A 113,516-nucleotide genomic window follows, 5' to 3' on the forward strand; every position below is an offset into this window, starting at 1 on the left:
GAATATTTTGAAGCACGCTGTGAAGAATAAAAAGCCTGTTTCATATTTGAGGAAAAGAATATACAACCAAGCAGCAACAAATTACATATCTGATGGAGGAAACGCAAAATGAAAACAATTTGTGGAATTGATTGCAGCGGATGCGGCTTTAGAGACAACTGTAAAGGATGTGCAGAAACAAACGGACGCCCTTTTGGCGGTGATTGTATTGCTGCCGAGTGTTACAAATCAGGCGGCGAAAGCTGCTTTATTGCATACAAAAAGCGCTTAATCGAAGAGTTCAATGCTCTTGGAATTTCGGATATGCCCACGATAACTGCTCTCTCTCAGCTAAACGGTGCGTATGTTAATTTGGAATATACTCTTCCTAACGGAGAAAAAATGAAACTGCTTGATGATTCAAAAATATATCTCGGTTATCAAGTCGAAAAAGCAAACAGTGATCGGTGCTATGGACTTGTTGCAGATAACGACTATTTACTTGTATGTGAATATGGATGCAATGGCGCAGAGCCTGAGATCATTGTGTACAAAAAGAGAGAATCCAATTCCTGTTTGTAGAATTGTAACTGCGTAAAAAATTCCATATCGCTGCATGCCGACAATGCATCCAAGGAGTAGTTAGAGCCTTGATAAGACAAAGACAGCAAAAAGGAATTAATTTGGAAATTTTATACCTTATGAAAAGGGCTGCCGCTTTTCATAAGATTATGTACCTTGTGCAAATGCTCATGTATGGTAAAGAAGCAAGTAACCGAAAACAAGCGATAGACCGCCAGCACCACACAATGCCGACTACTACGGAATCCCTCTCATTCCTCATATCAAAGAGTATAAATTTTAAAATTTGGTACCAAAATAGCATTTTTTATTAAGACACATATATTTAAACTTGCTATAATAGATAAGAGCGCAAGGAGGATATATGATGAAAGGCCAAAAAGAAGTTGTAAAAAAAGTCATAGATTATATCGAGAAGAATTTAGAGAAAAAAATCAACTTAGATAATATATCAAAAAATATTGGTTATTCCAAATTCTATCTTAATCGCATTTTTACAGAGCATACAGGAATTACCATATATAAATATTTACAAAACCGTAGGCTCACTGTTGCTGCTGAAAAGCTGGTAAAAACAGATAAGCCAATAATGCAAATTACGTATGAAGCCGGATATGATACACAACAATCATTTTCATTTGCCTTTAAACAAATATATTTATATCCACCTAAAATTTATAGGGATATGGGAATCTTTATGCCGAAACAAAACCGAATTTCTTTGTGCTGTTCTTATATCTCTAGTTACAGGTTTTACCAACATATTAAGGAGATTGCTGCATGAGTACAATACCTTATGTTATTGAACAAACAAGCCGTGGAGAAAGAAGTTACGATATTTTCTCACGGTTACTATCCGACAGAATTGTATTTTTGGGGGAAGAAGTAAGCGATATGTCAGCGAGTCTGATTATTGCTCAAATGTTGTTTTTAGAAGCACAAGACCCCGAAAAAGATATACAGTTATATGTAAACAGTCCCGGAGGTTCTGTATCAGCTGGTTTTGCTATTTATGATACAATGCAATATATAAAATGTGATGTTTCAACTATTTGTATTGGTCTTGCCGCCAGCTTTGGAGCTTTTTTATTAGCTGGTGGAACGAAAGGAAAACGTATCGCTTTGCCAAACGCAGAAATAATGATACACCAGCCGGCAATTCATGGAAATGGTATTCAAGGACAGGCAACAGATATAAAAATAACATCCGACCATATACAAAAAAGCAAAGAACGCCTAAACTCTATTTTAGCAGGGAATACTGGAAAAAGCATTGAGGAAATTGCCCTTGCAACAGAACGTGATAATTATATGTCAGCAACAGAGGCAATGGATTTTGGGTTAATTGATAAAATTATAGATGGGCGTTGAAATCAGACAGTTATCCTCACCAACGGGGAGCTTGCCGCCGCCCTGTTATCCCTGCCGGAGAGAAACTGGGAAATCATATTCCTTTATTTTTTCGGCGATTATACACAACAGGAAATAGGGAAAATGGAGGTGCTTTCACATGGGGAATCCGAACCTTTTGCCTTATGAAACGATTGTCCGGGCGACTGGTGGCGAGCCAGAAGCCGTGGACGAGGTTTTACGGCATTACAGCAAGCGCATCCGAATCACTGCCATTGAAAACGGGCATATCGACAGGGATACCGAGGACAGCATAAAATCCCGGCTTGTTGCTGCGCTATTCAAGTTCCGGTTTGATGAAACGGATATATAGCAAACAACAAAAATAAATTTATTGGAGATTGACATTATGCGAATTGCTTTATATTATTTAATACAATGTACTTGGGGTGTCGTACAATCCACATTGGGTGTGATTTATTTTATATTCTATTTCTCAGAAAGACATTATTTTTATCATGGTGCAGTTGTAACCGAGTGGAACGCGAAGTCAAGCGTTTCTTTGGGAATGTTTGTGTTTGTAACAAAAGAACCATATTTTTATGATAAGCTGAAAAATGAATATACAATAGAGGAACTTTCTCAACGACTTCTTGTGCATGAATATGGTCACACTATACAGTCACTTATTTTAGGTCCATTATATCTAATCATAATAGGAATACCATCAACATTGTGGGGATTTTTGCCTTGTTGCAATATAAAACGGAAGGCAAAAAGTATATCCTATTTTTCTTTTTTTACAGAAAAATGGGCGAATTTTTTGGGCGAACAGGTGACAGGTCAAAAATCAATGGAGAACTTAGTTATAAACTGATAAATTTATGTTTGTAGAATTTCCACTAGCAAAAAATTGAATAACTGCCATACATACAACCGGCACACTGAAACAGGAAATCAAGAAAAGGTTTCCTGTTTTTTTGCGCCCATTTTTGACATTTTGAAAAATCGCCAGTATTATACCGTGCAAAGGGAAATTTCCACAAATCACCGTCATTTTTGCTTTGCGTGATGTTGTAGGTAGTAGGGGGAGAAATGCCGCCGTAGCTTTGGCAAAATCCCCGCTTGCGGCACTAAAGGTATTGAGGGAAGCCCACTCTTGATGAAAACGGGCAGCTTCTTCCCCGTGACGATTACCGCATAGCTTCCCTCTGCTTATCCTTGACGATTTCGGCATGGAGCGTGGCACGGAATACGGGCTTGAACTGGTTTACAACGTGATTGACAGCCGATGCCGAAGCGGCAAGCCCTTAATCGTGACAACAAATTTGACGCTGGAGGAATTGCAGAACCCGGAGGACACCGCTCACGCCCGCATTATGACCGCCTTACAGAAATATGTACCCCCGTCCGCATTACCGGGGAGAATTTCAAAAAAACCAAAGCAAGGGAGAAAATGGAACAGCTTAAAACGCTGCTGAACAGAAAGGAGAGCCTATGAAAAAAATTCCCATTTGTGAAAAGAGTAATTTGACTTTAAAAGAAGCTGCTGCTTATTCTGTAATCGGTATCAACAAGCTGCGTGACCTTACCAGTGACAGAAACTGCCGGTTTGTTTTGTGGGTAGGTAATAAACGGTTAATCAAACGCCGGCTGTTCGACCAGTTTATTGAGCAAGAGTATTCAATTTAAATTTAGTGATGTAAAAATCAGTCTTGATATGATATAATGGACGTGTCATATCAAGGCTCTTTCCATCACGGAAAGGAGTTTGACAATGTCCGAGAAGCGAAAAGACAATAAAGGAAGAATCCTGCGGACAGGAGAGAGCCAGAGAAAAATAATAATGAAATTATTTTATTTGAGACGGAGGACAGAATGATATCTTTGCCAGTTATGGTAAAGAATGAAACTGTTTGGCTTAATAGAAATCAACTGTCAGAACTGTTTGAACGCGACATAAAAACAATCGGTAAGCATATTAATAATGCTCTAAAAGAAGAATTATCCGGGCAAAATACAGTTGTCGCAAAATTTGCGACAACTGCTTCCGATGGAAAAAGATACATGGTGCAACAATATTCCTATATTTTTTGGATAAGAATGATGCCTTATTTAAAAACGGAGAGAAACTAATTGATGATCATACACTTGTTGCACTCACAATTATGATTGCGGAATCAAATCCAGAAGAAAAAGAAATGATGATAAGCGTAATTATGAATTGTATAAAATAGTTATATGGAGGGTTTAACATATGATAAAAATACTATTTGTCTGCCACGGCAATATCTGCATGTCAAACCGTAAGCCCAGATAAATCAAGGGGTTTTGTAATCTATACATGGGATTTGCACCTCATTTGCACCTTCTGTGGAAGAAAATGAAAACCATCTGCATAAAGTATTCTTAATAAGTGAAATATATTGACACCCCCTATTAAATAGGGTATATTATAAATAATATGAGGTCAACTAATGACAAGGACATTTATCCAGACTGATGAATTTGTTAAAAATTGGGAACGATTAGGTCTGACAGATGATGACATGAGAAGACTTGAGTTGGAAATATTAAAGAATCCCAAGATTGGAAGTGTTATCAGAGGAACCGGAGGGCTTCGTAAATTGCGCTTCTCCTTTGAAAATAAAGGAAAAAGCGGGAGTACACGCATTTGTTATGTGGATTTTCTTTTACTGGAAACAGTATATTTAATTACCATCTATCCTAAAAATGAGAAAGATAATTTAACAAAAGCTGAATGCAATAATATCAAGAAAATGATTGATGCTTTGGAAAAAACATTATGACAATGTGAAGGAGGTATCGCAATGGCAAGTGTTTACGACAGCATTATGACTGGTCTGACAGAAGCGCTCGAAGATGCAGGCAGTAAGGATAAAAAATTAAAAAGACGGGTAGTCTCTGTAATCCCTGTAAAAGTTTATAATGCAGACGAAATTCAAGATATCCGAAGAAAAACCGGACTATCGCAGAAATTATTTGCAAGCTATATGGGAGTTTCATTAAAGACAGTTGAAGCTTGGGAAGCTGGTACGAATCATCCGTCTGGAACTGCAAGCCGTATTTTAAGCATGATGGAAATGGATGCTGACCTGATAAATAATTTTCCGTTCGTCCAAATATAGGATATTCATTTCGAAAAGAACATCCTATTTCGTTTATTGTTTATCTGTGTACTGTATTTTCAAAATTCAAGTTAAAAACTCATTTCCAGGAGATATCTGATATCATTTTATACACAACTCTCCTATCAAGGCATAAATGCAGGCAGAATCTGATCATTGATTCTACCTGCATAATATTTGGTGTTCACAAGACTAAAAGCGATCAATGCTTATAAAATCTTTTTCTGTTTAAGATACCTGTTATGGATGCCGCCATGGCAACAAGCAGCCAAAATGCTGGATTTGTACTGTCTCCTGTTTTAGGTGAAAGCTGATTTGTATTTGTTTGTTTTACATCCGATTGGCCTCCATTTGACTGGTTTGTATTCGGTTGGTTTGAATCTGGCTGGCTTGTGTCCGGTCTGTTGGAATCCGGTTTATTTGTGTCCGGCCTGTTAGAATCTGGTTTTTTTGTGCCAGACTGATCCGCCCCTGGCTTCCCTGTATTATTTGAGGATGGTTTGACCGCTACTGCAAATGTCGAAAGTTTGTCAACAGAAATTTCAACTGTCCCATCTGTATTTACGGTCAATCCATCATGAACGATAACCTCTATATTATTATGAAGCTGATAAACAACTACATCTTTTCCAGAAAAAGAAGGATTCAACTGGAATGTTAGACTTAGGTTTCCAAATTTATCATTAATATCCGTAATCTTTTGCCCATTTGAATATAACGACATCAAAAATTCACAAGTGGATGCAACAGAGTAGCCATCTACACCTACAGCCTGTAACAACTTCTCAATGTTTTCTTTTGAAGGATTATCCTGTGACAGAACAATTTTAATGTCATCACTATCTGGATTCAATCCATTCTCCTTATATATACTGTCTAAATCCAGATTATCTGTATCTACCGTGATATCGTTTCCTGTCTGGTCATCAATGACTTTTTTCGTCAATGCAACATTGACGGTCATAGGTGTATCCTCTGTAGGATTTTTTGTATTATAATTATATACCAGCTTTGCTGGAATATTGCTTCCAGAGAAGGTTACAATCCCATCTGCTGACATCTGCGCCCCGTTAGTTGCAAGCGTAACCCTGTCAAGGTTTTCCTTTCCCACAATTTCTGCTAAATCCAGAGTCCATTTACCATTTTGAGAAACAATATTTGCAGTGATATTTTGTGGTGTCACATATGCTCCATATAAAACTATCACCATATCAGAATAAGTTCCATCACCCTGCCCCATAGTTACACTGCGTCTTACTGACATACTTTTGTTATAAGACAAATCTAAATGTGTTAAATGGTTACCATCACATTTCAAGGTACTCAAATTTGGATTTTGACTAACACCTAACACTTTTATTTGGTTATTTACACAATTCAACTCGCTTAGATTCGGATTCTTACTAATATCTAGCTCTGCTATTTGGTTATCCATACAATTCAACTCGCTTAGATTTGGACTCTGGCTGACATCCAATGCAGCAATTTGACTATTATTACATCTCAGAGTAACTAACTTAGGGCTTTCACCTATATTTAATACGGTAATCTGATTATTGCTACAATCCAAATATCGTAAATTCATTTTTTTACTGACATCCAATGTAATAATTTGGTTATTCATACAGTACAGACAATCTAAATCAGGATTCTTACTTACATCCAATACGGTAATCTGATTATTGTTACAGTCTAAAGTATATAATTTTGGATTTTGGCTTACATCCAATATGGTAATCTGATTATTGCTACAGTACAACTTCCGTAAGTTTGGATTCTGGCTTACATCCAATGACTTTAATTTGTTATAACTACAGTCTAAGTAAACTAAATTTAAGTTCTTACTCACATCCAATTCTGTTAATGGATTACCTACATTACCGTGACAGATTAAAGAGCCTAAATTTGTATTTTGGCTTACATCAAATGACTCTAATTTATTACCACCACAATTTAAATAACGTAAGTTTAGATTTTTACTTACATCCAATTCTGTTAATTGGTTGGTAAAACAATCTAAACTCAGTAAATTCAGATTTTTACTTACATCAAGTGCTGTTAATCGGTTACCAAAACATTTCAAAGTAGTCAAGTTGGGATTCTTGCTTACATCCAATGATGTTAATTGATTATTACTACAATCCAATGATGTCATACTTGTAAAGTAATTGATTCCATCAAGGCTTTTTACACCATTAGATATAGTCATAAATGTTATACTGTCAATTTCATCTTGGCTAAAATATCCATCACCATTTTCATCAAAGTTATCTTTCAAATATTTGCGGAAGTTTTCATCAGGAAAATTCCCTTCATCAATAGCAATACCGTCAGCATATGTATCTATAAGATCTTCTGCACTCTTTTCTTTCTCGGATTCTTCCTCCGCAATTTTTTCTAAATTATTTATTGTATCTTCTGGATTTACTTCTGATTGTCTTTCCATGTTCATATCGATTTGTGATGACTCTTCCGTGTTCGAATCGAACACATCATCCGCCTTTGCCACTGTACTGCCTGCCAATACCATGGCAGACATCAATAACACAGTTAATAATTTTCTCTTCATTTGTTTTACTCCTAGTATTTTTTCTACAATTTTTGTACATATCTCCACTTACGGATCTTTTTAAAACTTATCCTAACTATTTTCCTCCCAATAATATATACCCTTACTCCATAAAAAATCCCCTTTCCATATATCTTCTTCCAATCTAATAACGTTTAAGAATCCTATTTCTTGATAATTATACTACTTAATATATCTATTAGCAACATATTTCTATTTTTTATAGCAATTGGATAGTGTTTCTGTGTGGATAAAAGATATATTTTGTTACCATAAGAATAAATCGCTCCAAACAGCAGAAGAAAGGGGGCTATATGAATTTAGATGAAATTGGAACAAGAATCAAATCTGCCAGGCATGAAGCCAGAATGACTCAAGAGCAGTTGGCAGAACTCATTGATGTCTCACCACACTATATCTATGAGATAGAACGTGGCTCTAAAGCCATGTCCTTACAGACATTAGAAAAACTGTCTATCGCATTGCATCAGTCCATAGATTTCCTTTTCTGGGGAAATTCCATGCCATACTCAAAAGACAGTCATTCTCTTGAAGATCGGTTATCCGCACTTACCAATAATTTACCGAAGGAAAACAGGGAGGCACTGGCTGATATTTTAACCGTCCTAATCCCATATCTAAAAACAGAGAAGTAGATTTCTCCCTACTTCTCTGTAATCGGCACTCCATCCCTTTAAGGCAGTGTCAAAAAACTTCAAATCCATCACCAATTGCCAAAAAATAAGGGGGAAAGTTACTCCCCCCTTGATTTTACTGGATTCTTTTAACCAGCCAATATTATAACACCGAGATCCGCCACTAAGCATTTGCGTATAATGCACTCTCTGCTTCTTTATATTCCGCTTCCGTATATCCTATAGATAATATCTGTTCTCTTGTAATATTAGCCCTGATCATTCTCTTAATAGCATCCATTCTTTCCCGTTCAATAATATTCTCTGACAAATTACACATAATCTGGATTCTCCCTTCTAACTCAGCAGTCATTATCATTCCATACTCATCTGCTAATATACATTTCTTTTCTACAGCATCTTTCTCAGAAAGCAATTCTTCGACCATAGATATCAACACGTTTTGAGATTTCTTTTTGCCATCGCTAGGATTATTGTTCTCTCCATTCCGTATATTAACAATAATGCCTTTTATCAAATCCGTATGGTTGAGTTTTTCTTATTCCCGAAAACCGTTTTTCTATCGAATCCAATTTCCTCAATGGAATCTTCTGCCCCTTCATTGTCCATACAAATTCTCAAGTTCTGCAGAGGGCAAATCCAAAAAGTGCATGGCTGCCTGACTCAATTTTAGCTGTTCTACACTGTTTGAAGTCCTGCAAGCAGTTCTACTTCTGAAACACTAAGACCGGTGTCCTCCGCTATTTCTTCAATCGTCATTTTTCCTCTTTTCAGCATTCTAAGTGCCGTTTCTCGTTGATTTTGGCTAATCCCCTGATTTAAAATCGTTCTTGCACTTGTTTCAATCAATGCACCTCGCATCATGTCACCTACGCCTTTCTGCACATTCTCATATTTCTGTGCAATTTCCTTAATCACATCACCCGACAAATCAATAATCGTGCGCTTGTCAAACGCCCCGATCACTCCCTGCTGTTCCAGTTCATCAAGCCTTTCTAAGATGATCCGATACTCTGCTTTTAATTCCGCAAGTTTCTGCTCATTACTATTATACTCCGGAAAACTTTTCTCATGTGAAAAAATGTAAAACGGAATCAGCATCAGCAGACCTTTTTCAAAAATATCCTCCAGAGTATACGTCTGCACTTTCATAACCGGCACATCATATTGGACTGTCCCGCCCGGCGTGGCTATAACATACTTCATTTTATTCGGCGTCTTTTTATAAGTCCGAAGATACAAAACAGCCGTATTAGGAAATGTTACAGTCAGTGTTTCCTCTGTAGCCTCGCCCTCGTCAAGCGCTATCTGTGCGTCATATTCAAAAAGCCTTATCATGATTTTCCCATCCGGCAGGCTGCTTTCACACTCAATATGATATTTCTTAGGTATCTTTCCAAAAACCGTGAAATTTGTGTCCGTAATCCGTTCTTTATCTGCTTCATCCTGCTGATCTAAAAAATGTTCGTTGGGAAAAAAACGGATTTCTTCTTCTCCTGTATACATTTCCCCGAAAAGCTCATTGATCACAGGGATGATCAGCTTCCGGCAGTCATTTAAGATTGTCCGGAACGCTCCGTCATATATAGTTGCCATATCTTATTCCTTTCCTTTTTGTGTCTTAATCGTATCATTTTTCTGCCTCAAATTCAAGAATTTCACAGCATTCACACTGTTTTTTCCTAAAGTCGTATAATGATATTCCAATAAGCATACATTGGCTTCAAGCCTGTACTGACGCTAAAGTGCATATTATACATCTTTCGGGGTTAGATATAATAAGTATAATTTTTACCGTCCCTTTCAACAACCATCATTGTTTTACAGCCATATCATCCGTCACAAAGCATTCTGCCATCAATAATACAGCATATCGGAATCCTTTAATAAACCCTGCTTCTTCTGCAATCGAAGCTGCTTGAAACAGCTTGTTCCGGTATTGCTCATATTCCAGCGGTTCCATCTGACTTTCCTCTTTTTTTAGTAATTCTTTGAGTTTCTTTTCCATTTCCCTGCTGGTTTCATCTGTAAACTTTGTACGCTGTATCATGGTATTGTAGATTTCTGTAATTTTTTTATTCATAGCTTTCTTCGGAACTTATAAATGTTCCTCTGTCTCCCTCCTCAATACTTCATCTAAAGTGATACTTCTATCTGACATCCAACTCCAGTCCTCTTCCGAAATATAGATAGTCCCCTGCGTTTCTACATCCTCCAATTTCTCTCTGCATAAAAGGCTCCCATAAAAATTCACCAGTATGCCCTCTGCAATCTGTACTGGATTGCCAAATCCATCATCATCATGACGGACTTCATATTGATATAGTCCCTCCGGTACAGAATCCTCTTGTATTCTGTCACAGGTAATAAATGCTTCTTTTTCAAATATCCTTACCCTCTCATAGCGTAATTCCTCTGCATGGTATCTCATTTATTTTCTACTCATAATCATTCCATCCATATAGAACTTCTCTTACATTAACCTGAAATTTATTTGCTCATCCTATCACCTTTTTTCTATATATTCAAAAAGTGTTCGGTTTGAACACCTTCATACATAACCATTCAGCCTGACGGTTTGCTATAAGGAAACTCTTGTCTGCTTACTGAAATCTATCGATATCCACACTATTAGCCTATGATATTTCTCCAATTTCAATAAGCAGACAGTCTCGTACTCTTTATATTTGAACAAGCCAGATTAAGCACTGTTATTCCGCCGCTTCATTCTTTTAAATATGGGATTCTATTTTCAATCCCAAGCATTTTAACCCATTTATCCTTATATAAATCCACTCCCGTCTCATTCCCGAATCTCACGATCCCATCATAATCCCGATATGTAAAACACTGCAGCGGAATATTATACATTTGCCCAAGTAATTCTGCTATCTTCCATCCTATCCCCTTCCAAGTATCCCTGCATAAACGTAATGTATTTATATTTACTGGATTGACAATCATATGGATATGATGATGGGACATATTGTCCAGATGTAAGAATAATATATTCTGGTATTCTCCAAATAAATAAAGATTTAGAAAACGCATAATTTCCATCATCGTACTTGGATCTACATCTTTCTCCCATCTTTGCGTATCAAAACTTAAGATATAATGTAATGCTCTTGTATTAAGCGACTTTACCCTTCTCCATTGCAGATACATCATTTGATTATAGATGCATTCCATAATCCCTTCTCCAATAGAATATAGATTTTCCATTATCGTATAGCTACTATGGTTATATGCATAAAATAATAAATTCCTCAGATCCTTTTCTGTCCGGTATACAGCCGTCTTTCCATTCTCTTCTGCTGCTATCTTGAATATCGCCATAACTCTTTTACCCCTTCCATGATATCTATAGTAAATGGACGTATCATACATTCCTTATCACATTGACACCTATAACAGTTCTCTGATAAACCTTCTGCTGCAGCAGATATTTTATTCAAAGCATCTGCTGCTTCTGAACACTGAAAGTCATCTTTATCATTTATTATTAAATACTTTATATAATTTCTTGTGTCTAAATTTCTCTTTTCCTTCCTTTCTTCAAACAAAGCATATTCCTCATTTGATAGTCTTACATGTATATCCTTTGTCTTTCTTTCCCTGGTCTTTTTCGTTTTATTAACTTGATTCTTCATAATTCTTTTCCTTCCTTTCATCTTTACTATATGATCCAGACATATTAATTTTTTATCTACTTTCCCAATCCAGAAGATAGATCTCTGACTGAATCTAAATTCAATCAACTAATAAGTTTTATAGCATATGACCTTCCTACTGTTCTCTAATAAACATTCAACTCCTCACTATATATTTTCACTTATTCCTCCATGATGCAAAAAAACGAATTACTCATTTCTATGCTTTTTTCTTAGATTAATTAAGGACTTTCATTTCTCATTTAGATTATTAGATTTCTCCTATTTAGACTATAGATTCGTTTTTTTGCATCATTCAGCCAGTATAGCAAAAGTGTACACTTGTGCTATACTGAATGCATTCTCATCGTTAACAGCTTATCCAAGCATCGATTAACTTAATGTTGATTATATTTGATTTTTTATGCGTTGCTAGTCCCTCCCAGTCCCTTTTCGTACTTTAAATTTATTGATATCACTATCAACATTAAGGAAATATATAATCCGAAGGAGGATTCAGTGATGAATGAAGAATCATACCAAGACTTAATAACTGTAGAAGAGCTTCGCGAAACACTTGCAGTCGGAAGGAATACTGCCTACAGACTGTTAAACAATGGAGAGATTCCTGCTTTTCGTATTGGACGAACGTGGAAAATTCCCAGGCAGTCCGTGACCACCTTTATCCAAAAAAGATGTCAGGCCAACTAAAAAAGGACTGTGGTTATCCAGTCCTTTTTCTTATCTGCTTAAAGCAGAGCGGTAATAGAATCTGACAGATTGGCAAATCATACCGCCAGTCTGCCCAATATTATACAGCCTGCTTTTTAAACAGGTTCAAATATTCCTGTGCCTGCTGTAAAGTGATATCCAGTTTTCTCTGCAGCCTGATCAGTATATCATTTTCAGAAAGTTCAAAATCAAACCCTGTTTCAATCATTCCTAATGCCTTTCCTTTTATTACATTTTCTTTTGCAATTTCTTCAAATAAAGTACACATAGTCACCTCTCCTTTTTCAAAAGCATTATAATCAATCTTACTGTTCGTTGCGCCTGCGACAGTCATAACAACTGACTTATCGACCTGATGCTCCTCACCATATTGTATTGCCTTTTTCTTTGCCTCATTCTTAGGCGTGCTTTTATCCAAAATGATCTCCAAAAGATTAAATAAATCCACATTATTTGCATTATGAAGCACTAAGGCATTCCGTCTTGCTTCTACTAACAGTATCTTGTAATCATTTACATATCTGGCGATCTTCTCCGGGATATCCAGCATCCCATGCAGGGTAGTCGGACCGTCCCAGACTTTGTCTCCATAATAGACAGATACAGTGATCACAGGTATAAACCGGTCTGTCTTTTTCATTCTTGACAGATATTCATCCTCATTCATTCCTTCTGAGGTCTTATATTTTTTTGCATTGTCGTCATACTGTTTTTTGTATGTGCCATAATCATACCCCATAATACGCATAGGAATAGCATAATGAATATGCTGCTGACTCTCATTTCCAAGCAGTACATATTCCACTCCGTGAACTACAGATTTCTTCCTTATTTTTATATTGTCCCTGGAAGCCTGGATGCTCTCCGCATATCCCCTATGCTCAAGTATGGATGATTCTTCTGTATCTGCGTCTTCCAGCTCTTCCGGCTTGATGACTGGTTCCCCGTCAAACAAAACCGCATTGAAGAGATCTGCAAACTGCTCGTTATTACGCCAGTAATTTTTCAATACTGTATCTGGTTTTAATTTCTGTATTTTATCAGACATCTTGTGGTCCTTTCTCTGATATGTTCAGTATACTATATGAGTTATCGTGTTTTCAAGGTTTGCCAAAAATATTTTTTAATCTGAATTTACTCTAAATACCGCCCCCTTTCAAAAAATAATCGCAATGGACTCGTTCATGATCCCCCCTTCTTTTAGGCAGACAGGGCAACCCGTCCTGTCCGCCGCAACATAATATTTTCCAAATTTTCTGTTTGTGCGTTTGAAATGATACATTGAAAATACAGACGAAACCTTTTTTTTAATGTTTCTGAAATGTGGATTCTGATTTTTTGCCGATAATCTGACAGGGAAAGACAATCTGGTGATCCAATACTGAATGTAGACTTGAAATATCTTATAAACAATTATAATGCCCTTTGGCTGGAAATGTCAATTCCAAATGCACATATACGTGTCTGCTTTTACATTTTTTATATGGAGCGCATATCTCCTTTCGATTTATTTTTCTGAATGTTTTGCTGATTGCTGTCGTTATACTGCCCTCCTTTTTGCAGATCCATTTTACAGGAAGTTTTTTCCTGCGCTAATCAGCTTGCTTCACATTTATAATATATCACTGATTTTTTGAAGTTTTACGCCACCTGCACAATCCGTCAATCCATCGCGATCCTTTCGAAAAATGAGTGCGAGATTTCCGCTATTTCAGAGCACAGATCCGTAAAATCCATACCCTCAGGCAGGTGGCTGTATATATGGATATCCTTTGCAATTTCGATGATATCCTCCGTTGTGATATTCGGTTTCCTGCATTTGTTCAGCATCTTCCCCAGGCATTTTTCATCGCCCATCGTATACAAGTTTTTATCCGCACATAAATTTTTCAGGTCGTCTACAAAAATCAGACGTCTTTCAATAAATTTTATTCTCTCCATGGTTTCATCCATCCTTATTTCCCTTCGTTCTTTTTCTGACAGCGGCTCATGATATCATGCAGCAGGTACAGATCCTCTTCGCTCACCTGGTCTGCCCGGTGCATGATTGCCTTCGTAAGGAATACGGTCCAGTCGATATCCTTCCAGTTTTTCTGCGGTGCGGTGTTCGATTCGGACACCTTTTTTATCGCATCAGCAACCCTTTTTGTCGTGCGGGTAATCACTGTACTCTGCTTCTCCCATTCACGCAAGATTTTCTTATGCTGGAATACCTTCTCCGTATGTGACATTTTTTCCACCGGTTTTTCTTCTTTCTGCGGCTGCTGCACCGTGTTCGATTCGAACCCTTCCTTCTGCTTCTCCTTCTGAATTGCCTGTTCTTGGATTGTCCGTTCTTGGATTGTCCGTTCTTGGATTTCCTGTTCTGGAATTGATTGCTCTGAAATTGACTGATCCGGCGTATTCTCTTTTGAGCCGCCTTTATTTCCGCCGTCTTTTTTTGCTGTACGCTTCCCTGCAATCTCTTTCACGGAAATATTTTTGCCCTCTGCGGTTTTCTCTGCGACTGCTTTCTGTTCCTCCGGTGACAGCTTTGCCGCCTCATATGCGGCGGATATTCCAATATTCCCATTTTTAAACTGGTCTTGTATCTCCTGCACTGCGTTGTGGGTAATGCTCTCCATCTTTGCGATATTTGAACTGCTCTCATTCATCAGGCCCGCGACCACATCCCTCAATTTTCCCGGTATTTCCAGGCCGTCCTCTTTCTTGGCCCTTATTAATGCCTCTTTCAGCCTTTTTGCCTGCTGGGTTTTCTCCCACGCCGTCAGTTCCCGGTTGTATGCGTTTCCCATCAGCAGGGAAAGCTCCAGCATGGGCTGGGTCATATCCTTATACAGATAGCGTACCTGCTGGTATTCCTGATGCCCCCTTTCTATATTCAGGATATTGGCACGGTTCCTCCGGTGGCCGCTTACGATCCAGAACTGGCCGTCCACCTTCCCAAGGACTGTCGGCTGCTGCTGTCCCACCGCAAGGAAGCTGTCCGCAAGCTCCTCGATATTTTCCTGGGCATAAAAGTTACTGTCAGATGGCTTCACCTCGTATGGGTTCAGCCAGATCTCTTTATAATCATTTGCCCCGTCTGCACCGGAAGTTTTGCTCTTGATATCCATAATGTCGTTGATTCCGAATTTTGCCATCTCTCTTACCTTCCTTTCCCTGTATAGTTTGTCACGAACCGCTTATAATCCTGTGCGGCGGCACAGCATGGGCTGTACTCATAGATCGGCTTTCTCAGAAATGAATTTTCCGCAACCTTCCGTGAATATCTGATAATTCCCAAAACCGGATATTTCCGATACAGGCGGCTGTCCGCATTATCCCACTCCTTTTCCAGCCATTCCAAGCCCGCTTTCTCTCCATCTGTATTCTGGTATGCAGTGACTAAAACGCCGCGCAGTTGGAGAGAAGGGTTCAGCGCCTTTGCATCTTCAATCTGCTCTGCAACGATATCCAGCCCTTCCAGAGCGTCCTCGTCAATTTTTACCGGCACAATGACCTCATCCGTGACCGCAAGGGCATTGATTACATTCAGGCTGATATCTGGCGGGTTATCAATGATGCAATAATCATATCCTGCAGCAGAACCATTTTCTGCAGTATTCTCCTCTTCCGGCTTTATGGCTTCCATGAACTTCTTATATTTCCCTGCAAGATTATCTGTTTCGCCTTTTATCAGGTTCCAGACCGCTCCGAAGAGCGACATATTAGCCGTTACGATGTCTATGCCGTCATAATCGGTAGGCTGTATCAGTTGCTTTGGATTCTGCCAGTTTCCGCAGAGAAGGTTTGTGATCGGAGCTATATTCTCAGGGTCATATCTCTGGTATGCCTTGCTTAAATTCCCCTGCTTATCGTTATCCAGAAGTAAGACCTTATAACCCCTGCGCCATAACTCATACGCAATATTTACTGTTGAAAAACTTTTCGCGACACCGCCTTTTAAATTCAATAAACTGATTGTCTTCATGTTCTTTCCTTCTTTCTACTTTGTATTTTACGGATATTTCGATTCCGATTTTCCTCTTTTGCAACGAAAATATACCTGCCATGCCACCCCTTTATCTCAGAAAAAGAGTATTCTTTATACGGCATCATATGATCGAGAGACTCCAAATCCTCACTGGATGCAAGTGCAGTAAAAACTGTTGAAAGCTCCGCCATAAAATAGTTTCCATCTGAACTGTTTGGCTTTTCAAGAGCTCTTATTTTTTCAACAATCCGCTTTGCTTCTGTCTCAATCCTGCCGATCCGCAGAGATACAATATGCTTCTGAAAATCCCCCTGTTTGAAACGGTCACGATCCTGTTTTTCTTCCCACAGGATATGTCTGTGTGCATCCGATTCATTTGTCTGGTATTCAGAATACAGGTACTTTCCGAACAGCAGATCCTCCTCACTGGAAACAGTTTTTGTTACAGGCTGTTTCCTGCTCCCATGCTCATAAACTACTCTCACATAGTCCGTGGGAAGCGCTTTATCCTCCACATGCCTGCTGTGCTGCCCAAAATCCAGTTCATACAGGTTTCCCAGGATTTTATCCCCCTCATCGTGCGTAATCTCTGCCGCATAAGCAAGCACCCCGTTATGGTTTCGATTTCCAAAGAACTGCCATACGCCGTATGCGGGGGAGCCTTTAAGAAACACCTCACGTTCCCTGAGGCAATGCGTTCCGCAGGGGCGGGAAAGCCACAGGAACGTCTTGTCCCTGCCTTCCGGTTCAGACGCCGCCCTCGCCAGAATCTGTCTGTCGATCTCAAAATCGCTCTGATAGAATCCTGTATTTTGCTGCAGGACAGCTTTCAGAGATTGGATCAGATCTACATCCATAAATTTTTTCATCAACTCCACCTTCTTTCTACTTTCTGTACTGCTTTTTGATTTGTGTTCGAAAATAACACCTTTTCAAGGCATAAAAAAACCAGGACATCTCTGCCCCGGTTCTACTAGTATACAATAAATAAACACATCTATGATTTAGTTTTGCTTAATAAATTTATCCGCTTCATCTTTTGTAAGCTGGTACTTTTCTATCAGCTTGCCTATGATATCTTCATCAGGAACGGCAAATGCCCTGAGACTGTCAACCAATACTTTAATCCCTTCTGCCCTTTCCTCTGCTAATAATAACTGTGCAACCTGTGTCATACGAATCACCTCCTTAATCTGCTCCGCTGTTCTAGCATCAATGATCTTATCCGCAAAGACCAGAATCCCTGACAGTACAAACATCTGGTTCTTTTTGTCCGTAATCTTCTTAGCCAGATCCACAATGTCTTTGACCGCCTCTCTTTTCGCTTCTTTTCCTTTATAAGTAAGCGGCAGCATGATAAACTGCATCAGTTCATCATCTGACAGCGGTACGCCATCTTCCAGTTTTTCCTCTAATACATCCCTTATGCTTTTGGAATCTACCTTCCTTAAATATGCCTGTTCCAGTCTCAAAGTCAGGCAGCCTGCATGAAATTCATCTTCTGCCTGCTCAATATCTGCCGTATAAATCACAATCATTCGGATATGCTTCGCTTCCTGCTTATACTGTTCCAGAATGCGTACAATATAGTTCAGGTATTTCAAATAATTTTCCCACTTTAGAGAACTTTCGTAATCTATGATTGCTATAGAGCCGTCCTCTAAAAGAAACAGGTTGTCAATCCGTATCTCATTGACCTGAATCGCAGGAAGGTTTGTCGGTAAAACCTGTATGATTTTAGAACATCAATTCCATAAACCTTCAAGGACTTATCCTTAAAATTCTCCGCCATGACCTTGGACAGTACATCCTTATTGTGATATGTAATATCGTTCTTTCTCTTTCCTTTTTTATCCATGTGTTTCTCCTAAATAATAGACCTGTATCTTGAATACAGTTATATTGTATCAGAAAACGTTCCTGATAAATACACCCTCATCTAAATTTTTATATATCACCATCCCTCATACTAAAAACATAGCTGGTTTGAAGATCCTCGATTTAAACGCTTTCACCTCCACATCCTTCAACTCTTTTCTCTTCTGCAAACCGTCAAACCATGCAAACCGCCATATAACGGCCCACACACATCCCCCCTATTCCTGTCTGATCATTATGACGGTTCAGACGGTTTAGCGGTTTGATATCCAGAACCCAATGCATATTGAGTGTTCTCCAGCGAGCTATATAAAAACATAGCATCCTTTTTACAGCACTTATTAATTTTTCCAAGTATATCTAAATTCTGTAAAATTAATAAATTATACTTTGTGCGAAACTTTTTGTAATTATATGCCGATTATACACAACCCTCCTTTAAAATAAATTAATACCAGGATATTATTATCCTGACCCTGGCATGAGTTTCTTCATATTTATAATATACAACCGAATTATTCTTTTTTTTCAAGCGATTTATAAATCAGTCAAGACCACATCCAGAAATTTGTTCATGGTCATCACTCTTCCTTAATTTCCTGCATTACTTGATGCAAAGTGTCTCATACCTCTTCCTACATATACATCTGCTTTATAAACCGCTAAACCATACAAACCGTCATATAACCTCTCCCCTGCAGCATTATCCATTCTCTGTCTGAACATTGACGGTTCAGACGGTTCGGCGGTTTTCATTTAGAATTTGCGGGACTTTCTCCTTCCGCTATACTGTCATCAGTTTCTTCATACTCTGGAAAAGCAGAGAAATACAATTATATATTATAATAGTGATACCAATAATCAACAAACCTTACACCTGGCAGAAACTAACTCTTTGTTTCTGCCCTTTTCTATGTACCGGAAAAAGGAGGGATTCAATGGAAAAGATCTTAAAGGCACTGATAGCCGTTGCGGCTATCGTACTCGAAGAAATCTTAGAAGATGATCAGGCATAACCGCTTATCCCCTGCATCTGCAACTACGTAATACAGATCAAAAACAAAAGAAAGAGAGGATTTAGAGTATGGCAGCAAACGTTGAAAGTATGTTTTATGTAAGGGAAACACCGTGGCATAGCCTGGGAACAAAGGTAAAGGAAGCACCCGCATCCAATGACGCACTGATCCTGGCCGGCTTAAACTGGCAGGTGCTCCAGGAGCCGATCTTCACAGCCGCAAGTGAACCGATTGAGGGCTACAAGGTCAATGTCCGTGATTCGGACAGGAAAGCCCTGGGCGTGGTGACTGACCGATACAAGGTCATCCAAAATAACGAAGCCTTTGCCTTCACGGATGAATTATTAGGCGAAGGAGTCCGGTATGAGACAGCCGGAAGCCTGCAGGGAGGAAAAAAAGTCTGGTTACTGGCACATATGCCCCGGGAGTACATTATTTCCGGGGAACAGATCAGCCCCTACCTGGTATTTTCTAACACCCACGATGGTTCCGGCGCAATCAAGGTCGCTCTGACTCCGATCCGTGTGGTATGTCAGAACACGCTGAATCTGGCATTGGCAAAAGCGAATCGCTGCTGGTCCATGATCCACACCGGGGATATCCATGAAAAGATGCAGGAGGCTAGGGACACATTGCTCAGGGCAGAAAATTATATGCAGGAATTGGGGCAGGAATTTGAAAACCTCCGCATGAAGAAACTCTCAGACAGGCAGGTGACAGAATACATTGAAATCCTTCTCCCGCTGGAAGATAATTCCACCCCGCAGCAGACCAAAAACATCCGGAAGCTCAGGGAGGACATGAAGATGCGCTATTTTGACGCACCGGACCTGCAGCATGTAGGAAAGAATGCGTACCGCTTTGTAAATGCGGTATCTGATTTTGCCACCCATGCAGAACCGCTTCGAAAGACTGCGAATTACAAGGAAAACCTGTTTGCAAGGACAATGGAAGGGAATCCGCTGATTGACAAGGCATACCAGATGGTATACGCAGCGTAGGTGACGGGATGAAACTGGAACATAAAGAACTGGAATCCCTGAAAAATTATTACAGGACGGAAAGGATGGATGAAATCGCATGAAGAAATTAGTATCGACATTGAACCTGGATAAAAAGGAATGGCTGAAATACCGCAAGAAAGGGATCGGAGGGAGCGATGCCGGAGCCGTATGCGGCCTGAATCCCTACCGCACTGCAATGCAGGTATACAACGACAAGACCTCAGACACGATTGAGGAGATCGACAATGAAGCCATGCGTCAGGGACGGGAATTTGAAGATTATGTTGCAAGAAGATTTACGGAAGCCACCGGAAAGAAAGTACGCAGGGCAAACGCTATGTTCTGTCACGAATCCTATCCGTTCATGCTGGCAGATGTAGACCGGATGGTAGTGGGGGAAAACGCAGGGCTGGAATGCAAGACTGCAAGCCCCTTTATGGCGGAGCATTGGAAAGATGGAAAGATTCCGCTCTCCTACCAGATACAGTGCTACCATTATATGACGGTCTGCAACGCTGATGCATGGTATATCGCCGTACTTATTTACGGCAGAGATTTTAAACACTATCGGTTGGAACGGGATGAATCCATGCTGGCAGATCTGGTTCGAATCGAACAGGATTTTTGGGAGAACCATGTGCAGAAAAGAATCCTTCCTGAACCGGACGGTTCCAAACTTGCGGACAGTGTGATAGCGGAATATTATAAAAATTCCGTGGCAGAGATCCTGCCGCTCAAAGGATTTGATGATAAACTAAGACGCCGTCAGGAATTGAAAGAGGATATGGAACAGATGGAGAGGGAGAAAAAGAAGATCGAGCAGGAATTGAAGCTCTATCTCGGAGAAGCGGAGCTGGCTGAAAATGAGCGGTACAGAGTCTCCTGGAAATCTGTTTCCAGCAACCGGGTCGATGAAACACGCCTGAAAGAAGAACAGCCTGAGATTTATGCACAGTACCAGAAGGTGATCCAGAGCAGGCGGCTCATGGTAAAAGCGGCATAAAAAAATGAGCTGGAGAGAAAGGCTTTTATATTGGGCGATCAAAATTTTGTTGAAGGAGAAATAAAGTTGGCAAAGCAAAATATAAAAGAAGAACTGGCAAAGAAAGCCGGAGCGATCAAAGAAGAACAGCCGGAGAAACAGGTACAGACAACGGAACTGGAGAAGCAGGTACAGATAACAGAACCAGAGAAACAGATGCAGATACCGGAGTCAGAGAAGCAGATGCAGATACCAGAGTCAGAGAAGCAGATATCGGAACCGGATGCTATGATCAATTCAAACAGTGATAAAAGAGTCATTCGGCTGTTAAGGGCGGACGAGATCGAGTGCCGGGTATCCACCATCAATGAAAAAGGAATGAGCCTCCTGCTGTTCAAGGATGCCCGTGTAGACCAGCGGATATTGGACGAGACATTTACGCCGTTTGGATGGAAGCGGACGCACCAGTGCATTGACGGGAATCTGTACTGCACCGTCGAAATCTGGGACAAAGAAAAACGGCAGTGGATCGCGAAGCAAGATGTGGGCACGACCAGCCACTCTGAAAAAGAAAAAGGTCAGGCGTCTGATTCCTTCAAGCGGGCCTGTTTTAACTGGGGGCTTGGAAGGGAGCTGTATACAGCGCCGTTTATCTGGGTTCCGGCAACAAAAGTAAATATCCAGAAGAACGGCGACCGCTATACTACTTCTGACCGATTCTGTGTGCATTCTATAAGCTATAATCTGCAAAGGGAAATATCCGCCCTTACAGTAGTCAACCAGAATGGGCAGAAGGTGTTTGTGATGAAACAGAAACCGGAGCGAAAAACAGAACAGAAAATGGATTCAGCGGATAAAAAACGGAAAACAGAAGAAACGAAACAAAAGCCGGAAGAAGGCCAAAAAACACAGGAGAAGCCTGCCTCAGACAAACAGTTCATACTGCTCGAAAAGGAACTGGAACGAACCGGGATTCCTATGGAAACGGTACTATCCAGATACCATATATCAAGTATGGAGCAGATGACACCGGATATTTATGCAAAGGCGCTGAACGGGCTGAAAAAGACGAAGACAAAAGATGCCGCATGAAAGTTTATTCTGTCAGCTTCTATACATGAAAGTATTTTGGTTCTGGACAAGGGGATCTTTTCAGCAGAAATGCTAAGGAAAATTGTGGAGTATATCAATCGGGAACAGGTAGAGAAGGAGGAAAAACTTTCTGATAATATCTATTATTTCAGAAAAGCGTTCGATTCGAACACCATTCAGCAGGACCGGATCTTGGAATTAATCACCTGCAGATAACTATTATCACAGAAAGAGGGATCTATGAATAAAAAGAAAAAAACGAGTGCGGATATACAATGTCCGCTTCTAAAAAGATATAAGGCGCATAAGAAATCGTTCACCAGTAAATCAGGAACAAAGTCGATGATAAATACTCTTTTTGAAACAAGGTCAACACATGCACTGGAAGAAAGTTTGAAAAAGGATCAACTTTACCAGAGAAAAGAAAAAAAAGTAGAAGAAGCTCTAAGAAAAATAGACCGGATGGGACTGGATCAGGAACAATTGAATGCGGTAGACGACGCATTATCCATATGCAATTACCACGATTCTCAATACGGCAGGATTGCATACAGCCTTGGATTTAAAGATGCGGTACACCTAATAATGGAACTTTTTGCAGATTGAGAGGTAGTGTATAGTATCGTATGAAAAAATGATACGTGTATTGCAGGTGAAACATATAACTTAAGGCTGTAGATTTGGAACAGGTGGTTCCTGTGGTAAAATGTAGAATTTCATTACAATTTTACTTGTAACGAAAGCATTTTGCAGTATAATTATAAGAAAAAGCAAACGCTATAGAAAGTAAGATTTACTGGTGTTCAACTCGAACACCAGTAAAAAATCACATATAGTTGAACTTACGATTGCTAATTTATCAACGGAGCGGAATGAATAAACACGGCAGAAAGAGTTTTTAAAACTATGGGATTGTAGCGAAAGCCTGACACAGGGATGGAAAGAAACAGTATGTATTTGTCGAAAGGTAGATTTAATGTACGAGCGAAAGAAGAGGCTGAAAGAAGAAGGATTATTCATTACAGAGTTTAATAATAATTTTTTTGAGGATTTCTTAAAAAATAACAATGAAATAGAAGAACTAATTCAAGACATAGAAAATTTGTCAAAGAAGTATAAAACGAAATATCAAGAAAAAGGTAAAAGAGACGGAAAAGATGCTACTTGGCATTTCATTATAACAGCCGCTTTAAAAAAAATCAAGGAATACCGACCGGAAATACAAGTTGACTTAGATGATTCCTTTTTAGCTCCTCAATTAAAATATATTGTTTCGGAGTTCTATTCGGAACAACTATTTTTGGAATTTGATGTCGCACAGAAAATAGAATATAACCTGTACCGATGTACAAAAGAGGAACACGATATGTATAACCTTGGAGGAAATGAAGAAGGTACGGAAGATGACTACAAAATTATATGGGATGAATATGGTGCGTTGTTTTCATCAGGAAGAAAAATGGAGGATAAAGATCCCGCTATTGATTTGCTTCCAGGAATCCAAAGACTTGAACCACCTAAGTCGAAAGTTTGTTTTTCTGGTTGTTTAGACGGAGAGAATCTTTTTTTGGAATCTGATTTTGCTTCATTGAATTTTTTATACTTGGCAAATGAAAAATTTCAAAAGTTTTTAGGACATGAAGAAAAATCTCAAAAATATTTTGATAATTTATTGGAATTTATCGAAATATTAAATAAAAATAATGAGATACCATTGCACTATATATGGGAAAAAATGACAAATTTTAATGCCGCTAATATTATATCTAAATTTGTGGTCGATTTTACCTTAAATGGAAAATTTACTATAGAAGCAGGATATGAATTTATAGAAAGTATTTCAGTAGGATCAAATACTTTATTAAGTCAGATTGAGCAAATGCCTAACATTTTGACAAGGTTAATATTTTTAAAAAAAATATTTTTTGCTATTTCAGTTTTATATAAGCATAGTACACTTTGGGAGATATCCCGTGGTCAATTATGTGTATTAAGAGATATACTAAAAAGCATTAATAAAAAATATCTATATATACAAGGAGCGGTTTTAGAATTATCGGTTATTACATATTGGAGATTGAATAAAGAGCAAGGGGAAAAACTTGATATTGAAAAATGGATTGGTAGCATTAAGAAAGAATATTCTTTAGATTCTTTCCAAAAATTATTAGTAAATTCTAGTCTTAAAGAGAAATTTATAGAAGAAGAAGTTATGCATATAAATACGATTAGGAATGAAAAACTCAAGATTTTTCCTATGGAATTTGATGCTATTCATTATAAGTATGTGAGTATATCAGATATAGAAAAGTGCTTTGGTAATAAAATATATTCTGAAAATATAAATGATTTAGTAAAAGAAATACAAAAAAAAGGTTGGTTTACGATAGAATCCGGCTATGATATTAGAGAAGGTAAATTCAAATATCAGCATAATGAAATATGCTGTACGGAGACTTATAATGATGAGGAAGAAGAAAAAATATATGATATATTAAAAACAAAAAATGATAGTAAACATATTAAAAATTTTTTAAGGCAATACCTATTATCTGGCTACAAAAATGTAATATTTGAAAATACAGATATAAAAGAGAAAAATAAGTATATCAACATATTTAATCTTTTATTATATCATATAAGATAGAAAAAGTCAAATTTAATTAAATTTTCTAACGCATCCCTTGGATTTTTGGGATGCGTTTTTTTCTGTTAAAATAGACTCATCCGCTGCGCAGAGGAAAAAATTTTGAGGAGGAAAAAACATGATCCGTCCATTTTATTTTGAAACCCAAAAAACCGTTAAGCCATTTTCAATTGACCCTAAAATGATTGATGAAAAATCGGACTGCCACTGCCATACTTGCATTACATCTGATTGTTCAGAAATCCCGATGAAAGTTCCTTTTTATTTTCTTCGGGAAGACGTTGGCGAAATTGCTGAAAATCTCTGTTTGCCATTGCAATCAAATTCCGAAAACAAGGTCGAATTGATCCGACATGTCGGAATTGCATTGCAAAATTACATAGATGATGGAAACCAAATTCCTTGCGTTTTACCTGCAATTTGCCAAAACAAGCATCGTGTTAATTTGAACTTTCGGATAACCTTAAGAAAAAAAATTATAAGCATTTTAGATACGGAAAATGGCGAAGTCCAAAAAATTTCCTATCGTGTTAGTATCGAGTTATACCTCAGCAGTGGGCAAGTCAAAAATTTTGAATCCGATGTAGAAAGCGACAAAATTAAATCCTTTGCTTGGATTACTCGCACTACAGAAAGTTTGGCCAAAATCCCCAGAGAAAAGGAGGATAAAATTGCATTTGACGAAATGGTGCAAGCTTGCATTGAAACTCAAGATGTACCAGTAGAATTAATCTATCCGAACGCTGGGTGGCGACATTTCCCCAATAGTGGTTGGAGATATGTCTATGGTGATGGGGCAGTTGGCGTTGATGGAAGCAACATTCATACCAGAAAATGCAACGAAAAATTCCATTTTCCCACATATAAAATCGACCAATCCGAAATCTTTCGGGAAGCAATGGAAATGCGAAAAATATGCAAAAGCTGCTCCGCAAGCACGATGCTTTTATTGTTTACACATGCTTCAACTATGCAAACATTCTTTGCGGAAGTCAATTTTCCCATAAATTTTGTTTTGGCTGTTGTTGGCATTACAAATAGTCGAAAAACCAGTTTAGCGCTTGAAATGGGAAGGTTTCTAAACAAAAGCAAAAAAAATGCTGACGCAGAATTTACGGCAACCTCTGCCGGCATAGAAAAAACGCTATCACTATATAAGGATGCCGTCATACTAATTGATGATTTCCGTCCAGCCGAAACACGTGCTGACCAACAAAAACTCCATGAACGGCTTGAAGCACTTGTACGTTTTTATGGGAATAGAGTGCCCAAAAAACGAATGGACGACTATAGTTCCAACACGAATAAATTTTTCCCGATTCAGGGGCTTTGCGTCTTAACAATGGAAATTCTTGTTGGGGTTCAGTCATCTTTAAGCAGGATGATGACGGTCGAAATTGATAAGAATGAAGTGCAAAACGATGTATTGCTGCATTATCAGCAAAAGCCGTGGATTTTGTCAAGCCATATTTTTGATTTCATTCGATGGGAAACCGTATGCCAAGATTTCATAATGAAGACAATTTCAAATCATATGCCGTGTCTGCGTACACAGTATGTATTTGAATATCAACGTTTTGGTGAGATGTTTGCTGTATTTCACATTGTAGCATTTTTGATCGGATGTTATGCTCAGAGCAGGGGATTTTGGAATTGTGAAGAATCGGATTTATTTGTTCATGAATGCGATTCTCTCACACTATCCCTCTTAAGAAATATGGAGACGAAATTGAAAAAAACCGATAAAGGGCTTATTCTGGTACAGGCACTTTTTGAAGCCATCGAAAACAGAAAATTATCGGCCACAAAGCTAAATACCGAAACATCCCCACTAAAGTATATTCTTTATGAAGATGATTTCCGAATTTTTGTTCAGACAAAAGCACTGAAAAAAATTGCCGAAGAATACTGTTTGCATTACAAAATCGATGTCATATTTACCAATGAAGACGAAATAATTACTGCTTTAGAAAGGCTCGAAATTCTTGACATTTACAAGAATGGCACAAAGCGTGAACGCGCTCGAAAATTGCCCATTCAGCATGGTAACCATCTTCGGTATTTATACATAATTAAAGAATTGGCGCAAAAAAGATTGGAAGAAATTTAGCATAAAAATGTAAAAATTATATAAGTTCTGAAAGGAGAAAATTTATGAAAATTGATATCCCAGTTTGGAAAAAATATACATTATCCATCGAGGAAGCGGCTGAATATTTCCGAATCGGACGGTCACGACTTCGCGAAATTGCATCTGAAAACCCGGATGCCGATTTTATTCTCTCCAACGGCAACCGTATTCAAATCAAACGCAAAAAATTTGAAGAATTTATCGACAATGCTTCCGTTATTTAGAAAAAATAAATTGGGGTAGAACAATTAATAAGAGCTTTTAAAATAGCTTCGGTACATCAATATGCCGAAGCTATATTCGGCCAAATTACAATAATTTGATCAATAGAAAGGTTTAAATGATATGAGTGAAAAAAGACGAGATAAACGTGGAAGAATATTACGAAATGGAGAGATACAAACAGAAGATGGACGCTATAGATATAAATACATAGACCTATTTGGAGAAACAAAATATGTCTATTCATGGCGTCTGGATAAAAACGACAGGATGCCTGCAGGTAAAAAGCCGGAACCATCTCTGCGTGAAAAAGAAAAACAGATAGCCGCTGATCTTTTTGATAAGATTATACCTGACGGAGGAGGTCTGACGGTTACTGAACTGGTTGAAAAGTATACTTCATTAAAGACAGGGGTACGCCCTTCTACAAGGGCAAATTACAAGACGGTTATCAATATGCTCAAAAAGGAGAATTTCGGCAGAGAACGGATTGACCGTGTGAGAATTTCTGATGCTAAACTGTGGTTAATACAGCTCCAAAAAAATGGACGTGGATTTAGCACAATCCGCACTATCAGAGGTATATTAAGACCTGCCTTCCAAATGGCAATGGACGATGATTTAATCCGTAAGAATCCGTTCAGCTTTGAGCTTGCAACAGTTATTTATAATGATAGTATTACAAGAGAGGCCCTTACCAGAGAAGATGAACGGAACTTTTTAAAATTTGTAAAGGAGGATTCCCACTTCAAAAAGTATTATGAAGGTATTTATATTCTCTTTAATACAGGGCTTCGTATCTCGGAATTTGTGGGACTTACAAGGGCAGATATAGATTTTAAGAATATGAAAATCAACGTAGATCATCAATTGCAGCGATATGCAAAAATCGGATATCGAATCGAGAAACCCAAGACAGAAAGCGGTATTCGTCAGGTTCCAATGACACAGGAAGTAGCAGATTGTTTCCGGAAGATTTTTAAATCCAGAAAATACCCAAAAGTGGAACCAATGATTGATGGGTATTCAGGTTTCCTTTATCTGGACAAGAACGGAATGCCGACAGTTGCATTACATTGGGACAAATATTTTCAGCATATTTGTCAGAAATATAATCAGATTTATAGGAATCAGATGCCTAAAGTAACACCCCATGTATGCCGACATACATTTTGTAGTAGAATGGCGGCGGCAAGGATGAATCCCAAAACGCTTCAATATATTATGGGACACAGTGATATCAGTGTGACGCTGAATACATATACGCATCTTGGATTTGAAGACGCCATTGAAGAAATGCGCAGGATAACCGGTAACTGAAAAGATGTGTAATGTATCAGTAAAAATACTTTGGGTGCAAACTGACTTGATTTACACCCAGATTTGCACCTTAGAGTAAAAAAATATACTATATTACAGTAACTTCTAAAAAGAAAGTAATATTATATAAAATACCAAAATCCCCGTAAAACCGCCATTTATGAGCATACATCAAAAAAAGAAAGGATATGAAAAAGATGATCAAAATACTATTTGTCTGCCACGGCAACATCTGCCGTTCCCCAATGGCAGAATTTGTAATGAAGGATATGGTAAAAAAAGCCGGTGCCGAAAAGGACTTTTTTATTGCGTCCGCCGCCACCAGCACGGAGGAGATCGGAAATCCGGTGCACCATGGCACCAGGCGGAAGCTGCAGCAATTCGGAATCTCCACGGAGGGTAAATATGCCGTACAGCTTCGGAAAGACGATTATGAAAAATATGACTATCTGATCGGGATGGAACAGATGAATATCCGGAATATGCTGCGGATCTTGAGAAACGATCCCGAGCATAAGGTGTCCAGGCTGCTGGATTTCACTGACCGTCCCAGGGACATTGCAGATCCCTGGTATACCGGCAATTTTGACGTCACCTACGAGGACATTTTAGAAGGCTGTGAAGCGCTCCTGCAGGACTGCTGGCTGCGGCTGCGCTCCTAGTACAGCATTGCGTAATTAACGGTGAATACTGCACCTGCTATTTCTGCCAGCACTGCGTTGTCGTCAATCAACGATGCCACCGCATCGCCTCTTTCCTCCGCCTTGTCCTGACAAAAATATCAGGCACATTATTCACCATTATATACGCAATGCTGTACTAGTGTACCGCCTGCCCCCGACCGCACTGCACTTTAGAATCCGAACCCCGGACTCTAAAGTGCATAACTCAGCAGTCTTTTCAGATTGTGATGGAACTGCCGGTTCTGGGATTTCAGGCGCAGCCGTTCCGTCCCTGATTTATCTTTGTTGATATGGGCGTCATACTGGGCAAACAGCGTATGATAATTGGCATTCCGGTTGTTTCCCCAGTGGACCATCACCCAGTTCATGGCCTCCGCATTCCAGTAGTCCACCGGAATCTCCGCGTTTTTTAAAACCGTCGTGTACTCCAGCGCCTCCTGGCAGAGCTCGTCCATCTGTGTGAGCAGTTCCTTTTCCAGGCGGCTGCTTTTTCCAAACTTTTCCAAAATCCTTGCGGATAGGTTTTTCCGCTTTGATTCCCGCTCTAAGAGCCAGGAGCTTCTTTTTACCGTCTCCTGCAGCTTTAAAGCGGCATTCCAGCAGGATACAAAGGAAAGCGATTCCTCCGTCTCTTCTGTCTCCTCCACGGTAAATGTGCGGAATACCCGGCCCTTCCCTCCGCCCAGCTTACGGTCATATGCCTTCCGCTTTTCCGGATTGGAGAGCACCCGGTATGCTTCGAGAATCTCCTGCATTTCTTTCGTTGTATCTATATCGTTGTGCATATTGGCATCGGGATGATAGATTTTTGCCAAAGCATTTTTTGCATTTGTGATTTCTTCCTGGGTTGCTTCCCTGGAAACTCCAAGAACATGATAATATGTACGGCCTGACATTGGAGTCCTCCTTATAATCAATCATGTCCCGGCAGAATCCGCCCGCCGGGCCATCAAAATAATATTACGCCACCAGAAAAGAAAAATCAAGACGGATTCCGTTTTTTGTAAAAAATTCTAGCCGGATTCCCGCCCTGTCACTGTATTGGCCGGATTCCCGCCCCGTCACTGTTATTGGCCGGATGCCGTGCAGCGAGTGCAGGACACCTTGTAAACAGTAACGGAAGGTCACCTGTACTCTCCCACTCCCATATACCGTTCCAGATATGCATTCAGTTTTTCCATATATACCGCAAACATCCGGTTGTCATTCTGCAGGCCGTGTCCGGAATGCGGAAATTCAATATAGTCATGGGGCACCTGATTTTGTTCCAGCGCGTTGATCAGATGCTTTGCCGAGCCGAAGGGACATACCTTGTCATATGCTCCATAAGCGCACAGTGTGGGCACCGAATTTTTATCCACCCACATATAGGCAGAAATATCCCTGACTTCCTCATCGTAGTCGTTTTCCCGGATCATTTCCTCTGTAATGGTTCTGCCTGACATCACGCTGAACAGTTTCGCGGCCGCTTCCGGGCTTCGATCCAGGCCGTAGGGGGCCCAGTCCTCATGATGAAAGCTTGCCGGTCCCACCATCTCAAACACCATTTTCACAGGAATCGGGGATGTATCCGCATCCCGGTAGGCATAGAGCAGGGCGAGGCAGCCTCCCGCCGAGCCTCCCGATACCGCCATTCGCTCTAGCGGGTAGCCGAGCTTTTCGGCCTCCTTTTTGACTGCCGGAATACTCGCCTTGATTTCCTGGGACTGTGTGTAAATATTGGCCTGCGGATGATCGGCGCCGAACAGCGTATAGTTGATCCCGGCAGCCACATACCCCATGGAACAGAACCGTTTCAGCATATCCGCGTCGTCGCTTTTGTCCCCGGAAGTAAAACCTCCGGCATGCAGGTAGACCACCAGCCCATAGCTCTTCCTGCTGTTGTCCGCCGGGACATAGAGGTCAAATTTATTTGCCTCCCCCTCGCCGTAGGGAAGGTCCGTATATATGTTTCCCATGTCGTCATTCCATGCGACGGCGTACTTTTTCGCCAGAGGATTACAGAAAAGTTTCAGAACCGCAGATGCCGTAAACGCCGTGACAAACGCTGCAGCATAGATCCATCCCCACATCATCCTTCCCTTCTCTCCCTTTTTCATAGGAAATTTCCTCCAAACAAACTGCCGCCCAGCAGGAAGTTCATAGCAGCCCGTACTGCCAGACGCCCCAGAACCGCGCCCGCGATGATCACCAGGATCAGAATAATCCCACGTTTTTGTGTCATTTTTCAAATCTCCTCTCCAAATTGCAGTTCGCGGTCGGTCAGGCCGCTTATCGCTGCCCGCAGCATATGTCTTGACAATATGCCGGAACTGTACTAAACTATCGGTGATACAATTGTTTCATCGATAGCATTGTATCTTCAGATTACTCGATTGTCAACAGGGGGAGAACAAATGAGACAGACTCCGCAAAATGTATCACCAATGAGCAACGAAGGGAGAAATTCCTATGTGATCCGGCATCTGACAAACTCGCTCCTCGAGCTGCTCGCCGTCAAGCCGATGGGAGCCGTTTCCGTCAGCGAATTATGCAGCCATGCCGGCGTCGGCAGGGCGTCCTTCTACCGCAATTTTGACAGCAAGGAAGGGATTTTAAAGGCATACGTCCGGCAAATATTCCGCGCCTGTATAGATGCATGCGAAAAGAGCCCGGACCGTTCCCTGCATGAAATGATCCGCATCCTTTTTTTACATTATGAAGAATACCGGGATTTTTACAGTCTTCTGAATCGAAGAAACCTGGTCGGACTGCTGAAAGACGTGATTATGGAGCTCTGCGGCCCAAAGCCGGAATATTTTGCGCCGGAAGCCTACGCCGCCGCTTTTGCCGCGTACAGCCTATACGGCTGGTCTGAGGTATGGTTCCAGAGAGGGATGCTGGAATCCCCGGAAGAAATGGCAAACCTGTTTAAAAACCAGGGACTCTAAAAAAGCCGGCAGGTGAAATAATCCTTACCTGCCGGCTTTGGCTGCTGTGATCCTTTTTATGATCCTCTGTATTTTTTAATAACGGCGCAGCCGGAACTTCTGTACCGAAGCTTTCAGGTCATGTGCCTGTTCCAGCAATTCCGACGCGGAAGAAGCCGATTTTTCTGCCGTTGCGGCATTGGTCTGCACCACATTCGAGATCTGTTCCATCCCCTGGGTCAGCTGACGCAGGGCCTCCACCTGCTGTACCGCGGATTCCGCGATCCGCTCCACCAGCTCCGTAGACCTGCGCGCGCCGGAAACGCCTGCCGAAAGGGCTTCCGTCGTATCCGCCGAGAGGGCGGTTCCCTCCTTCACCAGCTTGATCGACTCTTCGATCAATGACGTAATATTCTGGGCAGCCTCCGAGCTCTTATTGGCCAGGCTCTGCACCTCATCTGCCACCACTGCAAATCCCTTTCCTGTCTCACCGGCCCGTGCCGCCTCCACAGCCGCATTCAGCGCCAGAATATTGGTCTGGAAAGAAATGTCCTCAATGGTCTTGATAATTCCGCCGATTTCGGAAGAAGATTTTGAAATATCCTCCATTGCCCTGGTCAGCTCTTCCATCTTTGCATTGCACAGCTCCAACTGCCGGGCCGCGTCCATGGAACTCTTCCGGGCATGGTCTGCATCTGCTGAAGAATTGTCCACCTGTCCCGACAGTTCCTGGATATTGGCCGTCAGCTCCTCCACCGCGGAAGCCTGATCCATGGCCCCCCTGGAAAGGATCTGCGCACCGTCCGCCACCTGTTCCGATTCCGATGTTACCCGCTCTGCCGACTGGTTGATCTGGGAAAGTGCTGAGTTGAGCGCTTCTAAAATCTGGCGCATGGCCTTCTGGATCGGCTGGAATTCTCCCCGGTAATCGTCGCCGATCACCACATCCATATTGCCCTGTGCCATCTGGGCCAGCTTGGCGTCAATATCGTTGATATATTTTTTTAATTCCTGCTTCGTCTCATGAATGGACTGCACCAGCATCCCGATCTCCGAGGTATCCGGCTCCAATGTAAATTCCGCCGAAAGATTTCCGCAGGAAATCTCCCGCATCTGATCCCTGACCGCAATAACAGGCTTTAAGACCCGCTTCCTGGTCACCGTCTGGTTGGTGATCTGGAATACCCCTACCAATAACATGGCCAGAATCATGAAAAGCCTGATAAAAGCCTCCTTTTTTCCCAGGCCGCTGACCGCATTGCCGGTCCGTTCATCCAGAGCCGATAAAAACTGCTCCTTCAAAGAATTGATCTTCCCGATGGCCGTGCTGTATTCCGCTCCATAGACATAATCCAGCGCGTCTTCCAGATTCCCGTCCTGCACCTGGTTCATCGCCTCTTCCTCCAGAGGAACCAGTTCATTGGACAGGGCGGACATCTCGTCGATCATCGCCTGCTCCTGCTCGGTGATCCCGATCTCCTGCATGGCTTCGACCCCCTGGTCCCGGTTTTTCAGAGTATTGATCTCATTCCAGTAATTGTCATAATGCTCCTTCTCCCCGGTTGACGCGAATGCGCGCACCTCATTGGTCAGATAGGACGACCCGTTCATAAAACGGTTCGCGTTGTATGTAAGATTAAACCGATCCTCATTCGCCTGATCCAGCTGATCACTCACACTCCCGTATACAAATAAAAGAATGATCAGGACAACAAGGGCAAAAATAGACCCGCCGTTCAGGATCATGGTCAACGTGGACTGGTTCATAGATTTTTTCATTGCGATCTCTCCTCCCCTTAGAACCTGCTGCTTTTTGTTGCATAACCCCATGTTCTGCAACCCAACAATGCTATTTTACATAAAATCCGATAAAATTTCAATAGAATATCGCATATTCCTGTGATAAACTTAATATAAACGCGAAGCGGTTTGAAAAAGCCCCAAAATACGTTCACGGCCCGTCCCAAAAAATCCAAGGAGGCAGACTATTGCAATGGAACAGATGACATTATTTGATAACCGAAAAGAAAACGCGCCCCTGGCCAGCCGTCTCAGGCCCGCATCCCTGTCGGATTTTGTGGGCCAGAAGCACCTCTTGGGCCCCGGCAGGATGCTGCGGCAGCTCATCGAACGGGACCAGATCTCCTCCATGATCTTCTGGGGGCCTCCCGGTGTGGGCAAGACCACCCTTGCCAGCATCATCGCCGGACGGACCAAAGCCGATTTCATCAATTTCAGCGCCGTGACCAGCGGCATCAAGGAGATCAAAGAGGTCATGAACCAGGCGGAGCAAAGCCGGCGCATGGGGCTTCGCACCGTCCTGTTCGTGGACGAGATCCATCGGTTCAACAAGGCCCAGCAGGATGCCTTCCTGCCCTTTGTGGAACGGGGAAGCATCACCCTCATCGGGGCCACCACGGAAAATCCTTCCTTTGAGGTCAATGCCGCCCTGCTCTCCCGCTGCCGGGTCTTTGTCCTGAAAGCGCTGGAAGAAACCGACCTGGCAGAGCTGCTTGAAAACGCCTTGAAAAATCCCGCCGGATTCGGCACCCAGAACGTCCGGATTACCCCGGAGCAGATCCGTGCCGTCGCCGCGTTTGCCGACGGGGACGCAAGAGCCGCCCTCAATACGCTGGAAATGGCGGTTCTGAATGGTGAGATCAGCGCGCAGGGGATCACTGTCACCGCCGAAGGGCTTTCCCAGTGCATCAGCCGGAAATCCCTCCTCTACGACAAGAACGGGGAAGAACATTACAACCTCATCTCCGCCCTCCACAAATCCATGCGCAACAGCGATCCCGACGCGGCCGTTTACTGGATGTGCCGGATGCTTGAAGGGGGCGAGAACCCGCTCTACATTGCCAGACGCCTGATCCGGTTTGCAAGCGAGGACATCGGAATGGCGGACAGCCATGCCCTGCAGGTGGCTGTGTCCGTTTACCAGGCATGCCATTTCCTGGGTATGCCCGAATGCGACGTACACCTGACCCATGCCGTCACCTACCTCTCGCTGGCCCCCAAGTCCAACGCCCTCTACCAGGCCTGCGAATCCTGCAAGCAGGATATCAAAGCCCTGCGTGCCGAGCCGGTCCCCCTGCAGCTTCGCAACGCCCCCACAAAGCTGATGAAGGAGCTGAATTACGGAAAAGGCTACGAGTACGCCCACGATACGGAGGAAAAACTGACCCACATGGAATGTATGCCCGAATCCCTCCGGGACCGGACCTATTACCACCCTACAGATCAGGGCGAGGAGCGGCAGGCCAGGGAACGTCTGGAACAAATCCGGGACTGGAAGCAGCAGGTCCCATCATCAGATACTGCGCCCTTTCCGGCAGAGATAAAGGAGTGATCACACTTATGAAAAGTATCGGCATCGACATCGGAACCACCACCATCAGCATCATTGTGATGAATACCGCTGATTTTACCATTGAAGAATCCTGCACCCTGGACAACGGGGCCTTCCTCCCCTCCTCCCGCCCATGGGAGCGAATCCAGGATGTCTCCGGGATTCTTCGCAAAACCCAAACCGCATTGGAAGAAATCCTGGACCGTACCCCGGATATTTCCTCCATCGGACTGACCGGGCAGATGCACGGCATCGTCTACGTGGATCAGGCAGGAACTGCGGTCAGCCCTCTGTACACCTGGCAGGACGGCCGGGGAAACCAGCCGGATTTCCGGCAGGGTAAAAGCGTCTGTGCCTGTCTGTCCGAGGATTACGGCGTCAAGGCTGCCTCCGGTTACGGAATGGTCACCCACCTGTACAATGTCCAAAAGGGACTTGTCCCCCGGGAGGCCGTGTCCTTCTGCACCATCAGCGATTATCTGGGCATGGCGCTCACCGGACGCAGCCTGCCCCTGCTCCACATCAGCCAGGCCGCCAGCCTGGGCTTATACGACTGCCGTACCCATACCTTCCAGGAAGAGATCTTAAGGGAACATAACGCGCTGCCCCCGGCGCTTCCCTGCGTCACCCCGGATCTCCTGCCCCTTGGATATTTCCGCGGGATTTTGGTGGGCGTCTCGGTGGGGGACAACCAGGCCAGCTTCCTGGGTTCCGTCCGCGACGCAGAGCATTCCCTTCTGGTCAACATCGGAACCGGGTCCCAGATCTCCATGCTCTCCGACCGGTACTGCGAAGCCCTCGGCATCGAGTCCCGCCCCCTCACCCGGGACGCCTTCCTCCTTGCCGGCTCCGCCCTCTGCGGGGGCCTGGCCTTCGCCGCCCTGGAACGTTTTTTCCGGGAATACGCCGCGGCAGCCGGCGCTCCGGATGTCCCCCAGTTCGAGACCATGAAGCGGTTCCTGGAAGGGACGGATCTTTCTGCCGATTGCTGGAATGTCCGAACCACCTTTTCCGGCACAAGGGAACACCCCGCCGATTCCGGCTCTGTCACCGGCATCCGCCTGGAAAATTTCCACCCCGCCTCCCTGATTCGGGGCACCCTGAACGGAATGGCTGAAGAGCTTTACGCCCTCTACACCAACATCATACGGGAAACCAGCCAAGCAAAAACCCGGCTCATCGCCTCCGGAAACGGCATCCGCAAAAATCCCGCCCTCCGGCAGATTTTGGAATCCCGCTTCCAAATGCCCCTGGAAATCGTCCCCCACCAGGAGGAAGCCGCCGTTGGAGCCGCCATCGCCTCCCTGGCCGCCGCCAAAACCCTCTCCCTGAACCAGTGGCTTGGCCTGGCGGCCGGAGCACCTGAAGGGGGTGAACAGTAATCAATTCCCGCTACTGTTCACACGGTGTCGTGCACTTGCTGCACGGCATCCGTCCAATTCAGTGGTGGGGCGGGCATCCAGCCCCTCGCCGGCAGGCGACTTTTCAATGGGCTGGATGCCGTTACTGTGAGCACCCGGCCAGGGTGTAAACAGTAACCAATTCCCCCCTTGTTTTCTCCCTCGTCTTCCCGTATAATATACAAAGCCACCATTTCAAATTACAAAAAGGATAGAAAAACACTATGAACTTACGAAGCAAATTAGCCATCACCTGTGCCAAGGCCACCAGCGCACTGATCAAGAAGCTGAACCGGGGAAGCGGCGTCACCCTTCCCGGCTATGTAGCACGCCTGATCGACCCGAAGATCCTCACCGTCATGTCCGGCATGGTCCGGGAGAAGACCATCGTCACCATGGGGACCAACGGAAAGACGACCACCAACAGCATTTTATACCATGCCCTCAAAGCAGAAGGCAAAAAAGTCATCATCAACCGCACCGGCGCCAACATGCTCAACGGCATCATTTCCGCCTTCGTCCTGGCCACGGACAGGCACGGACGCCTGGACGCGGATTACGCCTGCATCGAGTGCGACGAGATCGCCTCCGTGCGGGTCCTTCCCCAGTTAAAGCCGGACTGCGCCCTGCTGACCAACATTTCCCGGGATCAGTTGGACCGCTTCGGAGAGGTGGACATTACCTTTCAGAAATTAAAGACCGCCGTCACCAGCGTCCCGGACAGCACCCTGATCATCAACTGCGACGACGTGCTCTCCTACACACTGGCCGCGGAAAGCAAAAACGCTTACGTCACATACGGAATCAGCGAACAGATCTTTGACGACATCTCCCGCTCGGAGATCCGGGAAAGCATTTTCTGCCGCTCCTGCGGAAAAAAAATGGACTACGAATTTTTCCACTACGGACAGCTCGGAATCTACCGCTGCCCAAACTGCGGCCTGGCCCGGCCTGAGCCTGACTACACGGCATCCGGCGTAGAGTTCCATGAGGAAGTCTATTCCTTCGATCTGGACGGGATGCGGATTCATTCCACCGCGCGGACGCCCTACAACATTTACAACACCCTGTCTGCCTATGCCGCGCTGAAAGCCCTTGGCGCGCCCATGGGACATTTTCAGGCGATGATCGAGTCCTTTGACTACGGCAACAACCGGGAAAGCATCTTCACCATCCACGGGGCACGGGTGCAGCTCCACCTGGCCAAAAACCCCATCGGCTTCCAGCAGAAGATCTCCCTGGTGTTAAAAGACCCCAATCCAAAGGACGTGATCATACAGATCAATGACACCTACCAGGACGGCGAGGATATCTCCTGGCTGTGGGACGTGGATTTCCAGTATCTGGCAGACGCCAACGCGGCCACCATCACAACCAACGGCACCCGCCGGCACGACATGGGGCTGCGGCTCAAATACGAAGATATCGACTGCGCTTCCACCACGGATCTGGAAGGCACCATCGAAACGCTGACAAAGACAGGTACGAAAAATCTGTATGTGATTGTAAATTATTCCGGACTCTACCGCACCAACCGCCTGCTGACCGGAATGGACGACAACAGGAAGGAGGCTGGACAGCCATGAAAAAACTGACCATCGGACATCTCTATCCGGATCTGCTGAACCTCTACGGCGACCGGGGCAACATCCAGTGCTTCCGCAAGCGTCTGACATGGCGTGGAATGGAAGCCGAGGTGATCCCCTTCCTCTCCGGGGATCCGATTGACTTTGAAAAGCTGGACATCGTGCTCCTAGGCGGCGGCTCAGACCGGGAGCAGGAACTGGTCTGCCAGTCCTTACAGGGGATCAAAAAAGATTTTCAGGCGTATGTAGAGGACAACGGTGTGGTGCTGGCCGTCTGCGGCGGCTACCAGCTCCTTGGAAGCTACTACAAAACAGAAACCAAGACCATCCAGGGTCTGGAAATCCTGGACATCTATACGGAATGGGAGCCGGAGCGGATGATCCGCAATATCATCCTGAACAGCCCCCTCTTCGACCGGCCGGTGGTGGGCTTTGAAAACCACGGAGGGCGCACCTACATCGGAAACCACACGCCTTTCGGAAAGGTGTTCTTCGGCCTGGGAAACACAGGCAAATCCGGCTATGAAGGGGTGGTTTACAAAAACGTCATCGCCACCTACCTACACGGTCCTCTCCTTCCGAAAAATCCTCACGTATGCGATTATCTGCTGGAAAAGGCGCTGCGGAAAAAATATGGGGAAGAGATCCGGCTGGAACCGCTGCCGGACGAACTGGAGCACAAGGCAAACAGTTATATCTTTGACCGGTACAACGACAAAAAATATGTGCTGAAAGAGACCATCAAGCGGTACACCTGATGAACGCTCTCTCTTTTCCGCACACGATCATATACCAAAAAAACGCGCGAATGGTAGCTACTCATAAAACAGTATCAACCAACAAACTGAAATAGGGTAGCTGCCATACAGGGTGCAGAAAAAGGCGAGTGAGAAACTGTACGAGGGAGCATAGAGGTTACGTCTGCCGGACGACGGCTTTTTTCTTTTGCCGTCGTCCGGCAGATTTACGCAGATGTTAAATTGTTTATACATAAGAGTATTTCTTCAAATCGTTGCAAATTCGACAATTAAAGCTGTTTTTTATTGAAAAGGCGAATGGCAGTCAGCACCCCCAAAATGGATAAGGCAATGGAAATAACAGCAGGTATCATAAATTCTGCCGGAACAGCTTCGCCGGAAATCAAATCTATATTTTTTGAAGTTAAAATGAACGGATTGAATTTCGCAATCGGTTCTATCATTCCGAGCAGGGATATTATGGCAACAATGCCGCCTGTAAAGAGTATGCTTGTGAAAGTCTGTCTGAATATCACGCACCCAATCATTAAAATACTCAAGTACAGAAAGCCGACGATCCAAAGGGAAACTGCCGCGAAAGCAACATTTGAAAGGTGGTTATCATTCCATAAAAGGGCTGTATAACCGTATGCCGCAGCATATCCAATCCAATAACTGATTGTCATAAGCGCGGCGGCTGCCGTATATTTTGCAAGGATAACCGCTTTACGGGATAATCCCTTCGTAACCATTAAAACTAAGGTTCCTTTGGAATATTCATTTGACAGACAACTTCCAAACAAAATGATAAATGCACTGAAACCAACGCCGGAAATGTTCTTGTAAAATTGTTTCCATGCGTCCAAAGCAACTGGTTCAGAGGTCATTTCCATATCTGCGGCCAAAGCCGATAATATTTCCGGCGTAAACTTTGCGAGAAACGCACTCATAATACCGAAAATCAGAAAGACTGCGAACAGGATAAGGAAACGATAGTTCTTCATATTTTCCGTAAATTCTTTTTTTATAAAAGCAATATATCCACTCATCTCACTACCTCCAAAAACAAACTTTCAAGGGACGGCTCCATAAGTTCTATTTTTACGGGACAAATCCCTGTTTCCGCAAGTACGCGAAACAATAATTTTTGCACACTTACCATATCTCGGCTATGCAAAATAAGTTCCCTGTTATTTTCTTCGGAATGAAGCAGCATTGGCTCTATGGATTTTTGTTTTTTGAAAAGCAGTAAATCTTGATCCGCCGAAAATTCTAAAAGCAAGCTGTCATGTCCATGTAAAGCCTTAATTTCTGCAAGTGTTCCGGTAACAGCGATTTTTCCCTCATTCAAAAAGGCGGCATGGTCGCAAATGCGCTCCACATCAGAAAGAATATGCGTGGAAAATAAGACCGTTGTCGTTTTGCTGATTTTATAAAGAATATCCAAAATCTCTTTTCTTCCTACGGGGTCAAGCGCGCTTGTCGGTTCATCACAAATCAGTAATTTGGGCTGTGTGAGCAACGCCTGTGCAATTCCTAATCGTTGTTTCATACCGCGAGAAAATCCGCCGATTTGCTTTGCTGCACCGTTTAGACCGACAAGGGAAAGGAGTTCATCACTTCTTTTTGAAATTTCGGTTTTTGATAGACCAATGACTTCTCCGCATAGCTTTAGATACTGTATCGGCGTCATATAGTTATAAAATTCTGGAACGTCCGGCAAATATCCAATATATTGATTTGTCCTTGTCTGTCCAAAACAAACAGGCTCATTGCAGACATGGATTTCTCCCTTGTCGGGCTGTAACAGTCCCAATACCATCTTCATAGTCGTTGTTTTGCCAGCACCATTTTTCCCTATGAAGCCAAAGATACTTCTCTCTGGAACAGACAGATTAAGATTGTCAATGATTTTCTGCTTTCCAAAACTTTTTGATAAATTTTGTATTGTGAGGATGTTCATTCGTTCTCCACCTTTCCAAAGACAAAATAAATAATCGGTCCAAAGAGCAAAAGGACTACAACAATTACAAGCCACATGGTTTTGTTTCCAAAGCGATAGCGTGGGTGTCGTAGAATGTGTCTTACTGCTGCTACTGCAAGAGCAATGTCTATCAGCAGAACAGGAACAAGTAATGACAGAATTTCAAATAATGTGTTCAATATTTTTACCTCCTATTTTATCGTTTTAATAATATTATCATAATGATAATATAAAGTCAATAGAAACCGTCCCTCTGATTTGGGACGGTCATTTTATTTATCTGTATTTTCTGCCGGAGATACGATTACGCCTATCGTCCGCAGCTTGCGTTCCGAGTTGGGTGCATTGCTTTTTGCTGCGCTGATTATTTGAGAAATACTTGTTATAAGAGAAGTCAATTCATCATCAGAAAGATATAGCGGGGAAAGAGAAAATCCCGTCATATCTTTTTTGATATTGATATTCGGAGAGTGGCAATATTCCTGAAACTGTTTTGCAAACCCAATGAAATATTGCATGAAATACTGCATATAAAGTTCGCCGGAATTTTTCTCGACGATTGTTTCTATATCGCTGCTGAGGTTGTGGGCCAGCGAATAAGTTTTTTCTACCGTACCGCGCACCTGTGTTTCTTCCACCACCTGTAAAATACCGTCGCTTAACATTTTTTTGAGATGCCGGTATAAGGTAGCTTGGGGAATGTCGGTATAAATATCGGCTAACTGTTTCGCAGTTGCTTTCCCCTGTGAATGTATTTCAAGCAGTAATTTACATTTCACCGGATTTGTAATGCACTCCATAAGCCTATCTGTCATCTTTCACCCTCCTGCCCGGGTTTATAAGGCCATCGTGCCGGCAGCGGCCGATCTCGGCGCACTGCCGGGCAGACTTTCCGTCACTTCGTTACTTCTTTTTCTTCTTTCTTTCCCCAGGCCCATTTTATCAGCTGTATCACCGGCAGGTTCAGTACTGCCAGTCCATACACCGTCAGAAGCTGCGTCCAGGTCAGAGTCTGCACCTTAAATACGCCTTTCAGCGCCGGGATCATCAGCACTGCCGTGATCAGGCACAGCCCCAGTGCAAAGGCCCCTAAGAGGTACACGTTGTTCCACATTTTTTTCGAAAACGCCGCAGGCTTGTCATCCTTGCAGTTGAATCCATGCACCAGCCGGGCCATGCACAGTGTCCCGAAAGCCATGGAGCTTGCCAGCAGGGCGCTGCCGGAGCGGTATCCGATATAAAACGCCGCCATGGTGGTTACCGCGATGCAGAGTCCCTCTATGCCGATCTTCTGGAGAAACTCCTTCGTCAGGATGGATTCGTCAACCGGCCGCGGCTTCTCCTCCATCACGTCCTTCGTATGGGGCTCCAGCCCCAGCGCAATGGCCGGAAGGCTGTCCGTTAAAAGGTTGATGAACAGCAGGTGCACCGGCGCAAAGGGAACCGGCAGGGCCGCAACAGACGCGTACAGCACGGCCAGGATGGCGCCGAAATTGCCGGACAGCAAAAACCGGATGGAATTTTTGATATTCCGGTAGACGTTCCGACCATTTTCCACCGCTTTGATGATCGTCGCAAAGTTATCGTCGGTCAGCACCATGGAGGCCGCGTCCTTGGACACTTCGCTTCCGGTGATTCCCATTGCCACGCCGATATCCGCCTGCTTAAGCGCCGGGGCGTCGTTCACCCCGTCCCCGGTCATGGACACGATGTTCCCCTTCTCCTGCCATGCGCGGACGATCCGGATCTTATGTTCCGGAGTCACCCTGGCATAGACCGAGATATCCTCCACAAAATCCCTCAGCTCCTGATCCGAAAGGGAGTCCATCTCCGCCCCCTCGCAGGCTTCAGACTCGTCTTTGAGAATCCCGATCCTTTTGGCAATCGCCGTGGCCGTCACCTTATGGTCCCCGGTGATCATGATGGGACGGATTCCCGCCCGTCTGCACTCCTTCACAGCCTCCGCCGATTCTTCCCGGGGCGGGTCCACCATCGCGATCATCCCGATAAAGGTCAGGTGGTGCTCATCCTCCAGCATCAGCTCATGATCCGGCGGGATCTCCTTGTAGGCAAAGCCCAGCACCCGAAGCCCCTCTTTGGAAAATTCCTGGTTCTGGTTTTTGATCTTTTCCCGATCCCCATCTGTCATTGGATGCACGCCGTCCTTGGTCTGGATGTAGGTCATCCGGTCAAGGAGCACATCCACCGCGCCCTTTACAAGCATGGTGGGACGGTCCTCCATGACATGCTGGGTGGACATCAGCTTTCGGTCGCTGTCAAAGGGGTTCTCCCCAAACCGGGGATATTTTTCCCTTACATCCGAAGCATGAAGCCCGAACCGGTCTCCCAGGTTGATCAGCGCGATCTCGGTGGGGTCGCCGATCTCCGTGCCGTCCGCATTGGAGGCGTCGTTGCAGAGGATACTGCTCAGAAGCAGCATGCTCTCCTGAGGGTCCTCCAGGTTAATCTCCTCCCCCCGGATGCGGATTCCGTTTACATAATAATCTTCCACCTTCATCCGGTTCTGGGTCAGCGTCCCTGTCTTATCCGAACAGATCACCGACACGCTTCCCAGTCCTTCCACCGCCTGCAGCTTCCGGATGATGGCATGCTCCCTGGCCATCTTCTGTGTCCCAAAGGAAAGCACAATGGTGACGATGGAGCTCAAAGCTTCAGGAATCGCCGCCACCGCCAGGGCCACCGCGAAGAGAAAGGCGTCCCCTGCGTCGCCGCCCCGAATGACCTGGATGCCGAATAAGATACCGCAGAAGGCCAGGATAAGAATGGAGAGTTTTTTTCCAAACTGATCCAGGTTCCTCTGAAGAGGCGTCTGCTTCTCCGAGGTCTTATTCAAAAGCCCCGCGATCTTGCCCACCTCTGTCTCCATCCCCACGGCAGTCACAAAAAAAGTCCCCCGCCCATAGGTCGCAAAGCAGCCGGAGTAAACCATATTGGTACGGTCTCCGAGAGGCACTTCCCCCGTCACGGGCTCGGTGCCCTTCTCCACTCCAAGGCTCTCCCCCGTCAGGGCGCTCTCATCCACCTTCAGGCTTGCGCACTCCAAAAGCCGCCCGTCTGCCGGGATATAGTCCCCTGCGTCCAGCAGTACAATGTCCCCCACGGTCACTTCCGCCGACGGGATCTGAACCAGATTCCCCTCCCGCAGCACCTTCGCCTCCGGCGCGGACAGCTTTTTCAGACTGTCCAGGGACTGCTCTGCCTTGACTGTCTGCAGCGTTCCAAGAACCGCGTTGACCGTAATCACGACCAGGATCACGACCGCGCTCTCCACATCGCTCAGCAGGCCGGATACAATTGCCGCTGCGATCAGGATCATCACGAGAAAATCCTTGTACTGTCCGAGGAAAATGTGCAGAATGGTCTCCTTCTTTCCCTCCGCCAGTTCATTTCGCCCGTATTTTTCCTGATGCTCCCGGATCTGTCCGGCGGTCAGCGGCTCCTCCGAACCGTTCACCTTCCGCATAACTTCCTTCCCCGGCAGTTGGTAATATTCACTCATATGAACTCCTCCTTCCATACACCCCCGCTTCTGTCTCACCTTATTCTTTCCAATATCAGGCAGATTTATAAGATAAGATCAAAAGCAAAAGCCCTGTATTCCGTCCTTTTCTAAAAAACTGCGGCTGCAAGTATGAAAGAAGTCAGGCCCGCCCCGTAAATGAGCAGGTCTGACTCAGTAATGATCAATCAAAGATTACTATTCACAGTAACATCAAATTACACGATCCCCTGTGCGGTCATTGCCTCTACCACCTTCTCAAATCCGGCGATATTCGCGCCTGCAACATAATTGCCTTTGCATCCGTACTTTTCGGCTGCGTCAGCCATGTTGTGGCAGATATTCACCATAATGCCCTTCAGCTTCGCGTCCACCTCTTCAAAGGACCAGCTCAGGCGCTCACTGTTCTGGGACATCTCCAGTGCGGAGGTAGCTACGCCGCCCGCATTGGCAGCTTTTCCGGGCGCAAACAGGACGCCGTTCTGCTGCAGGTACTCTGTCGCTTCCATGGTGGTCGGCATGTTCGCGCCTTCCGCAACCGCGATGCACCCGTTTGCAGCCAGGGCTCTCGCGTCCTCCAGATGCAGTTCGTTCTGGGTCGCGCAGGGCAGGGCGATATCCACCTTGACGGTCCATACGCCTCTTCCCTCATGGTATTCGGAATTGGGACGATAGTTTTTGTAGGAAGTCAGCCTTTCCCGCTTCACTTCCTTGATCTCCTTCAATGCAGCAACGTCGATGCCCTCCGGATCATAAACCCATCCGTTGGAATCGCTGGCTGTTACCACCTTCGCGCCCAGCTGCTGCGCCTTTTCGATGGCATAGATCGCCACATTGCCGGAACCGGAAACAGCTACGGTCTTGCCTGCGATGTCGATGCCGTTGAGCTTTAACATCTCCTGTGTCAGATAGAGCAGTCCGTATCCGGTGGCCTCGGTACGCGCCAGAGAACCGCCGTATGACAGCCCCTTTCCAGTCAGGACGCCTTCGAAGAGACCGCGGATTCTCTTGTACTGTCCGAACATATATCCGATCTCCCTTGCGCCGGTTCCGATATCTCCTGCCGGAACGTCCGTATCCGCGCCGATATATTTGCAGAGCTCTGTCATGAAACTCTGGCAGAAAGCCATGATCTCTCTGTCAGATTTTCCCTTGGGGTCAAAGTCAGACCCGCCCTTTCCGCCTCCGATGGGGAGCCCGGTCAGAGAATTTTTGAAAATCTGCTCGAATCCCAAAAATTTGATGATTCCCAGGTTTACGGACGGATGAAGGCGAAGCCCTCCCTTGTAAGGTCCGATGGCGCTGTTAAACTGTACGCGGTAACCTGTATTGACATGAACCTGTCCATTGTCGTCCACCCACGGCACACGGAACTTGAACTGTCTCTCCGGCTCTACAAGCCTTTCCAGAAGGGCGTCCCTGCGGAACTTCTCCTCGTTCGCCTCCACAACGGTACGGAGAGACTCCAGAACTTCCTTCACAGCCTGATGGAACTCCGGCTCCGCAGGATTCTTCTTTACAACTGATTCAATGACTTCATCAACATATGACATACTCTACATTACCTCCTAAACATAAATAGCCGGACAGACAAAGCCGCCCGGCGGATATCATGCGGCCGCCCGGCTGTAAAAACCTGATCCTGCCGCGCTGCTGCAATATTATGACATTTTGCCTACCTGTTTATTTTATAAGCTAAATACGGGATTGTCAATAAAAACTTTGTCGCAAAATATGCATATACAACGACTTTCATGAAATTTTTGTGAAGAAACAGTTGACTGAACGAAAAAATATGTTATAATCTTCTGTAGTGCTAAATATACCCGAACAGTCGTATGATGCACAATACAAGGCTGGAGGGGAGGTTAGGTGTGAGTCTATGTCAAATGTAATCGTGAAAGAAAACGAGACGTTGGATAGTGCTTTACGCAGATTCAAAAGAAACTGTGCGAAAGCGGGCATTCAGCAGGAGATCCGTAAAAGAGAGCATTATGAGAAGCCAAGCGTAAGACGTAAAAAGAAGTCTGAGGCTGCTAGAAAGCGGAAGTATAATTAATATGTGCAACTGAGAGGGTGCCGGAGATTCGGCATCCTCTTTTGCTGTAAAAAAATACCTGCCGGTGACGGGATATCCCGTACTCCGGCAAGCATTTTTTGTTCTTAAGCAAGCTGTTCTTCCAGGACTTTGGCCGCCTTTTCCAGCGCTTCCGGAATACCCGCCGGGTTCTTCCCGCCGGCCTGCGCCATATTGGGGCGTCCGCCGCCTCCTCCGCCTACGCAGCCTGCCACCGCCTTGATGAGATTGCCCGCATGGGCGCCCTGCTTCATGGCTCCTTCCGTGGCCGTCACCATCAGGCAGACTTTCCCGCCGCTTACGGAGGCCAGCACGATCACGCCCTCCCCAAGCTTTTCCCGGAACTGGTCGCCCAGGTCCCGAAGGCCGTTCATATCCACTTCCTCAAGCTGTGCCGCAAGCAGCTTCACGCCGGATACCTCCTGCACCTGATCCAGGATATCCCCTGCGGCGTCCTTTGCCATCTTGCTCTTCAAGCCTTCCACCTCTGCATGGAGGGCCTTGTTCTCGGCAAGCATATGGCTGATCTTGTCTCCCAGGTTTTCCGGGCTGGCTTTCAGCAGCTTCGCCGCTTCCCGCATCTTCTCTTCCAGCCCTGCGTAGTACTTGAGAAGCCCTTTGGAGGTGAGTGCTTCGATTCGGCGCACGCCCGCCGCCACACCGGTTTCGCTGACAATCTTCATGGCCATGATCTCGGACGTATTCCGGACATGGGTACCGCCGCAGAACTCGATGGAATAATCTCCCATATTCACCACCCGGACCACATCCCCGTACTTCTCCCCGAACAGGGCCTGTGCCCCGGTCTTCCGTGCTTCCTCAATGGGCATATTCCGAATGTCAACGGGCAGCGCACCCGCAATGCTCTCGTTGACCAGATTTTCCACCTGTTCCAGCTCCTCCGCCGTGAGCGCGGAAAAATGGGTAAAGTCGAACCGCAGCCGGTCTTCGTTTACACTGGAGCCTGCCTGCTCCACATGGGTGCCGAGAACGGTGCGCAGCGCCTTCTGGAGCAGATGGGTAGCGCTGTGGTTCCTTGCGGACAATGCCCGCTTCTCTGCATCCACCTCCAGGCTCGCCAGATCGCCTGTCTTTACCATGCCCCGAACGACCCGGCCCACATGTCCGATCTTGCCGCCTAAGAGCTTGATCGTATCCTCAACCTGAAATTCTCCATCCGGGGTGCGGATGATCCCGGTGTCAGCCTCCTGTCCGCCGCTGGTGGCATAGAAGGGGGTCTCTTTTACGAAGACGGTTCCCGTCTCTCCCTCGGAAAGAGCGTCCGCCAGCTCGGTCTCCGTGGTCAGGACCGTGATCTCCGATTCCCGGCTCAGATGGTCGTATCCCACAAAGGTGCTGGTCACACTGGGATCAATGGACTCGTATACGGTCACGTCGGCTCCCATATAGTTGGTGACCTCCCTGGCATCCCTGGCGGTCTTTCTCTGTACCTCCATGGCGGCCCGAAAGCCCTCTTCATCCACATCCATCTTCTTTTCTTCCAGGATCTCCTTCGTCAGATCCAGCGGGAAACCATACGTGTCATAGAGCTTAAATGCCAGATCCCCGGACAGGGTGCTCTCCCCTTTGCCCTCCAGCTCCTTGATCAGGTCGGAGAGAATCCCCAGCCCCTGGTCTATGGTCTTATTGAACTGCTCCTCTTCCTTCGCGATCACCTTCAGGATAAAGTCCTTCTTCTCCTCCAGCTCCGGATATCCGTCCTTGGAGCCTGCAATGACCGTCTCAGCCAGTTTTGGCAGGAAGCTGCCCTCAATTCCCAGGAGCCGTCCATGGCGGCAGGCACGGCGCAGCAGACGGCGCAGCACATATCCCCTTCCCTCATTGGAGGGCATGATACCGTCGGAGATCATAAAGGTCACGGAACGGACGTGGTCGGTGATCACGCGGATGGACACATCGTCCTGGTATTTTGCTCCGTACTCCTTGCCGGCCAGGCTGCACACATGGTCACGCAGCGCCTTGATGGTATCCACGTCAAAGATGGAGTCCACATCCTGTACCGCCGAAGCCAGACGCTCCAGCCCCATGCCGGTATCGATATTCTTCTGTTCCAGTTCACTGTAGTTTCCTTTGCCGTCATTGTCAAACTGGGTAAACACGTTGTTCCAGATCTCCATGTACCGGTCGCAGTCGCAGCCCACCGTACAGTCCGGCTTGCCGCATCCATACTTCTCCCCGCGGTCATAATAGATCTCCGAGCAGGGGCCGCAGGGGCCGGAACCGTGCTCCCAGAAGTTGTCCCCTTTTCCGAATTTGAAGATCCGCTCCGCCGGAATCCCCATTTGCTTGTTCCAGATCTCAAACGCCTCGTCGTCCTCCTCATATACGGAAGGATACAGTCTGTCCGGATTGAGCCCCACAACCTGGGTCAAAAATTCCCAGGACCACTCGATGGCTTCCTTCTTAAAATAATCTCCAAAAGAGAAATTTCCCAGCATCTCAAAAAATGTGCCGTGGCGGGCCGTCTTTCCCACATTCTCGATATCCCCCGTACGGATACACTTCTGGCAGGTGGTCACCCGTCTCCTGGGCGGAATCTCCTGCCCTGTAAAATACGGCTTTAAGGGTGCCATTCCCGAATTGATAAGCAGCAGGCTCTTATCGTTATGCGGCACCAGCGAAAAGCTCTTCATGGCCAGATGCCCTTTACTTTCAAAGAACTCCAAAAACATTTTTCTCAACTGGTTCACTCCATATTGGTGCATTTATTTCATCCTCCTATCGCTCCGCTCTATATGGCTGTTGTTCATCATACCACAGCGGTCCGCGTTTGTAAACGTTCACTTCATTTCCGCAAAGCAAGTTTTATTTCCGCAATGCAGCTTTTATTTCAGCAATTTCTGCGCATAATAAACGGACTGCATCGCGTCCTTCCCATAAAAATCCGCGCCGATCATGTCCGCGTATTCCTGGTTCAGCACCGCGCCGCCGACCATGACCCTGCAATTCGGCGCCTCCTTTTTCAAAAGGCGGATCGTCTCCTCCATGCTCACCACCGTCGTGGTCATCAGCGCGCTCAAGCCCACCAGACGTATATCCTGTGCCTTTACCGCCTCCAGGATGGCCTCCGGGGGCACGTCCTTGCCCAGGTCGATGACCTCAAAGCTGTAGTTTTCCAGCAGGACTTTCACGATATTTTTTCCGATATCATGGATGTCCCCTTTCACCGTCGCCAGAACCACTTTTTCCTTCTTCTCCGCCTGAGGACCGCCCTCGGCGATCTGCTCTTTCAACACGGCAAACGCGGCCTTGGCCGCTTCCGCGCTCATCAGAAGCTGGGGCAGAAAGACGGTTCCCTGTTCAAAGCCCTTTCCCACACAGTCCAGAGCCGGAATCAGGTGGGTATTGATGATCTCCAGCGGCTCCTGCGTTTGGACCAGCGTCCCGGCAATACGGTGGGCGTCCTCTTTCAGCCCTTTCTCAATCACTGCCCGCAGATCCATGACAGTGCCTCCTTTTGCTCCTGATCCCCCGGAATCAGCGGAAACGTCCTGCCCCCGTTCAGAACCGGAAGGGCTTTGGCCTACAGCCGCCTGTTCCCGAACCCGCCGGCCTGCGTATTTTTCCACATAACGGCCGCAGTTTTCGTCAAAGCCCAGAAGGGCGTGGTACGCGTCATAGGCTTCCATCATAGCCTCGGAGGAGGGATTCACGATCCCCGCGCTGAGCCCGCTGTACATGGCCATGGTATAGAAATTGGCGTTCAGGATCGGACGGCAGGGAAGGCCGAAGGAAATGTTGGACACGCCCAGCACCGTATGCACTCCCAGTTCCTTCCGTACCCGGCCCAGCGCCTCCAACGCCACGGCAGCTCCCTGGGGCTCTGAGCTGACGGTCATCGCCAGGACGTCGATCACCAGGTCTTTTTTCTCGATCCCATACCTGGCCGCTTCCCGGATGATCTTTTCCGCCACCCGGATTCGGCCGTCTGCCGTACCTGGAATCCCTTCCTCATCCAGGGTCAGTCCCACCACGACTCCTCCGTATTTGGCGATCAGCGGAAAGACCGCGTCCATGGATTCCTGCTTGCCGCTGACCGAATTGACCATGGGCTTTCCGTTGTAGATCCGCATCGCCGCCTCCATGGCGCGGATATCCACCGTGTCGATCTGGAGGGGCAGGCTGGTGACGCTCTGCAGCCCCTGGACGGCCTCCACCATCATCGCCGTCTCGTCGATGTCCGGCAGGCCCACGTTCACGTCCAGGATATGGGCCCCGTTCTCCTCCTGCAGGATTCCTTCTTTTAAAATATAATCCAGGTCATGGTCTTTCAACGCCTGCTTGAACTTCTTCTTTCCGGTGGGGTTGATCCGCTCCCCGATGATCTTGGAGCCGCTGCCTAAGATCACCGCCTGCCCGTAGGAAGAAACCATGGTCAGATTTTTTCTGCAGACAGGCTTTACGGACATCCCTTTGCATTCCCGGATCATATGCCCGATATGCTCCGGTGTAGTTCCGCAGCATCCGCCGATGAGGGCCGCCCCCTTCTCCACGATGACCTTCATCGTCCGGGCAAATTCCTCCGGATGCACGTCATAAACGGTCTCCCCTCCCTGCTGTTTCGGAAGTCCTGCATTGGGCTTCACGATCACAGGAACGGACGCATAGGACAGCAGTTCCTCCAGAACGGGCAGCATCTGCACCGGCCCCAGCCCGCAGTTTACCCCCAGGGCATCCACCCTGAGTCCTTCCAGCAGGCTCACAAGCGCCAGAACATCCGCACCGGTGAGCAGTTTTCTACGTTCGTCAAAAACAGCCGTCACAAACACCGGCAGTTTTGTGTTCTCCTTTGCCGCCAGCACCGCCGCCTTGATCTCGCAGGTATCGCTCATGGTCTCAATATGGATCAGGTCCGCTCCGGCCTGCTCCCCGCAGACCATGGCCTGGCGGAAGGCTTCATAGGCGTCCTCAAATTCCAGATCCCCCATGGGCTTCAAAAGCTTCCCGGTGGGGCCTACGTCCAGTGCCGTATAGACGCTGCGCCCGGCCCGGCGGGCCGCTTCTTTCACATGGCCTACAGCCTTTTCGATGATCTCCCCAAGGGGATAGCCTCCGTCCCGGAACTTTAAGGCATTTGCCCCAAAGGTATTGGTCAGGACCAGATCGCTGCCGGCCTCGATATAGGCCCGGTGGATGCCGATGATGTCCTCCGGGCGTTCCGCGTTCCATGTCTCCGGCAGTTCTCCCGGCTTTAATCCCTTTGCCTGGAGGAGCGTGCCCATGCCGCCGTCAAAAAAAAGCAGTTTTTTTCCCAAGTCTTCTCTTATCATAAGGTATCCCTTCTATATATACAGTCTGTTTTTTCGCAGGCTTCACAGCCCTGGACGTGGCAATGCACCGGAAGGGTGCCTGCCCCAATCACCGCCGTCACGGATTTGGACGGAACCATCATAAGGCTCTCCGTAACCGTCAGCCCGATGCGCCTGGCGCAGTCCAGCATCTGCGTCAGTTCCTTCTGACACTCCATGGGGAAATCCCCGTACCCCGGGCTGAAGCGGGGTCTCAGATAACGGCCCTCTGCTTTTAGCTCTGCCCGGATCTCTTCCTGGCACGCATCGCAGTATTCCTCCAAAAGTGCTGCAGCACATGCCTGCAGCACAACGGTCAATGCCATATCTGTTTTCGATGTTCTGGACAAAAGCTGATCCACCCCGATTCCCAGGGTGGCTCCAAATAAAACAATCTTATCGCAGCCCCGGAGGTTTTTCCCCAGGTTCCTGCTCTTTACAGTCAGGCTTCCGAACCGGACGGTCTCCGCGTCCGGCTGCTCTAAATCAAAGATGCGGTAGACCGACTTCCTGCCGGCAACGGACCGCAGTCTCTCAAAGGATTCTGCGATCAGCCGCAGTGTCTGATCATCTACCGCATTTTTTCCATACCCCAGGTATCGGACAGCCTCTCTCATCCGTTGATCCATTCCTGTGAGCTCTCCTAACACTTTATGATCTCCGACAGATTCTGCATGATCCTTGCCGCCACGTCGGGCTTATTCATGGAATAAATATGAATATTCTTCACCCCGTTTGACAGCAGGTCAATGATCTGGTCTGTGGCATAAGCGATCCCCGCCTGCATCATCGCCTCCGGGTAGCTTCCAAACCGATCCAGCAAGGCCAGAAAACGCCTTGGGAATACGGTTCCGGACAGCTCCTGGCTGCGCTTCATCTGCACGGCACTGGTGATCGGCATAATCCCCGGAAGTACGGGGACCGTGATCCCGGCCTCCCGGATTCGGTACAAAAAGTTATAATGGATATCGTTGTCAAAAAACATCTGGGTCGTGAGAAAATCCACGCCGCTGTCTACCTTCTGCTTGAGATAGCGGATGTCATCCGCCTTGTGGTCGTTCTCCACATGCCCTTCCGGGTAGCAGGCCGCGCCGATGCAGAAGTCCCCGTGCTTCCGGATCTCCTCCACCAGCTCCCATGCATAGTGGAAACGATCCTCTGTGGGGAATGCCATGCCTTCGGGAATATCCCCCCGAAGGGCCAGGATATTCTCAATGCCAAGCTGCCTGAGATTGTCGATGACGCCCCGTACCTCCTCCTTTGTGGAAGACGCGCAGGTCAGATGGGCCAGGCTCAGTACCCCCAGGTCGTCCTTGATGTGGGAAGCGATCCTTGCCGTATTCTTGCTGGTCCCGCCGCCTGCTCCATAGGTAACGCTGATATAGGAAGGGTTCAGCTTCGCAATCCTGTCCGTCGCATCCATGACCTTGTCAAACCCGGCATCCGTCTTCGGCGGAAATACCTCAAATGAAATGTGTATCCTGTCCTCGTTCAGCCTGTCTATGATCTTCATATCATTCTCCCAGCAAATCTTTGTAGAGATTCTCATACTGTCTCGTGGAATTATTCCAGGAGAAGTCCTCTGCCATAGCGCGCTCGATCATCTTATTCCAGTCTCTCTTCTTGTCATAGTAGATCTGTTCCGCGTAGCGGATCGTATTGAGCATCTCGTGTGCATTGTAATTGGTAAAACTGAATCCCGTTCCCGTCTTCTCATACTCATTGTACGCCACCACCGTATCTTTGAGTCCGCCTGTCTCACGCACGATCGGCAGGGTGCCGTAGCGCAGGCTCATGAGCTGGCTCAGTCCGCATGGCTCGAACAGGGACGGCATCAAAAACGTGTCCACTGAAGCATAGATCTTATGGGACAGTTCGTCGGAATAATAAATATTTGCGGAAACCTTTCCGGAATACTTCCATGCAAAATGACGGAACATGTTCTCATACTTCGGATCTCCGGTACCCAGCACTACGATCTGCACCGCGTCCTGACAGAGCTCGTCCATCACGTAATCAATCAGGTCAAAGCCTTTCTGATCCGTCAGACGGGATACGATACCGATCATCATCACATGGGCATCCTTATCCAGTCCCAGTTCCTCCTGAAGAGCCAGCTTGTTCATCTGCTTAAGCTTACGGAAATTCTCAATATTAAAATTCTTGGCGATCCTTGGATCGGTCTCCGGATTCCAGTCCGTATAGTCCAGTCCGTTTACGATCCCGCTGAGCACATTGGAGCGTGCATTCATCAGACCGTCCAGTGCTTCCCCGTAGAACGGCGTCTTGATCTCCTCCGCGTAGGTCTGGCTTACCGTGGTCACCCTGTCAGAATAGACAATACCGCCCTTTAAAAGGTTGGCGTCCTTATAAGCCTCCATCTTGTCCGGGACGAAATAATACTCCGGAAGTCCTGTGATGCCGCGTACGGTCTTGGTGTCCCATACGCCCTGGAACTTCAGGTTATGTATTGTCATGACCGTTGCGATCCCGCGATAATATTCCCCTGCATAGCGGAAATTATCCAGATATACCGGAATCAGTCCTGTCTGCCAGTCATGGCAGTGGATCAGATCCGGACGGAAACCGATCACCGGAAGAATACTTAACACTGCTTTCGAAAAGAACGCGAACTTCTCAATATTCCACTTAGGATCTCCCTCATAGGGCGCAAATCCGTTGAAATAGTGTTCGTTGTCAATAAAATAGAACTTCACACCCTCGTATTCGCACTTAAGGATTCCCACATAACGATCCTGCCCTGCAAGATTCATGTAAAAGTGGTCTACATATTCCAGCATATCCTTCCACTTCTGATACATACAGTTGTATTTCGGCAGCACAACGCGCACGTCGTACCTATCCTTGTCAAAATATTTTGGCAAAGATCCCGCCACATCTGCAAGCCCTCCTGTCTTAATAAACGGAACGCACTCTGAAGTTGCAAATAAAATGTTTTTCATAGCTAACAAACCTCTGACCCTTTCTTAGTATCTCCTAAAATAGTATGATTATTGCTATTATAACTCATTTTTCGTACGTTGAAAAGATTTATCTTGCAGGAATATTGGCTAAATTTTGTTTTTCTTTTGGGAATTATGTCTTGAACTGTGAAATCGTGCCTTTGAATAGAATTGATTTTATCTATGCTTGTACTCCAGCTGTATTGTGTCTGCGATCAATGCGATGAATTCAGAATTGGTCGGCTTGCCTTTTCCGTTACTCACAGTATACCCAAACAGTTCATCCAATGTATCCAGCTTCCCCCGGCTCCATGCAACCTCGATGGCATGACGAATGGCTCGTTCAACCCGGCTGGAAGTAGTCTGGTACTTTTTCGCTACAGTTGGGTACAGCACCTTTGTAATCGCATTTAGGACGTCCATATCCTCGACTGACATGATGATAGCATCCCTCAGGTAATGGTATCCTTTAATATGGGCTGGTATTCCAATTTCGTGAAGCATATCTGTAACTCTATTTTCCAGGTCATCTTCTCGAATCTGTGTATTTTCAATAACTTCTTCTATTTTCCTTTCGTGGTTTCGAAATACCTTTCTTACAGTCTTGATTCTGTCCAATAAGATCTCGTTATTGAACGGCTTCATAACATAGTAATTTGCACCTTTATTAAAAGCATCTTCTGTAATTTTTTCCTGTCCGACTGCTGTAACGACAATGAAATAGGGAGGCTTCGCCATGGTCTTTTCGTGATTGATATGTTCCATCACCGTCAGACCATCCATTTTCGGCATGATCAGATCAAGAAGGACAACATCCGGCTGTTTGTCTTTGATGATCTGACACATTTCCTCGCCATTCTTCGCTTTACCTACTACACTAAGCTCTTTGTCGATACTAATGATCTCTTCAAGCATATTGAGCATTTTTTCATTATCGTCAGCGATAGCAACGGTCAATTGTTCCATACCTTTTCCTCCAGACAGGTTTCTTGTACCGCAGAATTACCACTATCAAGTCTTATTATATCTACACAAGATTACAGAATCAAGGATATTTTACCGTGATGATTCGACATGTAATGTCGAAGAATTGTCAGTTTTTCACGCTTTCTGCCGGAAGCTGCCGATTTTTATAAACGGATATCCTGCTGAAAACGGGCTTCTTCGGCCGTCTGTTCCTGTCGTTACGCGCCTGCGCCCACCGCCGTGAAACACAGGATTTACTGCGCCTCACGGACCATGGTTTCTGCGAAGATGCCGTAACCTTTTGTCGGATCATTGACAAATACGTGGGTCACCGCGCCCACAAGCTTTCCGTCCTGGAGGATCGGCGAACCGCTCATGAGTGTGTCAAGTAAAGGACAACATTTTTTCTAATTTTTCATATGGTTTTTTCTTCCAGGGCCAAGTTGCTGTGAAATGGAATCACCTCTCCTATTTCATCACAGAAGTTCCATTCTATATGAATAGAGCCGTCCGGACGTATGATAATCTTTTTTACCAGCTCTTTCATCAGCTGAGGCGTCAGCTCTGTAATCTCCTGGTACTCTATTATTTTTTTGCTGGTTTCCATTTGCGTGGCGCTGGCTTTGATCTTTTCAGCCTGCTCCATCTGTTTGTGTTCTGCCACACTGAGCTGGATTTTTAAATCTTCTTCTTTTGTCGAAATTTCCCGTTTTTTTATTAGGAAATTTTCTTTGCTCAGCTGGCCTTCTACATAAGATTCATAGTGCTGCATCTTTAAAGCCTGTAATCCGTCGATCTGTTTGCGCAGCGTCCTGCATTCTGTCTGAAGGATCTGCTCATGGGATTTTGCCGAGTGGCTCACCTCCTTCATCTTTTTTATTTTTGCATCCAGCAGTTTACAGCGGACATTGATTGCACGAAGGACTATCTCTGTCAGCTTATCTTCACGGAACCTGACCTTCTCACAGTCTGATCCGGGATTATATCTATGTGTTACACATATCCAGTTCTTGTTCTGCGGTTTGCTTTTCGATAAACGATTTCCACAGCAGCCACATACCAATAAAGATTTGAATGGATTGGGACGTGGTGAGGCTTTGGATTTTTTCTTTGATTTTATCACGGTTCGGGCCTGGTAGAAAAGCTCACGGGAGATGACCGCCTCATGGGTATTCGGAATCACCTGCTGGAGTTCTTCCGGAATCTGCTTCACTCTGTCGCTGCCCACACGAACCACATGGGATTTAAAGGGCACTGTGTCCCCGGTATAAATACGGTTGGCTAAAATGTTTCGGACTGATTCAAAGGTCCATACCGCCCGTGTCTTGTATTTTCCCCTTACCGATGCCAGATAGACAGAAGGCGTCACCACCTGTGCTTCGTTGAGTTTCCGGGCAATCTGGGTAATCGTAATTCCGGCTGCCGCCCATTCAAAAATAGATTTCACAATCTCGGCCGCTTCTTTATCTATCACAATCGTATTCTTTTTCTCACCCTTTTTGTATCCGTAGGGCGCCGTCCCGTAAACATATTCCCCGCTCAGCTTTTTTAAATCCACAGAACTCTTAATTTTCCGCGAGATATCCTTGCTGTACATCTGGTTCAGCAGGTTTTTTATTGCCAATTCCAGTCCGGCAGTATTTTCGCCAAGCTGTTCACTGTCAAACTGATCGTTGATGGAAATGAACCGCACGCCATAAGCCGGGAATACAAATTCAAGATAATGGCCTGCCTCCAGGTAATTCCGGGCAAATCTGGAAAGATCGCGAACGATAATTGTCCGTACCTTGCTGTTTTCCACAAGATTCAGCAGCCGTCTCATTCCAGGCCGGTTCATACTGGTTCCGGAGTACCCATCATCTGCAATTTCCTCAAACTCATCTGCCTGAAAACAGTGTTCCTGCAAATACCTTTTAATGCAGTCTCTTTGGGAAGTGATGCTGCAGCTTTCTTCTGCAGAACCTTCCTCTATATCCCCATCTTCCTTTGAAAGCCGCAGATAATAGAAATCCTGTTTCTCAGCTGACATCCTTTACCACCTCTATTCTTTGAAGAAACTCCAAAATTGGCTGGTATGGATCCTCGTAATTAAGGATAATCTTAATTGTCCTGTCTTCTGATATTTCAATCCGGGCTACCAATAATTCCAGAAGCCCACGTTCAATACTTGGAATCTTCTGATATTTTTTGATAGCATCCAGCCATTTTTCTGTAACGCTAAGGGCAGCGTCTTTCGCTCGTATGTCAGATAAGGCTTTCGTTTCCTCCTGCAAAAGCTCTTCATATTTCTTTGCATACTGCTTTTTCATATAATCATATTCCCTGCGGTCAATGACCTTCTGTGTAAGTTCTATCAGAAGCTGTTCCATTTTAGCTTCCACATTCTTACGCTTTGCAGAAACGCTTGCATAATGGTTTTCTGCATCATTCTGATAACAAACAACCTTCGGCATACGTTTCAGCCTGTCGGCAAGCTGTTCTACATCTACGGCTACCTGGATCTGTTGGTTTAAGGTGTCAGTCACCGCCTGCATTAATGTCTCCTGCCTCACATAATGGCTGCTGCATTGCGTATGGGCAGAATATCTGTATCCGTTGCAATCGTAAAATATGCGGCTTGGCGTCTTGGCATTCGGCCTGGCACATCCTTTTCCTGCGCCCATAGGGCTTTGGCACTCTGCACAAAACACCATACCGCGGAATAAATCCCGGTAATCATTACCGCATTCTGCTCTATGCTCAAACTTGCCCCTGCGCTGCAGTTCTTCCTTATTTATCTGCTGGACCTTCTCATATAATGGAACAGAAATAATTGCCGGATGGGCATTTTCAATCACCTGCCACTCTTCTTCGTTCCGTCGCTTTTTCTCCAGACCGACTTTATCCCTCTTTACTTTTCCATGAATCCGGTTTCCTATATAGACCTGGTCGGAGCAGATTTTACGGATCGTCCCTCGAATCCAAAGAGCATTTTCATACTTTTTAGCCTTGGTGATGCCCCGAAGCAGCCTGAGTTTCCCCGGCGAAGGGATATTTTTTTCATTTAATATACGGGCAATTGCGTTAAAGCTTTCACCGCTGGCTCTTAACTGATAAATTTTTTTCACTACTTCCGCAGGTTCCGGATCAATGTCGTAGGTAGTAAATTCTGCATTCCTGACATACCCATATGGAATGCTGCCTGCAGCTGGAATAAATTCGCCCCCTGTCATTTTTGCCGATATGCTGGAACGTATTTTATTGGAGATATCCTTTACATAATAATCGTTCATGACCATTTTTAAAGGCATGGTTAATGCAGAGGCGTCTGCGTTCCCATCCATGCTGTCGTAAGAATCGTTAATACAAATGAGTCTGACACCCATTTCAGGGAATGTCCGCTCTACAAATTCGCTTGTCATTACAAAATGCCGGCCCAGTCTGGAAATATCCTTTACAATCACACAGTTTATCCGGCCGCTCTTCAAGTCCTTAAACATCCGGATAAATCCCGGACGTTCATAATTCATTCCTGTATAACCATTATCATAATAGGTATCTACCAGTTTTATTTCCGGATGCTCTTCTAAATAATGCAGGGTGATTTTCTGCTGATTACCGATGGAATTTTGCTCTATATCGTCTCCATCCTCTACGGAAAGACGTCCATATTCACCGGCAAGTATCAATATTTCCTCCTCAGGAGCAGCTTCTTTTAATCTGTTCACTCTGCTCTTTCGTGCCATTTAGACTACCTCCTTTGCTCTTTCCTGAAAAATCTCCTGATATGCAGCGATTTCATTCCGGTAATTAAATTCAATACGGATACGTTTATCTTCATATACATAGATACGGTCCACCAATGTTACAACTACCTCACGGGTCAGCTCGGAAATCCCTTTAAATTTTATGAACTGCATAATCCAATTATTGTCTGCACTGCTGCCGGATGAAATTTCTTCCCGTTGAAGCTGGAGCTTACGGATTGCTTTCTCCGTGTCTTCAATCTGCTTTGAATACTTCATCCGCATTTTGTTATACTCATCCCTGTCAATCAAATCTTCATTCAGCGCTTCATACAGCTTCATACGGAATTCCTTATCCCTGTCCAGATCCTGTTCTTTTTTTACAATCATAACATCAATGCGTCCCTGTCGGATCTGGTCAATATTGTTTAACCCAATATCCTGAACCAGCTGGTTTAATTCTACAACCATCTGTATCTGGTTGGATACAGCATGTAAAACCGTTTCTTCCAGCTTTTTCTGCTCAAAGCTGTGGCTGCTGCAGCCTTTCCCGTCTTTGTAAGTTGCACATACATAATAATAGTGTTTCCGCTTTCCCCTCGTTACGGTTCTGCGCTGCAAAGTGCGCCCGCAGTCTGGGCAAAACAATATTCCGGCCAACGGCAGAAGGGTATCCTTTTTCGGCGGCCTTCTGGTATCACGCTCCATCATCTTCTGCACAGTAGAAAACATGAGTGGATCAATAATTGCCGGATGGTTGTTCTCAACTACCACCCAGTCATCCTCGCTGCGCACCTTCATCTTTTTGATTTTATAATTCGGTGTGCCACGTTTGCCCTGCACAAGCGTGCCAATATAGATCGGGTTTGTTAATATCCTGTTGATTGTAACAACACTCCATTTTGACTGTGAGGAAGCCTGAAAACCGGTCTTATATTTCATGCCAAGGCTCTTTTTATACTCTGATGGCGGCAATATTTGCTCATGATCCAGAAAATCTGCTATTACAGACTGACTGTGCCCTTTGATTTTCATAGAAAAAATGCCCCGCACGACTTCGGCTGCATACTCATCAACGATAAGCTTATGCTTATCATCAGGGGATTTGCAGTACCCATAGCTCGCAAAGGCACCTAAAAACTCTCCATTACCACGCTGAATCCGAAACTGGTTCCGCAGCTTCTTGGATAATTCGCGGCAATAGGACTCATTCATTATATTTTTAATAGGAATGATAATATCATCCCCCGCTGTACTGTGTTCACTGTCAACATCATCGTTAATGGCAATAAAACGTATACCAAAAGACGGGAATATCATTTCAAGATATTTTCCCGTTTCAATATACTCTCTTCCAAGCCTTGATAAATCTTTTACAATCACACAGTTAATGCTTCCGGACTGAACTTTTTCAAGGACAGAACGAAAACCGGGACGATCATAATTCGTTCCGGAATAACCATCATCATATGCTTCATCAATAAGTGTAATATTGGGATGATTCTTAAGATACGCGTGAACCAGTTTGCGCTGGTTCAGAATACTGTCACTGATTTCACCGTCACTATCCCTGCCCCTGTCCTCATTTTTGTCATCTTTAGACAGACGATAGTATGCCATTGCCCTATATTCTTCCAGGTCTGGAACCTGTTTCTTTCTAACTGCCATAACAAACCTCCTAAAATTCTTTCAGGACATTTGTTTCTGGCGGTTATCCCAGATGGCTGACCGGGCCATCTCATTGACCGTATGCTCCTACTTTGAGATACTCGAAAAAATACTGCGTATTTTTCCTCGTTGGAATATCAGTTGCTCCCGCAGCTGATATTCCATATTATGTCTGACTTTTCATACCTTGTCAATAGGATTGCACCAGTTACCGCAAATTCCCAAAATCCTGATCTATGCTGCTCGCATAGGCTACCAACCGTTCCTGTAAACTTACCCCTGTATTTGCGTATCCAATTTCCACTACAACTCCGTCATCCATATAACAATACGGATTTCCAATCTGCTTTATAAAACCTTGAATACGTTCTTCACAGGATTTTGAGGTGTCTATTACAACATCCCGTATATCTTTTAACTGGGAGCGGTCCACTGTTTTTGCAGTTGCATATTCCATAGAAAACTCCTTTCCTTATTATTGTCCTTTCTTTTGGGGACATCAAGGTATACCCGAAGGGTGTTTCCTCTTTTTGTCCTTTTCTTTGGACATCAAGGTATACCCAAAGGGTATTTCCTTGTCCTTTCCTTTGGTCACCACGGGATACCCAAAGGATGCTTCTGTTTCTGTTTTCATTATTACCAATTTAATCCACTCCTATTCACAAGGCAGAATCAGTATCATTTAACGTCCTCCCGGCGCCTGCAGCGAACAGGTCCATAGAAATTTCATCTCCCCGCTTTCATTGTAGCCGGGCCGCGAATTACGGAAGTCTCATTATGCCCCTGACAGATCATAGCGTTATATGGAAGCCATCCATATATCAGTGCTCGTGGTTCTGCTTGCCAGGCAGACGGATAGCCGCTCTTCATCAGGGAATGTACCGGGATGGACTATGTAATTGTCAATGTGCGTTTGGCTGGGGATGCCTTCACTTATAAAAAGCCATTTGATTCCGTACTTCTCGAATCTCACCAAAAAAAATTTAGCGGCTCTGAAAAATCCAGAACCGCCAAGGCCTAAATATCAAATTTTGAAATATTGAGGGCAATATGTATCAGTATGTACTGTTTCAGATCCTCATCTATCTTGCCGTCTATCCGGCAATGCTTGCTGATAAGCGGGTCATATAACTCAAAAATCCTCTCCAATGCTTGATGACTGCCCAGCGTAGCCTCTTCTAATATCTTACCAAATTCTTCGGGGTTCATCTGCCATCACCTTCCTCCATCAGTTCTGTTCGCAGTTTCTTTAATGCGTGATACCTCTGGTCATATACATGCTGCGGGGAACAATTTAATTCCTTTGCAATCTCTTCCGGTTTCCTTTCCTCCACAAACAGCATAGTAAGTATCCGCTGCCGCTTAATTGGAAGATTTGCAAAAGCGTCAGCAAGCCGCTCCTCTTCAAAAGCAAACGCATCCATTGAATCAATCTGTCTTAAATCATCCTCATAAACAGGGAGAATGCGCTCTGGCAGTTCCTCAAGCGAAACTGTATCAAGCTTCGTTTCCGTCTTCCGCAGATATTTGAGCTTAGCTCTGTAAATAACGGTATCCAGCCATTTTGTAAACCTCGCCCTTAATACATCATCGTATTCCTGCTGATGGTCCATCGTGTACCTCCTTTTCGTTGGGGCACGCCACCACAGCAGGGAACCAGACATACCATGATGGCATGCCTGGTTCGTGTTCTGTGTTCCTTTACCTGAAATCTACAAGACTTTCCATAAAAGTCTAATTTTGATTTAGGCAAGCAAAAAACGACCATACCGCACTTTCGTGTGGCATAGCCGTTCTTAAGCATGAATAATCAACCGAATAAATCTATCGGTCTTATCCGCATAAATGAGTCATATCTTATCTGTTCCTGTAAGGCTTAAGCATCTGTATTCAATTACTGGCTGAACTTCTCAAGCGAATCAAGATAAGCCATTAAAGCTTCACAGGCCTGAATCCGTCTTGCAACCGGATATTTCTCAATGCGTTCTGCAAGTTCCCGCAGATACACCACTTCCGGATTAGAGTAGGATTCCTTGAGCAGCTGGTCCACCGTTACAGACAGTGAGTTTGCAATCCTCACCACCATATCCAGACTGGGAATGCCGCGGGCATTCTCTATCTGGCCGATGTGGCTGTTGCTGCAATCACATTTACCTGCCAATTCTTCCTGACTGAATCCAAATATCAAACGATACTTCCTTACATTTTTTCCTAAAGTTATGTAGTCCACTGTTCCATCTTCTCCTTATATTCTTATTTTACAGTAGCTTATACTGGAATTGAAGAATCCACCATTCCATCACACGCACTATAAGTGGAATTTATATGGTATTTATGGACTTTTTATATTTATAAAGCGTATGGACCTGCCATAGCTTTAGCAGGTCCACTTATCCTATTACTGAAACAGATCAAGATTGTCAAGCATCTGTGCTATATCGTCTTCCATTGTTTCTGATATTTCATCCTGTGGGATGTCTGCCGGGATTCCGCCTGGCTGCAACCGGGCAATCCGTTCTTCTACAATCTGCCGTATGATCTGTTCCATCCTGTCCTGATTATAACCGGATGTCACTTTCACTTCTATTTTGCAGTTTCCCTTCTGCAATTCCGGATGGGACAAAAGATACTTATTCAGCACGTCCACCATAACGGCGCTTTTTTTGTTGCCCAGGCTTTCCAGAAATTCCCCTACCCGAATCTGTTCCTCTGAATCAGCCCCAAACTGAAGGGTAAAACGATATTTTCCATCTTTTTTCACTATGCATCCCTCCGCCCATTATACGGTAGGACGAAGGGCGAGCTGTTTCCTTGCCAGCATTTCATATCCAATGGCATTCGCATTGGGAGATTCCACGAAATCTGCTTTTGCCACCAGACGTGAAGCCTCAAAAAACGGGCGGAGCAGGATGCTTCCCCCTCCGATAAACACGGCGGGATTTGCACGCAGGTCTACCTGTAGTTCACGAAGGCGGTTTAGAATATCGTTTGCATGCTGCTTTGCCGCTTCATAGATTGCCGTTTTAACATCATCCGGCAGAATAACACTGTTTTCCCCACGCAGTACGGCCGTGATATGTTCATCGCTAATCAGCATATCATGCAAAGCTCCAACCTTACGGATAATCTCATTATTCATCGTAATAATGCCCGTCTCAAGAGAACGGCAAAACTGGAGATCCGGTTTCCCGTTCTGAAGGAGCAGCACATCTGTCGTGTAACCCCCTACGTCAATAATAAAAATACGGAGCGTATGGACTACCAGGCTGCTCTGTGGCACTACGGCAGCATACGCCTGCGGGAATACCATGACACGGTTAATCAGCACTGCATAAGGCTTGTCCTTATATGCAAATTGAATCATTCCACGTTTAAAATAACTGGCAAACTTATCTTTCAGTATACCATAATGTTCGGGAGGAAGCCCAACTGCTAACTGGATCTGTTCCAACGGAGAATAACGCCCGGTCCGCTCCATTTCCTTTGCTATTGCAAATAAAGAGAGGATAAAGTAACGGTCATCACAGGTCTTGTCCCTCATATAGCTCAGCCTCTGCCCGCTCAATGTCCAGAATTTCCCATCATACTCCAATATCTCTTCTGCCATGGGCGGCCTGGCCGCATGCTCGGAAAGGCCGGAGACAAACGAGTCGTTCGGTGTCTTTATGGCATAATTGCCATGATCAATGGATACCAACATAATGAAACCTCCTATATTTCAAATATTTTCTATACTTATGGAAAAAAGCAGTTCTCCATAATCAGATATGCTATATTCCAGGAACCGCTTCGCGAACCCTGTCATTAGATGGACGGCGCATTTGCGCCTTTTATGGAAATCTGCTTTGCAGATTCCCATAAGCTATATAATCATTACACTGTTTAATATACGCATTTACAACTGAAATACGCATTATAAAAAAGAAATGCAAAAAAGAACGAAGCTTAACGCCTCGTCCTCTTGAAATCAATAAAAGTCATATCCTTTCCAAAAACTCTGCCGGCTTTATGGCGGCTACTTTGCTCTCTCTGAAATCCCTGATGTTTCTGGTTATAATATATTCCGCCCTGATGTGGGAAGCGCAGGCGCTCTGAACCGCATCCTCATAATCCTTAAATTTCATGCTGGCTGCTTTTTTCAAATCATCCGCCTTTAGGTCGGCAATCGTAAAAATCAGGGAAATACTGTTCAAAATCTCCTTCGTCCTTTCTGCATCCAATTCCTTTCGCATAATATATATGATATTGGGAATCGACAAGGCAGACACTACACCAGTAATCTTTTTGACCTCACAAAGCTTCCAAACCATAGCAGAATCCTTGTAAAAATCGTCCCGTTTGCACAAAACGTCAAGAATAATGTTTGTATCAATCAGTATTTTCATATTTGCCCATACGCTCCATTCTGATCTGTTTCTCGTCATAATCCCCTTTCAGCACTCCGGTAAGTGAATCCGTGAGGAAAGAAACGCTTCTATCATAGGAAACCAGGCGGGCAACCTCTTTTCCATTCTTTACAACAATAACCTCCCCGCCGGCTTGTGCCATCTGCAAGTATTTTCCAAAATTATTCTGTACTTCTGTTGCTGTTGCTGTCATCATAATGCTTCACCTTCCTTTTATACAAATATCTTCCTATGCCAATATATTGTTTGTTCTTTCTTTTCCCTAATATTATTATATTTATTTTTCCCTAATCAGTCAAGAAATTAGCTAACTTCTATACGTGTTATTTTATCCAAAATTCCTATTCTGATTCATACGCAAATTCTCCATAAAAAAAGAACGAAGCCAACAAAGCCCCGCCCTCTTTTCGTTACTGTGTCTGCCTTTGAAGGCAGCATTCCCAAATGTAGTCATCAAGTCCTTTATAACGCGGATCCCACAGATAAGTTCCAAATGTAAAACCCATATTTCCAAGAAGCTGCAGTAAGCTGTTATACCCGTTCTGCACATGATGATTTGTTGCAAAATCCATATCAAAAGCTGTCTTGATTTCCAACAATCCTTCATTTCTTAAATCCTCAAGCGTCATCTGCAGCTGTGTCAGAGAATTTACGCCTGGTACTGCCAATACTGTCATCCCTGTCAATGCATGAATCACATCCGCTTTCATCGGTCCTTCCGTCAGCAGCATCGTGGACTGTAACGCTCCTGCAAGGTGCGTCCAGCCTTCCGCCCTGCATCCATCCTCCATTTCCGTGCTGGATACCCAGCGGAATTTCCGTCTGCTGACATTATCCCTTCGTATCTGCAAGCCTTGAATCCTTCCTATCCGGTCTCTGACTGGAATCAGAATACCCCTTTTCTCATGGATAAATGTCCACGCTCCACTTTTGTCCCTGTAAAAGCCTGGAACACCAGCAAGGTGCAGGCCATCCGACTGCAGCTGTTTTGCAATCGCTGACATACCTACAACTGGCGTCGTTTTATATTCCAGAAGTTCAACATCCTGTTCCGTCAGTCCGCGGTTCATAAGGTTTTCTTTGTGGTCTGCCGCCAATGACAGCTTATCAAGAAGCGCCGTATAGACGCTGTTCCGCGATTCAATGTCAGCAAGCGGGCATTCTTCTTTCTGCTTTTCCACAATGTTCTTCTTCGGACGGACCATAAGCTCTGGAGGTCCAATCCGTTCGACCAGTTCTTTTCTGACCTTATCCCGCGACGCTCCTGTGTAAAGTGCATATAAATCAAAAATACCTCCGGATATCCCACATCTCGGACAGCGAAACACTTCTTTTTTCAGATTGATATTTAGATGCTTTTCTCTCGGATTTTCGTCACAGCAGGGGCATTGTATGTAATACGAGCTTCTGCCTGCTGTCGGCACAGGCAATCCAAGCAGCGAAACAATATCCCACATGTGAAATATCTCCATACGTCCTCCTTTCCTTAACCTCGGCCGAATGCCCTCGCTTACGCTGGGTTGCTAAGCGCCAGTGGCGCTTGTTTAGCAACGACCGGAACGTAGTGCAGACCAGACTCTGGCCATAGAGGTATCCCTTGCAGGTTTCCGGGGATGGCAGGATGCCATCCCCATATCTGTGATATTATATTAGGCAGTAGCCTGCTGCGCTGCATATTCGCAGATAAACCGCGCTGCCGCGCTGATTTCTTCATCGCCCTTGAATTTTGTGGCAACCCATGTGACTGCCCCAGGATCCAGCGGCAATACCTCACCGAGCGTTTTACCACTGAACTTTGTAATCGGGCAGGGCTTTGCCATAGCCTGCTGTAGCTTTTCCTCCTGCGTCAGCTCCTTGGGAGGCGTAGGCATCGCCGTGTATTCCTCCTCTTTGGGATGAGGCGGCTGCGTCTGGTTCGGTCTGGAGGACTGCGGCGTTTGATTCTCTGCGCCATTTTCTGCCATACCCAGTTCATCGGGCGCATTCTCCTCAAATTCTTCGCCTGCCATGGCAAACTGCAGTCCAAAGCCGGCATTGCGGAGCGCTATCCCGACCGCAGCCGTCTGTGCCCATTCCCTTGGGGACACGGAGGGCTTGTCTGCAAGATAGCCCCTGGATGCCGTTGCTTCCGCAAGATAGGCTTCCGCAGGATCGCTGTACTTGGGGTATACCCTGGCGGTAGCCACAAAGCAATCCTTTGCAGGAGTAACCTGAACCGCTATTTTCCCTTCCGGGTACTTCATCCGAAACCACGCCATCTGAATCATGACAGGGAGACGTTTCCGGGTCTCTCCTGTATTCAAATCCGTATAGTCCACCGCAAACGGAGCCGGGTCAAACCCTGACACCTCATTGATTTTTTCAATCATGGCGTGCATTGCCGCCTTATCATTCGAGTTATTCTGACTCATAACAAAGCCTCCTTATAGATTGATATTATTGTAAGTGTTCCGATACTGCATCCAAACAGGCAGGATCGTATTGATATACTGGCTGATACAGGATTTATACTGCTCCTGCGTACCAGCAGCAAAGCTGGAGAAACGCTTCCTCCCATCCTGGACAACGCTTTCAAAAGATGTAAGCGCTGTCTCCTGTTTCTTTTTCCCCTCCGCATCTGTTTTCAGCCCGAACCTTCTCTCTGTCAGTATGAAGCGCACATAGGCGTCCACAAGCTGAAAGTGGTACCCCATGACACGGGTGTCCATGGTAATTGGGGCTGATTTGCAGAATGCCTGGAACGTCTCCAGGACACAGACCCGGTAATTCAGTTCCTGCATCTGGAGCAGCTCTTCCGGCGGAAGGCTGTTCTCGGAAATCTGGGACTGGATGATGGATTGCTTCTCACGGTATTTGTCTAAAATTGTAGCCATTGTTAGCTCCTTTCTTTGATATTGCCCATATTCTTTCGGTATAAAGGGACACTTTTTCGGTGTTTCTTTGTCAGATCAGCTCCTGCAGCCGTTGAGCCAGGCAGGTGCCTCGTTTCTCAGTATCAGTTTTCTTGATGGCAATACAAAGCGCACGTTTTTCCCCGACGATAGCCACACGTTCTTTTCCCCTGGTGATTGCCGTATAGATAAGCGGCCTTGTCAGCATATTGTAATGTGCGCACTGCAGGTTGATGATAACGGACTTATATTCGGAACCCTGCGATTTATGGACAGTAAATGCATAGCCAAAATCCAACATATCCAGTTCTGCCGGTTCATACTCCTTCATCCGTCCATCGCCAAAATCCACCTGTACGGTTGTGTCTTCGCCACTGCCGGAGATATTTCGGATATACCCAATATCGCCGTTGTTGACGTCATCCTTGTTTTTTATCTGCATGACCTTATCCCCACAACGAAAAATACGTTTGCCGCGGATAATTTCCGGCTTTCCCAAACCACCTGGGTTCACCAGTTCCCGCAATCTTTCATTCAGGGCATTCGCCCCGGTTTCCGTTTTTTGGCGGTACGGCGTAAGCAGAGCTACGTTGTCAATGCCATACTTTTTTGTTTCCTGCAGATAAAGCTCTGCTATTTTCTCAGCCGATACCTGCATATTGGGGGATGGGATGAATTGAAAATCATCCCCGTATTCCAATGACGTATCCCCATGGCGAATCTTTTTTGCATTCGTTGCGATACGGCTTCCGGAATCCTGCCGGAACACTTTATCCAGCCTGACGACAGGAATGCGGCCGCTTGCAATGATTTCACTAAGTACCGCCCCAGGCCCGACTGAGGGCAGCTGGTCCGCATCGCCAATCAGGACAATCCGTTTCCCATACTCAATCGCCCCAAACAGAAAGCCTGCCAGATAAATATCCAGCATGGAAACCTCATCTACTAAGATCAAATCCGCTTCTATGATTTCCGGTTCCCCATAGCTGCCGTCTTCATCTGCAACCAGCCCAAGCGCTTTATGAACCGTCGAGGCTGTGCAGCCTGCCTGCTGCTCCATCCTCCTGGCTGCCCGTCCTGTAGGAGCGCTGCAGCAGATTGCAGCCCTCGGATACTGGCGCCGGTAAATGTCCAGAATTGCTTTCTGTATCAGGGTTTTGCCTGTGCCGGGACCTCCGGTAATTACGGACAGCCCTTGTGTCAGCGCCATTTTTACTGCATCGCGCTGTTCTGGAGCCAGTTTCAGGCCCATCAGCCGCTCCTCTTCATCCAACTCATCATCCAGATTCGTACAGATATTCTTTTTCCCTGTCCTCATCTGCTGGCAAAGCTGTTCTGCAAGCTGTGTTTCTGCATATGCATTTTTTGCCCGGTAAACATTCCCCCTGTATGACACCAGCTGGCCGCTGTATACAAGCCTTGCGGCGCGGTTTGCAGCCATTTCCTCTGTGAGCTGTGGCGTATTCAGGATTTTCAGACACGCTTTTATAAACGGATGCTTCTCCATACACAGATGGCCTTTGCTTTCTGCATCCACCAATGTAAACAGCAGCCCTTCATCCACACGTTCAGTTGACAGCAGATTAACGCCCATGTTCATGGCAATTTTATCCGCTGTTTTAAAGCCAATACCGGTCATCTCGCAAAGTTGGTACGGATGGTTTTTGACAATCTCCATCGCCTGGTTTCCATATTTCTTATACAGCTTCACTGCACGGTTTGGCGTGATGCCATGCGGCGCAAGGAAAGCAACCACATCGCGTGCGCCCCTGTTCTCAAGATACGAATCACATATTTTTCTCAGTTTGTCTTCACCGATACCGGGTATGGACAGCAGCCTTTCCGGCTCTTTATCCAGCACATCCAGTGTACGGAGGCCAAAAGCCCTATAAATGCGTTCGGCAACCTTCGGGCCAATGCCTTTGATTTTACCGGACGACAGGTAAGCAATAATCCCTTCCTTGGATGGGATTAGTACCTCGTCATAGCTTTCAACCTCAAACTGAAGCCCGTGGTTCTGATGCCTGCTCCAGTGTCCCTGCATCTCATAACGCAAGTGGTCTGCAACCGGCAGGCAGTATCCAACTGCCTTTACCTGCGTAAGAACCTGCCCCGATGCATCCTTGATTTTCTCACAAGGGCGGTACAGGGCAATCATGTAGCTACCCGGATCTGCTTGCGCCGGATTCGGCGGATAAATCATTTTCTCAAATTGGCATAACAAATTCTTTACTCCTTTCTGCGGAATATTGTGCATAAAAAACTCCCAAAGGCAGCATTGCCGCACTTCAGGAGCTGTTTATGAACCGCAGCGCATTCATTTGAGCATCGCTGCATTTTCAAGATACGTTACCGGCGTGGAAAATCCCATGACATAGTTTTCACGGTCAAGCTGCACACATTGTTGATTACCTCCATGTTCCATAATCTCCTTCTGCACTTCAGGATAAAGACCTTCATCAAAAACCACCATAGGCATCTGGAACCAGGCAGCATATGCAATCTCTCCCTTCATCCCGCTGCTGAGACGGTTTCCACAAATGAGGATAATCTCACTGTTTTCCAAAAGGGAAAGCCCAAAGTTAAGAGCCAGGTCTCTCTCTGACGGAATCCTGTCGCACAAAAGCATTGGCAGATAAGCATGCGGCGCCCTGGCGTACATCTCCATTTTTTCAAAGGCGTAATACATATACGCCCTTGCCGAATGCATATTGCGGAGAAAATCAACATCTTTTTCTGCGCTGAGTGGTGAGCATATATAGGCACGTTTTCTGCACCTGCCATTTTTCAGGAACTGCATTTCCAAACGCTGTTCCCAGTTCTCAGTAAAAATAGTTTCCATAAGCATTTCCTCCATTAAATCGGCTGTACCGATACTTTCACTTTCCTGCTTTCCGAAGCCTTTAGGACATCCGCATATACGGTCGGATATTTTTCCTTCAAGGCCTTTGAATCCGGTCGGCGGGTAGTTTTGGTGATGAAATCAATCAGCAGCTTATCTGTGGTGGTTTCCAGAACCCCATGTTCATGCTCCTTCATGACTTCAGCAATTCGCACGCTATGTGCCTCAATCTCCTTTTCATATGTTCTAATTTCTCTGTTGCAGTCTGTAACCTTACCCTGAAGCTGCGCAATCTTACGGAGCGCAGGCTCATACTTGTGCGAGAATTCCACTGTGGGCAATCCCCCCTGGCTTGAGCCGTAAATCCGTGCAAGTGACTGCAGTGCAAGTTTTGGCGCCACGTCTGCCATAGTAGGCGGCTTATCATTTTCCAGGCTCCAGATCCATTCCTCCAGGCGCTCAAATATCATATCCTCCTTTGCCCTATCTCGGACAATTTCCGGGAGAGCTAAATCATTGTCCGGGTTATTGCCCCAGACCGCTGAAAAAGCGCCGATATCCACATCCGCAACTGCAAGATAGAAACGCAGCTGAAACTCATAATGCAGCGGGATTGCATCATCCGCCCATTCGTCCGCCTTATGGTAGGTACAGCTTTTGCACTCTAAAATTCCTGGCTCGCCGTCTGACTTCCGGGTAAACCTGCGGTCAAAGTTTGCAAGCGCATATGGATGGTCTGCATGTTGGTAAAGATGTGTGTCCTCTGTCACGGCATTTCCTGTTTTCTGCCCATACCAGTATGCGGCAATCGGCTCCAGCAGGTGTCCCATCATCAGCTGATTGGAATTGCTTTTGGCTGCCGGCTTCATACGGCCTTTCTTAATCAGCCACAGTTCCATGGGTGTTGTCCACGGTGAAACTCCAAAAATAGCTGCCACATCGCTTCCACCGACTGTATAGGGAATATCTCCTTTTGGGCCATGCATACGGCACTCCAGCCATCTGTCATTGGTCATTCCTGCAGTATCACATAATATAATCGGTTTTGCCATCAGTAACTCACCGCCTTTGCAAGATCGAAATCGCCCCATTTAAAGGTAAGCGCACGGGCCATATTCTCCTCGACAACAAGGAGCTTGCTTTCTGGCGTATTCTCAGTCTTGAGAATAAAAGGAATCTCCTGCATGGCGAGGAACACATCATGTGCCGTTGCCGTCCCGCCGCCATAAGCCATCTCAAACATAGCGATTGCCTCAACGGCTGCTTTTTTCGGCAGACTCAATTTCTTACAGATACGAGTCATTGCATTGACCGGATAATCCAGATGCACCTCCAGCAGTTTCTGCAGCTTGGCAATGGAATCGCCAAACTGGGCAAAAAGCTGATCAAGCGCCGCGTCAAAATCGCTGACTTTCTTCTGGTGCCTGTGGTCTACAGCAATGCAGCCTCCAATATGGATTGGGTGCTGCCCGCCGACCAGCAATGCCGATACCTTTGCTGAAGCGACACCTGTATCCGAAGTGATAAAACGGATACCCGGCATCAGCTTATCCGCCATCGCCGTTTTTCCCTGGGATGCCAGAAGCTTTGTATAGGCTCCCAGCAGATCTTCTTTCTGATCTGGCATTTTCCATGAAGCGCTGACCAGAGAATGATCACAATAACCGCACTCATACTCATTTCCGGGGAAGCGGGCATCCAGCTTTGCCTTTAGCGTGCCCAGCAGCTCATTGATCGGAAGGATCGAATAGTCTGTCGAATCACCGGAGTGTACAGCTGATACCTTTTCATCACGGATTAGAAGCAGGGCTGAAGATGAATAAAGCTTCAAACAAGCATTCAACACCTCAGCCAGCACACTGCGGCTGAGTTTCGGCAATGCCGTGCCTCCGATTTTCGCCCGGTCAAGCAGGCTCTTATTAGCTGTCATGCGCAATGGATAAAGATTCCCATTGACGCGCATGGCAAGCCCAAGGTTAGATGCTGTATCTTCCACAGCATCCAGACTGGTTCCCAGCGCGAATGCAGATAGATTTCCATAAAGAGGGGAAGCGGCATCCAGAGGCTCTATCTGCAGCTCATCAACTCTGCAGGTAATCCACTGGCTTTTCTTCGTCTGCTCATCATGGTAATCATACATCGCACTGTAAGAACTAAAGGTTGTAGAGTAGTTGTCCTGACAATTTTGCATAATACATGCTCCTTTCATTTTTTTGACGGATTTACCGCCTTGATATCCGTGCAGGAAACCTGCCCGGTGTCGCGATATTCGCCAGATAGAAATGCAAGCATTTCTTCCTGGATCATGATTCGCGTATATAACAAAAACAGGCACCCCAAAAGGACTGCCTGCTTTGTGCCAAAATAAGGCCGGAAAACAAAAAAAGTGCCATCCGCTAAAAAGCAAATGACACTGTGAAACTTCTGTTAAACTGTTTTTGGCTAAAACCAAAACTGATACTGATATATGCATTATAACAGAATTCATCACAATCGTCAATCCGTCCGAAAACGAAAGGTGCCGGGTTTACTGCTGCTTATTTTCAGGATTATGTCGGTTTATCTGTAACAAGCACATCAATACTACCCCAACCATACTTCCTATCATAATCCCTGCAAAAAACCAAATAATATTCATCTCTATCCTGCCTCCTTCCTGCTGAAAATATAAAAAATGCCACCGTAAAGGCAGCATAGCATAACAAAATGAAAGGCAAAACATCCCGTTTCGGTTTATCTTGCCTTAACTCACTATCATAATTTTATAAAATGCTCTTCTGAAACAGAGCAAAAAACTAATACCAACTCGCTTTAATTCTGTTCGATAACTGATTCTCTCAAATTCTATAAATTCTTATTTCAAAAATGGAAAAAGCAGTTAATCATCAATGACAAACTGCCCTGAACCCTGTATTCGTTATAAGTGCCTGTCGGTATCCCTTGCACCATATATCAGGCGCCGGACCTCCATCACGTCACCAATCACCACATAATAGACAACATAATTTCTCACATAAATTCGATAATAAGGATGGTCACGCTTTTTTACAGAACGGTATGGCTCAAAGGCAACAGGATTATCCAACCTTTCCAGGATAGCAGACTCCACATCATCAATCAGCCGAAGCGCTGCATCCTCATTTTTCAAAACATTTGTAATATAATTCGCCGTATTGATCAAATCCTGCTCAAATATCGGCAAATACCGGAGCTGGTAAGGTTTATTTTCCATGCACCGCACCCCTTGCATTACGGAAGACTGTTTCATGGGAAAGCCTCTCTTCCGATATAGATGCCTGCCGGTCAGCTTCATCAAGTTTCATTTCAATACTGTCTGTCAGGCTTGCATACTCCTCCAGGCTTAAAACGACCATCGCACCATAACCGTTCTTTGTCAGGTAGACCGGCTCCCCATTGTTTACGATGGTCTCAATCTCCGGGAATTTATTCCTAAGGTCAGAAACGGGCCGAATCTGTATCATACTTAATCGCTCCTTTCTCATCATTATTCTATCCTAATTTTATCAAAATATTATCAAAAAGGCAATCTTTACTTCATGTTGATTTCAAATTTGTGGTTCGCCCGAAATGGTTTATTAAAATAATACAAATTCCTGCCATAGAACGACAAAAGGGATGCCGCAAAAGCAGCATCCCCCTATCTCCAGACTATGATAATCAAATATCCTCTGTAATTTTACGGAACACATCTACCCCAGGAATGACTCCAAGATATCTTCCATTGTCAAACCTGCAATGGATTGTCGGGGCGTCATCGACAGAATCTACTGTCCCTTTCGTCCCGGCTGGTATTGGATGCGGATCGTCCTTCATTTCAATCAACAGGATCCGAATTCCTTCCGGATATGCATCCTTATAAAATCTTCGATACGCTTCCAGGCTGTATTCAACAATCAGCTTTTCATCGCGCATGATTTCATAATCAAACCCACATTTCTTATCAAACGGATAAAACACGGGTTTCCGGAATCTCCGCTTCATGAGGTGTCCAGGGATAAGAATGCCGTCATCGTTATAATAAACGCGCTTTACCTCCATACTCATTTTCTCCTTAATTCGTTTTTGTACGCAGCTTCCAGAGCCCTCTGCCTGCATGCTGAAAATGCTCCGGATGGTACTGCAGTGTCTGGCGGATTTTCTCTTTCCACCATTTGTGTCCCTTAACCTTTTGGTATGGTTCAATCTGCCCATATAAATAGGTAAGGGGAACCGCCTCGTCACATTGTTCCAGGACAGCCGCCACCACATCCCGCCAGGTTGCCCCCGGAATATCACGTATGTCAGCCTGCTTTTTCTCCGAAATCAGGATCGGGCAGATGAGTGCATTGTCTTTCCGGACAATCATCACATATTCATGCAGAATCGGTATGAAAGAACCGCTGTACCTGGTTTTGTCCGAAAAGCAGTTGTGCTGCGCCTTGATAATAATGTTCTCCAGCGTCCCTGGCTTCACGATCTCTGCCAGCATACTGTAAAGCCGGCCTTTCTTCTTGATGTCGCCCATCAGGACTGCCATCCGCCCGCCTTTTTCCATAGAAGCATACTGCTTCATCATGGCATAGTTCATTGCCCCGACGAAGCTTTCCCAGTCCGTTATACGGGACAGGTCAGACTGCTTTGGATCATACCCATACCGGCTCTGGACCTCCGACGCATTATACATGACATCTGAATAGGTCACGATATCCCAGTATGGAGGGTGCCAGAAGATAAATTCCGGCCGCTCCGGTATTTCACAGCTCATGATATCAAATCCGCTGTGCAGGTCGTACAGATGGCTGCTGATGCCTAGCCTGTCCGCAGCCGCTTTCGTTGTCCCGCTCCCGCACATATAGTCGCAGACTTCCTGCGGGCGGAAGAAGCCAAGCAGATCCTCAACCAGCTTCGGTGAACAATTCCCGCGGTAACGGTTATTGCCGCCCTCCCCGCGTTCCGGATAGGATACAATGCTGGTAAGCGGCCTTGATTCGCTTTTTTCAGGCATAATGCCACCTCCATTTCATATTTCATTTTGACGGTTATACGCATTTTTCCTGCAGGCGCGCAGAGCCGGTTTTATAAAGCTCCAGTGGAATCCATTTTCCATCCTGCAGGACACAGTCATTTGCTGTGCAGTAAATGAGCGGCGCCACATCCGGATTCTCCAGACATTCCGGCGTGATGTACAGCCCAAGATGCTTCCTATAGAAAGGCTCCAGGCCGTCAAGGATCTTCTCCCGCAGCGTCCCGATAAGGGAATCAAATTCATCTATGTCCTGATGGGAAAAAGCCGCTTTGGAAAGCAGCTTTAAAATCCCACAGCGTTCAATCGTCCCATTGATGACAGCGGCTGCCTCATCAAGATAATCCTCGTGAATACGGATACCGCAGAGAGCCGTCCGCTTTGCATAGTCCGATGCAGAACGCTTAATGCTTACGCATAACGTGTCATAACCTTTTTTGTACTTTGTCTTCAGCACGTCAAGGGGAACCTTCTCCCGGTTATGCTTCAGGGTTGTTAAGAGTTTTGAAAGTTCCTCCCTAAGCAGAGCCGTTTCCTGATCCTGTGTTTTATACATGGCGTCTTCTTATCCCCCATTCTCGACCGACTGATAATCTATGTCAATCGGCTCGTCTGTCAGAACCGGGATGTACTTTTTAAAAATCCCGGCAACCTCCTCTCCCGTCTTTATTTGTTTTTGATTTGCCAGATTCCATGGGTAATCCGGGCCAAACAGCAGATAATCTTTTCCATCAACGCTGTCACAAGCCTCAAGCCGGACATTTTCCGCCTCCAGAATCACTTCTTTCAGAATAGTGGCCAATCCGAGTCTGAAATCCTGATCGAACTCCATATAGTCGTCATAATCCGGATCTGAAACCCCACATTCATCCAGCCATTCCTGAATATTCTTCTGCAATACCGGCGCCATTGCCAGCAAGTTCTGGATACGCTCCACAGAATGCTCTCTGATGTCGGAGACGCATATGCCGTACCCATAGGTATGCCAAGATGTATAGCTCATACAATTACCCTCCTACTCTATGTCAGGCTGTAAATCAACCCAAAGACAGCACTCCCTGCATTTTTTTGTGCCGTTTCCAACACAAAGGGGATAGGGATTATCTGTTTCCGGCTTATAGCAGTCTGGTTTTTCCAAATACTCATTTACCAATTCGTGTGCAACCTCTGACACAGTTTCCCAGTAAGATTCCCAGTAGTGGTCATTCTTACCAAGTGCATTTTGAAGCCTCTCCGGGAACCGTGGGTCATGAACCATCCGTCCATACTTCTCATCTGTAAGCTTTGCAATTTCATCCCAGTCTGACACCTGGGAAACAAAATCCTCAAGCTGGCAGGAGGCTTTATGAATCTCAGCAAGCTCCCTCACAAACCGGTTGGACGCGCAAAGTTTTTGGGCAATGATTGAAAGCGAATAATGGTTTTCGCAGTGTTCCCCGTCAATGTAGCATTCATAGGAATCTGCAGTGGAATGCACCACGAAATTCCCATAACCGGCCCACTGCGGAATACATCCGTTTTCCAATTCTTCCTCTAATTTCTGGACCAATAGGCGCTTGGCATCGTCGAAATCCGTATACACTTTGGAAGAACTGCCATGTTCGCCTTCTACCGCCCAATCTTCTGCCAGGATGAATACCATTGGATGATGACGGCATTCTTTCAGGTCATCAAGCGGGCATATCATTTCCGGCGCCATGATAACCAAATCCAAAATAATATCGTCAATGGTCTTTGGATTCTGGTACAATTCCGAAAACCTCTCCTCCAGCTCTTTTACATCGTAAGGAATCACCGGAGGTTCAAAGGAGCAATAAATATCCGGCGTTTCATTTTCCGTATCTTTATCCCCACCGTCACGGATTTCCGTAATGCTTCCATACAAGCCTTCATATTCACTTTCAGGCGTACCCACAATGGATGCGCCAATCACATAAGTAACGCCTTCATACTCAAATTCAGCGCCAATTCGATTTATAATCATTCCGATCCCTCCCTTAAATATGATAGTCCACGCCTACGAGGACATCCTCGTCTTCCAGACTATCAATGTACTCGTCTATGCGTTCCGGCCAGTCAACAGGAACAGCGCCGTTATTTATCCACTCAAAGTCCTCTCTGTTAAACCAATTGTCTGCGTCTACGATATCGTGGACATATACCGGATACTTCCGATTATCAAGGATGTCATTCCGTTTCAGATAATCCTCAACTGCCTCACCCTTGAAATACTCCATTTCTCCATGATAAAAAACGCCTTGAGGGGTAATGGCTCCTCTGAAGCCTTCCTCATACTGGCCCGTAACAAATATTTTCTCTAATTTTGAGAAACGCTCCCTGGCTTTTTTCTCGCGCCACTCGCGCATTGCCTGCCACTCAATATCCTTTTTCTTAGCAGCACATACCCAGATATATCCTTCAGGCGCAACGGATTCATAATCCTCATTACACCAGCTGCGTTCGCCAACCGAATAATCGGTACACGAATCTTTGACTAAAAACATCTCCGGCCATCTGCCGCCGATTTGATACCAGTCCCACATAGCATTAGGATTGTAAATGAAGCCATAGCCTCCATGTTCCTCATCATATGAAAATCCGCGCCCGTTTTCCGCATAATCTGCAAAGCTGGCATACAGCTTTTTTCTGGGATAATCAGGCAATGCCCTCATACGCTTAGCCCTTTTTGTCCGCTTTTCATGTTTTAATGGACCGGCTTCTCTCTGAAATACCTTTCCATTCCGGATCACGAAACGCCCCCATAAAGGATATCCGTTTGCTTCGACAATCTTTCCTTGCGCAAGCTTGATACAATCTGCTGTTGAATTATACTCTTTGCGCAGCTCCTCCGTGTAATCTTCAAAAGACAGGTATTCCGGATTTATCGGATCTGCAGAATAAAAATCCATAATCCCAACAATTTCACGATTGACTGCTCTTGCAAATGAAGAACGGAGATTCTTTAACTCCTCCATGTAAACGCCTAACATAATATTGTCTTTTTCCGCGTCTTTTCTTGCTTTTAGCTCTGCAAGCACAGCCGCAATTTCTAAATCCTTTGCTTTATCCTCTTCTATAGTAATAGGAGCTTGTACAGCTGCCAATGTTCTAAAATGCATCTCTATTTTCCTTTCTTGAAGACAGAGATGGGCAACTGTATTTTTAGCTGCCCATCTGTCATATTTTTATATTTTGATGTTGTTATACCCATAATGCCGTTCTTCCATATAGGACGGCCCCAGTGGGCAGCTGGCTCAAATCAGGGAATCCTCCCCGCATTCTGTCATGCCGTCAGGTAGTGAATGTTTCTTTCTGCGGCACGGACTATAGATAAATACTCCGGTATCAGCTTCCGCACTTCTTCCTGTGCTTCATCCCCATAGTAATCGTTATAGCTTAGCATGATGCTGTCCGCCGGAAGGATCGTTGCGCTGCGCGTAGGATCATAGACACACGCAGACGGCTTGAATTCAGCCGTAACCATGTTCCTGCCCTTCTCGTCATCCAGATACACCATCTCCCTGCCCTCTTTATTGAACATATCCAAACGGCAGTTGTTTGATTTCATGACTGTCCCGTCATTGAAATGAAGGGTAACATTATAAGCCGTTTCCCTGGTGTTGATGATATTAAGGTCCTGGATCACCGTTTCAAATGCGCCTCCCATACTAAGCTCGAACGCAATCGCCCTAAGGCAGTCAAAGTTCAGCGCCACTTTCTTGGAAAACAGGATTACCTTCTGGATTTCACTGACATACTGTGTCCCAAGCTTATCTGTAAGGTATTCCATGATTTCCTCCGAGGAGGGATATTCAAAACGGAAATGGTAATGGAACCGCCCAGGACGGTTTACCAGATAGTCATTCAGCTTACGCAGGCTGTTACAGGTAATGATAAAAAGTTTTTTCCCCTGGGATGTCCCATCAAACAGGCTCAAGAGCCTGGACTGCGGATCCCCTCCATTGTCTCCGGAGCTGGCGCTGCCAAAGGTTTTGTCAAACTCATCAAACAGAAAAACAGCCTCCTGCTCAATAGACTCAATGTATGAGGCAATACCAGGAATAAACTGGTCAATAATGATGACAGGATATCCATCTTCCACAGCCTTTGACGCCAGTATCCGGGCAAAAAGGGATTTCCCAATCCCCTTGTCTCCGCTCAAAATAACGCCCAGGTTCCGTTCAAATTTCGTAAATGCCTGGAACACCTTGTCTGCTTTCTCCGGATGGATGCCGTAGACCTTTTCCTTTACTGCAAGGTCTGTGCGCGTCTCCAGAAAAAATCCGGACATCTTTTCAAAACGGACGGTATAGGTTTTCGCCGGCAGCCTGTCATAAGCCTTGAGCGAGTCGTCATAAATTTCATATCTTTTTCCAATACTGATTGCCTTCATGTTTTTATTCCCTTTCTTTGTTGTTTTATTATAAGTTTCTTTTGATTTCCAGGTGGGGCGGGATCTGTAATCTCCCCCTGACCTGTCATACCCGTATATGCCGCTTGACCACACTGGTCAGCTTCGTGGGCAGCTGGTTCAGGTCGGTAATGTCCAAAAAGGAATCCCCGTAAATCCGTTCGATATTTTCCTTATCGCTGCCGATAGCAGCCGCAACAAACAGGATGCCTTTCCGCTGGTATTCCTGCTTAATGCCGCGGAGATCTTCTTCTGCTGCAGAGCCGCCGTATCCTGAATCTGCCGGCTGTCCGTCCGAAACCAGCATCAGTATCTTCACTGCTTCCGGCCGTTTGGAAAGCTGTTCCGCCACAAACCGCAGGGCTGCGCCGTCACGGTTGCTTCCGCGGGCGCTGATGTCCATGAGCCGGTACTTATCGTCATGGTCAAAGCCCTCAAACTCTGCATAAGAATACAGCTCCACTGTGTCATATCCGGTGGAATGTCCGTAAACCATTACCGGGATATCAAGGCTCTGGCAGAAGTCGTATAGGATGATCGCTGACGCTCTTGCATAGGCGATGCGGTCACAGGAACACATGGAACCCGATTCATCCAGCAGCAATCCCACTGCCAGCTCCGGAATTTCATTTGGCAGGCTGTTCTTATAAAACACCTTGCCGTCATTCCGGCACAGGGCATGCGCATCTAAACGCCTTCCCATAATCAGACCGGTCTGCTTTCCTCCACGGCGGTTTTCCCTAAGCTGTTTGACCAGGCTTTTCTGCAGCTGGCGCGAGATATTGATTAACGGCGCCGATATCATATCGTACTGATCCGTCAATTCCTCATCCACACTGGAAATCCGGTTGATCCGGATGCTGACGCCGGCATGGATATTTCCATAAGAAATATTCTGCGCAACATCATTCAGTTCCTGGATGCGTTCATTCTCCAGCTGCTCGCAGGCCGCCCTTTCTGCCATTTTATCCAGCATACGCTCAATATCGGCGGCAGCACGGTCATAATGCTCCCGTTCGTAAGACTCATTCTTTTCCGTTGTTCCTCCGAGCGGCTCGGAAAGGGACTCTGTCTGCTGATAGGGGATTCTTCCGCCTTCGCTTTCCGTCGTTTCCTGTTTCCCGGAATTTGCCCCGGAGCCACCAACGCTGCCTTCGGATTCCTCTTGAGTTTCAGGTTCAGCCTCTCCAGACTCAGATGGATTTTCTTCATTTTCCGTCTCAGTCTGGGGAGAACTTCCATCCTCCTCTTTTGGTTCTTCCTCTTTATTGCTTTCCTCTGCATCTTCCTGCGTTTTTGCCCGCGCGCCTGCCGTTGCCGAAGTTTCAGAACTTCCGGATGCCTCCGGTACCGGCGTACTGCTTCCTTCGCCCATCTCAGATCCACCTGCAATTGACTTCAACACTTCAGCCATTGTTTCACCAATGCCTGCAGGAGAGCCTGCCGCTGCGGCATCCGCCTGACGCTTCTTGCAGATTTCACAGAATTCTTCTATGTATTCCCAGCAGCGTACCAGGATCAGATTGACAACATGTAATCTTTCTTTTCCGGATTTGCTCATCAGTGCGCTGTCAATGTCTGGAATCAGCTTGAATACTGTCTGGATCCGCTCATCACTGAGAGGCTCGTCGCCATACTTGATCTCACCGAATTTTGCATAGGACAGCAAAACCTGCAGGATGCTTTCAAAAATATGCCTGCTGCCGTCATCCTCCTGCTCAATTAACTGCGTTACCGTTGGAATCGATGCAAAATGCTGTTTCCGCAGTTCTTCCAGGCCATATCCAATCGTACCTGGAAAGTTCGTCAGGACACGGTTTTCAATGTACCCGTCTTCGATGACATTTGAGATTTGGTGTGCGATGAACTGCACTGCCTCCAGGCTCTTAGTGTCTGTTTTGACATAATCCCAGAACGCCCTTTCTTTTCCTGCATCTGCGGATGTCTTCAGATCCGGCGGATAGGGGTACCATTTGTATCTTTCCAGATAATTGGTATGGGTCTGTGCGGCAAGGAAATCCGTATATAGGACATGCCCCAGCTCATGCGCAAACGTACCGCACACAATCTGGTAGCGGTTCTCCCGCCCCCTTACCTTCGTGACCATTGGGTTCCCCGAATTGATACGGATGTACATATTGTCCGTCGCCGCCAGGAACGGGTCCTTCGGCTTCCAATACAGGTTAACGCGCACACGGCGGTTATAATGATATCGCCGTGTCTGCGCTGCCGCCAAATCTTCAAAGTGTCCCGCAAGAATACGGGACGAGAAGAACTGGCGGTCAGTAATTTTGCTGCGCTTCTCATTGAGGCGCTGCTTCACAAGTTTGTGATTCACCCTTGCCATATAGGGTAATCCTCCTTCCTATTTGTTTTATACTGCCGCTTTCTTTCTTGGCGGCGCAAATATCGGTTCCAGTACGGTGCTGATCAATGCCTCCCGGTCCATTTCATCGGCAGTCGCTTTGCTGATAATCGTGTAAAGCGCCGAGTGGTAGACATCCCCGGTAATCTCAGAACTGATAATCCAGTCAATCAGGCTCCGCATTCCATAAGAGCCGTCTGTAATACTGTTCTTACGGCAATACTCCGCCATATCATTTACCACCTGCACCATCTGGGATACCTGATATTCGTCCGTCGCGCCGGTAACTGACATGGCACGCTGGACCATTACTTCCGGTTCCGGCAGCTCCACATCACGCACCAGGCTCATTCTGTCCAGGACGGACTGGTTCATGCCACGGCATCCTTCATAGCTGGTATTTGTTGTCACTACAACCACTGCGTCCGGATGGCGTTCAATCATCTCGCCCGTGGGCAGGGTAATCGTACCGGACTGCTCCAAGAGGGAGTTCAGGCCCACCAGCACACCGGGCTGCACAATCGTGGATGGCTCCTGAATCTCAATCACATATCCGTTTTTCAGAGCCTTGATAAAATCCGTTTCCACATAACTGTAGGTCTGCCCGCTGCTTTTGGAAGCCTCATCCCGCTTTGAAAGCGCACGCACCTTTTCCGTCACCTTGTCCAAAACAATCCGCATACAATCCTGTGAGGTTGCCGCAGGGTTCTCCGTTCCGGTCAAAGCCTGGTAAACGCCTGACGGGTCATAGTCCATATCATCCAAATCCGGAAGTCCCATCAGCTTGGACACATTGGCGTAATTCACGCCGCCCATGCTTTTTAAGGTTTCCTTCTCCTTATCGAGCTGTGCATCGCCGGTTGACGCTGAATCGGAATCCGGGAAAATCATACCGACAAAATCGAATATTTCCGTACCGGCAGAGCAGGTATATTTCATGTAAGGCAGATGAAGCCCGGAAGCAATCGCTTTGGCTCCCATTGTCTTACCGGTGCCTGCCGGCCCGCGTAACAGGAAATTACGCATCTGCATGGATCTGCCCGTTGTTGCCTGTGCATGCCGGCAGATGTCCACAACCTCCTGCGGAATGATATACCATTCCGGGAGCTTCGGGACAAGGCTCTCCTCCACTGCGTTTAATGCCCTTTTATGAAGCCCATACTTACCGACGAAGTCCTCATGCTCCACAAGGGAAACCGCCTTCTTGATTGTTGCCGGCCCGGTCTTGGCAAATATGGTAAATTCGCCTGCCGATACGCTGGTCGGTGCAAACGCCCCAGAATCCAACTGCGCCTGTGAAACGCGCATCAGGTTACCCGACTTGTCCACGCCCACCTTGATATGGGCGGAACACGCAGGATCCTTGATCCGGCGGTAAGCATTGTCGCACAGCATGGCCATGCATTCCGTGGCCTTCGCCATATCTGGATACCCGCTGTGAAACTGGTCGTAATACTGCTCCAGATTTTCCTGGAACTCATCATCCCCCTGCAGGATCGGCATCAGCGCCATCATGACGGCAGCCCCGTCACGGCCGGAAGCGTTCAGCGTATAACTCTCAAACACCTCCGTGTTCTTATCGTAAACGCTTGCCGTCACCGAACCCGAATTGCTGTCATAAACGACCAGATGGTAGGCATCCGGTCCCATGGAGGATTTGTACTCTGCCACAGTCCGGTGGTCAATCACGCCGACCGCGCCTTCCCCGCTGCCATTCATACAGCGGCAGACTGCATGCACTGCTTTTATGACCGTAGCGCAAAGCGTTGAAGCCGTGCTTCCATCCCCATATTTAGAAGAAACCTTGACTTTTTTGTTGGTAATGGTATCAAAAGGCTCCGGGAGCGGACGGCTGTAGTTAAAAATATTGTTTATGGATACACTCATATTTCATTTCCTTTCTGCATTTCATTGCGTAAGATTGATTTTGATTCCTTCCGGCACACAGCAGGCATCTTCCAGGCCAGCCCTGACAAGCTCGCCACAGACATCCTCCCAGCTCTCTTTCGCTGGAAGCTCATCCGCATAGATCAGCAGTTCCGACAGGTTCTGCCCAATCGCCTCGTTACACCGTGTGTTCAGCTCAAATATGTGCGCCTCCGCCCATTCAAAGGCGATAAGCTTTAAGCTCTCCTTTTCATTTTCTCCAGGCTGCTCTGGCTCTTCCGGTTCCGGCTCTGGATTAGCTGGCTCTGCAGCCGTTTCATATTCGATGCCCAGAACCTGAAGATTGTGGATATTGACCTTTGCCCGTCGGTACCCGCCCGCACGGTTCAGCAGCACAAACAAATCGGCGCCCGTTTCAAACAAGGCTTTCGCATTAGGCGCTTCCCATACCCATCTCGCCTCCGGATACTCAGCTGCAACCAGCTCAGTAATCCGTCTGAGTATGACAGAATAGGCAAGCGCTTTCACATCTGTTTCCGTCGGTACCGGTATCGGCTGTGGCTGTGGCGCTGGCATGGGTTCTACGGTTTCCACCTTTTTTGCTGCCAGAAATACCATCCGGACTGCCGCAATCAGGACGCCCAGTATCACAAGGAGGAGAATCGGCCATAGCCTGCAGACAAAGCACAGTAGCGCCAATACCCCCATAACAACAAGCGCCTCATGGACAAACCGGACCTGTTTTTCTCTGTTATCCATGGTTTTTGGTTCCTTTCTGGAATGCAGGACGCAAAAAAACGCACATGAAATTACAGAATGTAACCCATGTGCGTCTCAATACGCCTGATTCAATTTTGCTCCTTTCAGTTCTCGTCAAAGAACGAGCCGCCGCCAAACGCTTCATAGCCTGTAAAGCCGTCCGGCATCTGTCCTCCTGCAGACTGCGCTGCAGGCTGTGCCGCTGCCGCTTTCCCGGTATTAGGAGCTGTGCCATTTGGCTGCTGGTTCGCATCCTGGTTCTCTTTAGGCTTGCCGCCGGCATACTCGATGTCGTCCAGGATAACGACCATTGCACTTTTGGATTCGCCTGTCTGCTGGTCTGTCCAACTATCTTCGTCCAGCCTGCCGCGGAAATTGATAAACGAGCCTTCTTTCAGCTGCATTTTGGCAATCCTCTTGCATACATCCCCGAATGCCTTAACCGAGAGGTTAATCCAACGGGTATTGTTTTCAGCATGGGAATCATAAACCTTCTTTCCAATACGGAACCTTACGGCATCTCCTTTCTCTGAAAATTTGAGCGCTGCTGCACCTTCATAGCCTCTGGATACAACGGCACTGGTTGCAATTACGTCTAACATAGTAATTCTCCTTTCCTGCAGGGATCGCCTGCCATATCATTTATTTATTTCAACCCGCTTTTGGGGCAGAAACCATTGGATGAATATAGAATGTGCAAAGCACATTCCTGCACCGTGCGCGGTCGCTTGCGACAAATTTCAGCTTCGCGCGAGTGCGCATCCGCCCGGAGGGTTTTTATATAGGGAACGAAGTTTGGTAAGTAGGTAAGTCCCTTGCGGGGCTTACCCCTCTCAGAACCGGACGTGCAGCTTTCCCGCATCCGGCTCCCTGCAAAGCTAATACATCTACAACTATCCGTATATACTGACATAGATACGTGGTCGGACGAGTGGGAATTGTCTCATCAATTCCTTATATCCTTCCTTTGTATAGCTTCTTCTCTGGCTTCTTCTATTCAGCCAGTAGAATAACCTGAACCATACTACATTATAAAATGAGTTCAGGCTTCTTGAATTGTCAGTAATTCCGTAGTAATGATAATAACCAGTTAAGATTTCATTCAGCTTCTTTACTATCTGGTTTATGCGTAGGAATCTCATATCTCTTATCGTAGCATTTATTTCCTTGCTTTTCTTTGCTAGCTTTTTCTTACTGGTCTTCCTCTTCACTCTGAACTTTCCCGTTCTTCCATGCGAACAGTAATGCGTGAATCCGAGGAATGTAAAGGTCTCCGGTTTCCCGTCTCCACGTTCTTTCCGGTTCCTTTCTGCAAATCGGCCGAATTCTATCAGCCTCGTCTTTTTCTCCTCCATTTCCAGTCCAAAGTGCATCATTCTGCGCTTTAAATATTCATAGAACATCTCTGCGTCTGTTTTGTATTGAAAGCAGACTACAAAATCATCCGCATATACCACCAACCCTGCGTACCCTTTCATGATCGGCTGCATTTTCTCCTTGAACCACCACACCAGTACATAGTGCATATATATGTTTGCGATTACTGGTGAGCAGACCGAACCCTGTCCGGCTCCTTCCTCTGTCTCTTCATATCTGTAATCTTCCATGATTCCGGCTTTTAACATCCGGCGTACCAGCCTGATGATATTTGGGTCTTTAATTCTTGATTCTATGAACTTTATTATCCATTCATGGTCCAAGTGGTCGAAAAATCCTTTTACATCCGCATCCAATACCCAGTTTGTCTTTTCTTTTTCCAGCATTCCGTTCAGCTTTCTTAATGCCTTATGACAGCTTCTCCCTGGTCGGAATCCCATCATTTCATCATAGAAATGCGGTTCGAACACTGCTTCCAGTACTCGTCTCAATGCTTCCTGCACCAGTTTGTCTTCATAGCAATAGATACTGAGCGGCCGTGTCTTTCCGTTTTCTTTCGGTATCTCCACTCTTTTTGCTGGCTTGGGCTTGTATGCTTTCTTCTTAAGCTTTTCCTCTAATTCTTCCAGATTTTCCTCCAGCCTTGCCCCGTATTCCTCTTTGGTTATCCCATCGGTTCCTACTGCTTTCTTTCCGTCCATTTCCTTGTGGCACTCTTTTAATAATTCCTTATTTATCAAATGCCCTATGGACGTAAATACCATGTCTGGATGTTCGCCTGATAGTTGTGATATTCTCGCCAATTTCGTTTCCATAGCTCCTCCTGTCTCTGCGTACAGTCTATGTTTCCTCCTTGATATGACTTTGCATGGCTAGCCTGCGAGGACAGGCATTTCTCGACTTCCACTGTATGTTTTACCGTGTACTATTCGGCCATCCGACTTCTGCTGGCCATTTGCGGTTCTCCCTTCGACAGTTGTTCCGCATACCTGATGTACGCAACTCATCTGGAACCAGACAGACCTCCTCCAGTTGACTTGAAATCCTTGATTGCATGACCAACCTCAAAACTCCGGGGAAGCAACTGTATTCTCGCTCTTAGTGACTACAGTTATGTTGCTTTCAGTGTATAGGAGCACCTCTGCCTTCCCACTTTCATTTTCATATCGAAGCTATGTGCAGTTATGCCCTGCAATCTCGCTGTCTACGCTTAGCAGACAGCATCTCTGCTGTCCACCCAAGACTCGCTTGGTACGGTATAGCTTGTACCTTACACCGTAGGACTTTCACCCACCGAATTCCAAGCCCTTAGCTGGGCGCACCCTATATAACAAAAAAAGTGCCAACCAACACTCATGTGTTAATTGACACTGTGAAAACTCTGCTAACTTTGGATTTTTCTGGAAAACCTTGAAAATGATATATGCATTATAGCATAACCTGTTTCAATAGTCAATCCGCCTGAAAACTCATTCAAAATTATTATTTCAAATCTGGTGCATCAATTGTTTTGGCTATCTCAGTTTTCGCAAAATCCAAAGCAATCATGGCACGTATCGGATCAAAACGGAATGTCCCGTCTTCTTTTTCATTTTCTTCTATCAATGTCCTGATTTCATCCACCAGAGAATATATTTTCTCCCGTTCCGATATTTCCATAAACTACACCTCTTTCTTAATCTCCAGCGCATAATAACTGCAAATCAGATATCCTTTATCCTGTTCATACACTGGTGTTTTTTCTGATAAATATATAATTACAGTATCGCCTCTGATTAAATTCCTTATTCTGTGGCGAACAGGCATTTTTAATGTGTATGGCTCCATATCAATATAAAGGTTCTTTATCCGTTTTCGTATTCCTGTCGTTTCAATCTGCCTGCATATGCCCTGGATACGGATGAAATTGCCCTTGATGCCATTATAAAACAGCAGACCTCCATTTACAATCATCCCACCGCCAAACAGCAGGCATGGAAGCGAAAAGCAGATATCACCCAGGCAAATCTGCAATACAAGAAACAAGAACAGAAATCCTGCGCCGACAGCAAGCCGAAGCACAACCTGACGCTGCATGGCTTCCGGAACACGTCTAAATTCATTTTTCAATCCCACCACCTCACAATATCATTAGTTTCTTTTTCTTTAATAAGGAAAGAATGCTTTGCACAACACGGTCACGGCACCCTGCCGTTGCCATTTGATTTTCCAGAATGTTGTCCGTTATGGTATCAACCGTATAAATCGCTTCTACCAATGCCTGCCTGTTATCCGGATAAAAAAACTTTGGCCCTGCTTCCACCTTATTTTCAATCAAGTAAACCAGCTCTGCCGTAGACAGCCTGATCCCGGCGTTTACCAGCCAGGACAGCACGGTTTTTTCTTCCATCGATAAGCCCATCTTTCTTTTTGCCGCTTTTGCAGGGCAGCAAATACATCTTGTAAGGATTTGATATCTTGCGTCATTGCTTTCTTCTGGTTCCATTTCTGCCAGACCCATACGAACTAGATGATGCAATGTACGCTCCTCTTCAACTGTCTGGGAAAATGAAAAGCGTCCCTTCAGCCATAAATCAGCTTCTCTGCCGGAAAGGTAAATACTCCGGCCGCCCCTTATCACCTGAATTAATTCTGTTGTAAAGCCTTTCCCCACAATTCCTTTGGATATATAGATCATCTTCATCACCTCATGTTCTTTTATTTAAATTACACGATGTGGCAAAGATATTTACAACAAAAGCTCACAGCAGATACATAAGGGCAATGCAGATTCCTATAACAACTACAAGCCCGCCTACCAGCGCCGCTATTTTTTTGACAATTGACCGGTCAATCCCTTCTCTCTGTCTGCCTTCATCTACTGGAAGGATATCATCATAATATCCATCATAATCATCTGCTGTCTGTGTTTCATCAGAAGAAGTATCCAAAACCGGCTCTGAGTGCTTTCTGGCACGTTTCTTTGAACGCAGTTTCTTTTCCGGTTTATGTTTTTTTGCATCCGGCTGCTCACTATTCTTCTTTTCACCCGGAAGAGATTTTCCACATTCTGGACAAAATAATACTGTACCGTCCGGCAGGTCGGCGCCACAATAAGGACAATATTTCATAATTACATCACGCTCCTTTGATTTATTGGAATAAAAAAACAAGCGGACTCTCCTGAATCCACTTGTAGACGATAGCAGTATAACAGATTTCTTTTCCTATGTCATCGGCAATGCTCTGCCATACTTGTGCCTTTTTTCTGCCATACATTCCATAGTGGCAATCCCAGGTTATTTTATATATTGTCACAAATTTATCTTGATACCATTTGGGGCTGGGCCTTCTTTTCATCCGATAAAGCATATTCCCCATTTCCTGCCTCAAAAAATTTTTCAAAACTATCTAAACTAGATATTTTATATCTAGTTTATCCAACATTATACCTGTTTTCTGTATAAAATCAATAGAACAGATGAAAAATATCGAAAGTAGATATATTAAAGGGGCTAATTCACATGGGTAAGAGTATGTTTACAATAAAAGGAAATATTTGCTCAGAAAGAGTCCGATTGGGAAGGGCTCTTCAAAAGCCACCCATCACACAGGAAGATCTGGCAAAAAAGCTCCAATTCATGGGTATGGAAGACATGACTCCATTAATCATCTCCAGAATCGAAAAGAACCAGCGGCATGTCTGTGACGCAGAGCTGCGTATGATCGCCAAAGCATTGGAGGTCACCATGGAATGGCTGGTGGGGGACAGTGATGAGATTAAGCTGAGATAGCAGGTAAATCACCTAAGAGGCGGCATATCAGAGCATAGATTTGTCATAACCTGTCGCCTTTTGTATTTTTAACAGATTATTTGTTGAACGATTATAATATCAATTTCCGTCCGTTTATGATAAAATACAGGTAAAGAAACAGGCTGATAAATACAGCATGGCAGCTATTGCTTAGCGAAAAGCAATTATTTTTTTACCCCTTTACTTCTCTTTAGATAAGTATTTGCTAATTTGATTTGGTTCTAATAATTTTGCAGAAATGCACGTACAATAGCAGTATCATACTTCGGAAAAGAGGTGGATAGTGCTTGTGTATAGAAGATTATGTTCCAATGAGGATTGAAGAGCTTTGCTCAAAAGGCGGAATCACCAGATACCAGCTATCCAGCCGGACAGGGATTTCACAGTCTGCACTGTCAGATATCGTGAAAAAGAAAAATGTACCAACTCTGGTCACAATTGAAAGAATCTGTGCAGCATTTGGAATTACCATTGCCCAGTTCTTCACAAAGAGCGACAGCATTCCGAACCTGTCTGACGAGCAGAAAGAACTCCTTCTGTTATGGGACGGCTTAAAGCTGGAAGAAAAAGAGATTGTTAAAACCTTTATGAAAAGTATAAGGAAATGAGGGATAGCTGACTGGAACACACCGCTGTCCCTTTTTATATGGCAGCCAGAAAGCCCCTTCCACGCCATGCTTCCCGCTTGTTTTTGTGTAAAATGAAAGCATCACCTGACAACAGACTTTTCACAATGCCTGCGGCAGAAAGGGAGCAAACAAATGCTGAAAAAAGACCAAACCACACAAGAAATCTTCTCCATCATCACAGAAAGCGACACCATCCAAGGAATAAAAGAAACTTTGAAGCTGTGCATGGATAGCCTGAAAAACAACACCCTGCAAAGCCTTCTCTCTAAAGACACGGAATATCAAGCCCTACGGCTTGAATACCTGCAGGCCTATGGGCTTTACCAGGGTGCAGATTTCACAGAAGCCCAGCGTGACATCATAGATACTGTCCTGGCCAGAAAGGATGAGAGCGACTTTGAGTATATCGCCAATGCCTATATGGCCGGTCTCCTGGACAGCTACCGTATCTTACGGAATTTTGGCCTGACACTCGAATAATAATATCCCACCGTCTCCATTCCCGATACCACGGCGACTTTGGGTTCTATGGGCGCATTGCTCCTGCAGTTCTCTGTAGGCATGATGCGCTCCTTCACTTATCCCACAAAGAGAAATAAATCATTCTATAATCTTAAGGCATATATGATCCAAAATGGTTCTTTTTCCATTTCGATTATGTATAGTACTTATATACCTTATATCAGCATAGTCATACTCCTTTGTTATATTATCATCTACACAGACTAACTCATATGGGTACTTATAATTTCTTATATGTGCAACATATTTTTCCCAGAACCTTCCAAAATCTTTCACCTTAACATACGAAACCAAAAAATTAAATGCGTTTCCTAATGTGTCATATTTATATACTTTGTCTATATGTTCATCTAAATATGTCTCCTTCAACCCATTCAAATTTAAAGCCTCAATAATTGATATCGGCCTACCTTTATCATGAAGTAAAATATCTACTTCTCCAGATAATATGCCAGAAGCAGACTTGCCTTGACGCGTCTGATCCTTTATTTGATAACCTCCTGTTTCCAAAATATCTCTGATAAAATCATTTCTCTGATCTTCCAAAACATTAATAAAGGTTGAATTTTTCTGTAATTTAATACAAGCATTAAACAGATCTTTAAATACTGTTTCTCTATTTACAACCTTTATTTCATTACTGAGCTGCTTCTCGTCAGTCACATATTTTTTAGCTTGTATAATACATATCTTTTTTCCTCCCATAAATTGAATCAAATATTCGACTTGTATTTGGGGGCAAATCTGTTGTATAGCTAATTTTACAAGTCGTTCAATATCTATCCCCATGTCAATCCCATTTAAACTGTAACCATTATTCTTATTAACAGCACCAATAATAACATATCCGTTTTCTTTCGTTCTTTTAGATACGCATTCAATCAATTGTGCAATTACCTGCGGCCGCAGCTCATATTCCCTACCAATAACATCATCCGCACCGTCAGACAACTTTTTTAATACACTATTTATTTCAATCATCTTTATATCCTCTTTAACGGTATCTTATTGATTCCTGTAAGTTTTAAAATCTTTCCAAATGTTAACTTTTCTGGCTCTTTCTTTCCATCCTCAACCCATAACTCCCAATCTTTATTATAATCAAGCATGTTTCTTTCAGAATCATAATGTATTGCAACATAACTGTAATCTGAAGGACGTGCTATCAAATAAATTTGCTCCTTATTTTTTTCAATAATAAACATGGTTTTGTCAATCTCTATAATATTTGAAACATCATATTCTGGTTTCTTCCCCAAAAATTCTATGATATTATTCTTAGCACGCTCCAGTATTTGATTGGCAAAGATAAATTTTGAAACATCATGGGAGGATTCATAAATAAAATTCTCTTTAAAAACCTGCAAATTTAGAGCTTCATTATACTGTTCTTCTGACGCAATACCATATTGAATCAATATTTCTTCTTCACTTTCCACATCATTCGAAATAACATCTTTACTTAAGCTCTTATCCTGATTCACTTTTACAAATGCTTCTTCTAAAATACTAATATCTTTAATCTGATATTTTTCTAATATAGCGTCTATTTGTTCGGCTTTTTTCATATTTTCGGCTATTTCTTCATCATTATATAGCCAATGTATATTTTCACGTATATCTTTAAAATATTTCATTGCTGCATCCGGATTATCCTTTATCCAATAATAAAGTTTTTTAAATACATCCATCACAATGGGATCCTGAATTTTAGCAGAACCCTGGTTATTTCTTACATACGATATAATATGCGGAGCAACATCTGCAATTCCTTTCATTCGATTATCGGGTAACTGCAAAAAAACTTCAGCTAATAGTAATTCTCCTTTGATGTCATATCCCGCAACAGACGAAATACTTTTTAGTGTTTCGTCCATTTCACCATTATCTGTAAACAATTCTTCTTTTGCTTTAAATTGGCCGTTTTGGTTTGGCAAAATTGTTTTTTCTTTTCTATCTAATAAGAAACTGTATCCTGAATTTTTTATAAAATCAATAAATTTGGAAATCCATTCTTCGACACTTTCTTCTGAATCAATAACAATCAAATCAAGAGTTTCCAAATTTTTATATTCACTTATTTTATCTACGAGCTTAGTACATAAATATTTTATTGATTTTTCGATTAATTCTTCCGAAATAATAGAAACTCCATGCTTTTCCATAAATTTATCCGGAAATATTGTGTCCGCAAATTCCAAAAAATATATCTGTTTCTTTCTGAGATCAGATAGATTACCATCCTTTGCATACAGAACAATCAACTGGCTATATATATTATCCTGTTGTTCAGAACCCTGTGCTAAACCATTGGTTATTCTCTCAAAAATATCTTGTATTGAACATTTGGGTATATCCATCCACTCTAAAACAACGATCTCTTTATCGAGAAAACCGTTTCGACAATCATCTTGAACATAATTTAAGATATCCTTATATGCCTCATCGATACCTAAATCAACTGATAATGTATCTAACGTGCAAAAACAACCATTTTGATTTGGAAAAATACTCACATGGTTAGTTTTTATATACTCCATTATGCTTTTGTTTTTTGATATCAAATTATAGAATTTGTTAAGCCATTCTTCTCCCTTTTTACATATTTTTTCTTCTAGTAGATTTATATTTTTTAATTTTTGTACATACTGCACCAAACTCTGTAATGTAAATTTATTGCATCCTCTCCACAATGAATTGTACCATGCATCAATATCAGATTCATTCGTTACCATACTTGGCATAAGCTCTGAAACTAATTTCCACAGTTCTTTTCGTATATTCGAATTTGTATCATCAATTACCCAGACATTCGTTTCTCCCCATTCATCCTGCAGAGCTACCCTTGTTTCTACGTTATTATCAATAATTGGCATGATGCTAATTATATTCTTACACTCATCTACAATATTTTTTCCTACCCAATCTGTGCTAAGCCATGTCTTATCTCCCTGTGATCGAATTTTCACAAAATTATAGATTCCCTTCCACCCTCTGTTTGATATATAAGATAAAAATTCCCCATACAATTTCACAGCTTCTTCCATGAGGCTCTTATTTTCATTTGTTTCAATTTCATCTACATCTTTTAAAAAAATACCATTTCGCGGCTCAGTCGGATTGAATTTTGAACTATTAACCACTGCCGGAAAAGCAAAATCCTCTGTTCCGATTAAAGGGAAATCACAAAAAAGTCTTGGTAACTGTTCTGAAAACTTCTTTATCCAAACACTATTTTCTTTCCTCTCTACCTCAGTAACTACAGATACATTTTCGCTTTGAATACTAGCAATATAAAGGATTTTTTCTTCTTTATTCCGCTTTACTACAACCTCCTGCACTTTTATATTATCTTTTTGTGATGACTGGATACGGCCTCTTCTAAACTCCCATTCATATTGTACTACTGAGACGGATCTTACCTCTGGTACAAACATAAAAACATATGGCATAGAAACAGAAAGACTGTTTAATCCTTCTTTTGCAATAGCAACTCCAGTTTGATCAAGACAATATGTAAAAGATGTATTAAAAGATTGTTCCTCAAAATCATCCATTACCTCTCCATTATCAATACCATTTTGTAATTGTTCAAAACTTTTTCTATTTCCTTCTATAATTCCTTTCTTTGTTCCTTCCGAACGATTTATTTCTAATTCTACTTTTCTAATTTCATCCTGTCCCTTCTGCAAAGCACCTGATACCATTACTTTCTCCGATAATAGATGTGTGGTCATAAATCCTGTTCCAAATTTCCCCGTACTTCTTGAGGATTTTTCATCCCTATCTTTCGTTGAAACTTGTTCTATTAGAAAAACAATATTTTGTATCGTAAATGGTTTCCCATTATGCGAAAACCGTAATGTTCTTTCCTGTTCATTAAAATCAATACTTATATCAACGCCGCCAGTGCTATTGACTACGTCCTTAGCATTCTGGATAAGTTCCCAAACCCATCTGCAACGGCTTTTATCATCAGAATTTTGTTTCAATCCTTTCAAAGAATCAATTATCTTATTTGCAACATTAGCATCATGTGCCTGTTCGCGCACTTCCGCAATTACATTTGTACCCATTTCTATTCCTTCCTCATATTGTTCCATCTATTTATAATATATCAATCATCATTCGTTGCTTTTTATAATTTCCTTTTTTTATTATACCTCGAAAAGTCTCCAATGAACAGGCTTGATTATGCTCACAATAAACTTATAGATAACCATTTGCCACTCAAAATTCGATATGTCAGCTACCTATACCGCATAGATTATTTCATTTTGCAGTTACCAAAATATCTGAAAGTGAATCCGAAATCAGCAATCCGCACAAAACACAGACCTACCCATCATATCTAAAAAGAAGCGATGTAGCCTTATCATTTGAGGCTGCACCGCTTCTTAATTTATAATACTTTAAAACATCTGCTCCGAAGCATTCTCCGGCTCATAACTGCTCTCCTGATACTGGGAATCTGCCTGCGGCTTATTCTTCGCAGGCTTCCCTGACTGAATCTTTTGCATATACCATGCAGACAGCCAAGCTTCAAAATGCACTTTTGTAAGCATCATCAGTTCACTGAAAACCTCATAGCTCATACTGATGGCCACATGGTTCTCCGGCTTGCTTCCAAACCTGGGAACAATCAGGCCTTTTGCATCCGTCTGACCTGGCCCGCTGTCTGCAACAAAAAGGAAATCCGATTTGCTGCCGCATAAGAGCTGCGCTGTCCGCGACAGACTCATGCCATCCTTGCGGGCACGTCCCTGCCTGGCAAGCTTTTCTGCTGATGTTCCTCCAAGACATTGATACAATGGAGATTTATCCCCGCTTTTCTTTCTGTTCTGCATCATATACCGAAGTTCCCCGCAAGCAATCTTGCGGCAGAGTTCCAGGAACTCATCCACTGCGATATAGATATGGATGTTATTGGTCTGCCTTTGCCCTGCCGGTTTACTGAGGTCATAGGTGGCAAACGCCAGATGAATCCTCCCAATCTCAAAGGCATCGTTCAGGCTTTCCACAAAACAGTTACGGGCATCCTTGCGGATAATCTGATTTTGGTTGCGGTCTTCCGCCATCTTATTTCCCACCTTTCTTCTTGTCCTTCTTCGCAGGCATCCTGCGCATAATGTCAAGAACCTCTTCTGCATTCGCTTGAAACTGCTGCATAAAATCCTTACCCAAATCATAATCAAGATATATTTTCACAAAAGTCAGCTGCCATGCGGCGCTCATGGTCCTTTCACTTAAAACCTGTTCCCCTGCACGGAATATACTGCCAAGCTCGGCAATCAGATGATTCCATGCGAAAAAGAATTCATCTTCCAGTGGGATTCCAAATTCACCCAGCCATTCCCGAACCGTATGGGTCTTAGAGCCGTCCCCACAACCGGGATCTGTAAAAATATATGTGATTTCATTGGTACTGACAGCAGGGTTCTTATCGTCTGCTTCCATTTTTATGCACCTTCCGATCGGGAACATTGCGCACACTGTCGGCTTTGCCTTATGTACGGAACATTTACGCTCCTTCATCAGCGGGCATCTCATAATCGGTCCGCGCGGTTTGATTCTGACGATAGGTATCCTGGAAGATCCCCCAATATAAGTTTCACAATACTTTTGGAACATTTCTGCCGGTTCCATCTGAAGCTCTTTTGCCATATGATAGATGTCTTTTGCATTCAGCAGGATATCTTCCCTGTGGATGCAGCATTTCCCGCACATATCGCAATTGAATTTAAACGGCTCATCCACGCCGATAGTCATTCTGTCAAGGTTTTCTGCAATGTCCTTTAATCTGTGATCCATATTTGTCTCCTCCTATATATAATTGAATCTGCGTATCTATAAAATTTTGTTTTCATGAAATAGCCAGAGGCGCCGAAACTGGCGCCTCATTGCTTGTGTCATACTGACCTGATTGTTTTTATAATGACTTAACCATTCTCCTGCAGGCATCGGATGATCTCTGCAATAGAACCAAAAAACGCAGGAGTATGGAACTTTACGGTACTCCCGGTATTCCTTTCTTCCTGAAGCATAAACTTCCCGGCAAGAACCGGTATTTCCCTGACCAGAAGCATCTCCCGCTTGTATTCCTCCAGATAAAGGATTTCGCTATGTGGATATCTGTCTGCATGGCATTTTTCTAATACATGCGTCACTTCCATGGGAATAGCCCTGATGACTGCTCCACGGGTAATCATAATCTTTTCTAACTGCTCAATGGTAAAGGTATTTATCTTTTTGTCCATGTGCCACTCCTGTCCTTACGACCAGCAAAGGATTTTCCCCTGCAACTGTTCCACTAATTTCATGGCGTTATCTAGGCTTTTGCTATTGACATTTTCACGCCAGTCACGTATAAGCCGCTCTAACTCGCCACTGTAACATGGGACACAGAAATCACAACTAAAATTCGTAATTTCCTGCCCTTCATATGGAGCCAGCGGCGCTGCATCCGAAAATGATCCTAAATATACCCCGCCATAAACAGCATGCATCGCCAGTATTACCTGACGGTTGGAATCATTCAGCTCTTCTGTCCCCTCTATCGGACGATAATTACCAGAGCCAGCCGTAAAATATTCAAACAGCGCCAGATTTAACCGGGCTTGTGCCTGTAATATCTCCATGTTTAGCTGCGTAATCCTCATTCTTTATCCCCTTTCTGCGCCTGATTCCTTAAAGCTTCTAAAAGCTTCTGGTTGTTTTCTGTGAATTGTTCCGTAAAAGGCTTGTCCAGGTCAAACTCTGAATATTTATAGCGAAGGAACTGAAGGAGCGCCCCTTTTTTCTGTTCAAGGGACAGCTTTTCCAAATGCCTTGCAATCTCCTGCGCTGATCCAATATCCGTTTTCCAGAAGTCATAATCCTGTCGCGAGCATCGCTTTTGAACCCACTTTTTGACTGACTGCTGCGGCCCGTTAAAATGATGCGGCTGCTCCATACTGAGATACGCCTCATAGCCTCCACGTTCAGCCGGCCCCACCGAAACTGGATATGTACGGCACGCTTTTGGCTTGGCTGCATGTATGGTGCATTTATTATCCCTAAGGAAAATGCACGCATCGTCCGTACCCACCGTACCCAGCATGAAAACCATATATCCAGACTCATGCAGCAAAACCGGTACGGCATACCTTGCCAGGACGTCGTCCATACATTGGATAGCTTCCCCTCTGTCCCGCAAATATTTTGCAAGACGGAACGCATCCAGACTTTCCAGAGGGACGCTTTCTTTTACATGGCGGCAGCACGCACCGCACTGCTGGCAGTGAAACGGGAAATGCTCTTTTGGCTCCACTGGAACCATCTTCATCATAAATTCCTTCATGATACTCCTTTCTGAGCTTCTGATACGAAATCTAAATCAGAAATCCAACTAAGCCTTTCTCCAAGTCTCCGGAATGAATTGTGTGGATATTGATCTATGATCCCTCTATACTCGGAAAAAATATATTTTAACGATTCTTCAAGAATCTCATGTGCTGAATTTGCCGGCACATTCGTACAATATGATGCGTCTTCAACCTCTTTCCAGCCATCATCAGATCCATGCTCCGTTTCCTTTTCCCCCAGAACATATACATCAAACCGCAACAGGTTTATGTCTTGAGGGTCATCCGGGTCATAATCCCCGCAAAGGCCTTCTCCTGCGTTGTACCAGTCTACTCGCATTATATTGTCCCTGATCGAGAGCGGTGTATCACTGTCAAAATCCCAAATCATTGTAATTGCCATTATTACGCCTCCCTAATTCCATGTGTCACGGCACGGTACAAACGTAAACTGGATATCCTCTGAAACCGGCATATCTGGCTCGCCGTCAAATTCATTGTTGTATTTTGTGCAGATATGCGGTTTCCGGTCTTTACGCGGATCAACGTCCACATAAAGGTTTCCTCCTGCCTCATATACCGGACGGCTCCAGCTGTCGCGCCCCTTGTAATTTAATGTCAATTTTTCCATCTTCAAATCCTTTCTGTGCCGTGGCGGCACCTATACCCATTTTTTCCTTACATCCTTCTTGTACGGCTCTTATCAAACTCAATCCTGGCAAACCCTGCCGGTTCGCAGAAAAAGAAGTCACTGTTTCCCAGTGGGCCAAAAACTTCCACAACATCGGATACAGAAAGAGACCGTCCGCAGTATCCTTTCGGATGCGCCATATTGAAAATACAGAAAATATCTTCCAGCGTTTTGGCATCCACTTCACCATGATATACAGCTTCATATGCCTCCGCCGGAACCCGGCTGCCGCTGGCCGCTTTTATGGACTGCAAATCCTGGAAAAGCAACCGGGCATTCTTCTCCTCCAACGCAATCTGGTACAAAACCACTCTCACAGGGAACCACCGCCTTCCCGGCACAGCCCCTCCGTTGTCAGCAACTGCAGACGGTAAACCGGCATACAGCGTGCGTCCTCCGGAAAGACATTGTATTTATCGGGAATGATCACACGCAGCACGGTCCTCCCGGTTTCCTCATACTCATTCAGCCGGATATTGCAATCCTCATAAATGCCGGAGACCAGGTCACCGTCATGGAACCGTTCGCCGGCCTGGACACGAAGCCCTAATGTATTGAGGATCCGGCCGATTTCTTCTGGCGGCAGGAAAAGCACCATCTGGAAATCCATGTGGTGATACTTTTCCATGCCATGCGTATGGGCATTGCAGGTGTTTTCCAGAAACCCCGTTTCTATCTTATTACACTTATCGCATACCACGCCGTTGGCGCAGCAATGAATGATCCAATCAATTTTTGCCATCTTCAGCCACCTCCTCGTTGTAAAGATAATCCCGCATAGCTTTCATTGCCTGCAGCAGATCGGTATGGAACGTATTCCAGTCATCTATGAAAATCTCCATGTCCCCATAGTCCTCAAACATTACCGCATCATCTACGCAGAACAGCTCATAGCCTACTTTATCCGCATCATTATAGGGAAGGCTCAAAATTCCCTCCTTCACCAGAACCAAAAAGGTTCCAAGGTGTTTGCCGTCAGAAATCGGATAGCTCCAGCAAAGCTCGTTTCCGTACTTCTCACGATATTCCTCGCAAAAATCCATCAATGCGGAATGAGTAGGGCCGTTTTCATTGAAGTATGCCATCAACTCCTGACGGCTCTTCAATTTTCCTATGTCCAGCTCTGCGCCGTTTATTTTAATCCTCTTCATTTGAATCCCTTTCTGCCATATATGGCCTGTAATAAATAGTGTCATCCTTGTCAGAGTGGTATGCTCCGATGCAAACCTCGTGGCAGGGGCTGCGTTCCGGATTGTATTCTGCAAAGCAGATTGGCCCGTCAAAATTGTGTAAATCTGTATCCCAGTAGATATTGATAGCCGGGAAGCTGTCACCCCCATAGGCAACCGCCCTAAGCCTGGAACCATCCGGCAGGGGCAATACAATCGTAGGAAGCTCTGTTAAGGCAGCTGACTGCTCCTCTGACAGAGAAAACCGTTCCTCATACGACTGCGTATACCGTTTCTGTGCCTTGTCCAGCTCATCCCTCAATGTGGCAAAAATCTGCTGTACCTGTTCGCCTGTAAAGGCATACACTGCAGGGTTGGAGCAGTTTCCAAGCAGACGCACCATTTTGATGATTTTGTTCACCCGCGTCTGCGCCACACTGCGAAACTGGCTGGCTTTTGATTCCTTTTCACCGTCATTCGCTTTATTTTTTCCTGGAGGCGAATCCGTAGACAAGGAAAAACCACAGTGACAGTATCCGGTCAATTCGGATAAATAATCGCTTATTTCTTCCTCATCTGTCAATTCAACCGGAATATCAACCTCTTTCGGCAGTAACTCCAATTCCTCCTCATTATCAACATCCCAAAGAATGTCGGTAGCCTTCATGCGGGAACACCTCCGTTCTGTATACGCGCTATTTCAAACGCACACTTCGAAAAAAATTCCCGATTATTCTCCAGATATTTCTGCGCCGTTTTCTCGGTCTTAAACTTGCGAATAGACTGAGAGTGCGGGTCTTCATTCTTTGAAAACCAAATTCTCTGACTGCTGCGCTTAGCAAAGTATCCTTGTTCCGCACGCAGCACATAGAATTCCGGCAATAAGCTAAAATCCGTTGGCTGTCCCTTACGCCGCATGGGCGGATGGGTTACATGGCGGTCATCCCAGAAGGACACGGAAATACTGCGGCCTTCCAGTTCCTTCAGCTTTTCCATCAACTCCTCTGTCGTGTAAACCGAATGCTTCTGCCAATAGGAATCGCTGTAATCAATCACAACCACCGTATTGCCATATTCCTTGTACTCCTCCACCGTATGGGCGAATCTCATGCCGGCAAGAATCCAGCGGCCAAACTCACCCTCCTCAAAGGAACGGTTTCGGCTTTTCCTGGTTCCTCCACGGTTATTCATACTGGCAGCTTCATAGACTTCTGCAATATGCTGCATCTCTTCTGCAGTGAAGATCTGGCTGTCACGGCGGGTGTAATTCAGAACAGACCAATGCTTTTCCGGAATCTCCCGTCCACGGCTGTCAAAATCAAAGCAGTTAGACGATCCATGATTGACAACCGGGATATACCTGTCATCCACACGGATAAATGCTTTATCATAAAAAATCTCACTGCTCATACCGCACTCACCTCCATCCCTGAAGACATATGCAGTAAATACTTTGTATTCCGCGTTTCAAAGCACACCTCAGACGGGGACATTTTCTCCATACTCAGTACAGTGCTTGTCCTGCGGATGCCTTCTTCCTCATGGATAAACGCCGATTCACCAACCGTAATCGGATAAACCAGGCTTCCGGTAATCTCCAGCATCTTTTTTGTGTTATCCTTACCTTTGCCTCCTTTATATAAATCTGATTTCCAATGCGACAATTTCGCCATTCTGCTCCTGGGCATATACACCATAGCCGCCGTCCCCATATCCAGATGAACTGCAAAACCCATCTGCGGTAATCCAGGCGTCGCCATGACAGACCATATCGCAAAAAGCGCTCCAGGCGTTATCATCGTAGTCGGGTTTGTTGTGGAAGAATCCGGCCAGACCGGCATCAACGCCAATACTGCCGATTTCTTTCATTGTCTTCTGGTTTGGTATCCTGCCGTCAAGATAAATACCGATAATGCCAACCACTTTGTACGCGTATGGCTTGCCATTGCAATCCCCTTTCGCCGTGTGATACCAAACCATGCAGGTATATTCGCCTTCTTTGATTTTCATATCATTCATCCGGCACCATACATCCCTGCTATAGCAAGGATCCGTAATATCCACACTGCCATGAAAATTTTTGACGCCTATTTTCTTACGTCGCATCCCCTTCTCCTTTCTGCCCATCAGTGGGTACCCGGAACATGCTTCCCGCTGCATAAAACTCGCAGTTTGCGCAACTCCAAATATCATCCTCATCCGGATAATGGGTAACTTCCACACACTCATCCATGGATTCCATATAACTGCCATTGCAGTCAATCTTCCAATCCTGAGTGACATGGGCCGTAACCTCAAAGCATTCTGCGCCACATACCGGGCAGCGATATTTTATGTTTTCCATATTTTGATCCCTTCCAAAAAACGGAGCAGTCTCCTGCTCCGCCACTGTTATTCCGGCATCATTTTGCCAGCATGTCCTCAAATTCCGCTTCCGTCAAAGTCTTAATTCCGAGCTGCTGCGCTTTGGTAAGCTTGCTTCCGGCCTTTTCCCCAACGATCAGGTAGTCTGTTTTCTTTGTAACTGAGCTGGCTGGCTTTGCGCCAAGCTCTAACAGCTTCATCTGTATCCCGTCACGGGTATAGTTCTTAAGCTTCCCAGTCGCAACAACAGTTTTTCCATAGAACGGTGTATTATAATTTGTATTCATAGTTGAACTCTCCTTTATAAAATTGATTTTAGATAACAGCGGACGCCAAAGCTTTGCTTCCTCCGCATCCTGATACCACTGATATATGTTTTTGTGCATCGTTTCTCCGAAATCCGGCAGCTGCGTAAAATCAAAGCCGCTTACAATAGCAGCCTCAAACTCATCCCAAGAACCTTGGAAATACGCATCCAGGTCACGGCCGGCATGTCTTCCTACCATCGGAATGCCCAACCCGGCAATAAACTTGGCCAGCGTACAATTACGGCTCCTTTCGATAGACGCCTGCAGACGCTCGAACGATTTTTCACCGAAGCCCTCCGTGCTTACAATCTCATCACGGTACTGCTCCAGGTCATATAAATCCCCAAAATTGCGAATCCACCCATGGCCAATGAATTTCTCCAGCGTAGTCGCTGAAGGACCTTCAATGTCCATACGGGTTTTCTCACAGAAGTGGTCAAATTTCTGAACCAATTTGGCAGTGCAGTGTGGATTTTCGCAGAAGAGCTGACGGGTACCCCCGGATGTTGTCCTGACTGCAAGTGGTTCGCCGCAACAGGGGCAAACCATCGGCAGTGTAAATGTATTACTCTGTGTATCGTTCCTGGCAATCTGTGGGATGATCATATTGGCTTTATAGACCTGTATCCTATCTCCCACACCAAACTGGAACTCATCAAAGATATCCAGGTTGTGCAGGTATGCACGGCTAACTGCCGTTCCGTCAATTCCCACCGGTTCAAACAAGCCGGTGATACTCACCATGCCGGTACGGGTTGTCGCCAGTTCTATCCCAAGAAACCTTGTTTCAAACAGCTCGTCCTGCCATTTCAGGGCAATCAGACGGTTCTCATGGTGTCCAGTAGCTCCCAGGCTTTTCCCGTAACTGACATCATCATATTCCATGATAAGCCCGTCTACCGGATAGCCATAATGTTTGGGATCCATCTGTTCCACTGCTGCCTTAATAGAAGCAGCATCCATACGGGACAGCTTTACATGAGACACCACTGAAAAACCGTTTGTCTCCATAAAATCCATCTGCCAGCATTTTGTCTGTATTTTCAAATCTGTCACAAGGTCGAAAGCAAAGAATTCCAGGAACCGTTTCCCGGCCTCAGCTGCATCCAGCTTCCGCACGCTGCCAGCCGCCAGATTCCTGGGATGGCTGTACGGCTCCTCCAGACTCAGGTTGATCTTTTTAAAATTTGCCCATGAGATGACGCCTTCACCGCGAACCTCAAACGGCTCCCTGACAGGAACCGTCAGCGGCACATTCAGAAAAGTACGGACGGTATGTGTAACATCCTCTCCGATAATTCCTTCCCTGCCGCGGGTAATCGCCTGCTGCAGTCTGCCATAATTATAGCGAAGCACCAGTGTCAGCCCATCCAGTTTCCATGACAGCACAACATCCCTCGTACCTGCAAACTTGACCAGGTCATCAACGGACTTTGTTTTATCCGCAGACAGCATCGGCCTGGTATGGCGTACTGGTGTCAGCTCTTCCAAGATTTCACCGGGCACCCTCTGTGTCGGTGAACCGGAAAGCGTTAAACCCGTATTCTGTTCCAGGCTCTTCAGCTCATCTGTCAGAGCATCATAATCCCGGTCTGTCATAATGGGTTTGTCATCTCTGTAATAGGCGGTATCCGCCTCCCGGATTTTAGCAGTCAGTTCCTTCATTCTTTTAATATTTGCTTTGTGTTCTTTTGCTCCCATACATAAGCTCCTTTCCTGTAATTATCTGCCGTCTATTCATCCGGCCACTCCACTTTTGCTTTGACTTCCTTGCATATCCCTGACTGGAACACCCAGCGCCACTGGCTGCCGTCTTCGCCAAGCATCCAGATATAGCTGCCGTCCTGCACATAAGGCGCAATCGACTGAAACAGCTCAAAATCACTGCCGAGCTTCTCACCTGTAAATTCCAGTTCCGAAATGTTCCCATCCGAATCCAACTGAAAATCGTATGGCTGCCCTTTTGTCATGGCAAAAATAAGCCCTGTATGCTCTGCCGGCACAAAAAATTTGCTGCCTTTCATTTCCATGCAATAACCCATTTTTAAATCTCCTTTTCTTTTTGAATTTCTTCTGGAGTGCAGATATGGAAACTGGAGAACCGGCCGCAATGTGGGCATCGTGTCCAACCATCCATATAAATTGCCTTATCCAGCTGTGTTTCTGTAATCTGTCCTGCTTTCTGGCAGCAAGAGGTTTTAATCCAGACCAGCCTGGCTGTTTCAAACACTTCTGGCCGGTGCTGGCGATTGAACGTGATATAACCTGCCCATGCCGGATCATCGAATATCCTGGCAGCATGCAGCCGCAATGCATATTCCTCAATCTCGTCATCGCTGCGAAGCCAGGGACATTCCGCTTTGCTCCATTGCCGAAGCTGCCGCTGGATTTCCTGTTCCCCATGCTGTTCAATCAGGGCGTTTATCAGGGATTTCCATTTTGAAATCTCCAGATCGCCCAGATCCGTCATTGCGCCATACCGGTACCGGAATTTCTTGTCACGGCCAGTACCGGAAACATGAATGGAACGGCCAGTCCCATAATGGACACGCAAATTTGCAAAGGTAATATCTTCTCCACTCTTTCCTGATAATTCCATAACTGCTCCTTTCAGACCGGCAAAAACTTGCTTTCCTCCGGGAACACCTGGTGGAATAGCTCCAGATAGCGTCCGAGGCCTACCGAAGTTAATGGTTCTTTCATTGATGTTTCACTCCAGCAGATCATCTCCTCTTCCGGAATACTATACGGTCCCGGAATAAACCTGTTGCCATCGTAATGTGGACAATGAGGCTTAATAATCTGCTCCATGTCCGCTTTCGTTGTAGCCGCCATTATGTATCTGCATTTCTTTTCCGCAATTACACATAAGAGGCCGGGCATATAGCCAAGCATCTCATAATGGTGCAGATAATCTTGCACCTGCCTCATCGCGTCAAAACGCAGATTCCTGACTGAATCAGTCATATCCGCCACAATCAGTTCCGCAAAATACGGCAGCATAACAATTGTAAATTCATCCTTCATGGATTCCCTCTCCTTTCCGATTTGTCAGTGCAGATACGCTTTCCTCCCAGCCTGACGTGCAGAGCTTCTCCAGAAGCGGTTCCTCAAGCAGATATCCTGCTATCAGCGGAAGACAGCGCCCATACTTGGTCCTCAGCATACGGTAATCCAACCCGTTAAAGCGCACCCTGTCCAGGCCGTCCATATCTTTGGCAATGGCATAAAGCCTGCACGTGCGCTTTTTATCAGCATCTGAAAAGCCGGATATGCTCTGTATTGCCTGAATCCCGGTTTCATCATCCCGGCAGTGGTATGCAATCAGCAGTTCCGCCATGCGGTATTCCTTCCGGGACAGATAAATTCCGCCAAGCCAGATGGCTTTATTCCGGAGCCACTGGACTGATTTGTCTCCATGGAACTCGTCCTCACCCTCCGAATCACGCCCGATGTCATGGAACAGGCTGAAATAGATCAATATCCCTTTATCCGTTTCTGTCAGTTCTTCACCGGAATTATAAAAATAAAGCAGTGAGAGCAGCAAAACGCGGAAAATGTGCTTCAGCCCATGATACTGAAACGGGCTTTCGATGGGATAACCCAGTTTTTTGGCTGCACTGCTGTACCGCATGAAATCAGCCGTTGCCGGCATTAGCATTGCGGGAACATAATCTTGGGTAGCAGGAATCATATCTTCTGCAAAAAATTCAGTTATGCTCCCAGGCCTTACAATGATTTCATTCTCATTGCGGAAAGTTGGCAGATAAGCTACAACCTGTTCCGGCCACACACGGGCAACCAGCAGCTTTGTGCCACGCCCGCTGCGATTTGCAAACCAGAGCGCGTTAATTGGATTCGTGGTCCATGATATTGCCTTTTCCGGCGGCTGTGATAATTCCCCCATTCCCCGGTAAACCGTAATCCTGCCATCCGTTTCTGTCTGTGGCAGTTCGGGAGCCGGAGCATAAGAAAAAACATACTCCAAAACATCATCGCGCCACAGCCCGTTGGCATAATCAATCCGAATATGGATAGACAGCCACACATGAAAAACCTCATCTGTGTCAATATCCCGATACCGTTTCTGAAAATCAAAAATCTGCATTGGAACCGGGACATCACGGGAGTAAAACCCACGCCAGTCTTTCTTGGCAAGAAGCCTGCTTCCACTGCCCTCTGAAAAGTTCATCATTGCAATCTTGAGCAATATGTCCAGATAAGAACGCTGCAGGTAAATCTCAAAATAACGGCCATTCTCATAATCAGCATAAAAAGCATTCTGCAGCCTCCGCGCCGGATCACAGACAACCTTTTCAATAGAAAGGCCAGCCTGTTTCATATGTGCGGAAAGCTCCTCATAGGTCAGTCCATCACAAGACATAGACTGGAGCAGCTCTGGAGTCAATGCCTCAAACCGAGTCATACAGCCCCGTATTTCTTTTAAAAGTTCATTGCTCATGGCATTTCACACCTCCCCATGCCTGTGGCATATGGAAGGAGATATTCCATGTCATACTGCTCCCCTGCATCCTCAAAAATCATCTCAGTTATGACGATATCTGAGTAACTCCCGGATTCAGCATAAATGCCAATCCTGTCAATCTGCATCTTCCGGAGACTGCCAATCTTTCCATTAGCGTATTCCTCATTGAAATAAACGCCTTTGTAACGGGCACGGAAACCGCCGTCCAACCGTTCGATATCACTCTCATCCCAGTTCAGGGATACTGTTGCGCCCGTAGCCAGTTTGACCTCAATATAGTCAATCACAAGGTCCTCCAAATCGGTACTGACGCTTAAATAAAGAATCATCAAATCATTTCCTTTCTGCATGTCTGCTAAAAATATTTATAGATACGGGTGCGCCAAAGGCTCCCGGAATGAAAAGTAAAGGAACCTTCCGGTTCCAGATCTATATAAAAAAAGCACGCAAAGAATGGAATCATTCTCCGAATGCTTTTGTTGCCCAGGGGCCAGTATGAAATTTGTAAAATGGAAGGGCAGGGAAGAACTCCCCTGCTTTCTTAGATTTGTGCCTCTTAACGAAAGAAGCATAAGAAACAAAAAAAGTGCCTGAAAGCAAAACTCTCAGACACTGTGTAACCGGAAAACTATAATCGCTGTAATGCAATTACTGAAACTAATGTAATTATTATAGCAAATTCATCCAAGTTTTGCAAGCTTCTACAAATTTTTTCAGAACTGAAAAATTTCTTTTGATGTTTCATTAATTATATGTGAAACATCGCTTCCAACTATATCGGATATCTTTGCCACTACTCCCTCAAGTTCTTTCCTAATCACATCAATATATTTTGTTTTTAACGCAAATGGAGCATCAGTCTCCAACAATATGCGTTCAAACGGAATAGCTTTTATTATTTCAATTCCTGATTTTGTTTTCATCATCCTTGGATTTATTGAAAAGTAACATCCCATTTCAATCGCTTTTTTTATCTGTGGAATAGACCCTGTAAACCAATGGAAAATATATTTATTGCTCTTTTGTCTTTTGTATGTCTCTAAAATTTCCAATACCTTATTTGACGATTTAAGAGAATGAATAGATATTACCTTTTCGCCACATTGTTCACACAATTTTATAATCTCGCTAAATACCTCTATCTGCAATTTCTTAGTCTGAATATATTCTTTACTAAAATCCAACCCTACTTCACCAATATAATGGCTTTGCCTGAACAAAGCTTCAAATAATTGCATATCATCATAACCACTAGAGATCAACTGTGGATGCATTCCTAAACCCACATAAATATTTTTAGAACTTCTGCAGCATTGTACTACTCTACTATATGCTTTCGGTGTAGTTCCCACTGCAAATAAACTTATATTAGATTTCTGTATCTCATCTATAAATTCTACCATGTCATCCATTAAATCCAAATGACAATGCGCATCACAAATCATCACTTTCATCCTCTTTTTCTAAATTATCTTGTATGAACGCATCTACTTCCAACAATCCCCGTATGTATATATCAGCTAATTCGTTTAAATATACATCCCCTTGTGGCAACGGCCCTGGCTTATGTATATATAACAAAGCGTTCTTTTCATTCTTTTTTATTTTGTCTATCGCATATTGAAAAGAACGTAATTGTATTCCCATCGCTTCTGAATTTTTATTTTGCATTTTACGGATTGACGTTTCTGTATAAATAGTCCCATCATTTCCAAAGGCTTTGTACATTGCCGCTCTTCTAATAATACAAGGAACGCAATAACCACAATGTTGTGGGCTAAGGCCTTTCCATCTTGCTTTTCCTGGCGATGAGCATGAAAATGATAGCTTCATAGTCTCATATAAGACATCCTTATTTTTACACTCTACTGCCATTTCACCTTTTGTTTTATTCCAATAAGGGTTTTTCACAGACATGTTTAATCCCAGATTCGAAAGCAATTCATTCCATAAAGAAAGGTAGAATGGGTGTGTAGTTCTCGTACTAAATGAGCCAACTCTTGTTTCGTCTAATGGTACATTTAAAGCAATCAATCCGTTTTCAGGAACCAACAGTTCTCTAACATTATCCATACCTGTCATTGCAAAAATTCCGTATCCAATAAAAAGAAACGATCTGCTCCTTGTATTATTATCATTACCCCCTCCAGGAATATAATCGCTTGGAAATACCATCCATAAATCCATCCAGGTATGTAGAATATCTGGATATATCGAATCCAATCTATCTATGATATTCTCTTGCGCATTCTTCGTTAGTCCTTCTCCAGCATGGCTTATCAGCAAAGTATTTTTCCCGCATTCCATCAAATTAATAGTACTTATAAGACTGTCCATTCCACCTGAAAACAAGGATACCCTATCAAACTTATTCGATTTCTTTTCATCTTCTTCCAAATCTATAAACTGCCACATTCTAGTGGAAAATGTAATTTTCCACAAATCTCCTGTAAGAAATTTAAGCATACGTTCGATAATAGAAACCTCATGGTTCCATAAGCCTACGTTTGACACTGGCACTTCAATTTCTATTTCTCTTGTCCAAGAATCCTGTCCATGCATGGCTCTTTCGATTCTAGTATCTGCCAAGTACACCATTGTAGCAAGAGATATGACATCAAATCCTAGTTCTGAGGGATATACCTTCTCTTTGTATAAACTTTTCCTAATATGACTTAAACCATAATTCAATTTTCCGTTGGAAAGCATAGGAACATCAACAATGATCTTTCCGTCCTCTTCGCACGAATTTATTTCTTCAACTTCATAATTCGCTTTTAGTCTATATCTATTCATTCATCTTCACCTGCACTTACCATAATATCAAAAGCTGTCTTATATACTTGATCCACTATTTTTAAAGAATCACCTTGTCGAATATTGCCCGCCTTAACCTTAAGATCAGTAATCGCATCAGATACAGAGCGTTTAACAAAATCTTTTACCTGAATAATCAAGTTATCTGATATAGAGCGTTCTTGTGGAAGCAAAATAATCTTATTGCCAATATCATTTGTAATTCTATTAAAAATTGCATTTGCCATAGTTCGCTCCACAATTACCATAATCTGATCCGAGTTTAAATCTTCAAATTTTGTTTCAGCTATTTCTGGCGACTCTTCTATTGCAGAAATGTAAGCTGACCTTGCAATACCCTCATCCTGTGGACCTCCATCTGGACAGACAAAATCAGTAATAGCAATAAAGGCCTCGTTTGCTGTTTTCTTGGATAGGTTTTCAATAGAAAGATATTCTTCAACGGCTCTTGCACCACCTGAAGCAAATACTCTTGCAACATTCAATAATCTTGCAGAACTGTTTCTTGCAGCACCCATCCTCCGTGTTGCATTTGAACTTCCACCTAAGGAATTTCTTATATAATTTGAAACACTTTTCCGTCCCAAACTACTATTTCTTCCCCCAGAATTTATATATCTGGTAAACTCTCCACGTGGTTCCCTAAATCGCTCCGCATCACCAATCGGTGGAATTTGAACATTACCAAAATTTTGCGTACTATCATTTGTTGTACCTTCATCTGGCTGATCTAACCATGATGGCACCAAAGGTGTGCTTCCCTTTTGTCCTCCATTATGTGTCGATGTACCCATGCATAATCACCTCACATATTCTGCAACGTAGTTTTAACAATCCTGGTACCGTTGCATTTTAGTTTCTCAAAATATTTGTTTAAGGCTTTTCTTTCTTCACAATCTTTTGGAATGGCCTTGTCCCATCCATTTATAATCCATATCCCAACTTTATCTGTTGGAATCGTATCTATGAAATTCACCAAATCTTTACGAAGTTCAGGCTTATTCTGAACCAAAATAGTTAATCCATCAATTCCTTTTGATTTTATATCAAATTGACCTTTCTCCATAATCTTTTGAGCAACAATTCCAAATACCTGTTCTGCTTCCTGATTTGTCAAATTTTTCATTTCATCTATACGTCCTGCGATAACCATTTCATCCCTAAAAAGTAAATCAATAATTTCTGACAGATTACTTTTAAACGTTGCTCCAGAAAAATAATCTATTTTTTCTTTGCATGCATAATAATATGGTCTCAGATCCTTACCAGTAATTTCTGGTTCCGCAGCAAGCCATTTATAGATTTTATTAAAATCATACCATCGTTCCTTTTCTTCAATTGTTGCATTATCTTCAGCCATAGCTTTTATTTCCTCAAGTATTTCTGGAATCTCATCCCATTTCCCTTCTGAATCCAAATGGCTCGGTAATGCTTTATAAAAATCGGTCTCATAATATTCAGCCAACATCATTTTTGCTAAAATTGCTAGTTCCAATTCATCATCATATCCTCGGTTCTTAGCGATTTCATAACGCAACAACAACATATTTATAAAACGCTTTATCTTTCTTGGATTCCCCTCTGTATTTTGAGCTAATAAATGACATATTTGTGT

General features: G+C 44.9%; 126 protein-coding genes and 4 pseudogenes (1 of these 130 only partly in view). 34 read left to right on the forward strand and 96 right to left on the reverse strand.

The genetic code is table 11. The features are described from left to right. The first annotated feature begins 108 nt into the window (after positions 1-108). From EBB54_RS09375 to EBB54_RS09405, 6 genes and pseudogenes are all read left to right on the forward strand, one after another. Positions 109-561 (forward strand): DUF3795 domain-containing protein, encoded by a 453-nt coding sequence (locus tag EBB54_RS09375; RefSeq protein WP_125127218.1) that lies wholly within the window; start codon positions 109-111, stop codon positions 559-561. A 364-nt stretch (positions 562-925) separates the two neighbouring features. Further along, positions 926-1,345: a helix-turn-helix domain-containing protein gene (locus tag EBB54_RS09385; RefSeq protein WP_243127597.1), complete on the forward strand. Its 420-nt coding sequence runs from the start codon at positions 926-928 to the stop codon at positions 1,343-1,345. Beyond that, positions 1,342-1,932 carry an ATP-dependent Clp protease proteolytic subunit gene (locus tag EBB54_RS09390; protein WP_004078912.1) on the forward strand — a complete coding sequence of 197 codons (591 nt, stop codon included), beginning with the start codon at positions 1,342-1,344 and terminating at the stop codon, positions 1,930-1,932. The genes EBB54_RS09385 and EBB54_RS09390 overlap by 4 nt, the downstream gene beginning before the upstream one ends. Before the next feature lie 3 nt (positions 1,933-1,935). Next, positions 1,936-2,100: pseudogene (locus tag EBB54_RS32205) on the forward strand (sigma factor-like helix-turn-helix DNA-binding protein); the annotation flags it as partial. Continuing rightward, the gene (locus tag EBB54_RS09400; protein ID WP_125127220.1) at positions 2,072-2,284 is read left to right on the forward strand and encodes a helix-turn-helix domain-containing protein; all 213 of its coding nucleotides are present in this window, start codon (positions 2,072-2,074) and stop codon (positions 2,282-2,284) included. The pseudogene EBB54_RS32205 and the gene EBB54_RS09400, both read left to right, overlap by 29 nt. A 36-nt stretch (positions 2,285-2,320) precedes the next feature. Beyond that, the gene (locus tag EBB54_RS09405) at positions 2,321-2,788 is read left to right on the forward strand and encodes a hypothetical protein (RefSeq protein WP_125127221.1); all 468 of its coding nucleotides are present in this window, start codon (positions 2,321-2,323) and stop codon (positions 2,786-2,788) included. Here the strand turns inward: EBB54_RS09405 and EBB54_RS29905 are convergent. Further along, positions 2,774-3,148, reverse strand: coding sequence for a hypothetical protein (locus EBB54_RS29905; protein ID WP_148099349.1), 375 nt, complete (start codon positions 3,146-3,148; stop codon positions 2,774-2,776). The genes EBB54_RS09405 and EBB54_RS29905 overlap by 15 nt on opposite strands. On the opposite strand from EBB54_RS29905, the pseudogene EBB54_RS09410 reads away from it, so the two are divergent. The 6 genes and pseudogenes from EBB54_RS09410 to EBB54_RS09435 form a co-directional block, all read left to right on the forward strand. Continuing rightward, positions 3,114-3,412 (forward strand): annotated as a pseudogene (locus EBB54_RS09410) (ATP-binding protein); the annotation flags it as partial. The gene EBB54_RS29905 and the pseudogene EBB54_RS09410 overlap by 35 nt on opposite strands. Then, a complete protein-coding gene (locus tag EBB54_RS09415) occupies positions 3,409-3,603 on the forward strand; it encodes an excisionase (protein WP_125127222.1) in 195 nt (64 codons plus the stop codon). The pseudogene EBB54_RS09410 and the gene EBB54_RS09415, both read left to right, overlap by 4 nt. Positions 3,604-3,688: 85 nt before the next feature. Then, the gene (locus EBB54_RS32480) at positions 3,689-3,793 is read left to right on the forward strand and encodes an integrase DNA-binding domain-containing protein (RefSeq protein WP_125127223.1); all 105 of its coding nucleotides are present in this window, start codon (positions 3,689-3,691) and stop codon (positions 3,791-3,793) included. Positions 3,794-3,807: 14 nt separating this feature from the next. Next, on the forward strand, positions 3,808-4,047 hold the full coding sequence (locus EBB54_RS09425) for a hypothetical protein (protein WP_243127598.1): 240 nt from the start codon (positions 3,808-3,810) through the stop codon (positions 4,045-4,047). Positions 4,048-4,388: 341 nt separating this feature from the next. After that, entirely contained in the window at positions 4,389-4,721 is a 333-nt protein-coding gene (locus EBB54_RS09430; protein WP_125127224.1) for a type II toxin-antitoxin system RelE/ParE family toxin, read from the forward strand. Between the two features lie 21 nt (positions 4,722-4,742). Continuing rightward, complete coding sequence (locus EBB54_RS09435; protein ID WP_170178089.1) at positions 4,743-5,060, forward strand: helix-turn-helix domain-containing protein; 318 nt, start codon at positions 4,743-4,745, stop codon at positions 5,058-5,060. 202 nt (positions 5,061-5,262) lie between these two features. Here EBB54_RS09435 and EBB54_RS09440 read toward each other — a convergent pair whose 3' ends face one another. Next, positions 5,263-7,629, reverse strand: coding sequence for a leucine-rich repeat domain-containing protein (locus tag EBB54_RS09440; RefSeq protein WP_125127226.1), 2,367 nt, complete (start codon positions 7,627-7,629; stop codon positions 5,263-5,265). Positions 7,630-7,943: 314 nt separating this feature from the next. Here EBB54_RS09440 and EBB54_RS09445 point away from each other — a divergent pair, with 314 nt between their 5' ends. Beyond that, positions 7,944-8,285 (forward strand): helix-turn-helix transcriptional regulator, encoded by a 342-nt coding sequence (locus EBB54_RS09445; protein WP_125127227.1) that lies wholly within the window; start codon positions 7,944-7,946, stop codon positions 8,283-8,285. 163 nt (positions 8,286-8,448) lie between these two features. On the opposite strand, the gene EBB54_RS09450 is transcribed toward EBB54_RS09445, so the two are convergent. From EBB54_RS09450 to EBB54_RS09475, 6 genes are all read right to left on the reverse strand, one after another. Beyond that, positions 8,449-8,712: a hypothetical protein gene (locus tag EBB54_RS09450; RefSeq protein WP_125127228.1), complete on the reverse strand. Its 264-nt coding sequence runs from the start codon at positions 8,710-8,712 to the stop codon at positions 8,449-8,451. A gap of 251 nt (positions 8,713-8,963) precedes the next feature. Beyond that, entirely contained in the window at positions 8,964-9,881 is a 918-nt protein-coding gene (locus EBB54_RS09455) for a hypothetical protein (RefSeq protein ID WP_125127229.1), read from the reverse strand. Between the two features lie 217 nt (positions 9,882-10,098). Then, positions 10,099-10,368, reverse strand: a complete 270-nt coding sequence (locus EBB54_RS09460) for a DUF6809 family protein (protein WP_125127230.1) — start codon at positions 10,366-10,368, stop codon at positions 10,099-10,101. Positions 10,369-10,383: 15 nt separating this feature from the next. Then, a complete protein-coding gene (locus tag EBB54_RS09465) occupies positions 10,384-10,716 on the reverse strand; it encodes an LPD28 domain-containing protein (protein WP_125127231.1) in 333 nt (110 codons plus the stop codon). Between the two features lie 293 nt (positions 10,717-11,009). Then, positions 11,010-11,624 (reverse strand): relaxase/mobilization nuclease domain-containing protein, encoded by a 615-nt coding sequence (locus EBB54_RS09470; protein ID WP_125127232.1) that lies wholly within the window; start codon positions 11,622-11,624, stop codon positions 11,010-11,012. Beyond that, complete coding sequence (locus EBB54_RS09475) at positions 11,606-11,938, reverse strand: hypothetical protein (RefSeq protein ID WP_125127233.1); 333 nt, start codon at positions 11,936-11,938, stop codon at positions 11,606-11,608. The genes EBB54_RS09470 and EBB54_RS09475 overlap by 19 nt, the downstream gene beginning before the upstream one ends. A gap of 522 nt (positions 11,939-12,460) precedes the next feature. On the opposite strand from EBB54_RS09475, the gene EBB54_RS09480 reads away from it, so the two are divergent. Further along, positions 12,461-12,649 carry a helix-turn-helix domain-containing protein gene (locus EBB54_RS09480; RefSeq protein ID WP_125127234.1) on the forward strand — a complete coding sequence of 63 codons (189 nt, stop codon included), beginning with the start codon at positions 12,461-12,463 and terminating at the stop codon, positions 12,647-12,649. Positions 12,650-12,749: 100 nt separating this feature from the next. Here the strand turns inward: EBB54_RS09480 and EBB54_RS30665 are convergent, their stop codons facing one another. The 6 genes from EBB54_RS30665 to EBB54_RS09510 all read right to left on the reverse strand — a co-directional run bounded on the left by EBB54_RS30665 (position 12,750) and on the right by EBB54_RS09510 (position 18,250). Further along, on the reverse strand, positions 12,750-13,718 hold the full coding sequence (locus tag EBB54_RS30665; RefSeq protein WP_193554347.1) for a transposase: 969 nt from the start codon (positions 13,716-13,718) through the stop codon (positions 12,750-12,752). A gap of 614 nt (positions 13,719-14,332) precedes the next feature. Continuing rightward, on the reverse strand, positions 14,333-14,611 hold the full coding sequence (locus EBB54_RS09490; protein WP_170178090.1) for a hypothetical protein: 279 nt from the start codon (positions 14,609-14,611) through the stop codon (positions 14,333-14,335). Between the two features lie 14 nt (positions 14,612-14,625). After that, a complete protein-coding gene (locus EBB54_RS09495) occupies positions 14,626-15,813 on the reverse strand; it encodes a ParB/RepB/Spo0J family partition protein (protein WP_125127236.1) in 1,188 nt (395 codons plus the stop codon). A gap of 5 nt (positions 15,814-15,818) precedes the next feature. Continuing rightward, positions 15,819-16,643 carry a ParA family protein gene (locus tag EBB54_RS09500; protein ID WP_125127237.1) on the reverse strand — a complete coding sequence of 275 codons (825 nt, stop codon included), beginning with the start codon at positions 16,641-16,643 and terminating at the stop codon, positions 15,819-15,821. Then, the gene (locus tag EBB54_RS09505) at positions 16,640-17,515 is read right to left on the reverse strand and encodes a hypothetical protein (RefSeq protein ID WP_125127238.1); all 876 of its coding nucleotides are present in this window, start codon (positions 17,513-17,515) and stop codon (positions 16,640-16,642) included. Before EBB54_RS09505 ends, EBB54_RS09500 begins: the two co-directional genes overlap by 4 nt. A gap of 135 nt (positions 17,516-17,650) precedes the next feature. Next, a complete protein-coding gene (locus tag EBB54_RS09510) occupies positions 17,651-18,250 on the reverse strand; it encodes an RpnC/YadD family protein (protein ID WP_125127239.1) in 600 nt (199 codons plus the stop codon). Positions 18,251-19,608: 1,358 nt separating this feature from the next. Between EBB54_RS09510 and EBB54_RS09515 the strand changes: the two genes are divergently transcribed. The 10 genes from EBB54_RS09515 to EBB54_RS09555 all read left to right on the forward strand — a co-directional run bounded on the left by EBB54_RS09515 (position 19,609) and on the right by EBB54_RS09555 (position 29,600). Continuing rightward, positions 19,609-20,541 (forward strand): DUF932 domain-containing protein, encoded by a 933-nt coding sequence (locus EBB54_RS09515; RefSeq protein WP_125127240.1) that lies wholly within the window; start codon positions 19,609-19,611, stop codon positions 20,539-20,541. 79 nt (positions 20,542-20,620) lie between these two features. Then, positions 20,621-21,547 carry a YqaJ viral recombinase family nuclease gene (locus EBB54_RS09520; protein ID WP_125127241.1) on the forward strand — a complete coding sequence of 309 codons (927 nt, stop codon included), beginning with the start codon at positions 20,621-20,623 and terminating at the stop codon, positions 21,545-21,547. A 66-nt stretch (positions 21,548-21,613) separates the two neighbouring features. Further along, entirely contained in the window at positions 21,614-22,618 is a 1,005-nt protein-coding gene (locus EBB54_RS09525; RefSeq protein WP_125127242.1) for a hypothetical protein, read from the forward strand. A 9-nt stretch (positions 22,619-22,627) separates the two neighbouring features. Continuing rightward, complete coding sequence (locus tag EBB54_RS31115; RefSeq protein WP_279229994.1) at positions 22,628-22,834, forward strand: DUF5688 family protein; 207 nt, start codon at positions 22,628-22,630, stop codon at positions 22,832-22,834. 24 nt (positions 22,835-22,858) lie between these two features. Continuing rightward, on the forward strand, positions 22,859-23,224 hold the full coding sequence (locus EBB54_RS09530) for a hypothetical protein (protein ID WP_125127243.1): 366 nt from the start codon (positions 22,859-22,861) through the stop codon (positions 23,222-23,224). A gap of 370 nt (positions 23,225-23,594) precedes the next feature. Beyond that, entirely contained in the window at positions 23,595-25,265 is a 1,671-nt protein-coding gene (locus tag EBB54_RS09535) for a hypothetical protein (RefSeq protein WP_125127244.1), read from the forward strand. A 118-nt stretch (positions 25,266-25,383) separates the two neighbouring features. Continuing rightward, entirely contained in the window at positions 25,384-27,375 is a 1,992-nt protein-coding gene (locus EBB54_RS09540) for a hypothetical protein (RefSeq protein ID WP_125127245.1), read from the forward strand. 44 nt (positions 27,376-27,419) lie between these two features. After that, positions 27,420-27,620 (forward strand): excisionase, encoded by a 201-nt coding sequence (locus tag EBB54_RS09545; RefSeq protein ID WP_125127246.1) that lies wholly within the window; start codon positions 27,420-27,422, stop codon positions 27,618-27,620. A 121-nt stretch (positions 27,621-27,741) separates the two neighbouring features. Beyond that, a complete protein-coding gene (locus EBB54_RS09550) occupies positions 27,742-28,938 on the forward strand; it encodes a site-specific integrase (RefSeq protein ID WP_125127247.1) in 1,197 nt (398 codons plus the stop codon). 197 nt (positions 28,939-29,135) lie between these two features. Next, positions 29,136-29,600 (forward strand): low molecular weight protein-tyrosine-phosphatase, encoded by a 465-nt coding sequence (locus EBB54_RS09555; RefSeq protein WP_125127248.1) that lies wholly within the window; start codon positions 29,136-29,138, stop codon positions 29,598-29,600. Positions 29,601-29,812: 212 nt separating this feature from the next. On the opposite strand, the gene EBB54_RS09560 is transcribed toward EBB54_RS09555, so the two are convergent. The 3 genes from EBB54_RS09560 to EBB54_RS31575 all read right to left on the reverse strand — a co-directional run bounded on the left by EBB54_RS09560 (position 29,813) and on the right by EBB54_RS31575 (position 31,845). Continuing rightward, a complete protein-coding gene (locus tag EBB54_RS09560; protein WP_125127249.1) occupies positions 29,813-30,517 on the reverse strand; it encodes a J domain-containing protein in 705 nt (234 codons plus the stop codon). Positions 30,518-30,745: 228 nt separating this feature from the next. After that, complete coding sequence (locus tag EBB54_RS09565; protein ID WP_125127250.1) at positions 30,746-31,720, reverse strand: alpha/beta hydrolase; 975 nt, start codon at positions 31,718-31,720, stop codon at positions 30,746-30,748. Further along, a complete protein-coding gene (locus EBB54_RS31575) occupies positions 31,717-31,845 on the reverse strand; it encodes a hypothetical protein (RefSeq protein WP_279229962.1) in 129 nt (42 codons plus the stop codon). The genes EBB54_RS09565 and EBB54_RS31575 overlap by 4 nt, the downstream gene beginning before the upstream one ends. 172 nt (positions 31,846-32,017) lie before the next feature. On the opposite strand from EBB54_RS31575, the gene EBB54_RS09570 reads away from it, so the two are divergent. Beyond that, positions 32,018-32,551, forward strand: coding sequence for a TetR/AcrR family transcriptional regulator (locus EBB54_RS09570; protein ID WP_125127251.1), 534 nt, complete (start codon positions 32,018-32,020; stop codon positions 32,549-32,551). 75 nt (positions 32,552-32,626) lie between these two features. Here EBB54_RS09570 and EBB54_RS09575 read toward each other — a convergent pair whose 3' ends face one another. Beyond that, positions 32,627-34,309 (reverse strand): methyl-accepting chemotaxis protein, encoded by a 1,683-nt coding sequence (locus EBB54_RS09575; protein WP_004078377.1) that lies wholly within the window; start codon positions 34,307-34,309, stop codon positions 32,627-32,629. Between the two features lie 214 nt (positions 34,310-34,523). On the opposite strand from EBB54_RS09575, the gene EBB54_RS09580 reads away from it, so the two are divergent. The 4 genes from EBB54_RS09580 (at position 34,524) to EBB54_RS09595 (ending at position 39,626) form a co-directional block, all read left to right on the forward strand. After that, on the forward strand, positions 34,524-35,882 hold the full coding sequence (locus EBB54_RS09580) for a replication-associated recombination protein A (RefSeq protein WP_125127252.1): 1,359 nt from the start codon (positions 34,524-34,526) through the stop codon (positions 35,880-35,882). Between the two features lie 8 nt (positions 35,883-35,890). Further along, positions 35,891-37,264, forward strand: coding sequence for a sedoheptulokinase (locus EBB54_RS09585; protein WP_125127253.1), 1,374 nt, complete (start codon positions 35,891-35,893; stop codon positions 37,262-37,264). A gap of 242 nt (positions 37,265-37,506) precedes the next feature. Continuing rightward, on the forward strand, positions 37,507-38,868 hold the full coding sequence (locus EBB54_RS09590) for a Mur ligase family protein (RefSeq protein WP_125127254.1): 1,362 nt from the start codon (positions 37,507-37,509) through the stop codon (positions 38,866-38,868). Beyond that, complete coding sequence (locus EBB54_RS09595; protein ID WP_004078368.1) at positions 38,865-39,626, forward strand: type 1 glutamine amidotransferase; 762 nt, start codon at positions 38,865-38,867, stop codon at positions 39,624-39,626. Before EBB54_RS09590 ends, EBB54_RS09595 begins: the two co-directional genes overlap by 4 nt. A gap of 269 nt (positions 39,627-39,895) precedes the next feature. Here the strand turns inward: EBB54_RS09595 and EBB54_RS09600 are convergent, their stop codons facing one another. The 6 genes from EBB54_RS09600 to gdhA all read right to left on the reverse strand — a co-directional run bounded on the left by EBB54_RS09600 (position 39,896) and on the right by gdhA (position 46,662). Next, positions 39,896-40,654 carry an ABC transporter permease gene (locus tag EBB54_RS09600; protein WP_125127255.1) on the reverse strand — a complete coding sequence of 253 codons (759 nt, stop codon included), beginning with the start codon at positions 40,652-40,654 and terminating at the stop codon, positions 39,896-39,898. Further along, positions 40,651-41,568: an ABC transporter ATP-binding protein gene (locus EBB54_RS09605; RefSeq protein WP_125127256.1), complete on the reverse strand. Its 918-nt coding sequence runs from the start codon at positions 41,566-41,568 to the stop codon at positions 40,651-40,653. The genes EBB54_RS09600 and EBB54_RS09605 overlap by 4 nt, the downstream gene beginning before the upstream one ends. Then, complete coding sequence (locus EBB54_RS09610; RefSeq protein WP_125127257.1) at positions 41,565-41,768, reverse strand: PLDc N-terminal domain-containing protein; 204 nt, start codon at positions 41,766-41,768, stop codon at positions 41,565-41,567. Before EBB54_RS09610 ends, EBB54_RS09605 begins: the two co-directional genes overlap by 4 nt. A 93-nt stretch (positions 41,769-41,861) precedes the next feature. After that, positions 41,862-42,404: a helix-turn-helix domain-containing protein gene (locus EBB54_RS09615; RefSeq protein WP_125127258.1), complete on the reverse strand. Its 543-nt coding sequence runs from the start codon at positions 42,402-42,404 to the stop codon at positions 41,862-41,864. An 80-nt stretch (positions 42,405-42,484) separates the two neighbouring features. Continuing rightward, positions 42,485-45,109: a cation-translocating P-type ATPase gene (locus tag EBB54_RS09620; RefSeq protein WP_125127259.1), complete on the reverse strand. Its 2,625-nt coding sequence runs from the start codon at positions 45,107-45,109 to the stop codon at positions 42,485-42,487. Positions 45,110-45,327: 218 nt separating this feature from the next. Continuing rightward, entirely contained in the window at positions 45,328-46,662 is a 1,335-nt protein-coding gene (gene gdhA, locus EBB54_RS09625; RefSeq protein WP_125127260.1) for an NADP-specific glutamate dehydrogenase, read from the reverse strand. Positions 46,663-46,991: 329 nt separating this feature from the next. Here gdhA and rpsU point away from each other — a divergent pair, with 329 nt between their 5' ends. Then, a complete protein-coding gene (gene rpsU / locus EBB54_RS09630) occupies positions 46,992-47,168 on the forward strand; it encodes a 30S ribosomal protein S21 (protein ID WP_004054229.1) in 177 nt (58 codons plus the stop codon). A 104-nt stretch (positions 47,169-47,272) separates the two neighbouring features. Here rpsU and alaS read toward each other — a convergent pair whose 3' ends face one another. The 11 genes and pseudogenes from alaS to EBB54_RS09685 form a co-directional block, all read right to left on the reverse strand. Continuing rightward, positions 47,273-49,912, reverse strand: a complete 2,640-nt coding sequence (alaS, locus tag EBB54_RS09635; RefSeq protein WP_125127261.1) for an alanine--tRNA ligase — start codon at positions 49,910-49,912, stop codon at positions 47,273-47,275. 120 nt (positions 49,913-50,032) lie between these two features. Continuing rightward, positions 50,033-52,477 carry a homocysteine S-methyltransferase family protein gene (locus tag EBB54_RS09640; RefSeq protein ID WP_125127262.1) on the reverse strand — a complete coding sequence of 815 codons (2,445 nt, stop codon included), beginning with the start codon at positions 52,475-52,477 and terminating at the stop codon, positions 50,033-50,035. Continuing rightward, positions 52,474-53,124, reverse strand: a complete 651-nt coding sequence (locus EBB54_RS09645) for a vitamin B12 dependent-methionine synthase activation domain-containing protein (protein ID WP_004078359.1) — start codon at positions 53,122-53,124, stop codon at positions 52,474-52,476. Before EBB54_RS09645 ends, EBB54_RS09640 begins: the two co-directional genes overlap by 4 nt. A gap of 14 nt (positions 53,125-53,138) precedes the next feature. Then, positions 53,139-54,008, reverse strand: coding sequence for a methylenetetrahydrofolate reductase [NAD(P)H] (gene metF / locus EBB54_RS09650; protein WP_004078357.1), 870 nt, complete (start codon positions 54,006-54,008; stop codon positions 53,139-53,141). A 1-nt stretch (position 54,009) separates the two neighbouring features. Then, positions 54,010-55,458, reverse strand: coding sequence for a glycogen synthase GlgA (gene glgA / locus EBB54_RS09655; RefSeq protein ID WP_004078356.1), 1,449 nt, complete (start codon positions 55,456-55,458; stop codon positions 54,010-54,012). Positions 55,459-55,635: 177 nt separating this feature from the next. Beyond that, positions 55,636-56,424: a sporulation transcription factor Spo0A gene (spo0A, locus tag EBB54_RS09660; protein ID WP_125127263.1), complete on the reverse strand. Its 789-nt coding sequence runs from the start codon at positions 56,422-56,424 to the stop codon at positions 55,636-55,638. A gap of 254 nt (positions 56,425-56,678) precedes the next feature. Further along, positions 56,679-56,801: pseudogene (locus tag EBB54_RS09665) on the reverse strand (SpoIVB peptidase S55 domain-containing protein); the annotation flags it as partial. Between the two features lie 38 nt (positions 56,802-56,839). Further along, positions 56,840-58,453: a recombinase family protein gene (locus EBB54_RS09670; protein WP_125127264.1), complete on the reverse strand. Its 1,614-nt coding sequence runs from the start codon at positions 58,451-58,453 to the stop codon at positions 56,840-56,842. Then, positions 58,443-60,149 (reverse strand): recombinase family protein, encoded by a 1,707-nt coding sequence (locus tag EBB54_RS09675; RefSeq protein ID WP_125127265.1) that lies wholly within the window; start codon positions 60,147-60,149, stop codon positions 58,443-58,445. Before EBB54_RS09675 ends, EBB54_RS09670 begins: the two co-directional genes overlap by 11 nt. Next, positions 60,150-61,817: a recombinase family protein gene (locus EBB54_RS09680; protein WP_125127266.1), complete on the reverse strand. Its 1,668-nt coding sequence runs from the start codon at positions 61,815-61,817 to the stop codon at positions 60,150-60,152. It lies immediately after the preceding gene. 208 nt (positions 61,818-62,025) lie between these two features. Continuing rightward, positions 62,026-62,274, reverse strand: a complete 249-nt coding sequence (locus EBB54_RS09685; RefSeq protein ID WP_016216633.1) for a DUF6870 family protein — start codon at positions 62,272-62,274, stop codon at positions 62,026-62,028. A gap of 429 nt (positions 62,275-62,703) precedes the next feature. Here EBB54_RS09685 and EBB54_RS31580 point away from each other — a divergent pair, with 429 nt between their 5' ends. Then, positions 62,704-62,838, forward strand: a complete 135-nt coding sequence (locus EBB54_RS31580) for a hypothetical protein (RefSeq protein ID WP_279229963.1) — start codon at positions 62,704-62,706, stop codon at positions 62,836-62,838. Here EBB54_RS31580 and EBB54_RS09690 read toward each other — a convergent pair. From EBB54_RS09690 to EBB54_RS32485, 34 genes and pseudogenes are all read right to left on the reverse strand, one after another. Next, positions 62,835-63,026, reverse strand: coding sequence for a helix-turn-helix domain-containing protein (locus EBB54_RS09690; protein ID WP_125127267.1), 192 nt, complete (start codon positions 63,024-63,026; stop codon positions 62,835-62,837). The genes EBB54_RS31580 and EBB54_RS09690 overlap by 4 nt on opposite strands. Then, positions 63,023-63,430, reverse strand: coding sequence for a sigma-70 family RNA polymerase sigma factor (locus EBB54_RS09695; protein ID WP_162307115.1), 408 nt, complete (start codon positions 63,428-63,430; stop codon positions 63,023-63,025). Before EBB54_RS09695 ends, EBB54_RS09690 begins: the two co-directional genes overlap by 4 nt. Before the next feature lie 281 nt (positions 63,431-63,711). Beyond that, positions 63,712-64,047, reverse strand: a complete 336-nt coding sequence (locus tag EBB54_RS09700) for a helix-turn-helix domain-containing protein (RefSeq protein WP_125127269.1) — start codon at positions 64,045-64,047, stop codon at positions 63,712-63,714. A 168-nt stretch (positions 64,048-64,215) separates the two neighbouring features. After that, positions 64,216-64,578: a hypothetical protein gene (locus EBB54_RS09705; RefSeq protein ID WP_125127270.1), complete on the reverse strand. Its 363-nt coding sequence runs from the start codon at positions 64,576-64,578 to the stop codon at positions 64,216-64,218. 18 nt (positions 64,579-64,596) lie between these two features. Beyond that, entirely contained in the window at positions 64,597-65,517 is a 921-nt protein-coding gene (locus EBB54_RS09710) for a ParM/StbA family protein (protein ID WP_125127271.1), read from the reverse strand. A 277-nt stretch (positions 65,518-65,794) separates the two neighbouring features. Next, positions 65,795-66,202 carry a PIN domain-containing protein gene (locus EBB54_RS09715; RefSeq protein WP_125127272.1) on the reverse strand — a complete coding sequence of 136 codons (408 nt, stop codon included), beginning with the start codon at positions 66,200-66,202 and terminating at the stop codon, positions 65,795-65,797. Beyond that, a complete protein-coding gene (locus tag EBB54_RS09720) occupies positions 66,186-66,419 on the reverse strand; it encodes a type II toxin-antitoxin system Phd/YefM family antitoxin (protein ID WP_016216641.1) in 234 nt (77 codons plus the stop codon). Before EBB54_RS09720 ends, EBB54_RS09715 begins: the two co-directional genes overlap by 17 nt. 214 nt (positions 66,420-66,633) lie before the next feature. Next, positions 66,634-67,695 (reverse strand): DUF3854 domain-containing protein, encoded by a 1,062-nt coding sequence (locus EBB54_RS09725; RefSeq protein WP_125127273.1) that lies wholly within the window; start codon positions 67,693-67,695, stop codon positions 66,634-66,636. Positions 67,696-67,872: 177 nt separating this feature from the next. Then, positions 67,873-68,634, reverse strand: a complete 762-nt coding sequence (locus tag EBB54_RS09730) for a hypothetical protein (protein WP_125127274.1) — start codon at positions 68,632-68,634, stop codon at positions 67,873-67,875. Positions 68,635-68,646: 12 nt separating this feature from the next. Further along, positions 68,647-69,096, reverse strand: a complete 450-nt coding sequence (locus tag EBB54_RS09735; RefSeq protein ID WP_125127275.1) for a hypothetical protein — start codon at positions 69,094-69,096, stop codon at positions 68,647-68,649. Between the two features lie 70 nt (positions 69,097-69,166). Further along, positions 69,167-71,317, reverse strand: coding sequence for an SF1B family DNA helicase RecD2 (gene recD2, locus EBB54_RS09740; protein WP_205128752.1), 2,151 nt, complete (start codon positions 71,315-71,317; stop codon positions 69,167-69,169). A gap of 114 nt (positions 71,318-71,431) precedes the next feature. Continuing rightward, entirely contained in the window at positions 71,432-71,956 is a 525-nt protein-coding gene (locus EBB54_RS09745; protein ID WP_125127277.1) for a DUF7768 domain-containing protein, read from the reverse strand. 14 nt (positions 71,957-71,970) lie between these two features. Next, positions 71,971-73,008, reverse strand: a complete 1,038-nt coding sequence (locus EBB54_RS09750) for a YqaJ viral recombinase family nuclease (RefSeq protein ID WP_125127278.1) — start codon at positions 73,006-73,008, stop codon at positions 71,971-71,973. After that, positions 73,008-74,456, reverse strand: coding sequence for a hypothetical protein (locus EBB54_RS09755; RefSeq protein ID WP_243127602.1), 1,449 nt, complete (start codon positions 74,454-74,456; stop codon positions 73,008-73,010). The genes EBB54_RS09750 and EBB54_RS09755 overlap by 1 nt, the downstream gene beginning before the upstream one ends. 27 nt (positions 74,457-74,483) lie before the next feature. Beyond that, on the reverse strand, positions 74,484-74,594 hold the full coding sequence (locus tag EBB54_RS09760) for a DUF3789 domain-containing protein (RefSeq protein WP_125127279.1): 111 nt from the start codon (positions 74,592-74,594) through the stop codon (positions 74,484-74,486). A 279-nt stretch (positions 74,595-74,873) separates the two neighbouring features. Further along, a complete protein-coding gene (locus EBB54_RS09765; protein WP_125127280.1) occupies positions 74,874-75,188 on the reverse strand; it encodes a type II toxin-antitoxin system RelE/ParE family toxin in 315 nt (104 codons plus the stop codon). After that, complete coding sequence (locus EBB54_RS09770) at positions 75,178-75,438, reverse strand: type II toxin-antitoxin system Phd/YefM family antitoxin (protein WP_016216651.1); 261 nt, start codon at positions 75,436-75,438, stop codon at positions 75,178-75,180. The genes EBB54_RS09765 and EBB54_RS09770 overlap by 11 nt, the downstream gene beginning before the upstream one ends. Positions 75,439-75,634: 196 nt before the next feature. Further along, a complete protein-coding gene (locus tag EBB54_RS09775; RefSeq protein WP_243127604.1) occupies positions 75,635-76,015 on the reverse strand; it encodes a DUF4314 domain-containing protein in 381 nt (126 codons plus the stop codon). A gap of 13 nt (positions 76,016-76,028) precedes the next feature. Further along, entirely contained in the window at positions 76,029-76,961 is a 933-nt protein-coding gene (locus EBB54_RS09780; protein ID WP_125127281.1) for a hypothetical protein, read from the reverse strand. 34 nt (positions 76,962-76,995) lie between these two features. Beyond that, entirely contained in the window at positions 76,996-77,535 is a 540-nt protein-coding gene (locus EBB54_RS09785) for a hypothetical protein (RefSeq protein ID WP_125127282.1), read from the reverse strand. A gap of 9 nt (positions 77,536-77,544) precedes the next feature. Further along, entirely contained in the window at positions 77,545-77,982 is a 438-nt protein-coding gene (locus EBB54_RS09790) for a hypothetical protein (RefSeq protein WP_125127283.1), read from the reverse strand. A gap of 12 nt (positions 77,983-77,994) precedes the next feature. Continuing rightward, the gene (locus EBB54_RS09795) at positions 77,995-78,963 is read right to left on the reverse strand and encodes a hypothetical protein (protein ID WP_125127284.1); all 969 of its coding nucleotides are present in this window, start codon (positions 78,961-78,963) and stop codon (positions 77,995-77,997) included. 13 nt (positions 78,964-78,976) lie between these two features. Beyond that, on the reverse strand, positions 78,977-80,083 hold the full coding sequence (locus tag EBB54_RS09800) for a hypothetical protein (RefSeq protein WP_148099350.1): 1,107 nt from the start codon (positions 80,081-80,083) through the stop codon (positions 78,977-78,979). A gap of 179 nt (positions 80,084-80,262) precedes the next feature. Continuing rightward, entirely contained in the window at positions 80,263-81,372 is a 1,110-nt protein-coding gene (locus EBB54_RS09805; protein WP_125127286.1) for an AAA family ATPase, read from the reverse strand. An 85-nt stretch (positions 81,373-81,457) separates the two neighbouring features. Beyond that, entirely contained in the window at positions 81,458-83,737 is a 2,280-nt protein-coding gene (locus tag EBB54_RS09810; RefSeq protein WP_125127287.1) for a nitric oxide reductase activation protein NorD, read from the reverse strand. A gap of 27 nt (positions 83,738-83,764) precedes the next feature. Beyond that, positions 83,765-85,642, reverse strand: coding sequence for a P-loop NTPase family protein (locus EBB54_RS09815; protein ID WP_125127288.1), 1,878 nt, complete (start codon positions 85,640-85,642; stop codon positions 83,765-83,767). A 21-nt stretch (positions 85,643-85,663) separates the two neighbouring features. Then, positions 85,664-86,401, reverse strand: coding sequence for a hypothetical protein (locus EBB54_RS09820; protein WP_125127289.1), 738 nt, complete (start codon positions 86,399-86,401; stop codon positions 85,664-85,666). 104 nt (positions 86,402-86,505) lie between these two features. Next, entirely contained in the window at positions 86,506-87,003 is a 498-nt protein-coding gene (locus tag EBB54_RS09825) for a single-stranded DNA-binding protein (RefSeq protein ID WP_125127290.1), read from the reverse strand. A 291-nt stretch (positions 87,004-87,294) separates the two neighbouring features. Beyond that, positions 87,295-88,593, reverse strand: coding sequence for a group II intron reverse transcriptase/maturase (ltrA, locus tag EBB54_RS09830; protein ID WP_004070134.1), 1,299 nt, complete (start codon positions 88,591-88,593; stop codon positions 87,295-87,297). A gap of 667 nt (positions 88,594-89,260) precedes the next feature. Continuing rightward, entirely contained in the window at positions 89,261-89,437 is a 177-nt protein-coding gene (locus EBB54_RS30125) for a hypothetical protein (protein WP_016216663.1), read from the reverse strand. Between the two features lie 3 nt (positions 89,438-89,440). Then, positions 89,441-89,887: a hypothetical protein gene (locus tag EBB54_RS09835; RefSeq protein WP_125127291.1), complete on the reverse strand. Its 447-nt coding sequence runs from the start codon at positions 89,885-89,887 to the stop codon at positions 89,441-89,443. 10 nt (positions 89,888-89,897) lie between these two features. Then, on the reverse strand, positions 89,898-90,461 hold the full coding sequence (locus EBB54_RS09840) for a hypothetical protein (protein WP_162307117.1): 564 nt from the start codon (positions 90,459-90,461) through the stop codon (positions 89,898-89,900). 58 nt (positions 90,462-90,519) lie between these two features. Beyond that, complete coding sequence (locus tag EBB54_RS31120; RefSeq protein WP_243127605.1) at positions 90,520-90,708, reverse strand: hypothetical protein; 189 nt, start codon at positions 90,706-90,708, stop codon at positions 90,520-90,522. A 114-nt stretch (positions 90,709-90,822) separates the two neighbouring features. Then, positions 90,823-90,888: pseudogene (locus EBB54_RS32485) on the reverse strand (zinc ribbon domain-containing protein); the annotation flags it as partial. Between the two features lie 405 nt (positions 90,889-91,293). Here EBB54_RS32485 and EBB54_RS31585 point away from each other — a divergent pair. From EBB54_RS31585 to EBB54_RS09860, 3 genes are all read left to right on the forward strand, one after another. After that, complete coding sequence (locus EBB54_RS31585) at positions 91,294-91,551, forward strand: helix-turn-helix domain-containing protein (RefSeq protein WP_279229995.1); 258 nt, start codon at positions 91,294-91,296, stop codon at positions 91,549-91,551. A gap of 332 nt (positions 91,552-91,883) precedes the next feature. Beyond that, positions 91,884-92,180 (forward strand): helix-turn-helix domain-containing protein, encoded by a 297-nt coding sequence (locus EBB54_RS09855; protein WP_243127607.1) that lies wholly within the window; start codon positions 91,884-91,886, stop codon positions 92,178-92,180. 153 nt (positions 92,181-92,333) lie between these two features. Beyond that, complete coding sequence (locus EBB54_RS09860; RefSeq protein ID WP_125127296.1) at positions 92,334-92,681, forward strand: hypothetical protein; 348 nt, start codon at positions 92,334-92,336, stop codon at positions 92,679-92,681. 120 nt (positions 92,682-92,801) lie between these two features. On the opposite strand, the gene EBB54_RS09865 is transcribed toward EBB54_RS09860, so the two are convergent. The 27 genes from EBB54_RS09865 to qatA form a co-directional block, all read right to left on the reverse strand. Then, positions 92,802-93,704: a hypothetical protein gene (locus EBB54_RS09865; RefSeq protein WP_125127297.1), complete on the reverse strand. Its 903-nt coding sequence runs from the start codon at positions 93,702-93,704 to the stop codon at positions 92,802-92,804. 2 nt (positions 93,705-93,706) lie between these two features. Then, on the reverse strand, positions 93,707-96,826 hold the full coding sequence (locus EBB54_RS30670; protein WP_193554348.1) for a sacsin N-terminal ATP-binding-like domain-containing protein: 3,120 nt from the start codon (positions 96,824-96,826) through the stop codon (positions 93,707-93,709). A gap of 309 nt (positions 96,827-97,135) precedes the next feature. Further along, entirely contained in the window at positions 97,136-97,813 is a 678-nt protein-coding gene (locus EBB54_RS09875; protein ID WP_148099352.1) for a hypothetical protein, read from the reverse strand. Continuing rightward, on the reverse strand, positions 97,803-98,534 hold the full coding sequence (locus EBB54_RS09880) for a YkgJ family cysteine cluster protein (protein ID WP_125127299.1): 732 nt from the start codon (positions 98,532-98,534) through the stop codon (positions 97,803-97,805). The genes EBB54_RS09875 and EBB54_RS09880 overlap by 11 nt, the downstream gene beginning before the upstream one ends. Positions 98,535-98,662: 128 nt before the next feature. Further along, positions 98,663-98,980, reverse strand: a complete 318-nt coding sequence (locus tag EBB54_RS09885) for a hypothetical protein (RefSeq protein WP_125127300.1) — start codon at positions 98,978-98,980, stop codon at positions 98,663-98,665. Positions 98,981-98,995: 15 nt separating this feature from the next. Further along, positions 98,996-99,382, reverse strand: a complete 387-nt coding sequence (locus EBB54_RS09890) for a hypothetical protein (RefSeq protein ID WP_125127301.1) — start codon at positions 99,380-99,382, stop codon at positions 98,996-98,998. Further along, the gene (locus EBB54_RS09895) at positions 99,379-100,062 is read right to left on the reverse strand and encodes a YkgJ family cysteine cluster protein (RefSeq protein ID WP_125127302.1); all 684 of its coding nucleotides are present in this window, start codon (positions 100,060-100,062) and stop codon (positions 99,379-99,381) included. The genes EBB54_RS09890 and EBB54_RS09895 overlap by 4 nt, the downstream gene beginning before the upstream one ends. Next, positions 100,059-100,469 carry a hypothetical protein gene (locus EBB54_RS09900; protein WP_125127303.1) on the reverse strand — a complete coding sequence of 137 codons (411 nt, stop codon included), beginning with the start codon at positions 100,467-100,469 and terminating at the stop codon, positions 100,059-100,061. Before EBB54_RS09900 ends, EBB54_RS09895 begins: the two co-directional genes overlap by 4 nt. Positions 100,470-100,481: 12 nt before the next feature. Continuing rightward, a complete protein-coding gene (locus tag EBB54_RS09905) occupies positions 100,482-100,697 on the reverse strand; it encodes a hypothetical protein (RefSeq protein ID WP_125127304.1) in 216 nt (71 codons plus the stop codon). A gap of 47 nt (positions 100,698-100,744) precedes the next feature. Further along, on the reverse strand, positions 100,745-101,074 hold the full coding sequence (locus tag EBB54_RS09910) for a YodL domain-containing protein (protein WP_162307118.1): 330 nt from the start codon (positions 101,072-101,074) through the stop codon (positions 100,745-100,747). Further along, positions 101,071-101,499, reverse strand: a complete 429-nt coding sequence (locus EBB54_RS09915; RefSeq protein ID WP_125127306.1) for a DUF4262 domain-containing protein — start codon at positions 101,497-101,499, stop codon at positions 101,071-101,073. Before EBB54_RS09915 ends, EBB54_RS09910 begins: the two co-directional genes overlap by 4 nt. Next, on the reverse strand, positions 101,486-101,908 hold the full coding sequence (locus EBB54_RS09920; protein WP_125127307.1) for a hypothetical protein: 423 nt from the start codon (positions 101,906-101,908) through the stop codon (positions 101,486-101,488). Before EBB54_RS09920 ends, EBB54_RS09915 begins: the two co-directional genes overlap by 14 nt. Then, complete coding sequence (locus EBB54_RS09925; RefSeq protein WP_125127308.1) at positions 101,895-102,593, reverse strand: hypothetical protein; 699 nt, start codon at positions 102,591-102,593, stop codon at positions 101,895-101,897. Before EBB54_RS09925 ends, EBB54_RS09920 begins: the two co-directional genes overlap by 14 nt. Continuing rightward, positions 102,590-103,336, reverse strand: a complete 747-nt coding sequence (locus EBB54_RS09930) for a hypothetical protein (RefSeq protein WP_125127309.1) — start codon at positions 103,334-103,336, stop codon at positions 102,590-102,592. The genes EBB54_RS09925 and EBB54_RS09930 overlap by 4 nt, the downstream gene beginning before the upstream one ends. Continuing rightward, the gene (locus tag EBB54_RS09935) at positions 103,333-103,530 is read right to left on the reverse strand and encodes a hypothetical protein (RefSeq protein WP_125127310.1); all 198 of its coding nucleotides are present in this window, start codon (positions 103,528-103,530) and stop codon (positions 103,333-103,335) included. Before EBB54_RS09935 ends, EBB54_RS09930 begins: the two co-directional genes overlap by 4 nt. 31 nt (positions 103,531-103,561) lie before the next feature. After that, the gene (locus EBB54_RS09940; RefSeq protein WP_125127311.1) at positions 103,562-104,032 is read right to left on the reverse strand and encodes a hypothetical protein; all 471 of its coding nucleotides are present in this window, start codon (positions 104,030-104,032) and stop codon (positions 103,562-103,564) included. Beyond that, a complete protein-coding gene (locus EBB54_RS09945; RefSeq protein WP_125127312.1) occupies positions 104,022-104,270 on the reverse strand; it encodes a hypothetical protein in 249 nt (82 codons plus the stop codon). Before EBB54_RS09945 ends, EBB54_RS09940 begins: the two co-directional genes overlap by 11 nt. A gap of 58 nt (positions 104,271-104,328) precedes the next feature. Then, a complete protein-coding gene (ligA, locus tag EBB54_RS09950; RefSeq protein WP_125127313.1) occupies positions 104,329-106,299 on the reverse strand; it encodes an NAD-dependent DNA ligase LigA in 1,971 nt (656 codons plus the stop codon). Between the two features lie 32 nt (positions 106,300-106,331). Continuing rightward, a complete protein-coding gene (locus EBB54_RS09955) occupies positions 106,332-106,640 on the reverse strand; it encodes a hypothetical protein (RefSeq protein ID WP_125127314.1) in 309 nt (102 codons plus the stop codon). A gap of 2 nt (positions 106,641-106,642) precedes the next feature. Continuing rightward, positions 106,643-107,197, reverse strand: coding sequence for a hypothetical protein (locus tag EBB54_RS09960; RefSeq protein ID WP_125127315.1), 555 nt, complete (start codon positions 107,195-107,197; stop codon positions 106,643-106,645). 11 nt (positions 107,198-107,208) lie between these two features. Continuing rightward, on the reverse strand, positions 107,209-107,625 hold the full coding sequence (locus EBB54_RS09965; protein WP_125127316.1) for a hypothetical protein: 417 nt from the start codon (positions 107,623-107,625) through the stop codon (positions 107,209-107,211). Beyond that, the gene (locus EBB54_RS09970) at positions 107,615-109,060 is read right to left on the reverse strand and encodes a hypothetical protein (protein ID WP_125127317.1); all 1,446 of its coding nucleotides are present in this window, start codon (positions 109,058-109,060) and stop codon (positions 107,615-107,617) included. The genes EBB54_RS09965 and EBB54_RS09970 overlap by 11 nt, the downstream gene beginning before the upstream one ends. Next, entirely contained in the window at positions 109,057-109,413 is a 357-nt protein-coding gene (locus EBB54_RS09975; RefSeq protein ID WP_125127318.1) for a hypothetical protein, read from the reverse strand. The genes EBB54_RS09970 and EBB54_RS09975 overlap by 4 nt, the downstream gene beginning before the upstream one ends. 384 nt (positions 109,414-109,797) lie before the next feature. Beyond that, entirely contained in the window at positions 109,798-110,538 is a 741-nt protein-coding gene (qatD, locus tag EBB54_RS09980; protein WP_125127319.1) for a Qat anti-phage system TatD family nuclease QatD, read from the reverse strand. Next, on the reverse strand, positions 110,519-111,880 hold the full coding sequence (qatC, locus tag EBB54_RS09985; RefSeq protein WP_125127320.1) for a Qat anti-phage system QueC-like protein QatC: 1,362 nt from the start codon (positions 111,878-111,880) through the stop codon (positions 110,519-110,521). The genes qatD and qatC overlap by 20 nt, the downstream gene beginning before the upstream one ends. Beyond that, entirely contained in the window at positions 111,877-112,695 is an 819-nt protein-coding gene (gene qatB, locus EBB54_RS09990; RefSeq protein ID WP_125127321.1) for a Qat anti-phage system associated protein QatB, read from the reverse strand. The genes qatC and qatB overlap by 4 nt, the downstream gene beginning before the upstream one ends. A gap of 11 nt (positions 112,696-112,706) precedes the next feature. After that, positions 112,707-113,516, reverse strand: partial view of a Qat anti-phage system ATPase QatA gene (gene qatA / locus EBB54_RS09995; protein ID WP_125127322.1) — the 3' portion only. It continues 1,068 nt past the right edge of the window; only the last 810 of its 1,878 coding nucleotides appear in the window; its start codon lies off the right edge, out of view; it ends in the stop codon at positions 112,707-112,709.

Source organism: Schaedlerella arabinosiphila (assembly GCF_003885045.1).
GTDB lineage: Bacteria > Bacillota > Clostridia > Lachnospirales > Lachnospiraceae > Schaedlerella > Schaedlerella arabinosiphila.

Excerpts from the sequence above, each read along its gene's own strand:
- EBB54_RS09935 (WP_125127310.1), bottom strand. The coding sequence starts at position 103,530 with ATGCTGGAGATTACCGGAAGCCTGGTTTATCCGATTACGGTTGGTGAA.
- EBB54_RS09795 (WP_125127284.1), bottom strand. The coding sequence starts at position 78,963 with ATGATTATAAATCGAATTGGCGCTGAATTTGAGTATGAAGGCGTTACT.
- EBB54_RS09885 (WP_125127300.1), bottom strand. The coding sequence starts at position 98,980 with ATGGACAAAAAGATAAATACCTTTACCATTGAGCAGTTAGAAAAGATT.
- EBB54_RS09955 (WP_125127314.1), bottom strand. The coding sequence starts at position 106,640 with ATGGGTTATTGCATGGAAATGAAAGGCAGCAAATTTTTTGTGCCGGCA.
- EBB54_RS09590 (WP_125127254.1), top strand. The coding sequence starts at position 37,507 with ATGAACTTACGAAGCAAATTAGCCATCACCTGTGCCAAGGCCACCAGC.
- EBB54_RS09640 (WP_125127262.1), bottom strand. The coding sequence starts at position 52,477 with ATGATAAGAGAAGACTTGGGAAAAAAACTGCTTTTTTTTGACGGCGGC.
- EBB54_RS09550 (WP_125127247.1), top strand. The coding sequence starts at position 27,742 with ATGAGTGAAAAAAGACGAGATAAACGTGGAAGAATATTACGAAATGGA.
- EBB54_RS31585 (WP_279229995.1), top strand. The coding sequence starts at position 91,294 with ATGTTTACAATAAAAGGAAATATTTGCTCAGAAAGAGTCCGATTGGGA.
- EBB54_RS09555 (WP_125127248.1), top strand. The coding sequence starts at position 29,136 with ATGATCAAAATACTATTTGTCTGCCACGGCAACATCTGCCGTTCCCCA.
- EBB54_RS09670 (WP_125127264.1), bottom strand. The coding sequence starts at position 58,453 with ATGTCAGCTGAGAAACAGGATTTCTATTATCTGCGGCTTTCAAAGGAA.
- EBB54_RS09490 (WP_170178090.1), bottom strand. The coding sequence starts at position 14,611 with ATGGAGAGAATAAAATTTATTGAAAGACGTCTGATTTTTGTAGACGAC.
- EBB54_RS09780 (WP_125127281.1), bottom strand. The coding sequence starts at position 76,961 with ATGCCTGAAAAAAGCGAATCAAGGCCGCTTACCAGCATTGTATCCTAT.
- EBB54_RS09945 (WP_125127312.1), bottom strand. The coding sequence starts at position 104,270 with ATGGAAAACATAAAATATCGCTGCCCGGTATGTGGCGCAGAATGCTTT.
- EBB54_RS09710 (WP_125127271.1), bottom strand. The coding sequence starts at position 65,517 with ATGTTGGTATCCATTGATCATGGCAATTATGCCATAAAGACACCGAAC.
- EBB54_RS09880 (WP_125127299.1), bottom strand. The coding sequence starts at position 98,534 with ATGGATCACAGATTAAAGGACATTGCAGAAAACCTTGACAGAATGACT.
- EBB54_RS09900 (WP_125127303.1), bottom strand. The coding sequence starts at position 100,469 with ATGGCAATTACAATGATTTGGGATTTTGACAGTGATACACCGCTCTCG.
- EBB54_RS09775 (WP_243127604.1), bottom strand. The coding sequence starts at position 76,015 with ATGGAGGTAAAGCGCGTTTATTATAACGATGACGGCATTCTTATCCCT.
- EBB54_RS09930 (WP_125127309.1), bottom strand. The coding sequence starts at position 103,336 with ATGAGCAGTGAGATTTTTTATGATAAAGCATTTATCCGTGTGGATGAC.
- EBB54_RS09530 (WP_125127243.1), top strand. The coding sequence starts at position 22,859 with ATGAATAAAAAGAAAAAAACGAGTGCGGATATACAATGTCCGCTTCTA.
- EBB54_RS09725 (WP_125127273.1), bottom strand. The coding sequence starts at position 67,695 with ATGGAGATATTTCACATGTGGGATATTGTTTCGCTGCTTGGATTGCCT.
- EBB54_RS09415 (WP_125127222.1), top strand. The coding sequence starts at position 3,409 with ATGAAAAAAATTCCCATTTGTGAAAAGAGTAATTTGACTTTAAAAGAA.
- EBB54_RS09570 (WP_125127251.1), top strand. The coding sequence starts at position 32,018 with ATGAGACAGACTCCGCAAAATGTATCACCAATGAGCAACGAAGGGAGA.
- EBB54_RS09750 (WP_125127278.1), bottom strand. The coding sequence starts at position 73,008 with ATGGCAAAACCGATTATATTATGTGATACTGCAGGAATGACCAATGAC.
- recD2 (WP_205128752.1), bottom strand. The coding sequence starts at position 71,317 with ATGATTTATCCGCCGAATCCGGCGCAAGCAGATCCGGGTAGCTACATG.
- EBB54_RS09715 (WP_125127272.1), bottom strand. The coding sequence starts at position 66,202 with ATGAAAATACTGATTGATACAAACATTATTCTTGACGTTTTGTGCAAA.
- EBB54_RS09600 (WP_125127255.1), bottom strand. The coding sequence starts at position 40,654 with ATGAGTGGATATATTGCTTTTATAAAAAAAGAATTTACGGAAAATATG.
- qatC (WP_125127320.1), bottom strand. The coding sequence starts at position 111,880 with ATGAATAGATATAGACTAAAAGCGAATTATGAAGTTGAAGAAATAAAT.
- EBB54_RS09615 (WP_125127258.1), bottom strand. The coding sequence starts at position 42,404 with ATGACAGATAGGCTTATGGAGTGCATTACAAATCCGGTGAAATGTAAA.
- EBB54_RS09535 (WP_125127244.1), top strand. The coding sequence starts at position 23,595 with ATGTACGAGCGAAAGAAGAGGCTGAAAGAAGAAGGATTATTCATTACA.
- qatD (WP_125127319.1), bottom strand. The coding sequence starts at position 110,538 with ATGAAAGTGATGATTTGTGATGCGCATTGTCATTTGGATTTAATGGAT.
- EBB54_RS09685 (WP_016216633.1), bottom strand. The coding sequence starts at position 62,274 with ATGGAATATGCAACTGCAAAAACAGTGGACCGCTCCCAGTTAAAAGAT.
- EBB54_RS09905 (WP_125127304.1), bottom strand. The coding sequence starts at position 100,697 with ATGGAAAAATTGACATTAAATTACAAGGGGCGCGACAGCTGGAGCCGT.
- EBB54_RS09470 (WP_125127232.1), bottom strand. The coding sequence starts at position 11,624 with ATGGCGATATTCAAGATAGCAGCAGAAGAGAATGGAAAGACGGCTGTA.
- EBB54_RS09595 (WP_004078368.1), top strand. The coding sequence starts at position 38,865 with ATGAAAAAACTGACCATCGGACATCTCTATCCGGATCTGCTGAACCTC.
- EBB54_RS09475 (WP_125127233.1), bottom strand. The coding sequence starts at position 11,938 with ATGAAGAATCAAGTTAATAAAACGAAAAAGACCAGGGAAAGAAAGACA.
- EBB54_RS09760 (WP_125127279.1), bottom strand. The coding sequence starts at position 74,594 with ATGAATATTATTTGGTTTTTTGCAGGGATTATGATAGGAAGTATGGTT.
- alaS (WP_125127261.1), bottom strand. The coding sequence starts at position 49,912 with ATGCACCAATATGGAGTGAACCAGTTGAGAAAAATGTTTTTGGAGTTC.
- EBB54_RS09810 (WP_125127287.1), bottom strand. The coding sequence starts at position 83,737 with ATGGCAAGGGTGAATCACAAACTTGTGAAGCAGCGCCTCAATGAGAAG.
- EBB54_RS09560 (WP_125127249.1), bottom strand. The coding sequence starts at position 30,517 with ATGTCAGGCCGTACATATTATCATGTTCTTGGAGTTTCCAGGGAAGCA.
- EBB54_RS09675 (WP_125127265.1), bottom strand. The coding sequence starts at position 60,149 with ATGGCACGAAAGAGCAGAGTGAACAGATTAAAAGAAGCTGCTCCTGAG.
- EBB54_RS31575 (WP_279229962.1), bottom strand. The coding sequence starts at position 31,845 with ATGACACAAAAACGTGGGATTATTCTGATCCTGGTGATCATCGCGGGC.
- glgA (WP_004078356.1), bottom strand. The coding sequence starts at position 55,458 with ATGAAAAACATTTTATTTGCAACTTCAGAGTGCGTTCCGTTTATTAAG.
- EBB54_RS09730 (WP_125127274.1), bottom strand. The coding sequence starts at position 68,634 with ATGAGTCAGAATAACTCGAATGATAAGGCGGCAATGCACGCCATGATT.
- qatB (WP_125127321.1), bottom strand. The coding sequence starts at position 112,695 with ATGGGTACATCGACACATAATGGAGGACAAAAGGGAAGCACACCTTTG.
- EBB54_RS09790 (WP_125127283.1), bottom strand. The coding sequence starts at position 77,982 with ATGAGCTATACATCTTGGCATACCTATGGGTACGGCATATGCGTCTCC.
- EBB54_RS09695 (WP_162307115.1), bottom strand. The coding sequence starts at position 63,430 with ATGGACCATCAGCAGGAATACGATGATGTATTAAGGGCGAGGTTTACA.
- EBB54_RS09920 (WP_125127307.1), bottom strand. The coding sequence starts at position 101,908 with ATGAAGAGGATTAAAATAAACGGCGCAGAGCTGGACATAGGAAAATTG.
- EBB54_RS09520 (WP_125127241.1), top strand. The coding sequence starts at position 20,621 with ATGAAGAAATTAGTATCGACATTGAACCTGGATAAAAAGGAATGGCTG.
- EBB54_RS09435 (WP_170178089.1), top strand. The coding sequence starts at position 4,743 with ATGGCAAGTGTTTACGACAGCATTATGACTGGTCTGACAGAAGCGCTC.
- EBB54_RS09405 (WP_125127221.1), top strand. The coding sequence starts at position 2,321 with ATGCGAATTGCTTTATATTATTTAATACAATGTACTTGGGGTGTCGTA.
- EBB54_RS09855 (WP_243127607.1), top strand. The coding sequence starts at position 91,884 with ATGAGGATTGAAGAGCTTTGCTCAAAAGGCGGAATCACCAGATACCAG.
- EBB54_RS09480 (WP_125127234.1), top strand. The coding sequence starts at position 12,461 with ATGAATGAAGAATCATACCAAGACTTAATAACTGTAGAAGAGCTTCGC.
- EBB54_RS09515 (WP_125127240.1), top strand. The coding sequence starts at position 19,609 with ATGGCAGCAAACGTTGAAAGTATGTTTTATGTAAGGGAAACACCGTGG.
- EBB54_RS09940 (WP_125127311.1), bottom strand. The coding sequence starts at position 104,032 with ATGCGACGTAAGAAAATAGGCGTCAAAAATTTTCATGGCAGTGTGGAT.
- EBB54_RS09680 (WP_125127266.1), bottom strand. The coding sequence starts at position 61,817 with ATGGCAGTTAGAAAGAAACAGGTTCCAGACCTGGAAGAATATAGGGCA.
- EBB54_RS30670 (WP_193554348.1), bottom strand. The coding sequence starts at position 96,826 with ATGGAACAATATGAGGAAGGAATAGAAATGGGTACAAATGTAATTGCG.
- EBB54_RS09820 (WP_125127289.1), bottom strand. The coding sequence starts at position 86,401 with ATGGATAACAGAGAAAAACAGGTCCGGTTTGTCCATGAGGCGCTTGTT.
- EBB54_RS09455 (WP_125127229.1), bottom strand. The coding sequence starts at position 9,881 with ATGGCAACTATATATGACGGAGCGTTCCGGACAATCTTAAATGACTGC.
- EBB54_RS09580 (WP_125127252.1), top strand. The coding sequence starts at position 34,524 with ATGGAACAGATGACATTATTTGATAACCGAAAAGAAAACGCGCCCCTG.
- EBB54_RS09425 (WP_243127598.1), top strand. The coding sequence starts at position 3,808 with ATGGTAAAGAATGAAACTGTTTGGCTTAATAGAAATCAACTGTCAGAA.
- metF (WP_004078357.1), bottom strand. The coding sequence starts at position 54,008 with ATGAAGATCATAGACAGGCTGAACGAGGACAGGATACACATTTCATTT.
- EBB54_RS09645 (WP_004078359.1), bottom strand. The coding sequence starts at position 53,124 with ATGGATCAACGGATGAGAGAGGCTGTCCGATACCTGGGGTATGGAAAA.
- EBB54_RS09890 (WP_125127301.1), bottom strand. The coding sequence starts at position 99,382 with ATGAGGATTACGCAGCTAAACATGGAGATATTACAGGCACAAGCCCGG.
- ligA (WP_125127313.1), bottom strand. The coding sequence starts at position 106,299 with ATGGGAGCAAAAGAACACAAAGCAAATATTAAAAGAATGAAGGAACTG.
- ltrA (WP_004070134.1), bottom strand. The coding sequence starts at position 88,593 with ATGGAAACGAAATTGGCGAGAATATCACAACTATCAGGCGAACATCCA.
- EBB54_RS09895 (WP_125127302.1), bottom strand. The coding sequence starts at position 100,062 with ATGAAGGAATTTATGATGAAGATGGTTCCAGTGGAGCCAAAAGAGCAT.
- EBB54_RS30665 (WP_193554347.1), bottom strand. The coding sequence starts at position 13,718 with ATGTCTGATAAAATACAGAAATTAAAACCAGATACAGTATTGAAAAAT.
- EBB54_RS09825 (WP_125127290.1), bottom strand. The coding sequence starts at position 87,003 with ATGTTAGACGTAATTGCAACCAGTGCCGTTGTATCCAGAGGCTATGAA.
- EBB54_RS09735 (WP_125127275.1), bottom strand. The coding sequence starts at position 69,096 with ATGGCTACAATTTTAGACAAATACCGTGAGAAGCAATCCATCATCCAG.
- EBB54_RS09440 (WP_125127226.1), bottom strand. The coding sequence starts at position 7,629 with ATGAAGAGAAAATTATTAACTGTGTTATTGATGTCTGCCATGGTATTG.
- EBB54_RS09445 (WP_125127227.1), top strand. The coding sequence starts at position 7,944 with ATGAATTTAGATGAAATTGGAACAAGAATCAAATCTGCCAGGCATGAA.
- EBB54_RS09540 (WP_125127245.1), top strand. The coding sequence starts at position 25,384 with ATGATCCGTCCATTTTATTTTGAAACCCAAAAAACCGTTAAGCCATTT.
- EBB54_RS09465 (WP_125127231.1), bottom strand. The coding sequence starts at position 10,716 with ATGAGATACCATGCAGAGGAATTACGCTATGAGAGGGTAAGGATATTT.
- EBB54_RS09970 (WP_125127317.1), bottom strand. The coding sequence starts at position 109,060 with ATGAGCAATGAACTTTTAAAAGAAATACGGGGCTGTATGACTCGGTTT.
- EBB54_RS09805 (WP_125127286.1), bottom strand. The coding sequence starts at position 81,372 with ATGAAGGCAATCAGTATTGGAAAAAGATATGAAATTTATGACGACTCG.
- EBB54_RS30125 (WP_016216663.1), bottom strand. The coding sequence starts at position 89,437 with ATGGAAATATCGGAACGGGAGAAAATATATTCTCTGGTGGATGAAATC.
- EBB54_RS09785 (WP_125127282.1), bottom strand. The coding sequence starts at position 77,535 with ATGTATAAAACACAGGATCAGGAAACGGCTCTGCTTAGGGAGGAACTT.
- EBB54_RS09975 (WP_125127318.1), bottom strand. The coding sequence starts at position 109,413 with ATGATTCTTTATTTAAGCGTCAGTACCGATTTGGAGGACCTTGTGATT.
- EBB54_RS09720 (WP_016216641.1), bottom strand. The coding sequence starts at position 66,419 with ATGATGACAGCAACAGCAACAGAAGTACAGAATAATTTTGGAAAATAC.
- EBB54_RS09770 (WP_016216651.1), bottom strand. The coding sequence starts at position 75,438 with ATGATACAGATTCGGCCCGTTTCTGACCTTAGGAATAAATTCCCGGAG.
- EBB54_RS09505 (WP_125127238.1), bottom strand. The coding sequence starts at position 17,515 with ATGAAAAAATTTATGGATGTAGATCTGATCCAATCTCTGAAAGCTGTC.
- EBB54_RS09860 (WP_125127296.1), top strand. The coding sequence starts at position 92,334 with ATGCTGAAAAAAGACCAAACCACACAAGAAATCTTCTCCATCATCACA.
- spo0A (WP_125127263.1), bottom strand. The coding sequence starts at position 56,424 with ATGGAACAATTGACCGTTGCTATCGCTGACGATAATGAAAAAATGCTC.
- EBB54_RS09495 (WP_125127236.1), bottom strand. The coding sequence starts at position 15,813 with ATGGCAAAATTCGGAATCAACGACATTATGGATATCAAGAGCAAAACT.
- EBB54_RS09960 (WP_125127315.1), bottom strand. The coding sequence starts at position 107,197 with ATGGAATTATCAGGAAAGAGTGGAGAAGATATTACCTTTGCAAATTTG.
- EBB54_RS09965 (WP_125127316.1), bottom strand. The coding sequence starts at position 107,625 with ATGAAGGATGAATTTACAATTGTTATGCTGCCGTATTTTGCGGAACTG.
- EBB54_RS09690 (WP_125127267.1), bottom strand. The coding sequence starts at position 63,026 with ATGAACCCCGAAGAATTTGGTAAGATATTAGAAGAGGCTACGCTGGGC.
- EBB54_RS09565 (WP_125127250.1), bottom strand. The coding sequence starts at position 31,720 with ATGAAAAAGGGAGAGAAGGGAAGGATGATGTGGGGATGGATCTATGCT.
- EBB54_RS09545 (WP_125127246.1), top strand. The coding sequence starts at position 27,420 with ATGAAAATTGATATCCCAGTTTGGAAAAAATATACATTATCCATCGAG.
- EBB54_RS09620 (WP_125127259.1), bottom strand. The coding sequence starts at position 45,109 with ATGAGTGAATATTACCAACTGCCGGGGAAGGAAGTTATGCGGAAGGTG.
- EBB54_RS09390 (WP_004078912.1), top strand. The coding sequence starts at position 1,342 with ATGAGTACAATACCTTATGTTATTGAACAAACAAGCCGTGGAGAAAGA.
- EBB54_RS09915 (WP_125127306.1), bottom strand. The coding sequence starts at position 101,499 with ATGGCAAAAATTGATTGGATCATTCATTGCTGCGCCAACGGCGTGGTA.
- EBB54_RS09815 (WP_125127288.1), bottom strand. The coding sequence starts at position 85,642 with ATGAGTGTATCCATAAACAATATTTTTAACTACAGCCGTCCGCTCCCG.
- EBB54_RS09430 (WP_125127224.1), top strand. The coding sequence starts at position 4,389 with ATGACAAGGACATTTATCCAGACTGATGAATTTGTTAAAAATTGGGAA.
- EBB54_RS09765 (WP_125127280.1), bottom strand. The coding sequence starts at position 75,188 with ATGGAAAATAAACCTTACCAGCTCCGGTATTTGCCGATATTTGAGCAG.
- EBB54_RS31580 (WP_279229963.1), top strand. The coding sequence starts at position 62,704 with ATGGACTATGTAATTGTCAATGTGCGTTTGGCTGGGGATGCCTTCACT.
- EBB54_RS09450 (WP_125127228.1), bottom strand. The coding sequence starts at position 8,712 with ATGGTCGAAGAATTGCTTTCTGAGAAAGATGCTGTAGAAAAGAAATGT.
- EBB54_RS32480 (WP_125127223.1), top strand. The coding sequence starts at position 3,689 with ATGTCCGAGAAGCGAAAAGACAATAAAGGAAGAATCCTGCGGACAGGA.
- rpsU (WP_004054229.1), top strand. The coding sequence starts at position 46,992 with ATGTCAAATGTAATCGTGAAAGAAAACGAGACGTTGGATAGTGCTTTA.
- EBB54_RS29905 (WP_148099349.1), bottom strand. The coding sequence starts at position 3,148 with ATGCCGAAATCGTCAAGGATAAGCAGAGGGAAGCTATGCGGTAATCGT.
- gdhA (WP_125127260.1), bottom strand. The coding sequence starts at position 46,662 with ATGTCATATGTTGATGAAGTCATTGAATCAGTTGTAAAGAAGAATCCT.
- EBB54_RS09865 (WP_125127297.1), bottom strand. The coding sequence starts at position 93,704 with ATGATTGAAATAAATAGTGTATTAAAAAAGTTGTCTGACGGTGCGGAT.
- EBB54_RS09375 (WP_125127218.1), top strand. The coding sequence starts at position 109 with ATGAAAACAATTTGTGGAATTGATTGCAGCGGATGCGGCTTTAGAGAC.
- EBB54_RS09840 (WP_162307117.1), bottom strand. The coding sequence starts at position 90,461 with ATGAAGATGATCTATATATCCAAAGGAATTGTGGGGAAAGGCTTTACA.
- EBB54_RS09605 (WP_125127256.1), bottom strand. The coding sequence starts at position 41,568 with ATGAACATCCTCACAATACAAAATTTATCAAAAAGTTTTGGAAAGCAG.
- EBB54_RS09400 (WP_125127220.1), top strand. The coding sequence starts at position 2,072 with ATGGGGAATCCGAACCTTTTGCCTTATGAAACGATTGTCCGGGCGACT.
- EBB54_RS09745 (WP_125127277.1), bottom strand. The coding sequence starts at position 71,956 with ATGGAAACTATTTTTACTGAGAACTGGGAACAGCGTTTGGAAATGCAG.
- EBB54_RS09460 (WP_125127230.1), bottom strand. The coding sequence starts at position 10,368 with ATGAATAAAAAAATTACAGAAATCTACAATACCATGATACAGCGTACA.
- EBB54_RS09585 (WP_125127253.1), top strand. The coding sequence starts at position 35,891 with ATGAAAAGTATCGGCATCGACATCGGAACCACCACCATCAGCATCATT.
- EBB54_RS09500 (WP_125127237.1), bottom strand. The coding sequence starts at position 16,643 with ATGAAGACAATCAGTTTATTGAATTTAAAAGGCGGTGTCGCGAAAAGT.
- EBB54_RS09925 (WP_125127308.1), bottom strand. The coding sequence starts at position 102,593 with ATGAAGGCTACCGACATTCTTTGGGATGTTGATAATGAGGAGGAATTG.
- EBB54_RS09575 (WP_004078377.1), bottom strand. The coding sequence starts at position 34,309 with ATGAAAAAATCTATGAACCAGTCCACGTTGACCATGATCCTGAACGGC.
- EBB54_RS09385 (WP_243127597.1), top strand. The coding sequence starts at position 926 with ATGATGAAAGGCCAAAAAGAAGTTGTAAAAAAAGTCATAGATTATATC.